81 protein-coding genes are annotated in these 86,035 nt (G+C 75.6%); 31 read left to right on the forward strand and 50 right to left on the reverse strand.

Annotated elements, in window-relative coordinates:
- Nucleotides 1-190: 190 nt before the first annotated feature.
- From E9549_RS04840 to E9549_RS04855, 4 genes are all read right to left on the reverse strand, one after another.
- Nucleotides 191-1,261 (reverse strand): SRPBCC family protein, encoded by a 1,071-nt coding sequence (locus tag E9549_RS04840; RefSeq protein WP_236825408.1) that lies wholly within the window; start codon nt 1,259-1,261, stop codon nt 191-193.
- A 126-nt stretch (nt 1,262-1,387) separates the two neighbouring features.
- Nucleotides 1,388-2,245: a xanthine dehydrogenase family protein subunit M gene (locus E9549_RS04845; protein WP_236825409.1), complete on the reverse strand. Its 858-nt coding sequence runs from the start codon at nt 2,243-2,245 to the stop codon at nt 1,388-1,390.
- Nucleotides 2,242-4,731, reverse strand: coding sequence for a xanthine dehydrogenase family protein molybdopterin-binding subunit (locus E9549_RS04850; RefSeq protein ID WP_236825410.1), 2,490 nt, complete (start codon nt 4,729-4,731; stop codon nt 2,242-2,244). Before E9549_RS04850 ends, E9549_RS04845 begins: the two co-directional genes overlap by 4 nt.
- Nucleotides 4,728-5,270, reverse strand: coding sequence for a (2Fe-2S)-binding protein (locus tag E9549_RS04855; protein ID WP_236825411.1), 543 nt, complete (start codon nt 5,268-5,270; stop codon nt 4,728-4,730). Before E9549_RS04855 ends, E9549_RS04850 begins: the two co-directional genes overlap by 4 nt.
- 240 nt (nt 5,271-5,510) lie before the next feature.
- Here E9549_RS04855 and E9549_RS04860 point away from each other — a divergent pair, with 240 nt between their 5' ends.
- Nucleotides 5,511-6,035, forward strand: a complete 525-nt coding sequence (locus E9549_RS04860) for a DinB family protein (RefSeq protein ID WP_236825412.1) — start codon at nt 5,511-5,513, stop codon at nt 6,033-6,035.
- 102 nt (nt 6,036-6,137) lie between these two features.
- Here the strand turns inward: E9549_RS04860 and E9549_RS04865 are convergent, their stop codons facing one another.
- The 5 genes from E9549_RS04865 to E9549_RS04885 form a co-directional block, all read right to left on the reverse strand.
- Nucleotides 6,138-7,394, reverse strand: a complete 1,257-nt coding sequence (locus E9549_RS04865; RefSeq protein WP_236825413.1) for an MFS transporter — start codon at nt 7,392-7,394, stop codon at nt 6,138-6,140.
- A gap of 49 nt (nt 7,395-7,443) precedes the next feature.
- Nucleotides 7,444-8,775 carry a GAF domain-containing protein gene (locus E9549_RS04870; RefSeq protein WP_236825414.1) on the reverse strand — a complete coding sequence of 444 codons (1,332 nt, stop codon included), beginning with the start codon at nt 8,773-8,775 and terminating at the stop codon, nt 7,444-7,446.
- Nucleotides 8,776-8,843: 68 nt separating this feature from the next.
- Nucleotides 8,844-10,112, reverse strand: a complete 1,269-nt coding sequence (locus E9549_RS04875) for a multidrug effflux MFS transporter (protein ID WP_236825415.1) — start codon at nt 10,110-10,112, stop codon at nt 8,844-8,846.
- A gap of 108 nt (nt 10,113-10,220) precedes the next feature.
- On the reverse strand, nt 10,221-11,630 hold the full coding sequence (gene mftF, locus E9549_RS04880) for a mycofactocin biosynthesis glycosyltransferase MftF (protein WP_236825416.1): 1,410 nt from the start codon (nt 11,628-11,630) through the stop codon (nt 10,221-10,223).
- Nucleotides 11,627-12,181 carry a cysteine hydrolase family protein gene (locus E9549_RS04885; RefSeq protein WP_236825417.1) on the reverse strand — a complete coding sequence of 185 codons (555 nt, stop codon included), beginning with the start codon at nt 12,179-12,181 and terminating at the stop codon, nt 11,627-11,629. Before E9549_RS04885 ends, mftF begins: the two co-directional genes overlap by 4 nt.
- A gap of 127 nt (nt 12,182-12,308) precedes the next feature.
- Here E9549_RS04885 and E9549_RS04890 point away from each other — a divergent pair, with 127 nt between their 5' ends.
- Complete coding sequence (locus tag E9549_RS04890) at nt 12,309-13,310, forward strand: iron-siderophore ABC transporter substrate-binding protein (RefSeq protein ID WP_236825418.1); 1,002 nt, start codon at nt 12,309-12,311, stop codon at nt 13,308-13,310.
- Here E9549_RS04890 and mftE read toward each other — a convergent pair.
- Entirely contained in the window at nt 13,307-14,020 is a 714-nt protein-coding gene (gene mftE / locus E9549_RS04895) for a mycofactocin biosynthesis peptidyl-dipeptidase MftE (RefSeq protein WP_236825419.1), read from the reverse strand. The genes E9549_RS04890 and mftE overlap by 4 nt on opposite strands.
- A gap of 145 nt (nt 14,021-14,165) precedes the next feature.
- Between mftE and E9549_RS04900 the strand changes: the two genes are divergently transcribed.
- Entirely contained in the window at nt 14,166-14,543 is a 378-nt protein-coding gene (locus E9549_RS04900; RefSeq protein WP_236825420.1) for a YchJ family metal-binding protein, read from the forward strand.
- A gap of 39 nt (nt 14,544-14,582) precedes the next feature.
- Nucleotides 14,583-15,062 carry a pyridoxamine 5'-phosphate oxidase family protein gene (locus E9549_RS04905; RefSeq protein ID WP_236825421.1) on the forward strand — a complete coding sequence of 160 codons (480 nt, stop codon included), beginning with the start codon at nt 14,583-14,585 and terminating at the stop codon, nt 15,060-15,062.
- Here E9549_RS04905 and E9549_RS04910 read toward each other — a convergent pair.
- The 4 genes from E9549_RS04910 to mftA all read right to left on the reverse strand — a co-directional run bounded on the left by E9549_RS04910 (nt 15,059) and on the right by mftA (nt 18,630).
- Nucleotides 15,059-16,882, reverse strand: coding sequence for a bifunctional diguanylate cyclase/phosphodiesterase (locus E9549_RS04910; RefSeq protein ID WP_236825422.1), 1,824 nt, complete (start codon nt 16,880-16,882; stop codon nt 15,059-15,061). The genes E9549_RS04905 and E9549_RS04910 overlap by 4 nt on opposite strands.
- A 71-nt stretch (nt 16,883-16,953) precedes the next feature.
- On the reverse strand, nt 16,954-18,186 hold the full coding sequence (mftC, locus tag E9549_RS04915) for a mycofactocin radical SAM maturase (RefSeq protein ID WP_236825423.1): 1,233 nt from the start codon (nt 18,184-18,186) through the stop codon (nt 16,954-16,956).
- A complete protein-coding gene (gene mftB / locus E9549_RS04920; protein ID WP_236825424.1) occupies nt 18,183-18,485 on the reverse strand; it encodes a mycofactocin biosynthesis chaperone MftB in 303 nt (100 codons plus the stop codon). The genes mftC and mftB overlap by 4 nt, the downstream gene beginning before the upstream one ends.
- Nucleotides 18,486-18,495: 10 nt before the next feature.
- Entirely contained in the window at nt 18,496-18,630 is a 135-nt protein-coding gene (gene mftA, locus E9549_RS04925; protein ID WP_236825425.1) for a mycofactocin precursor MftA, read from the reverse strand.
- A 107-nt stretch (nt 18,631-18,737) separates the two neighbouring features.
- Between mftA and E9549_RS04930 the strand changes: the two genes are divergently transcribed.
- From E9549_RS04930 to E9549_RS04945, 4 genes are all read left to right on the forward strand, one after another.
- The gene (locus E9549_RS04930) at nt 18,738-19,334 is read left to right on the forward strand and encodes a TetR family transcriptional regulator (protein ID WP_236825426.1); all 597 of its coding nucleotides are present in this window, start codon (nt 18,738-18,740) and stop codon (nt 19,332-19,334) included.
- A 120-nt stretch (nt 19,335-19,454) separates the two neighbouring features.
- The gene (gene mftD / locus E9549_RS04935) at nt 19,455-20,687 is read left to right on the forward strand and encodes a pre-mycofactocin synthase MftD (protein ID WP_236825427.1); all 1,233 of its coding nucleotides are present in this window, start codon (nt 19,455-19,457) and stop codon (nt 20,685-20,687) included.
- A gap of 53 nt (nt 20,688-20,740) precedes the next feature.
- Nucleotides 20,741-20,911, forward strand: coding sequence for a DUF1707 domain-containing protein (locus E9549_RS04940; RefSeq protein WP_236825428.1), 171 nt, complete (start codon nt 20,741-20,743; stop codon nt 20,909-20,911).
- Nucleotides 20,908-21,162 (forward strand): hypothetical protein, encoded by a 255-nt coding sequence (locus tag E9549_RS04945; RefSeq protein WP_236825429.1) that lies wholly within the window; start codon nt 20,908-20,910, stop codon nt 21,160-21,162. Before E9549_RS04940 ends, E9549_RS04945 begins: the two co-directional genes overlap by 4 nt.
- An 18-nt stretch (nt 21,163-21,180) precedes the next feature.
- Here E9549_RS04945 and E9549_RS04950 read toward each other — a convergent pair whose 3' ends face one another.
- Together E9549_RS04950 and E9549_RS04955 are read right to left on the reverse strand one after the other, a co-directional pair.
- Entirely contained in the window at nt 21,181-21,384 is a 204-nt protein-coding gene (locus E9549_RS04950) for a hypothetical protein (RefSeq protein WP_236825430.1), read from the reverse strand.
- A 28-nt stretch (nt 21,385-21,412) separates the two neighbouring features.
- Complete coding sequence (locus E9549_RS04955; protein WP_236825431.1) at nt 21,413-22,855, reverse strand: bifunctional 3-(3-hydroxy-phenyl)propionate/3-hydroxycinnamic acid hydroxylase; 1,443 nt, start codon at nt 22,853-22,855, stop codon at nt 21,413-21,415.
- 170 nt (nt 22,856-23,025) lie between these two features.
- On the opposite strand from E9549_RS04955, the gene E9549_RS04960 reads away from it, so the two are divergent.
- On the forward strand, nt 23,026-24,153 hold the full coding sequence (locus E9549_RS04960) for an NDMA-dependent alcohol dehydrogenase (protein WP_236825432.1): 1,128 nt from the start codon (nt 23,026-23,028) through the stop codon (nt 24,151-24,153).
- 60 nt (nt 24,154-24,213) lie between these two features.
- On the opposite strand, the gene E9549_RS04965 is transcribed toward E9549_RS04960, so the two are convergent.
- The 6 genes from E9549_RS04965 to E9549_RS04990 form a co-directional block, all read right to left on the reverse strand.
- Nucleotides 24,214-26,088, reverse strand: coding sequence for a MoxR family ATPase (locus E9549_RS04965; RefSeq protein WP_236825433.1), 1,875 nt, complete (start codon nt 26,086-26,088; stop codon nt 24,214-24,216).
- A 100-nt stretch (nt 26,089-26,188) separates the two neighbouring features.
- Complete coding sequence (locus E9549_RS04970) at nt 26,189-26,908, reverse strand: hypothetical protein (RefSeq protein ID WP_236825434.1); 720 nt, start codon at nt 26,906-26,908, stop codon at nt 26,189-26,191.
- Nucleotides 26,909-27,006: 98 nt separating this feature from the next.
- Nucleotides 27,007-27,555 carry an MOSC domain-containing protein gene (locus E9549_RS04975; RefSeq protein WP_236825435.1) on the reverse strand — a complete coding sequence of 183 codons (549 nt, stop codon included), beginning with the start codon at nt 27,553-27,555 and terminating at the stop codon, nt 27,007-27,009.
- 20 nt (nt 27,556-27,575) lie between these two features.
- Nucleotides 27,576-28,697 (reverse strand): XdhC/CoxI family protein, encoded by a 1,122-nt coding sequence (locus E9549_RS04980; protein WP_236825436.1) that lies wholly within the window; start codon nt 28,695-28,697, stop codon nt 27,576-27,578.
- A 41-nt stretch (nt 28,698-28,738) separates the two neighbouring features.
- Nucleotides 28,739-29,848 carry a VWA domain-containing protein gene (locus E9549_RS04985; protein WP_236825437.1) on the reverse strand — a complete coding sequence of 370 codons (1,110 nt, stop codon included), beginning with the start codon at nt 29,846-29,848 and terminating at the stop codon, nt 28,739-28,741.
- Entirely contained in the window at nt 29,841-30,728 is an 888-nt protein-coding gene (locus E9549_RS04990; RefSeq protein WP_236825438.1) for a MoxR family ATPase, read from the reverse strand. Before E9549_RS04990 ends, E9549_RS04985 begins: the two co-directional genes overlap by 8 nt.
- A 67-nt stretch (nt 30,729-30,795) precedes the next feature.
- Between E9549_RS04990 and E9549_RS04995 the strand changes: the two genes are divergently transcribed.
- On the forward strand, nt 30,796-32,082 hold the full coding sequence (locus E9549_RS04995; protein WP_236825439.1) for a M18 family aminopeptidase: 1,287 nt from the start codon (nt 30,796-30,798) through the stop codon (nt 32,080-32,082).
- A 91-nt stretch (nt 32,083-32,173) separates the two neighbouring features.
- Here E9549_RS04995 and E9549_RS05000 read toward each other — a convergent pair whose 3' ends face one another.
- A complete protein-coding gene (locus E9549_RS05000) occupies nt 32,174-33,028 on the reverse strand; it encodes a DUF2382 domain-containing protein (RefSeq protein WP_236825440.1) in 855 nt (284 codons plus the stop codon).
- Nucleotides 33,029-33,377: 349 nt separating this feature from the next.
- On the opposite strand from E9549_RS05000, the gene E9549_RS05005 reads away from it, so the two are divergent.
- On the forward strand, nt 33,378-34,187 hold the full coding sequence (locus E9549_RS05005; protein WP_236825441.1) for a DUF3097 domain-containing protein: 810 nt from the start codon (nt 33,378-33,380) through the stop codon (nt 34,185-34,187).
- 179 nt (nt 34,188-34,366) lie between these two features.
- Here E9549_RS05005 and E9549_RS05010 read toward each other — a convergent pair whose 3' ends face one another.
- Together E9549_RS05010 and E9549_RS05015 are read right to left on the reverse strand one after the other, a co-directional pair.
- The gene (locus E9549_RS05010) at nt 34,367-35,221 is read right to left on the reverse strand and encodes an aldo/keto reductase (protein WP_236825442.1); all 855 of its coding nucleotides are present in this window, start codon (nt 35,219-35,221) and stop codon (nt 34,367-34,369) included.
- 73 nt (nt 35,222-35,294) lie between these two features.
- The gene (locus E9549_RS05015; RefSeq protein WP_236825443.1) at nt 35,295-36,533 is read right to left on the reverse strand and encodes an MFS transporter; all 1,239 of its coding nucleotides are present in this window, start codon (nt 36,531-36,533) and stop codon (nt 35,295-35,297) included.
- A gap of 148 nt (nt 36,534-36,681) precedes the next feature.
- Here E9549_RS05015 and moaA point away from each other — a divergent pair, with 148 nt between their 5' ends.
- The 5 genes from moaA (at nt 36,682) to E9549_RS05040 (ending at nt 39,665) form a co-directional block, all read left to right on the forward strand.
- Entirely contained in the window at nt 36,682-37,737 is a 1,056-nt protein-coding gene (moaA, locus tag E9549_RS05020) for a GTP 3',8-cyclase MoaA (protein WP_236825444.1), read from the forward strand.
- A 1-nt stretch (nt 37,738) separates the two neighbouring features.
- Nucleotides 37,739-37,984: a MoaD/ThiS family protein gene (locus E9549_RS05025; RefSeq protein WP_236825445.1), complete on the forward strand. Its 246-nt coding sequence runs from the start codon at nt 37,739-37,741 to the stop codon at nt 37,982-37,984.
- 84 nt (nt 37,985-38,068) lie between these two features.
- A complete protein-coding gene (locus E9549_RS05030; RefSeq protein ID WP_236825446.1) occupies nt 38,069-38,263 on the forward strand; it encodes a hypothetical protein in 195 nt (64 codons plus the stop codon).
- 48 nt (nt 38,264-38,311) lie between these two features.
- On the forward strand, nt 38,312-38,821 hold the full coding sequence (locus tag E9549_RS05035; RefSeq protein WP_236825447.1) for a histidine kinase: 510 nt from the start codon (nt 38,312-38,314) through the stop codon (nt 38,819-38,821).
- Between the two features lie 4 nt (nt 38,822-38,825).
- A complete protein-coding gene (locus E9549_RS05040) occupies nt 38,826-39,665 on the forward strand; it encodes an SMP-30/gluconolactonase/LRE family protein (protein WP_236825448.1) in 840 nt (279 codons plus the stop codon).
- A 9-nt stretch (nt 39,666-39,674) separates the two neighbouring features.
- Here the strand turns inward: E9549_RS05040 and E9549_RS05045 are convergent, their stop codons facing one another.
- The 6 genes from E9549_RS05045 to E9549_RS05070 form a co-directional block, all read right to left on the reverse strand.
- Entirely contained in the window at nt 39,675-40,085 is a 411-nt protein-coding gene (locus tag E9549_RS05045) for a molybdenum cofactor biosynthesis protein MoaE (RefSeq protein ID WP_236825449.1), read from the reverse strand.
- Nucleotides 40,082-40,660 carry an NTP transferase domain-containing protein gene (locus E9549_RS05050; protein WP_236825450.1) on the reverse strand — a complete coding sequence of 193 codons (579 nt, stop codon included), beginning with the start codon at nt 40,658-40,660 and terminating at the stop codon, nt 40,082-40,084. The genes E9549_RS05045 and E9549_RS05050 overlap by 4 nt, the downstream gene beginning before the upstream one ends.
- A 13-nt stretch (nt 40,661-40,673) precedes the next feature.
- Nucleotides 40,674-41,720: an ABC transporter ATP-binding protein gene (locus E9549_RS05055; RefSeq protein ID WP_236825451.1), complete on the reverse strand. Its 1,047-nt coding sequence runs from the start codon at nt 41,718-41,720 to the stop codon at nt 40,674-40,676.
- Entirely contained in the window at nt 41,717-42,517 is an 801-nt protein-coding gene (locus tag E9549_RS05060; RefSeq protein ID WP_236825452.1) for an ABC transporter permease, read from the reverse strand. Before E9549_RS05060 ends, E9549_RS05055 begins: the two co-directional genes overlap by 4 nt.
- Nucleotides 42,514-43,266: a molybdate ABC transporter substrate-binding protein gene (gene modA, locus E9549_RS05065; protein ID WP_236825453.1), complete on the reverse strand. Its 753-nt coding sequence runs from the start codon at nt 43,264-43,266 to the stop codon at nt 42,514-42,516. Before modA ends, E9549_RS05060 begins: the two co-directional genes overlap by 4 nt.
- A 107-nt stretch (nt 43,267-43,373) precedes the next feature.
- Entirely contained in the window at nt 43,374-43,766 is a 393-nt protein-coding gene (locus tag E9549_RS05070; RefSeq protein WP_236825454.1) for a molybdopterin-binding protein, read from the reverse strand.
- A 90-nt stretch (nt 43,767-43,856) separates the two neighbouring features.
- Between E9549_RS05070 and E9549_RS05075 the strand changes: the two genes are divergently transcribed.
- The 6 genes from E9549_RS05075 (at nt 43,857) to E9549_RS05100 (ending at nt 52,568) form a co-directional block, all read left to right on the forward strand.
- On the forward strand, nt 43,857-45,095 hold the full coding sequence (locus E9549_RS05075) for a DUF2786 domain-containing protein (protein WP_236825455.1): 1,239 nt from the start codon (nt 43,857-43,859) through the stop codon (nt 45,093-45,095).
- A 920-nt stretch (nt 45,096-46,015) separates the two neighbouring features.
- The gene (locus tag E9549_RS05080) at nt 46,016-47,011 is read left to right on the forward strand and encodes an HNH endonuclease signature motif containing protein (RefSeq protein WP_236825456.1); all 996 of its coding nucleotides are present in this window, start codon (nt 46,016-46,018) and stop codon (nt 47,009-47,011) included.
- 126 nt (nt 47,012-47,137) lie between these two features.
- A complete protein-coding gene (locus E9549_RS05085; RefSeq protein ID WP_236825457.1) occupies nt 47,138-48,850 on the forward strand; it encodes an ATP-dependent DNA helicase RecQ in 1,713 nt (570 codons plus the stop codon).
- A 116-nt stretch (nt 48,851-48,966) separates the two neighbouring features.
- Nucleotides 48,967-50,622, forward strand: a complete 1,656-nt coding sequence (locus E9549_RS05090) for a carbamoyltransferase C-terminal domain-containing protein (protein WP_236825458.1) — start codon at nt 48,967-48,969, stop codon at nt 50,620-50,622.
- A 145-nt stretch (nt 50,623-50,767) separates the two neighbouring features.
- Complete coding sequence (locus E9549_RS05095; RefSeq protein WP_236825459.1) at nt 50,768-51,211, forward strand: DUF4383 domain-containing protein; 444 nt, start codon at nt 50,768-50,770, stop codon at nt 51,209-51,211.
- Nucleotides 51,212-51,356: 145 nt separating this feature from the next.
- Complete coding sequence (locus E9549_RS05100; RefSeq protein ID WP_236825460.1) at nt 51,357-52,568, forward strand: acyl-CoA dehydrogenase family protein; 1,212 nt, start codon at nt 51,357-51,359, stop codon at nt 52,566-52,568.
- Nucleotides 52,569-52,587: 19 nt separating this feature from the next.
- Here E9549_RS05100 and E9549_RS05105 read toward each other — a convergent pair whose 3' ends face one another.
- The gene (locus E9549_RS05105) at nt 52,588-52,788 is read right to left on the reverse strand and encodes a hypothetical protein (RefSeq protein ID WP_236825461.1); all 201 of its coding nucleotides are present in this window, start codon (nt 52,786-52,788) and stop codon (nt 52,588-52,590) included.
- A gap of 72 nt (nt 52,789-52,860) precedes the next feature.
- Nucleotides 52,861-53,076, reverse strand: a complete 216-nt coding sequence (locus tag E9549_RS05110; protein WP_236825462.1) for a hypothetical protein — start codon at nt 53,074-53,076, stop codon at nt 52,861-52,863.
- Between the two features lie 137 nt (nt 53,077-53,213).
- Here E9549_RS05110 and E9549_RS05115 point away from each other — a divergent pair, with 137 nt between their 5' ends.
- Nucleotides 53,214-54,164, forward strand: a complete 951-nt coding sequence (locus E9549_RS05115; RefSeq protein ID WP_236825463.1) for an acyl-ACP desaturase — start codon at nt 53,214-53,216, stop codon at nt 54,162-54,164.
- A gap of 10 nt (nt 54,165-54,174) precedes the next feature.
- Here the strand turns inward: E9549_RS05115 and E9549_RS05120 are convergent, their stop codons facing one another.
- Nucleotides 54,175-54,693, reverse strand: coding sequence for a GNAT family N-acetyltransferase (locus E9549_RS05120; RefSeq protein WP_236825464.1), 519 nt, complete (start codon nt 54,691-54,693; stop codon nt 54,175-54,177).
- 44 nt (nt 54,694-54,737) lie between these two features.
- On the reverse strand, nt 54,738-56,261 hold the full coding sequence (locus E9549_RS24015; RefSeq protein ID WP_236825465.1) for an LCP family protein: 1,524 nt from the start codon (nt 56,259-56,261) through the stop codon (nt 54,738-54,740).
- Between the two features lie 134 nt (nt 56,262-56,395).
- Between E9549_RS24015 and E9549_RS05130 the strand changes: the two genes are divergently transcribed.
- From E9549_RS05130 to E9549_RS05140, 3 genes are all read left to right on the forward strand, one after another.
- The gene (locus E9549_RS05130; RefSeq protein WP_236825466.1) at nt 56,396-57,199 is read left to right on the forward strand and encodes an exodeoxyribonuclease III; all 804 of its coding nucleotides are present in this window, start codon (nt 56,396-56,398) and stop codon (nt 57,197-57,199) included.
- A 30-nt stretch (nt 57,200-57,229) separates the two neighbouring features.
- The gene (yaaA, locus tag E9549_RS05135) at nt 57,230-57,976 is read left to right on the forward strand and encodes a peroxide stress protein YaaA (protein ID WP_236825467.1); all 747 of its coding nucleotides are present in this window, start codon (nt 57,230-57,232) and stop codon (nt 57,974-57,976) included.
- Nucleotides 57,977-58,116: 140 nt separating this feature from the next.
- Complete coding sequence (locus tag E9549_RS05140) at nt 58,117-60,717, forward strand: SpoIIE family protein phosphatase (RefSeq protein ID WP_236825468.1); 2,601 nt, start codon at nt 58,117-58,119, stop codon at nt 60,715-60,717.
- Nucleotides 60,718-60,729: 12 nt separating this feature from the next.
- Here E9549_RS05140 and E9549_RS05145 read toward each other — a convergent pair whose 3' ends face one another.
- Nucleotides 60,730-62,439, reverse strand: coding sequence for a DEAD/DEAH box helicase (locus E9549_RS05145; RefSeq protein ID WP_236825469.1), 1,710 nt, complete (start codon nt 62,437-62,439; stop codon nt 60,730-60,732).
- A 63-nt stretch (nt 62,440-62,502) separates the two neighbouring features.
- Here E9549_RS05145 and E9549_RS05150 point away from each other — a divergent pair, with 63 nt between their 5' ends.
- On the forward strand, nt 62,503-63,921 hold the full coding sequence (locus E9549_RS05150; RefSeq protein WP_236825470.1) for an amidase: 1,419 nt from the start codon (nt 62,503-62,505) through the stop codon (nt 63,919-63,921).
- Between the two features lie 67 nt (nt 63,922-63,988).
- On the opposite strand, the gene E9549_RS05155 is transcribed toward E9549_RS05150, so the two are convergent.
- The 4 genes from E9549_RS05155 to E9549_RS05170 form a co-directional block, all read right to left on the reverse strand.
- Entirely contained in the window at nt 63,989-65,374 is a 1,386-nt protein-coding gene (locus tag E9549_RS05155; RefSeq protein WP_236825471.1) for a glucose-6-phosphate dehydrogenase, read from the reverse strand.
- On the reverse strand, nt 65,371-67,230 hold the full coding sequence (locus E9549_RS05160) for a glycoside hydrolase family 15 protein (protein ID WP_236825472.1): 1,860 nt from the start codon (nt 67,228-67,230) through the stop codon (nt 65,371-65,373). Before E9549_RS05160 ends, E9549_RS05155 begins: the two co-directional genes overlap by 4 nt.
- Before the next feature lie 250 nt (nt 67,231-67,480).
- A complete protein-coding gene (locus E9549_RS05165) occupies nt 67,481-72,502 on the reverse strand; it encodes an NAD-glutamate dehydrogenase (protein WP_236825473.1) in 5,022 nt (1,673 codons plus the stop codon).
- 46 nt (nt 72,503-72,548) lie between these two features.
- Entirely contained in the window at nt 72,549-72,920 is a 372-nt protein-coding gene (locus E9549_RS05170; protein ID WP_236825474.1) for a phage holin family protein, read from the reverse strand.
- Between the two features lie 114 nt (nt 72,921-73,034).
- Between E9549_RS05170 and E9549_RS05175 the strand changes: the two genes are divergently transcribed.
- The gene (locus E9549_RS05175; RefSeq protein ID WP_236825475.1) at nt 73,035-73,490 is read left to right on the forward strand and encodes a hypothetical protein; all 456 of its coding nucleotides are present in this window, start codon (nt 73,035-73,037) and stop codon (nt 73,488-73,490) included.
- 124 nt (nt 73,491-73,614) lie between these two features.
- Nucleotides 73,615-74,820 carry an ATP-binding protein gene (locus tag E9549_RS05180; RefSeq protein ID WP_236825476.1) on the forward strand — a complete coding sequence of 402 codons (1,206 nt, stop codon included), beginning with the start codon at nt 73,615-73,617 and terminating at the stop codon, nt 74,818-74,820.
- 12 nt (nt 74,821-74,832) lie between these two features.
- Here E9549_RS05180 and E9549_RS05185 read toward each other — a convergent pair whose 3' ends face one another.
- Nucleotides 74,833-76,599, reverse strand: a complete 1,767-nt coding sequence (locus E9549_RS05185; RefSeq protein ID WP_236825477.1) for a PP2C family protein-serine/threonine phosphatase — start codon at nt 76,597-76,599, stop codon at nt 74,833-74,835.
- A 218-nt stretch (nt 76,600-76,817) separates the two neighbouring features.
- On the opposite strand from E9549_RS05185, the gene E9549_RS05190 reads away from it, so the two are divergent.
- Nucleotides 76,818-77,267, forward strand: coding sequence for an ATP-binding protein (locus E9549_RS05190; RefSeq protein WP_236825478.1), 450 nt, complete (start codon nt 76,818-76,820; stop codon nt 77,265-77,267).
- 181 nt (nt 77,268-77,448) lie between these two features.
- On the opposite strand, the gene E9549_RS05195 is transcribed toward E9549_RS05190, so the two are convergent.
- Genes E9549_RS05195 through E9549_RS05220 form a run of 6 tightly spaced genes read right to left on the reverse strand, consistent with a single transcriptional unit; the run spans nt 77,449 to nt 81,154 of the window.
- Complete coding sequence (locus E9549_RS05195) at nt 77,449-77,943, reverse strand: hypothetical protein (RefSeq protein WP_236825479.1); 495 nt, start codon at nt 77,941-77,943, stop codon at nt 77,449-77,451.
- Nucleotides 77,940-78,302 carry a response regulator gene (locus E9549_RS05200; RefSeq protein ID WP_236825480.1) on the reverse strand — a complete coding sequence of 121 codons (363 nt, stop codon included), beginning with the start codon at nt 78,300-78,302 and terminating at the stop codon, nt 77,940-77,942. Before E9549_RS05200 ends, E9549_RS05195 begins: the two co-directional genes overlap by 4 nt.
- Complete coding sequence (locus E9549_RS05205) at nt 78,303-78,842, reverse strand: chemotaxis protein CheX (RefSeq protein WP_236825481.1); 540 nt, start codon at nt 78,840-78,842, stop codon at nt 78,303-78,305. It lies immediately after the preceding gene.
- Nucleotides 78,839-79,222, reverse strand: a complete 384-nt coding sequence (locus E9549_RS05210) for a response regulator (RefSeq protein ID WP_236825482.1) — start codon at nt 79,220-79,222, stop codon at nt 78,839-78,841. The genes E9549_RS05205 and E9549_RS05210 overlap by 4 nt, the downstream gene beginning before the upstream one ends.
- A gap of 1 nt (nt 79,223) precedes the next feature.
- Nucleotides 79,224-80,048 carry a protein-glutamate O-methyltransferase CheR gene (locus E9549_RS05215; protein WP_236825483.1) on the reverse strand — a complete coding sequence of 275 codons (825 nt, stop codon included), beginning with the start codon at nt 80,046-80,048 and terminating at the stop codon, nt 79,224-79,226.
- Nucleotides 80,045-81,154, reverse strand: coding sequence for a chemotaxis response regulator protein-glutamate methylesterase (locus E9549_RS05220; protein WP_236825484.1), 1,110 nt, complete (start codon nt 81,152-81,154; stop codon nt 80,045-80,047). The genes E9549_RS05215 and E9549_RS05220 overlap by 4 nt, the downstream gene beginning before the upstream one ends.
- 345 nt (nt 81,155-81,499) lie before the next feature.
- Here E9549_RS05220 and E9549_RS05225 point away from each other — a divergent pair, with 345 nt between their 5' ends.
- Nucleotides 81,500-81,652: a hypothetical protein gene (locus tag E9549_RS05225; RefSeq protein ID WP_236825485.1), complete on the forward strand. Its 153-nt coding sequence runs from the start codon at nt 81,500-81,502 to the stop codon at nt 81,650-81,652.
- A gap of 47 nt (nt 81,653-81,699) precedes the next feature.
- On the opposite strand, the gene E9549_RS05230 is transcribed toward E9549_RS05225, so the two are convergent.
- The 3 genes from E9549_RS05230 to E9549_RS05240 all read right to left on the reverse strand — a co-directional run bounded on the left by E9549_RS05230 (nt 81,700) and on the right by E9549_RS05240 (nt 85,763).
- Nucleotides 81,700-82,602, reverse strand: a complete 903-nt coding sequence (locus E9549_RS05230) for a hypothetical protein (RefSeq protein WP_236825486.1) — start codon at nt 82,600-82,602, stop codon at nt 81,700-81,702.
- A gap of 256 nt (nt 82,603-82,858) precedes the next feature.
- Entirely contained in the window at nt 82,859-83,311 is a 453-nt protein-coding gene (locus E9549_RS05235; RefSeq protein WP_236825487.1) for a chemotaxis protein CheW, read from the reverse strand.
- Between the two features lies 1 nt (nt 83,312).
- Nucleotides 83,313-85,763, reverse strand: coding sequence for a chemotaxis protein CheW (locus E9549_RS05240; protein WP_236825488.1), 2,451 nt, complete (start codon nt 85,761-85,763; stop codon nt 83,313-83,315).
- Between the last annotated feature and the right edge of the window lie 272 nt (nt 85,764-86,035).

The raw sequence follows: 86,035 nt of genomic DNA on the forward strand, positions 1-86,035 counted from the left end.
CGAGATCAAACGCTGCCTCAAGCGCTACATCGCCCGCGAGCTCTACCGACGCCTCGAAACCCCACCCTCAGCCCTTGACGCGTCATAGGAGCGTCCGGCCGGGCCGGACCTGTGGCGGGGTCCCCCGCGGCGCTCCGCCGCTGAGTGCTCCTGGGAGCAGAGGCAGAGCGTCCGCGCACCCCCGACCGGCTCAGCGCCGGCGGCGGCGCCTGACCACGAGGGCGATGACCAGGACCAGCGCGGCGACCCCGGCGGCCGGGGCGGCGTAGCGGGTCAGCGCCGCCCCGCCGGCCACCTCGAGCAGGTCGATCGGCTCGGGCTCGGTCGGCGCGGGACGCGACCGCTCCGCCGGACCCGTGCCGGGGACGCTGCGCAGCGGGGCGCCGGTCGAGGGCCGTCCGGGCGGGGCGGTGTTCCCGCTGGGCGGCGCGCTGGGCGCCTTGCCGGCGGGCGCGGTGTCCGTCGGACCGGTGCCGGCGGCCTTCTCGGCGGTGACCTTGGCCGCGGTCTCCTTGGCCGGGGTCTCCGTCGTCGCCGTCTCCGTGCCGGTGGCCGCCCCGGCCTTGGCCGCGGTGGCCTTCTTCGCAGGGGCCGCCTTGGCGGGAGCGGCCTTCTTCGCCGGCGCCACCTTGTCGGTGGCGGAGGCGGCGGCCTTCTTCGTCGCCGCCGCGACCTTCTCCGCCGCCGTGCCGTCGCCGGCGGCCTGCTCGGCAGAGGCGGCGACCTCCTCGACCGCGCCGGTGGCCGTCGCCGCCGCCTTCGCCGCGGGGCCCGCGTCCGCTGCCGCGGCCGCCCGGTCGGCGTCGCCCTGCGCGTCCCCCTCGCCGAGCTGGGCGGCGAGCTTGTCGGCGAACTGCCCCAGCAGCTTGTTGCCGACGTCGGTCATCACCCCGCGCCCGAACTGCGCCGGGCGGCCGGTGATGTTCAGGTCGGTGAGGACGTCGACCCGCGTGACCGACCCCTCGGCGCGCAGGTTGGCGGTGACCGTCGCCGCCGCCGTCCCGTTGCCGCGCTGGTCCTTGCCGCGGGCGTCGATGACCGCCCGGTGCGCCGCCTCGTCCTTCTCGATGAACGACGCCTTGCCCTGGTAGGTCAGGTTGATCGGCCCGAGCTTGACCTTCACCCGGCCGGTGAAGTCGTCGCCGTCGACGGAGTCCAGGGCCGCGCCGGGCATGCAGGGGGCGATCCGCTCGATGTCGAGGAGCACCCGCCAGGCCTCGTCGACGGGCACCGGCACGGTGAACGAGTTCTCCAGCTGCACGGGATGACCTCCGTAGGGGGACGACGCGACCCGGTGGACCGCGGCCCTGGTGACGTACTGGAACGGCCCCCGCGCCCCCGGCACGAGCCTGCGAGTGCCGGGGGGCACGGGGGTCCTCTCGTCAAGCTACAGCCCGGCGGCGGCCGTCACCGCCCGGCGCGTGAGGACCGTCGCCAGGTGCTGCCGGTAGTCGGCCTGGGCGTTGAGGTCGCTGCTGGGCTCGGTGCCCTCGGCGGCGTGCGCGGCGGCCGCGGCGATCGCCTCGGGGGTCGCCTCGGCCCCGGAGAGCGCCGCCTCCACCGCACCGGCCCGCAGCGGGGTCGGCCCCATGTTGGTGAGCCCGACCCGCGCCTCGGCGATGTGCCCGTTCTCGCGGCGCACCGCGGCGGCCACCGCCACGATCGACCAGGCCTGGGCGACGCGGTTGAACTTCTCGTACCGCATGCCCCACTGCCCGTCCAGCTTCGGGACGCGCACCTCGACGAGCAGCTCGCCCTCGCCCACCGCGGTGGTGAGGTAGTCGACGAAGAAGTCCCGCGCCGGCACGGTGCGACGCCCCTCGGGGCCCGCGATGACGAACTCGGCGTCCAGCGCCAGGGCCACCGCGGGCAGGTCACCGGCGGGGTCGGCGTGCACCAGCGCGCCGCCGAACGTGCCCCGGTGGCGCACCTGCCGGTCGGCCACCGTCTCGGTGGCCTGCGCGATCAGCGGCGCGTGCTGCTGGATGAGCGGGTCGGCGAGGACGTCGGAGTGCGTGGTCATCGCGCCGATGACCAGCGCGTCGCCGTCCTCCCGCACGCCGCGCAGCTCGGCCACCCGCCCGAGGTCCACGACGGTCTCCGGCGCGGCCAGCCGCAGCCGCATCACCGGGATCAGCGACTGGCCGCCGGCGAGGACCTTCACGTCCTCACCACCGGCGGCGATCGCCTGCAGCGCCTCGTCGACCGTGGTCGGGCGGGCGTACTCGAACGGTGCGGGAATCATCGGTCCCCTCCCAGCGACGAGGCCTCGGTCGACACGCCGGCGGTGGTCTCGGTCTGCGCCCCGCCGTAGGCGTTGGAGCCGGCGGTGGCCCGGTCGCCGCCGTCCCCTCCGGAGTGGATGGCCCGCCAGACGCGCTCGGGCGTCAGCGGCATGCGGATGTCGGTGACCCCCAGGTGCCGGACGGCGTCCAGCGCCGCGTTGACGACCGCCGGCGTGCTGGCGATGCAGCCGGCCTCGCCCACGCCCTTGGCGCCGATCGGGTTGCCCGGCGCCTCGTGCACGGTGTTGCCCGTGTCGAAGTGCGGCAGGTCGGCGGCCGAGGGCACCAGGTAGTCGACGAAGGTGCCGGTGGTGAGGTTGCCGTCGGCGTCGTAGATCGCCTCCTCGTAGAGGGCCTGCGCGATGCCCTGGGCCAGCCCGCCGTGCACCTGCCCCTCGACGATCAGCGGGTTGACGATCTTCCCGACGTCGTCGACGCAGGCGTACTTGCGGATCTTGACGAAGCCGGTCTCGGTGTCGACCTCCATGGCGCAGATGTGCGTGCCGTGAGGGAAGGAGAAGTTGACCGGGTCGAACGTCGCGTCCGCGTCGATCGACGGCTCCATGCCCTCGGGGAAGTTGTGCGCCGCGAACGTGGCCAGCGCGATCTCCTGGATCGAGATGCTCGTCCCGGGCGTGCCGCGCACGGAGAACGAGCCGCTCTCGAACTGCAGGTCGTCCTCGCCGGCCTCGAGCAGGTGGGCGGCCACCTTGCGCGCCTTCGCCACGACCTTCTGCGAGGCGCTGACGACGGCGGCACCGCCGACCACCAGTGAGCGGGAACCGTAGGTGTCCAGGCCGCGGGAGGAGATCCCGGTGTCGCCGTGCAGCACCTCGACGTCCTCGAACGGCACGCCGAGCTCGTCGGCGACCAGCTGGCTCCACGCCGTCTCGTGCCCCTGCCCGTGCGGGGTCGAGCCGGTGACGACCTCGACCTTGCCGGTGGGCAGCATGCGGATCGAGGCGTGCTCCCAGCCCCCCGCGCCGTAGGAGAGCGAGCCGAGCACCCGGGAGGGCGCCAGGCCGCACATCTCGGTGAAGGTGGAGAAGCCGATGCCCAGCTGCACCGGGTCGTCCGACTCGCGACGTCGGCGCTGCTCCTCGCGCAGCTCGTCGTAGCCGAGCAGCTCGAGGGCCTGCTGGGTGGCGGCGTCGTAGTCACCGCTGTCGTACTCGAGGCCCGCCACCGTGGTGAACGGGAACTCCTCGGCCTTGATCCAGTTCTTGCGGCGCAGCTCCAGCGGGTCCATGCCCAGCTCGACGGCGAGCTCGTCCATGATCCGCTCGATCGCGAACGTCGCCTCGGGCCGGCCCGCGCCGCGGTAGGCGTCGGTGGGCGTCTTGTTGGTGAAGACGCCCTGGCAGTCGAACCGGTAGGCCGGGAACTTGTAGATGCCCGGGTACATGAAGGCGCCCAGCACCGGCACACCCGGGCTGACCAGCCGCAGGTAGGCGCCCATGTCCGACAGGATGTGGACCTTGAGGCCCTTGATGTTGCCCTCGCGGTCGGCGGCGACGTCCACGTACTGGATCTGGTCGCGGCCGTGGTGGGCGCTCATCAGCGACTCGCTGCGCGTCTCGGTCCACTTGACCGGCTTGCCCAGCCGCCTGGCCACCAGGAGGGTGATGACCTCCTCGGGCGTCACCTGCAGCTTGCCGCCGAAACCGCCGCCGACGTCGGGGGCGATGACCCGCAGCTTGTGCTCGGGCGTGCCGGTGATCATCGCCAGCATCAGCCGCAGGATGTGCGGCACCTGGGTCGACGACCACATCGTGTAGTTGTCACCCTGTGGCTGGACGACGGCGGCCCGGGGCTCCATGAACGCCGGGATCAGCCGCTGCTGGACGAACCGGCGGCTGACCACGACCTCGGCGTTCGCGAACGCCTCGTCGGTGTTCTGGCCGGTGCCGGCCTCGCCGGCGTCGAAGACGAACCGGAAGCTCTCGTTCGAGCTCAGGTGGTCGTGGCACAGGTCGGGCTGCTCGGCGACCGCCTCCTCCATGTCGAGGACGACGGGTAGCGGGTCGTAGTCGACGTCGACCAGCTCGACGGCGTCCTGCGCGGCCGCCTTGCTGCGGGCGACGATGACCGCGACCGCCTCGCCCACGTGGTTGACCTCCTCGACCGCCAGCGACGGGTGGCCGGGGTTGACCATGTCCGGGGTGACCGGCCAGGCACAGGGGATCGAGCCCTGCTCCTCGGCGAAGTCGCGGCCGGTGAACACGGCGACCACGCCGGGCGCGTCCGCGGCCGCGGAGACGTCGACGGAGGTGATCTTGGCGTGCGCGACCGGGCTGCGGACGACGGCGAGGTGCAGCATGCCCGGCAGCACCATGTTGTCGGTCCAGGTGGTGCGGCCCGTGATGAGCCGCGCGTCCTCCTTGCGCTTGCGCGCCTTCCCGACCTCCGGGGCCGGCGCCTCGGTCCGGTCCTCGAGCGCGGTCATGCCTGCCCCACCACGTGCGGAGCGGCGGCGGTGTCGACGACGGCCGGCGCGACGTGGCCGTCGCTCGCCGGAGCACCGCGCATCTCGCCGGCCGCGAGTTGCACGGCCCGGACGATGTTCTGGTATCCGGTGCAGCGGCAGAGGTTGCCCTCGATGCCCTCGCGCACCTCGTCGTCGCTCGGGTCGGGGTTGTCCTGCAGCAGGTCGATCGAGGCCATGATCATGCCCGGGGTGCAGAAACCGCACTGGAGGCCGTGCATCTCGTGGAAGGCCTTCTGCACCGGGTGCAGCTCGCCGCCGCGGGACACGCCCTCGATGGTGGTCACCTCCGCGCCGTCGGCCTGGACCGCCAGCACGGTGCAGCTCTTCACGGCCTCGCCGTCGAGGTGCACGGTGCAGGCGCCGCAGTTGCTGGTGTCGCAACCGACCACGGTCCCGACCTTGCCGAGCTGCTCGCGCAGGTAGTGGACGAGCAGGGTCCGCGGTTCGACGTCGTCCTGGTAGGACGCCCCGTCCACCCGCACGCTGATCCGGGTCATCAGTCCTCCGCCTCGTTGCAGGGGTCGCTGCGCCCGCGGTTCCCCGCGGGCCCGAGCGGAGTCTGACCTGAAAGCTGTGACTTAGGCCACGCTTACCTGCGCGCTTTCTCGTGCCGCATCCGCCGGTCGGGCGGCGAATCGGGGCCGGAGGACGTTGCACGGCCGTTGCAGGCCGGATCACCGCGGTTCCTGGCAGCCCCGCCGCTGGCGCCGTGCCCGGCGACCGACGACGGTTGCCGCGTGCCGACCACCGCCCCGCCCCGCAGCCCCGCCGAGGCCCTGGCCGTCCAGCAGCAGCGGGTGGCCGGGCTGCTCGCCGCCGCTCCCGCCGCCGCGCTGCCGACCCGGCGCCTGCCGGCCGTCGAGGTCGCGCGGCTGGTCGGGTCGGGCCACTTCCCGGCCTACGCCGCCGAGCTCGCCTGGACGCCGCACCAGGTGGCGGGCCACCTGCGGGACAGCGCCCGGGTGTTCACCGCCCGCGTCGCCCGGCTGCGCACCGAGGAGGACCCGCTGCTGCCCGACTTCGACCCCACCGCCGCCGACCGGGTGGCCGGGTACGCCGCCGTGCCCCCGACCCGTCTGCTCGACGAGCTGCAGGTGGCCCAGGCCGCGCTGCTGGAGGCGGTCCGCGGCGTGCCGGAGGCCGAGCGGTCACGCACCGGCCGGCACGCCACGGACGGGGCGCTGACGCTGGGCGACGTCCTCGACTTCCTCCCCGGCCACCAGCGCGACCACGCCGAGCAGCTGGCCGCCCTGCTCCGCTGAGCGCGATGTCCCGACGGTGAGCACTGGTGCGCAGCTCGGCGCGACGGAACTGCACACCGGCGCCCGCTGTCGCCCGGCCCGCGGGGGCCCGGCGTCTCGGGGTCAGCGCGCGACGGCCGGCTCCGCGTGCGGTGCCGGCGCCGGCCCACCCGCCGCGGCCGCGCGGAGCTCGCGACGCCGGAGCACCGCGGAGGCGGTGAGGGCCAGCAGGCCGAGCACGGCGAGCCCCGCCCCCACCCAGCCCGGCGCGGTGTAGCCCAGGCCGGCGGCGATGACCAGCCCGCCCAGCCAGGCGCCGAGCGCGTTGGCGGCGTTGAGCGCCGAGTGGTTCAGCGCCGCCCCGAGCATCTGCGCCTCCCCGGCGACCTCCATGAGCCGCAGCTGGAGGCAGACCACCAGCACCGACGCGCTGGCGGCGAACAGGAAGATCGCGAGCACGATGGTGACCGGGGTGCGGGCGGCCACCGGCACCAGCGCGAGCAGCACGCCGGTGACGACGTTGGCGCCGACCAGCGAGGGGAACAGCGCGAGGTCCGCGAGCCGGCCGCCCACCGCCGTCCCGAGCACCCCGCCGATGCCGAAGGCCAGCAGGACCAGCGGGATCGCGGCGCGGGACATGCCGGTCACCTCGGTGACCAGCGGCGCGATGTAGCTGTAGACGGCGAACATCCCGCCGAAGCCGACCACGCCGACCAGCAGCGTGAGCAGCACCTGCGGGCGGCGCAGCGCCCCGAGCTCGGTGCGCACCGCGGCCTCGCGGTTGCCCGGCGCGGAGGGCACCACCCAGGCGGTCGCGGCGATGGTGAGCAGCGCGAGCACCGCGACCGCCCAGTAGGCGGTGCGCCAGCCGAACTGCTGCCCGAGCCAGGTCGCGGAGGGCACGCCGGCGACGTTCGCCAGGGCCAGGCCCAGCATCACCGAGCTCACCGCCCGCCCGCGCAGGTGCGGCGCCACCAGCGAGGCCGCCACCAGGGAGGCGACGCCGAAGTACGCCCCGTGCGGCAGCCCGGCGAGGAACCGGGAGGCCAGCAGCGACCCGTACCCCGGCGCCACCGCGGTGAGCACGTTGCCCGCGATGAAGGCGGCCATCAGCCCGAGCAGCACCGCGCGGCGGGGCAGCGTGGTGGCCAGGGCGGCGATCACCGGCGCCCCGACGACGACGCCGAGCGCGTAGGCCGAGATGAGGTGGCCGGCGGTCGGGATGGTGATGCCCACGCCCTCGGCCAGGTCCGGCAGCAGCCCCATGGTCACGAACTCGGTGGTGCCGATGGCGAACCCGCCGAGCCCGAGGGCGACGACCGCGGCGACGAGCCGGCCGGTGCGCAGGGGTGGGCGGTCGGCGAGGGGTGCAGCGGTCACGCCAGCTGCGAAGTCGTGAGCCGCCCTCAGCATTCCCGCGCCGGGCGGGTCACCGCGCCCGGCCGGCCAGCCGCAGGCGGTGCAGGTGCGCGGTGACGGCGGCCCGGCGCGGCGATCCGGCCGGCAGGACCTCGCACAGCGCGTGCCAGACCCCGGCGTCCTCCCGCAGCTCGGGCAGCTGGGCCAGGCGCAGGAGCAGGTCCGGGCGGCGGCCGGTGAGCACCGCCCGCCGGAGCAGGCCGAGCAGCCGGTCGCGGGCCTGCCGCACCCCCGGCGCCTGCGAGCCGGGCAGCACCGGCCCCGCGTAGCGCTCGAGGGCGGCGGCGAGCTCGCCGCGGGCGACGAGCCGGCGCACCTCCTCGGCGTCGGTGCGCACCCGGCCCACCAGCCGGTAGGGGCGGGATGCCAGCAGGTCGTCCCCGACCAGCCGCCGCAGCCGGGAGAGCTCGGCCCGCACGGTGACGGTGGCCGCCGCGCCGGCGTGCACCTCGGCGGCGAGCTGGGCCGCGTCGCGCCCGTGGCCGGAGACGGCGGCCTCGGCCAGCAGGAACAGCAGCTCCGAGTGGCGGACCGACAGCTCCAGCGGCCCGCCCGGGAGCGTCAGCCGCGCCCGCTCCCGGCCCAGCACCTCGAGCCGGGCCTCCGCCGGCGCCGGCCCCGCCGCCGCCGGGCCGCCCGCGAGCCGCTCGCGGTGCAGCCAGCGGAGCTCGGACTCGACGGCGGCCACCGTCGCGCGGACCAGGGTGAGCACGTGCGGGCTGGCCACGTGGTCGCCGCCGGTGACGTCGATCGCGCCGAGCAGCGCGCCCGACACCGGGTCGTGCACCGGGGCGGCCGAGCAGCTCCACGGCTGCACCGCCCGGCGGAAGTGCTCGCTGCCGTAGATCTGCACGGCGGCGTCGACCGCCAGCGCCGTCCCGGGGGCGTTGGTGCCGGCGACCTCCTCGGACCACCGGGCGCCCTCGACGAAGTTCGTCGCCGCGGCCCGGCCGCGCAGCGCGCGGTCGCCCTCCACCCACAGCATCCGGCCGGCGGCGTCGCTGACCGCCACGATCATGCGGTCGGCCTCGGCGTCCTGCACGAGCAGCCGGCGGATCACCGGCAGCACCGGGGCCAGCGGGTGGGCGTCCCGGTACGCCCGCAGCTCGGCGTCGAGGAGCTCGACCGGGGGCGACCCGCCGTCGGGGTCCACACCGCTGCCCAGGGAGCGCCGCCAGGAGTCGCGCACGACCGGGCGGACCGCGTCGTCGTCCGCGGGCAGCACGCTGGCGGTGACGAGCCGCTCGTGCGCCGCGCGCAGCCGGCGGGCGCGGGCGGCGGAGGGCGGCCCGTCCGGCAGCGCCAGCCACGGGTTGACGGCGGTCGTCACCGGCCGGGCCACGGGGAGTCGCTCATCTCCCGGTCATCGTGGCCGCTGCCGGCGGTTTCCACCAGACCGGCGGCCGCGGGTCAGCGCCCGGCAGCCGCCGTCCCGTCCCCGGCCGGCAGCTGCCAGGGCCGCACGACGGTGCCCAGGACGACGAGGGCGAGCACCAGCGCCGCGACGACCACCAGGCCGACCGCCGTCGAGTCGTTGCCGAGCAGGCCCACCACGGGGGAGACGACCGCGCCCACGCCGAACTGGACCGCGCCGAGCAGGGCCGCCGCGCTGCCGGCGGCCTCGCCGTGCCGGGACAGCGCCAGCGCCGGGGCGTTGGGCAGCGCGAGGCCGCAGGCGAACAGCACCACCCAGAGCGCGCCGGTGACCGCGGGGAGCCCGCCGGTGCCCGTGGCGGCGACCCCGACCAGCGCGGCCCCGGCGAGCGCGCCGAGGACCGTGCCGGAGACGAGCAGCCGCTGCGGGGACCAGCGGCGCAGCAGCAGGGGGTTGAGCTGGGTGGCCGCGATGAGCCAGAACGCCCCGGCGCCGAAGAGCAGGCCGAACTGCTGCTCGTCCAGGCCGAACTCCTCCTGGTAGACGAAGGAGGAGCCCGCCACGTAGCTGAACAGCCCCGCCATGGTCAGGCCGGCGACGAGCACCAGCCCGACGTAGACCCGGTCGTGCAGCAGACCGCGGTAGATCCGCAGCGTGCCGCGCACCCCGTTGCTGCTCCGCCGCTCCGGCGGCAGCGTCTCGCGCAGGGTCAGCCACCCGACGACCACCATGACCAGCCCGTAGGCGGCGAGGGCGGCGAAGACGCCGCGCCAGCTGGTGAAGCGCAGCAGCTCCCCGCCGAGGGTGGGTGCCAGCACCGGCGCGGCGCCGAGCACGAGGAACAGCCGGGAGAGCATCGTCGCCGCGGCCCGGCCGTCGTAGAGGTCGCGCACCACGGCGAGCGCGATGACGGCACCCGCGGCGGCGCCGACGCCCTGCAGGAAGCGCAGGGCGCCGAGCACGGCGATCGTGGGGGCGACGAGCACCAGCAGCGAGGCCAGCACGTGCAGCGCCGTCCCGGCGACGAGCGGGCGGCGCCGGCCCCAGGCGTCCGACAGCGGGCCGATGACCAGCTGGCCGACGGCCAGGCCCACGAGCGTGCCGGTGAGCGTGAGCTGCACCGTGGCCGGCGTCGTCAGCAGGTCGTCGGTGATGCTCGGCAGCGCCGGCAGGTACATGTCGATGGTCAGCGGCCCGAGGGCGACGAAGGCGCCCAGGGTCAGCGCGGTGCGCGCGGCGCCCGGCCGGTCGGGCGCGGTCGCGGCGGCGGCTGCGGGCGCGGTGCGGTGCTGGGTGGTGGTCACGGGTCCCCCGTCGATCGGTGCTGAGCGGGACCCACGCTGGTCGGACCGCAGTACGACGGCCTTCAAGGCGCCCGGGCCGCCGGGCATTCCGGCACCCCGCGGATCCCGTCAGCGCGGCGGGCGCACCGGCAGGAGCGCCCGGGCATCGCGGGCACGCACCGCACCCGCCCACAGCCCGGCGCCGTAGGCGAGGTCGTCCAGCCGCCGGGCCACGCCGTGGCGGACCGGCCCGATCCGCCCCCGGTGCGGCCACCAGCCCACCAGCGCGTCGCCCACGGCGACGGCCAGCACCCCCCGCCGGGCCCGGCGCGAGGCGAGGGCCACCGCCGCGGCCAGCGGCCAGTGGTGCCGGGTCACCGACCGGGCCAGCGCCTGACCGGACGCCGCCAGGCCCCGCGCCACCAGGCCGGCGGCGAGCGCGGCCGGCACGGGTTCGCCGGGGCGGGCGAGCCGGCGCGCGAGGCGGGCGGTGGTCCAGCCGAGCAGGGCGAGGCCGGCGGGCCGGCCCCACCGGCCGCCCGCCACCAGCAGCGCCCACGTGGCGGCCGTCTCCGGCGCCATCACCAGCGGTGAGACGGCCGGGCCGTGCCGGGCGGCGAGCAGCGCGGCGCCGGTGCCGTAGAAGGCCCGGCGGCGCAGCCACGCGGTCGTGGGCGCCGGGTGCTCGTGGGCGACGGCGGCCGCGGGCTCGTACCGGACCCGCCAGCCCGCTGCGGTCAGCCGCCAGACGAGGTCGACGTCCTCGGCCACCCGCATCGCCTCGTCGAAGCCGTCCCCCAGGGCCGCCCGGCGCACCAGCAGCGCGGCGCTCGGCAGGTAGGGGACCGCGGACATCGGCTGCACCGGCGCCGGGTGCGGGCCCATGTCCAGCGCCCCGGCGACCGCCTCGTACGGGCTCGTCCAGCCGCGCGCCGCGCCGTCCAGCGGCACGATCCGCGGGCCGGCCACGGCCACCCGCGGATCGGCCAGGTGGGGGCGCAGCAGGCCGAGCCAGCCCGGCAGCGGCACGCAGTCGGAGTCCAGGAAGGCGACGAGCTCCGTCGTCGCGACCGCCAGCCCGGTGTTGCGGGCGGCGGCCGGCCCCCGGGCACCCGGATGCCGCAGCAGGCGGACGCCCGCCGGCGCGACGACCGGCACCGCCGACCCGTCGTCGACGACGACGACCGGCAGCGGAGCGGTGGCGGGTTCGGCGCGCAGCGCGGCGAGCAGCCGGGCCAGCTCCTCCGGGCGGTCCCTGACGGGGACGACGACGGTGACCCCGGCGGGCGCGGGATCCGCGGGCAGGTCGGGGTGGGCCAGGCCGGCGTCGAGCAGGCGCCCGGCGAGCGCGGCGCCGGCCGGGTCGGCGACCACCAGGCGGTCGGTGGCCAGCAGCTCCGCGGCGCGGGGGGCGAGCCGCACCAGCCGCAGCGGCGAGCCGCCGAGCAGGGTGGTGCCGCCGTCGCGGCGGCGGGTGCGCGGGTCGAGCGCGACGGCGAAGCCGTCGGGGAGCCGGCCCCCGGGCGGGGCGGGGATCACCCCTCCGCCAGCACCTCGGCGGTCGTCGCGAGGGACACCAGCGGGGCGTAGCCGGCCATCACCTGCAGCGCCCGCTCGTGCTCCTCGTCGCCGGCACCGGCGCAGGCGTCGGTGACCACGCGCACGTGCACGCCGGCGTCGGCGGCCGGCAGGACGGTGGAGACGACGCAGCAGTCGGTGGCGACGCCGGCGACCGTGATCGGCCCCTGGCCGACCAGCGCGGCCAGCTCCGGCCCCCACTTGCCGAACGTGGTGGCGTCGACCACCGGGTGCCCGCCGGGGTCCTCGACGAGCTGGTAGCAGTGCGCGTCGGGCGGCTGCAGGGCGAAGTCGTACTGCGCGTAGTACTCCTTCCACGCCCCCGCCGGCTGCGCGGGGGCCACGAAACGGGTCCACACCACCCGCTCGCCGAAGGCGGCGACCAGCCGGCGGATGCGGGGGCGGACCTCCTCGAACCGCGGGGCGGTCCAGGGCGAGTCCTCCTCGCCGAACACGTGCTGCAGGTCGACCACGACCAGCCAGCCCTCGCGGCCCGCGCTCCCGCCGTCCATGCCCCGCTCTCCTCGTGCCGTCCCGCCCGCTGCCCGCGGGCCCCGACAGTAACGATCCGGTCCCGGCCGCCGGATCGCCGGATCCCTGTGCTTAGGTCAGCCTCACCTGATCGTCGGAGGAGATCCCATGTCCGTCCGCCCCGCCCTCCGCGGCGCCGCCGCGCTCGCGGCCACCGCCCTCGTCGTCACCGGCTGCGGCGGCGGGGACGAGCCCGCCCCCGCCGGGAGCGAGGCGACCGGCGGTCCGTCGTCGTCGGCCTTCCCCGTCACGGTGGAGACCGCCTTCGGCGATGTCACGGTGGAGGAGGAGCCCACCCGCGTGGTGGCGCTGGGCTGGTCCGACGCCGAGACGGCGCTGGCCCTGGGCGTGGAGCCGGTCGGCGCCAGCGACTGGCTCGCCGTCGGCGGCGAGGACGGCCTCGGGGACTGGGTCGAGCAGGGCTACGAGGAGCCGCCGGTGCTCATCGAGACCCTCGAGCCCAGCTTCGAGGCCATCGCCGCCCTGGAGCCCGACCTGATCCTCGACACCCGCTCCTCCGGCGAGGAGAGCCGCTACGAGCTGCTGAGCCAGATCGCCCCGACCATCGGCCAGCCCGAGGGCGTGGGCCCGTACCAGACCACCTGGCAGCAGCAGCTGGAGCTGGTCGGCCAGGCGCTGGGGAGGGCCGAGGAGGCCGACGAGCTCGCCACGCAGGTCGAGGAGGCCTTCGCCGAGGCCGCCGCCGAGCACCCGGAGTTCGACGGCACCGAGGTCGCGGTCGGCGCCTACACCTCCGAGGGCTTCGGCGCCTACGTGAGCGGTGACAGCCGCGTCCGGTTCATGGAGCAGCTCGGCTTCCAGAACAAGGCCGAGATCGAGGCGCTGGCGACGGAGAACTTCTTCGTGCCGGTGAGCGAGGAGCAGCTCTCCCTGCTCGACGCCGAGCTCACCGTGGTCTTCCCGATCTTCGTGGAGGCCTCGGAGTTCACCGGCGACCCGCTGTGGCAGGCGCTGCCCGCCGTCCAGGAGGGGCGCGCCGTCGTCCTGGAGGACCTCACGGTGCTCAACGCGTTCTCCAGCGCCTCGGCCCCGGGGCTGCTCTACGCGATCGACGCGACCGTCCCGCTGTTCGCCGACGCGCTGGACTAGCCGGTCGCGTGCCCCGGTGACAGCAGCCGCCCCGCGTCGTCGACGTGCCAGGTGCCGACGGCGGCGGTGAGCCGGCCGACCAGCCCGTCGAGCAGCCGGGCCCCCTCCTCGGCGCCGGCGCCGGACGGGTCGCCCAGCACACCGGTGGGGCTCACGGCCCGCACGCCCTCGGCCCGCAGCCGCGGCAGCAGCGCGCGGATCGGCGTCGTCTCGCCGGTGACGGCGCGGTCACGCCGGACCTGCTCCGGTTCCACGTGCAACATCAGCGACGTCTCGGTGCGGCCGGCGTGCGCGTCGCCGTCCGGGAAGCCGCACGGGAACCAGGCCACGTCGCGGCCCTCGGCCCGCACCCGCGGCACCGCCGTCCGCAGCGCGTCGAGGTTGCCGCCGTGCCCGTTGACGATCAGCACGCGGCCGGCCCAGCGGCAGGCCGAGCGCCCGTACTCGACGAGCAGCCCGGTCAGCGCCTCGGTGCCCAGCGAGACCGTGCCGGGGAAGTCCTCGTGCTCGCCGCTGGCCCCGTAGGCCAGCGCGGGCGCCAGCAGTGCCCCCGGCAGCCGGTCGACGGCGCCGTCCGCGACGGCCGTGGCGACGGCGGTGTCCGTCGTGAGCGGCAGGTGCGGGCCGTGCTGCTCCACCGCGCCCAGCGGGACGACCAGCAGCGGGCGCTCGGGCAGCTCCGGCCAGGTGGCGGCGCCGAGGGAGGTCACCGCCGCACCCTAGGCGCCGGTCAGGTCGCGGGCGCCACGTGAGGCGCCGTCCCCCGCCGCTGCCCGGCAACTGTCCTCGGCAGCTCGGCGGCAGCGCGAGCGAGCCGGCCTGCGGCCCGCCCGGGACCGCGGGCAGGATCCGGGCGTGCCCCCTCGTCGCTGCCCCTGCGGGACCGGCCTGCCCTACGCGGAGTGCTGCGGCCCGCGCCACGACGGCTCGGCGCCCGCGGCGACCGCCGAGCAGCTCATGCGCTCGCGGTACAGCGCCTTCGCCGTCGGCGACGCCGGCTACCTGCTGCGCACCTGGCACCCCGCCACCCGGCCGCCGGCGCTGGACCTCGACCCCGCGGTGCGCTGGACCGGCCTCGAGGTGCTCGCCACCGGCGGTGGCGGGCTGCTCGCCGCCCAGGGCACCGTGGAGTTCGTCGCCCGCTACCGGCACGGGGGCGCGGACGGCGAGCAGCACGAGGTCAGCCGGTTCGCACGCGAGGACGGCGCCTGGCGCTACGTCGACGGCCGCTGACGCGTGTCGCGGGTCGCCCGGCGGGGAACCGGCGGAGGCATGAGCGCAGAGGACACCCGCAAGGTCGCCGAGCTGATCAAGGGGGAGCGCTTCGGCTTCCTCACCACCACCGCCCCCGGCGGCAAGCTGACCAGCCGGCCGATGACGCTGCAGGAGGTCGAGTTCGACGGCGACCTGTGGTTCTACGCCGAGCGCGGCTCCCACCCGGTCGAGCACGTGACGGCGTCCCCGCAGGTCAACGTCGGCATCGGCTCGGGCGGCACCTGGGTGTCGCTCACCGGCCACGCCCGCGTCGTCGACGACCTGGCCAAGAAGAAGGAGCTCTGGAACGGCGGCGTCGAGGCGTGGTTCCCCGGCGGCCCGGAGGACCCCGACGTCGTCCTCATCAAGGTCGAGGGGGAGTCGGCGGAGTACTGGGACAGCCCCGGCGGCCGGCTGGCCACCGCCTTCAGCTTCGTCAAGGCCAAGGCCACGGGCGAGCGGATCGACGCCGGCGAGAACCGGAAGGTCGACCTCTAGCGCACCGGCACGCCGAGCCGGGCGCCCGCGCGCTCGGCCGGTTCCGGCCGGGCGAAGAAGTAGCCCTGGGCCGAGCCGCAGTCCATCGCGCGCAGCACCAGGCGCTGCTCGTCGGTCTCCACGCCCTCGGCGACGACGTCGAGGCCCAGGCTGCGGGCCAGCTCGACGATCGAGCTGACCAGCGTGGTGGCGGCCCCACCGGCGGCCAGGTCGTTGATGAAGCTGCGGTCGATCTTGAGGGCGTCCGCGGGCAGCCGGCGCAGGTAGGAGAGCCCGGAGAAGCCGGTGCCGAAGTCGTCGATGGCGATGCGCACGCCCAGGTCCCGCAGGCTCTCCAGCTGGCCGACCGTGCGGTCGACGTCGCGCACGAGCATCCCCTCGGTGACCTCCAGCGTGAGCTGCTCCGCCGGGAACCCGCTCTCGGCCAGGACGGCCTGCACGTCGGCGCGGACGTCGGTCTCCGCGAGCTGGCGCGGGGAGAGGTTGACCGCCATCCGCAGCGGCGCGCCGTGCTCGGCCGACCACGCGGCGCCCTGCCGGACGGCCTGCCGGAGCACCCAGCGGCCGATCTCGACGACGGCGCCGGACTCCTCGGCCAGCGGGATGAACTCGGCGGGCGGGACGGTGCCGTGCTCGGGGTGGTGCCAGCGCACCAGCGCCTCGAACCCGGTGGTGCGGCCGTCGGCGAGCGAGACGGTGGGCTGGTAGTGGACCGCGAGCTGGCCGGCGGCCACCGCGCCGGCGAGGTCCTGCTGGAGGGCCGCGCGGCGGTGCGCGGCATCCCCCATGCCGGCCGAGTAGACGACCACCCGGTTCTTCCCCTGGGACTTCGCCAGGTACATCGCCAGGTCGGCCCGGTGGAGCAGCGTCGCGGCGTCGGGCCGGTCGGCACCGGAGGCGGTGGCGATGCCGATGCTCCCGTGGACCGTGGTGGTGCCGGGGTCCAGCGGGACGGGGAGGGCGAAGGAGAGCAGCACCCGCTCGCCGACGGCGCGTGCGACGTCCTCCCCGCCGTGGACGACGACGGCGAACTCGTCCCCGCCGAGCCGCGCCACGAGGTCCTCGGGCCGGACGCAGTCGCGCAGCCGCTCGGCGACGGTCTGCAGCAGGACGTCGCCGGCTGCGTGCCCGCGGCTGTCGTTGACGTCCTTGAAGTCGTCGAGGTCGATGAAGAGCACGCTCAGGGCGCCGCCGCGCTGGAGCACCCGGTGGGTGATGTCCTCGAGCAGCGTGCGGTTGGCCAGCCCGGTCAGGGGGTCGCTGAGCACCTGGTCCTCGTTGAGCCGCCAGGCGGCCAGGTGCGCAGCGCTGGCCGCCAGCACGAAGGCGGCGTGCACCGCGGCCCACAGCCACGGGTGCCCGGCGCCGTTGTGGCCGAAGACCTCGTGCGGGAACAGCGCGCCGACCAGCCCGTGGTGGGCGCCGACGACGACGAGCGCCAGGCCGTAGGGGACCCAGTCCTGGTACAGCGAGACGACGCCGACCATCACGAAGAAGGCGAAGTGCGACTCGGTGACGCCACCCCACAGGTGCACCAGCGCGACGCAGGCGGCCAGCAGGCTCCCGGTCGTGGCGGCGGTCCGCGCCCGCCGGCCGGCCGCGGGCAGGAGCTCGACGACGAGCGGCCCGGCGACGGCGAGCAGGACGGCCACCGCGGCCGGCTGACCGTGCCCCCACAGCCAGGCCAGCAGCACCAGCGCGCCCGCGACCGCCAGGCACAGCCGGACGATCGCGCGGTGCCGCCGCTGCCACACCGCCTCCGGGAGGAGCCGGCCCTGGGGCAGGACCCGGAGCAGCCGGGCGCGCAGTGCGGTGATCACCTCGCCGGCATCGGCACGGCCCGCCCGGCGCTGGAGCGGCCGGGCGGGCTTCCCCCTCCGAGGGGGTGGGCTCAGCGCAGGTCCAGCCCCGCCAGCGGTGACTCGTCGCAGGCCCGGGCGGGCGGTGCGGGGAGCGCCGGCATGCCCAGCAGGGTGGGCTGGCCGCGCACCGGGCCGGTGTGCGAGTGGTCCAGGTGGCTGCGCGGCTTCACCGTGGCGGCGTCGCGCGCGGCCAGCGCCGTCTCGCCGTACCCCTGCACGCACTCGGGGTCCGGGCCGTCCAGCGGCAGGCCGGTGAAGAACTTGGCCGCCATGCAACCGCCGCGGCAGGCGTCGAAGTGGGCGCACTTGGTGCAGGCGCCGCCGGTCTGCGGGCTGCGCAGGTCGGCGAAGAGCTCCGAGGACTGCCACACCCGCTGGAAGCCGCCCTCGTCGCGCACGTTGCCGGCGAGGAAGTTCTCGTGGATGGCGAACGGGCAGGCGTAGACGTCGCCCACCGGGTCGATCAGGCACACCACCCGGCCGGCGCCGCACAGGTTGAGCCCCGGCAGCGCCTCACCGAACGCCGAGAGGTGGAAGAAGGAGTCGCCGGTGAGCACCTGCTCCCCGTTGGCGAGCAGCCACGAGTACAGCTCGCGCTGCTGGTCCTGGGTGGGGTGCAGCTGGTCCCAGACGTCGGCCCCGCGCCCGGACGGGCGCAGCCGGGTGATCCGCAGCTGGGCGCCGTAGCGGTCGGTGAGCGCCTTGAACGCGTCGAGCTGCCCGGCGTTCTCCCGGGTGACGACGACGGAGACCTTGAAGTCCTTCATCCCGGCCTCGGCCAGGTTCTCCAGCGCCCGGACCGCCGTGGCGAAGGAGCCGGTGCCGCGGACCCGGTCGTTGACCTCGGCGGTCGCGCCGTCCAGGGAGATCTGCACGTCGACGTAGTCGGTGGCGGCGAGCTGGGCGGCACGGGCCTTGTCCAGCTTGACGCCGTTGGTGGAGAACTTGACGCCGACGTCGTGGCCGATCGCGTAGTCCAGCAGGTGCCAGAAGTCCGGCCGGACGGTCGGCTCGCCGCCGCCGACGTTGACGTAGAAGACCTGCATCCGCTGCAGCTCGTCGATGACCGCCTCGGCCTCGGCGGTGGAGAGCTCGCGCGGGTCCCGCCGTCCGGAGGATGACAGGCAGTGCACGCAGGCCAGGTTGCAGGCGTAGGTGAGCTCCCAGGTCAGGCAGATCGGCGCGTCCAGCCCGTACTCGAACTGGTCGACCAGGCGCCCGCCGGTGGGGCGATCGGGGCGGGCGGGCAGGACGGCGGTCATGCGGTACGCCTTTCGATCATCTGCGAGCGGGCGAGGTCGGCCAGCGCCTTCACGTAGGCGCCGCGCTGCGCGCCGGGCACGCCGCACGCGACGAGCGCCGCCTCGGCGCTGGGGTGGCCGGCCAGCGCCTCGACCACCGCCACCAGCTGCTTCGACTTCAGGAAGGACAGCTTGCGGTTGCCGAAGTGGTAGACCAGCGCGCCGAACGGCTCCGGCCGCAGCGCGACCGAGCGGGCCTTCTGCCAGGGCAGCGCCGGGTCGAAGTCGACCGTCACGGAGGGCCCGGCCGGAGCGGTCACCGGGGGCGGCTCAGTAGACGCCGCACATGCCGTCGATGGAGACCTCCTCGACGAGCGACTCCTCGACGAGGGCCTCCTCGGTCGCGGGGGCCTCGGGGGCCCGGAACTCGGCGGCGGGGACGTCGGTCGGGGTGGTCTCGGGCATGTCGGCCTCCGTAAACGCGGTCACATGGACGAGCCGGACGTTAGTGACACCCGGTGCCAGGGGCAACAGCGGGTCGCCCACGCCCCGTGGACGGGCACAATGCCCGCGTGGCGGGGACGAGGACGGCGGCCGAGGCCGGCCCCGACGGGCGCGCCCGGGTGGAGCGCGCCGCGCTCGACCTGTTCGCCACCCGCGGGTTCGAGCAGGTGACCAGCGACGAGGTCGCCGACTCCGCGGGCATCAGCCGCCGGACGTTCTTCCGCTACTTCCCGACCAAGGCCGACGCCGTCTGGGGCGACTTCGCCGGCCACGTCGCCCGGCTCGAGCGGCTGCTCGCCGTCGCCGACCCGGCGCAGCCGGTGCTCACCTCGGTCTGCGCCGCCTACGTCGAGGTGAACGACTACCCGGACGCCGAGCTGCCGCTGCTGCGGGAGCGCATGCGGCTGATCCTCACCGAACCGGCCCTCCTCGCGCACAGCCAGCTGCGCTTCGCCGAGGTCGACCGGGTGGTCGCCCGGCACGTCGCGACCCGGACCGGCGGCGAGCCGACCGGGCTGCTGCCCCGGCTGGTCGCGGCGAGCACCCGCGCCGCCGCCACCACGGCGTTCGAGGCGTGGCTCGCCCAGGCGGGCTCACCCCTCACCCGGCACCTGCACCTGGCGTTCGACGAGATGGCGGCGGGGTTCCCCAGCCTCCGCGGCTGACCCGGCCGGGCGACCCGGTGTGGCCGCCGTCTCATCCGCGGCGCTAGCCTGGCACTCAGTGCCACCGGCCGTCGCGCCGGCCCACCGCCCGGTCGACCGGGCCGGACGAAGGAGAGCCCCATGGCCAGCGCGTGGTTCGAGTCGGTCGCCGAGGCCCAGCGCCGCGCCAGGCGCCGGCTGCCCAAGGGCGTCTACGGCGCGCTGGTCGCCGGCTCCGAGCGCGGGCTGACCCTCGAGGACAACCTCGCCGCCTTCGCCGAGCTCGGCTTCTCCCCGCACACCGCCGGGCTGGCCAACGAGCGCAACACGGCGGTCACCGTCATGGGCCAGCCGGTGTCCATGCCGGTGCTGATCAGCCCGACCGGCGTGCAGGCCGTCCACCCGGACGGCGAGGTCGCGGTGGCCCGGGCCGCCGCCGCCCGCGGGGTGGCGATGGGGCTCTCCTCGTTCGCCAGCAAGCCGATCGAGGAGGTCACGGCGGCCAACCCGCAGACCTTCTTCCAGGTGTACTGGGTGGGCACCCGCGAGGAGATGCTCGCCCGCATGGAGCGGGCGCGGAAGGCCGGCGCGGTCGGGCTGATCGCCACGCTGGACTGGTCGTTCGCCTACGGCCGCGACTGGGGCAGCCCGTTCATCCCGGAGAAGATCGACCTGGAGGCGGTGCGCCGGTACGCGCCGCAGGTAGCCCTCAAGCCGCGCTGGCTGCTCGACTTCGCCCGCACCCGCAAGCTGCCCGACCTGACCGTGCCCAACATGGTGGCCACGCCGGGCGACCCGGCGCCGACCTTCTTCGGCGCGTACGGCATGTGGCAGCAGTCGCCGATGCCCACCTGGGAGGACGTCGCCTGGCTGCGCGAGCAGTGGGACGGCCCGTTCATGCTCAAGGGCGTCATGCGGGTCGACGACGCCAAGCGCGCCGTCGACGCCGGCGTCACCGCCATCTCGGTCTCCAACCACGGCGGCAACAACCTCGACGGGACGCCGGCCTCGGTGCGCGCCCTGCCCGCGGTGGCCGAGGCGGTGGGCGACCAGATCGAGGTGCTGCTCGACGGCGGCATCCGCCGCGGCGGCGACGTCGCCAAGGCCCTGGCGCTGGGCGCGAAGGCGGTCATGATCGGCCGCGCCTACCTGTGGGGGCTCGCGGCCAACGGCCAGGCCGGCGTGGAGAACGTGCTCGACCTGCTCCGCGACGGGCTGGGCTCGGCGATGGTCGGCCTGGGCCGGTCCGACGTCTCCGAGCTGCGCCGTGACGACCTCGTCGTCCCGCCGGGCTTCGAACGGGCCCTGGGCGACACCGCGGTGGAGAACGCGCTGCTGGCCACCTCGCCCGCCCGCCGGCGGCGCGAGGCCTGATCCCCGGGGAAGTCGGGGCCACGCCCGCCGGGCGGCCTGCCAGGATGACCGGCGTGAGCGAGCCGGTCCGGTCCCAGGACCTCCGCATCTCCGACGCCGAGCGCGCGGCCGTCGCGGCGGGGCTGCAGCGCGCCCACGACGCCGGCCAGCTCGACCTCGCGGAGTTCGACGAGCGGGTCCGGGCCGCGTGGGAGCGCGCACCCGCGGCGAGCTGGCCCGGGTGACCGCCGACCTGCCGGCGCTGCCGCCGCCGCCCGGCCCGCGCCGGGTGTTCCGCGACGACGCCGCCGGCACCGCGATGAAGGTCCTCACCACCGTCTGGCTCTGCCTGAGCCTGGTGAACCTCGCGGTCTGGGGCATCCTCGAGCTCACCGTGGGCGGGGTCCACCCGTGGTGGCTCTACGTGGCCGTGCCGCCGGGCGCCGTGCTGGGTGCGCTCCACGCGATCGGCACCGGCCGGCCGGACCGCGGCTGAGACCGGTGGCGGCCGGGCTCAGCGGCCGAGCAGGCCGCCCAGCCCTCCCCCACCGCCGAGCTTCTTGACCAGGTCCATCGGGTCGATGCCGAACTTCTGCAGCAGACCGGCGTCGCGGTCGGTGTCCACCTGGCCGGGCAGCTCCTGGTCGGCCTGCTGGGCCTTGCCGTCCTCGCCCTGGGAGCGCAGCAGCTGCAGGATCTGGTCCTTGTCGATGTTCATGACCGGCGAGGTACCCCTGGGCCGCCGCTCACACCCGCACGGAACGGACGATGCGGTCGGGGCGGACCCGCACCAGCGCGGCGTCCCCGAGCCAGCGTCGGAGCGTGCCGGTCGGGTCCTCGATCGGGACGGCGGTCCCGTCGGGGCGCCGGATGCGCAGGTCCGCGGTGATCTCGACGTAGCCGTCGCCGAGGACGTCGTCCAGCCGGCGGACGGTTCCGTCGACGACCACCTCGGGCTGCGGGAGGAGCGTCCCGGCCAGCCGACGGCCGGCCCGGCCCCGGCGCGCCACCAGCGGGCCGCGGCGCAGCGGCGGCGTGCGGCTGTCCGTGGCCAGCCGGGCGACGGCGGGGATGCGGCGGACGGCGGCCAGCACCACCCGCCGCAGCACCGCGCCGCCGCGCCCGCCGCCGGTCATCAACCGACCGAGCAGCAGCGCCACCCGGATCAGCTCCCGCGCGTGCGGCTCGCGCTCGGCGCGGTAGGTGTCCAGCAGCGCGTCCGGCGCCTCCCCGCGGAGGACGGCGGCGAGCTTCCAGGCCAGCTGGTGGACGTCGCGCAGCCCGAGCCCCAGCCCCTGGCCGACGAACGGCGGGGTCAGGTGGGCGGCGTCGCCGGCCAGCAGCACCCGCCCGTCCCGCCAGCGGTCGGCGACCTGCGCCCGGAACGTGTACTCGGCCGCCCGCAGCACCCGGACGTCGGCGGCGCCCGCGACCGGCGCCAGCAGGGCGGCCAGCCGCTCGGGGGAGGAGAGCTCCTCCGCGGTCTCCCCCGGCGCCAGCCGGAACTCCCAGCGGTAGCGGTCGCCGGTGACCGGCATGAAGGTGGCCGCCCGGCGCGGGTCGCACACCTGGTGCACCCCGGGCCAGACCGGGAGCGGCGCCCGCGCCCGCACGTCGACGACCAGCCACCGGTCGGCGGGGGCGAGGTCGACCATCCGGGCGCCGATCAGCTCCCGGACCGTGCTGTTGGCGCCGTCGCAGCCCAGCACGGCCGCGGCCCGGACGGACCGTTCCACCCCCGTCGCCCGCTCGGCCAGCCGCACGGTGACACCCCCGCGGTCCTGCGCCAGGCCGGTCACCTCGCAGCCGCGGTGCACCTCGATGCCGGGCTCCGCCGCCGCGGCCGTGGCCAGCACCTCCTCCAGGTCGGGCTGGTGGACGAAGGAGCCCTGCGGCCAGCCGTGGGCACCGGCGTCGGGGGCCCGGCGGAACTCGGCGAGCACGCGGTGCGCCCCGTCCAGGAGCCGCAGCCCGGCCATCGGCCGGCAGCGCGCGGCGACCTCGTCGGCCACGCCCGCCGCCTGCAGCGCCCGGAACACCTCGTCGTCGAGGTGGACCGCCCGCGGCAGCGGGTACGGCGCGGCGTGCCGCTCGAGGACGACCACCGCCAGGCCGCGGCGGGCCAGCAGCAGCGCCGCGGTCAGGCCCACCGGGCCGGCGCCCACCACGACCACCGGCCCGCCCGTCACGGCGCCAGTCTGGCCGACGCGGCCCCGCAGAGGTGCAGCACGTTGCACGCGGCACCGGGTGCCTTGACGCGGCGGCCTGCGGCTCAGCACCCTGTGACGCACTGCACACGCCGCTCCGACGTGTGCGCGGGCCACCCGCGACGACGCGGGTCGACGGAAGGAAATGCCGGGTGAAGACCAAGGGCGCGATCCTGTGGGGCGTGGGCGAGGAGTGGTCGATCGAGGAGATCGAGCTCGGTGATCCGCGGGAGGGCGAGGTCCAGGTCCAGCTCGCCGCCTCGGGGCTGTGCCACAGCGACGAGCACCTCGTCACCGGCGGCACCCCGGTGGCGTCCTACCCGGTCATCGGCGGCCACGAGGGCTCGGGCGTCGTCACCAAGGTCGGCCCCGGCGTCACCGGGCTGCAGGAGGGCGACCACGTCGTCACCGCCTTCATCCCCGCGTGCGGCACCTGCCCGCCCTGCTCGCGCGGGCAGCAGAACCTCTGCGACCTCGGGGCCAACCTGCTGGCCGGCACGTCGATCTCCGACGGCAGCTACCGGGTCCAGGCCCGCGGCAAGGACGTCATCCCGATGTGCCTGCTCGGCACGTTCTCCCCGTACATGACGGTGCACCAGGCCTCGGTCGTGAAGATCGAGCCGGACATCCCGCTCGAGGTCGCCGCCCTCGTCGGCTGCGGCGTCACCACCGGCTGGGGCTCGGCCACCAAGGTCGCCGACGTCCGGCCGGGCGAGAACGTCGTCGTCATGGGCGTCGGCGGCGTCGGGATGAACGCCGTCCAGGGCGCGGCCGCGGCCGGCGCGAAGCGGGTCATGGTCATCGAGCCGGTCGCGCAGAAGCGCGAGTGGGCCATGCAGATGGGCGCCACCCATGCCTTCGCGAGCATCGAGGAGGCCACCCCGGCGATCAACGAGCTGACCTGGGGCCGCATGGCGGAGAAGACGATCATCACCGTCGGCGACATCCAGGGCGAGGACATCGCCGCCGCGCTGAGCGTCACGGGCAAAGGCGGCCGCGCCGTCGTCACCGGCATGGGCAACGCCGCCAACGTCGACGTCAAGCTCAGCCTGTTCGAGCTCACGCTGCTGCAGAAGGACCTGCAGGGTGCGATCTTCGGCGGCCTCGCCCCGCGCAACGCCATCCCGGAGCTGCTCTCGCTCTACCAGGAGGGCCAGCTCAAGCTCGACGAGCTCGTGACCACGAAGTACAAGCTCGAGGACATCAACCAGGGCTACCAGGACATGCGCGACGGCAAGAACATCCGCGGGATGATCGTCTACGGCGACGCCGACCGCTGAACCCGCGGCAGTCGGTCTCCGCCCGCTCCTGGTGGGCAGGGACCGACTGCCGCAGGGCCGCTACCCCAGCAGCCGGGTCAGGGCCGGGCCCAGGTCGGCCAGCCAGCGCACGGGGGCGACCGAGCCCCCGCCGCGGGCGGCCAGCGCCCGCGACGCCGCCAGCGCCTCCTCCTCCGCCGTCCCGCCGGGCAGCGGGCACAGCACGTCGAGCCGGTCGATGCCGCCCAGCGCCGAGGCGGCGTCGCCCCCGGCTGTGGCCAGGCAGTCCGACAGCAGGACGACCAGCCGCTCGTCGGCGTGCGCCGCCGTCCGCAGCTGCCCGGCCGCCGCCCGGAGCGCCGCTGCGAGGTCGGTGGTCCCGTGCCCCCGGAGACCCACCAGCGCCAGCACCAGGTCCTCGGCCGACCGGTGCCGGCCCTGCTGCTGCAGAACCTCCACCCGGTCCGCGAACGCCAGCACGCTGGTGCCCAGCCGCTCCCCGGCGGCCAGGACGACGCCCGCGGCGGCCACCGCGGCGATCGCCACCCCCAGCCCGCTCATCGAGCCCGACCGGTCGACGACCAGGCACACCGCCCGGCGGGCGCCGGCCCACCGGCGGGTCGCGACGTCCTCCGGGGCCGGCGGCCACGGCCCGCTCCACCGCTCCAGGGTGCGGTCCAGGTCCAGCTCGCCGTCACCGCCTCGGCCGGTGACCAGCCGCCGGGTGCCCCGCGTCCGGGCGGCGCCCACCCGGCCCACCTGCACGAACACGCGGGCCGCCAGCCGGCGCGCGGCCGCCCGGAGCTCGCGGTCGGTGGCCGTCGCGAGATCGGCGAGCAGCGCCGCCGCGGCGTCGGGATCGGCGCCCATCAGGCCGGCGAACGCCTCCTCGTCGAGCTCGCCCACCTCGGGGCTGACCTCGTCGAAGGCGGCGTGCCGCAGCTGCAGCTCGCGGCGCGCGGTCTGCCGCGGGCCCCGCCGGGCCGGCCGCTCGCGCCGGGCGCCCCCGCTGTCCGGGCCTGCCGCCTCAGGCGGCAGGCCCCCCGCTTTTCCCGGGCCGTCCCCGGCGGGCGACGGCGGCGCCCCGGGCGACGGGTCCGGCGGCGCCGCCCCGACCGGCCACACCTGGTCGAGGATCTCGTCGAGCACGGCCTCCGGGGTCCGCTCCACACCCTCGGTCACCCGGATCCGGCCGGAGAGCGCCGCGTGCAGGGCGTCCCGCGCCGCCTCGCGGGCGCCGTCGTCCTCGAGACCGGCCAGGCCGCGGAGCCGCAGCAGCCCGTCGAGCAGCAGCACCAGGTCGATCGCCCCGCGCACGGACGACCCGGTGCGCAGGTCGCGGTGGCCGCGGGTGGCCCGCACCAACGCCACCGCGAGGGCGACCGGCCGGGGCCGCGCGCCGGTCACCGAGGCGACGATCTCCCGCTCGGCGGCCTCGTCCTGGTAGCCGAGCACCACCCGGCACATGCGGTCGGCGATCGCCTGGCCCACCCGCGCGGTGCCGATCGCGTCGAAGGGGTTCATCGCCGCGATCAGCCGGAAGCCCGCCGCCGCCCGCACCGTGCCCAGCCGGGGGACGGCGATCTCCCCCTCGGTCAGCACCGTGATGAGGACGTTCAGGGTCTCCTCGGGGATGCGGTTGAGCTCCTCCAGGTAGAGCAGGCCCGAGCCGCGCATCGCGGTGAGCAGCGGGCCGTCGGTGAAGCTGCCGGGCACGTAGCCCTCGGCCATCACCGCCGCCGGGTCGTAGGAGCCGACCAGCCGGGCGGGGGTCAGCTCGGCGTTGCCCTCGACGAAGACGACGTCGCGGCCCACCTCGCCGGCGACCGCCCGCAGCAGCGTCGACTTCCCGGTGCCGGGCGGCCCTTCGAGGACGACGTGCCGATGGGTCTGCAGGGCGACGGTGAGGACCTCGCGCTCGCGCTGCAACCCGATGACCGGGGGACCGTCGCTCACCGGGCTCCTCCCTGCGCCGTGGCGCACCTGCCGCAGCCGGACCGCGGTGGCGCGTCCGGCCGGGACCCGTCGGCGGGCCCCGGCCGGACGCTACGGCAGATCAGCCGCCGAGGGTGTTCAGGTCGACCGGGTTCTCCGGCGCCGTGATCTCGACCGTCTCGCCGAACTCGCTGAACCGCACCGTGGCCGGGGCGTCGCCCTTGTCCTCGATCAGCAGCGGGTAGGGGGCGTCCTCGTCGTCGGCGACGGTGAGGGTGCTGCCGTCGTCCTGGGTGACGACGACGACCGGCTCGCCGTCCAGCTCGCCGGAGGTCACCTCGCCGGTGATGTCGCTGCCACCGGAGGCGCGCAGCTCCTGCACGAGGCCGGAGAGGGTCAGCGTGCTGAACGAGCCCGCCGCCTCCTCGGGCATGAGCACCCACTGGCCCTCGAGCTGCCCGGCGAACTCGGCCGGCATGCCGAAGGAGGCCCAGAAGTCGGCCGGGGCGCGGACGTAGGCGGTGCCGGCGGTGTAGACCAGCTCGACGGTCGCGCCGTCCATCGTGATGGTGCCCTGGGCGTCCTCGCCCTGGAGCTGCAGGTCGAGCTCCTGGGTCGTGCCGCCCTCCTCCATCGACCCGACGACGTGCGCCGCGCCGGCCTCCTCGAGGGCGCCGAACGCGGTGTCGACCACCTCGGCGGCGTCCTGGTCGGCCAGCGAGCTCGCGCTCTCGGCGGCGGTGGTCGTGGCCGGCGCTGCGGTGCCGGCGTCCTCGGAGCCGCCGCAGCCAGCCAGCAGCAGGACGGCGGCGCCCGCCGTGGCGAGACGTTGGATGCGCATGGTTCCCCTCGTGTCCGGCGGGCCGGTCGGCCCCGCCGCGCGCCATGGTGCAGGGCACCGGCCCGCGCGGCGCGCACCGGGGTGGGCGTGTCCACCCCTCAGGGGGACGGGGACCGCCGGGGCAGCCGCGCCCGGGAGCGCCCGGCGGCCGCGGGGTCCAGCGGCACCGGGCTGCGCAGCACGGCCGGGCCCAGGCGCAGCACGCCGTCGGAGAGCGCCCCGCAGCGCACACCCCCGCGCCCCCGCAGACCGCGGTGCGCACCGGGCGCCAGCACCAGGTCCATCCACGCGCAGGGGTTGGCCGGCCGCCCGCCGCCCAGCAGCACCGGGCCGTCGCCGCAGTCCAGGGAGAACCGCCGGCCCCGCAGCGCCTCGACCTCCGCGCCGCGCAGCACCACGTTGCGCCGCGCGAGCAGCGGGTCGAACGGCGCCACGCCGAGCTCCGCGGCGAGCTGCTCCAGCGACTCCACCGCCAGCACGGTCACCTGCGCGTCGCGGTGGGCCGGCCTCCCGGCGTAGCGGTCCCCGACGATGCCCACGCCGGCCCGGAGCTCCAGCCGCTCCCGCCGGTCGGCCGCCTGATCCGGGACCGCCGTCCCCGGCCGGCCGTCGTAGCGGTGCACCGGCGAGGCGAGCAGCCCGACCACCTCGACGTCGTAGCGGTGCCTCAGCGCTCCGCCGTCTCGTGGATGGGCCCCTCGACCTCGGCCAGTCGCCGGCCGGTCCCGCCCCACCGGCCCTGGATGATCTCCGCGGCGATCGACACCGCCGTCTCCTCGGGGGTGCGGGCGCCGAGGTCCAGGCCGATCGGCGAGGCGAGCCGGGCCAGCTCCCCGTCGGTCAGGCCGGCCTCGCGCAGCCGGGCCAGCCGTTCGTCGTGCGTGCGCCGCGAGCCCATGGCCCCCACGTACGCGACCGGGGTCCGCAGCGCGACCTCCAGCAGCGGGACGTCGAACTTCGGGTCGTGGGTGAGCACGCAGAGCACGGTGCGCTCGTCGACCCGGCCGGCGTCCACCTCGGCCTGCAGGTAGCGGTGCGGCCACTCGACGACGACCTCGTGCGCGTCCGGGAAGCGCTTCGGCGTCGCGAACACCGGCCGGGCGTCGCAGACGGTCACCCGGTAGCCGAGGAAGGCACCGACGCGGGCGACGGCGGCGGCGAAGTCGATCGCGCCGAACACCACCATCCGGGCCGCCGGGGCGAAGGAGTTCACGAACAGGGTCAGGTCGTCGCCGCGCCGCTCGCCGTCGTGGCCCACGTGCAGCAGGGCGGTGCGGCCGGCGGCCAGCATGCCGCGGGCGTCGTCGGCGACGGCGTCGTCCAGCCGCCGCGAGCCCAGCGTGCCGGAGGCGCGGTCGGGCCAGAGCACCAGCCGGCGGCCCAGCCGGTCGTCCGGCCCGGCCACCACGGTGACGACGGCGACCGGCTCGTGGCGGCCCACCGACTCCGCGACCTCGCCCAGCTCCGGGAAGGACTCGCGGGACACCGGTTCGACGAAGACGTCGAGGATCCCGCCGCAGGTCAGCCCGACGGCGAACGCGTCGTCGTCGCTGACCCCGTAGCGTCGCAGCACCGGCTCGCCGGTCTCGACCGCGTCCTTGGCCTCCTCGTACACCGCGCCCTCGACGCAGCCGCCGGAGACGCTGCCGACCGCCGTGCCGTCGGGCCCGACCAGCATCGAGGCACCGGCCGGCCGCGGCGCCGAGCGCCAGGTGCCCACGACCGTGCCCACGCCGACGGTCTCCCCCGCCTGCCACCAGCCGACGAGATCGTCCAGGACATCACGCATGCGCTCGCCCCTCCGGACCGCGTTGTTCCACGTGCAACGTCTCACGCACGGGCTATCACTCCCGACAGCTCCTCGAACGCGGCCATGCTGTGCCCGGCCACGAAGTGGTCCACCGACGGCAGCGCCGCCTGCATCCCGCCGGTGAGCGGTTCGTACCCCATCCGGCCCTTGTGCGGGTTGACCCAGACCACGGTGTGCGCCAGCCGCTTGAGCCGCGCCATCTGCTCGGCCAGCAGCGCGGCGTCCCCGCGCTCCCACCCGTCGCTGCAGACGACGACGACCGCCCCGCGCGCGGTGCCGCGCTGGCCCCACCGGTCGAGGAACGCCTTGAGCACCTCGCCCAGCCGCGTGCCGCCCGACCAGTCGGGGATCGCCTGGCCGCCGGCGGCCAGCGCCCGGTCGGGGTCGCGCAGCCGCAGCTCGCGGGTGACGCGGGTGAGCCGGGTGCCGATCGTGAACACCTCGGTCGACGCCGGCCGCGCCCGGACCGCCGCGTGCGCGAAGCGCAGCAGGGCGTCGGCGTAGGGGGTCATCGAGCCCGAGACGTCGACCAGCAGGACGACGCGCCGCGGGCGGGGTCGCGCCCGGCGGTGCACCAGGCGGCTGACCTCGCCGCCGTCGCGCAGCGCCCGCCGCACCGTGCGGGCGGGGTGCACCGACCCGTGGACGGCCGGCCGCCGGCGCCGGGCGGGGCGCATCGGCGCGGCCGGCACCATCAGCGCGAACAGCCGCCGCAGGTGCGCCTTCTCGGCGTCGGTCAGCCCGGCGACGTCGCGGTGCCGCAGCACCTCGTCGGCGCTGGCGCGGGCCGCGAGGTCGGGGGCGTCGGGGTCCTCGTCGCCCTCACCGGTGCCGGCGTCCAGCGGGGCGCTGACGGCCAGCCGCGGCTGCACCTGCGCCGCGGCGGGGGCCGGGCGGGGGCGGCGCCCCGAGAACCAGCCGAGGAAGGCGGCGTCGTAGCGGTCCAGGTCGTCCGGCCCGGCGCAGAGGGTGAGCCGGCCGGCCCAGTAGACCGCCGAGGGGCGCAGGACGTCGAGGTGGCCGAGCGCGGCGAGCATGGCCTGGACCCGGTCCGGGGAGGCGGGCACGCCCGCGTGCCGCAGCGTCCGGGCGAAGCCCAGCACCGTGTCGACGACGTCCCGCTCAGCCACCGAGGAGCGCCTCCGGGGCCAGCGACCGCACCCGCTCGGTGTCCTCCCGGTACTTGAGCACCGCGCCGAGGGTGCGCGCCGCCAGGTCGGGGTCCAGGTCACGAGCGCCCAGGGTGTGCAGCGCCGTCGCCCAGTCCATGGCCTCGGCCACCCCGGGCGGCTTGAGCAGGTCGAGGGTGCGCAGCGTCGCCGTCGCCCGGGCCACCTGGCGGGCCAGCTGCTCGGTGACCTGCGGCAGCCGGCGGCGCAGGATCGCGACCTCGCGGTCGAAGTCGGGGTGGGCGAGCCAGTGGTAGAGGCAGCGGCGCTTGAGGGCGTCGTGCACCTCGCGGGTCCGGTTGGAGGTGAGGACGACCAGCGGCGGGACCTCCGCACGGACGGTGCCGAGCTCGGGGATGGAGATCGTGAAGTCGGAGAGGATCTCCAGCAGGAACGCCTCGAACTCGTCGTCGGCGCGGTCCACCTCGTCGACCAGCAGCACGCTCGGCGCGTCCTCCAGCGCCTGCAGCAGCGGCCGGGCCAGCAGGAACCGGCGGTCGTAGAGCGAGGCCTCCAGCCGGGCGGGGTCGTCGGCGGCGTGCGCGGCCTCGGCGGCGCGCAGGTGCAGCAGCTGGCGGCCGAAGTCCCAGTCGTAGAGCGCCTGGCTGGCCTCCAGCCCCTCGTAGCACTGCAGCCGGTAGAGCGGCCGGCCGGTGATCTGCGCCAGCGCCTGGGCCAGCGCCGTCTTGCCGACGCCGGCCTCCCCCTCGAGGAACAGCGGCCGGTGCATGGCCAGCGCCAGGTGCGCGGCGGTGGCCAGCCCCTCGTCGGCGAGGTAGCCGGTGCCCTCGAGCGCGGCGGCCAGCTCGTCGGGGGTCCCGGGGACCGTGCGCTCGCTCACAGCAGCAGCATCCCACCTGGCCGCCGGCGTCCGCGCCCGCACCTCCCCCGTCGGGCACGATGGCCGCATGCCGACCGCCGCTCCCGACCCGCTCGCCCTCGGCGACGACCTGCGCGCCTTCGTCGACGCCTCGCCCTCCCCCGCCCACGCGGTCGCCGAGCTGGTGCGCCGGCTGCGCGCGGCCGGCTTCACCGAGCTCGCGGAGGCCGACTCCTGGGCTCCGGCGCCCGGCGGGCAGCACTTCGTCGTCCGGCACGGGAGCGTGATCGCCTTCCGCCTGGGCAGCGGCCCGCTCGCCGGGGCCGGCATGCGGCTGGTCGGCGCGCACACCGACTCCCCCACGTTCAAGGTCCGGCCGCGCTGGGAGGTGCGGCAGTCCGGGTACCGCCTCGTCGGCGTCGAGCCCTACGGCGGCGGCCTCTGGCACACCTGGCTGGACCGGGAGCTCACGGTGGCCGGCCGGCTGGCGCTCCGTGGGGGGCGCACCGCCCTCGTCCGGCTGCCGGGTGCCCCCCTGCGGCTGCCGTCGCTGGCCATCCACCTGGACCGGAGCGTCCGGGAGGGGCTGACCCTCGACCCGCAGCAGCACCTGGTGCCGGTGTGGGACCGCGACCTCGGCACGGGCCCCGGCCTGGCCGAGGCGCTGGCCGACGCCGCCGGGGTCGACCGGGGCGACGTCGTCGGCACCGACCTGGTGCTGGCCGACACCCAGCCCTCGGCGCGCGCCGGCGCGGACGGCACCTGGGTGGCCGCGCCGCGGCTGGACGACCTCGCGTGCTGCCACTCCGGGCTGCTCGCACTGCTGGCCGCACCCGCCGGCGAGCGCACGCAGGTGCTGGTCTGCAACGACCACGAGGAGGTCGGCAGCGGCTCGATGTCCGGCGCCCGCGGCAGCTTCCTCGAGGACGTCGTCCGCCGGCTGGCCGCCGCCACCGACCCGGGGGACCCGCAGGCGGCGCACCGGGCGCTGGCCCGCTCGGTGCTGGTGTCGGCCGACATGGCCCACGCCGTGCACCCGACCCGCGCGGAGCGGCACGAGCCCGCGCACCGGCCCGAGCTCGGGGGCGGGCCGGTGCTCAAGGTGAACGCCAACCAGGCCTACGCCACCGACGCGGCGTCGGGCGGCTGGTTCACCGAGCGCTGCGACGAGGCGGGCGTCCCCGTGCAGACCTTCGTCACCCGGGCCGACCTGCCGTGCGGCAGCACGATCGGGCCGCTCACGGCGACCCGGCTGGGCGTCGCCACGGTCGACATCGGCGCCCCGATGCTCGCGATGCACTCCTGCCGCGAGCTGGCCTCGGCGCACGACGTCCCGCTGATGGTCCGCGCCCTGGCGGCCTGCCTGGCCGGCTGACCGCCCCCGGGCGCGACGGCGGCGGCCGACCGGAGTCTGGTCTCGGTCGGCCGCCGCGCGTCAGGTGTCCCCGGCCGGGGCCGGGGAGCGATCACATGCGCCGGTTGGCGCCGTCCGCGCCGTCGACCTCGATCTCCTCCTTGCGGAGGGTCTCGTCGACCTGCACGTCGTCGGTGACGGTCTCCTTGTCCAGGCGGACCCGCTCGACCGGCGTGGCCTCCTTGGAGACGACCGGCTTCTCGGCGCGGAGGGTGACCTCGTGCTCCTCCTCGCTGATCGCCGGCCCGTCCATGGCGTTGCCGGCGTTGGCGTCCGTGATCGGCTCGCGCTCGACCCGGACCTCCTCGTGCGACACGGGGACGGTCTCGGTGACGTTCTCGCTCACGACGTACTTGCGCAGCCGGGCCCGGCCGGTCTCCTCGGAGCGGGTCCCGACCTCCAGCCGCTCCTCGGAACGGGTCATGGCGTTGTCGGTGGTCGGGCCGGAGGTGTCGTGGCCGACCGTGCCGCGGGTGTCGGTGCGGGCGGTGTCGGTGTACCCGGTGTCGGTGCGACCGGTGCCGGCCACGCCGGCGGTCCCGGCCACGCCCGTGGTGTCGGTCGTGGTCGTGGTCTCGGTGCGACCGGTGGTCCCCGTGCCGAGGCCGTAGTACCGGTACAGCTCCTCCTCCTCCTGCGGGGAGAGGTGACCGTCGGTGTCGATCTTGGGGGCGTCCTTGACGCGGTCCTTGCTGACCGGTACGCGGAGCCCGTCGTCGGTCAGGTTGGCGTCACGGATCGGGACGAAGGACTCCTTGGTCCCGAACAGCCCGGTGCGCACGGTCACCCACTCCGGCTGGCCGGTCTCGTCGTCGAGGTAGACCTCGGAGGCCGACCCGATCTTCTGACCCTCGGTGTCGTAGACGTCCTGGCCGATCACGCGGCTGATGGTCTCGGTGCCGATCATCGTCGTTGTCGCTCCTATCTGAGCTCGGGTGACGTTCGTCCCTCGGATGGGTGACCGGCACGATCGCCGTGAAACGACCGGATCGAGATCAACAGCCGCGTGCGCCCCCTCCGTCCCCGCATCCGCGCCCACCGGCGGGCGCCCGAGGCAGGTCGGACCGACCATCGCCGCAGGTCACGCCCCGGGTCGCCGCCGCGGGGGGTGGTCAGCGGAGCGGCCGGCGACCGCCCGAGCACCCGTGACGCAGCGTGATCCGTGGCCGCCCGGGCGTGTCGGGCCGGATCGGTCCGGCACACCCCGCCCGGCGCGTCGTCCACGACCCGGGGCGGGGCCTGCCTAGCGTCGTCGCGTGCCTCCCCGTTCGCCGTACGACGACCTGGTCCACCCCCGCACCGTGAAGAAGCCGGTGCCGCAGGTCGAGGCCGAGCGCGACCTCGTGGTCGAGGACCCGAGCTCCGGCTTCGTCGGGGCCGTGGTGCGCTGCGAGAAGGACGTCGTCCACCTGGAGGACCGCAACGGCCGCGTCCGGGCCTATCCGCTCGGCCCGGGTTTCTGGGTCGACGGTCGGCCGGTCGTGCTCGTGCACCCGAAGCCGGTGGCGCCGGCCGGGCCGGCCCGCAGCGCCTCGGGGTCCACCTACGTCGCCGGCGCCCGGGCCCGGGTCGCCCGCGAGGGGCGCATCTACGTGGAGGGCAAGCACGACGCCGAGCTGGTCGAGAAGGTCTGGGGCCACGACCTGCGCATCGAGGGCGTCGTCGTCGAGCCGCTGCACGGCGTGGACGACCTGCCCGGCATCGTGCGCGAGTTCCGCCCGGCGTCCGGACGGCGGCTCGGTGTGCTGGTCGACCACCTGGTGCGCGGGTCCAAGGAGTCGCGCATCGCCGAGCAGGTCACCGGGGAGCACGCCCTCGTCGTCGGCCACCCGTTCATCGACATCTGGCAGGCGGTCAAGCCCTCGGTCGTCGGGATCAGGGCGTGGCCGACCGTCCCGAAGGGCGAGGACTGGAAGACGGGGGTCTGCCGCCGGCTGGGCTGGGAGGACGACACCGGCTACGTGTGGGCGCAGCGCATCCTCGCCCGCGTGCGCACCTGGACCGACCTCGAGCCCGCCCTCATCGGCCGCGTCGAGGAGCTCATCGACTTCGTCACCACCGACTGACCCCGGCCACGATCGGGGAACCTGGTCATGGCGCTTCCTCCCTCACGGTGCGCGGTGAGGGAGGACGCCGTGCGGTGCGGGAGGACCGGTCCGGGGCGCCCCCGCCGCACGTCGAGCGGGGCGCGGGACGACGACGGGCCCGCCCGCGGGGATCGCGGACGGGCCCGTCGGACCGGGCGTCAGCCCGGGATGTAGTTGAAGGTGTCCGGGTCGGGCCCGGTGCGCTCGCCGCGGTCCAGGCCGGTCAGCGTGGCCATGTCCTCACGACCCAGCTCGAAGTCGAACAGCGCGAAGTTCTCCTCCATGCGCTCGCGGGAGGAGGACTTCGGGAAGACGACGTCGCCGCGTTGCACGTGCCAGCGGAGCACCACCTGGGCCGGGGTCCGGCCGAGGCGCTGGGCGATCTCGGTGATCGCCGGGTCGCCCAGCACCTTGCCCTGGGCGATCGGCGACCAGGCCTCGGTCACGATCTGGTGCTCGGCGTCGAACGCGCGGACGTCGTCCTGCGCCAGGTAGGGGTGGACCTCGATCTGGTTGACGGCCGGGACGACCTCGGTCTCGTCGAAGAGCCGCCGCAGGTGGTGCGGCTTGAAGTTCGAGACGCCGATCGCGCGGCAGCGGCCGTCGCGGTAGATCTCCTCCATGGCCTTCCAGGTCTCGACGTAGTCGACGTCGATGCCCGGCAGCGGCCAGTGGATGAGGAACAGGTCGAGCTGGTCGAAGCCGAGGTCGGCCAGCGTCCGGTCGAAGGCGCGCAGCGCGTCGTCGCGGCGGTGGAAGCCGTTGTTCAGCTTGCTGGTCACGAAGATCTCGCCGCGGTCGATGCCGGAGCGGGCGACGGCCTCGCCGACACCCTTCTCGTTGCCGTACATCTCGGCGGTGTCGATGTGCCGGTAGCCGACCTCGAGCGCCGTCGCGACGGTGTCGGCGGTCTCCTCGGGCGGGACCTGGTAGACGCCGAACCCCAGCTGCGGGATCTCGACGCCGTTGTTCAGTGCGAGGGAGGGCACTCCGTGGGTGGGTGGCTGGGCCACAGGCTGATCCTTCCGGTTCGGGGGAGGGCCGCGAGCCGCACGGTCGGTCGTGCGCGATCGGCCCGTCCCCCGCCTACCCGGTGGTGCCCTCCTCAACCAGCTCCGCGCGCGCCGCCCGGTCGCCCACCAGCGCGGCCCCGGCCAACCCGAGCAGCGCCACGAAGGCGGCGGCGACCGCGGGCACGGCGAACGCCGTCTCGGCACCCCAGGCGTCCACCGCGGCCCCCGCCGCCGCCGAGCCGACCGTGACGCCCAGCGTGAGCCCGGAGATGGTCCAGGAGAGCGACTCGGTGAGCAGGCCCGGCGCCGTCCGCGACTCCACCAGCGAGGTGCCCGAGACCAGCACCGGCGCGATGGTCAGCCCCGCGAGGAAGCCCACGCCGACGAGCACGGCCAGCGACCCGACGCCCCACAGCAGCTGCGCGGCCAGCCCGAACGCGACCGCCGTCGCCACGAACCGCGTGGCCAGCGTGCCGGGCAGCCGCGCGAGGCCGTAGACCAGGCCGGCCACCAGGCTCCCCGCGGCGAAGACGGCGAGCGCGACCCCGGAGAGCGCCGGCGCCCCCTCGGCCTCGGCGAAACCGACCACCACGACGTCGATGGCGCCGAACACGGTGCCCACGGCCAGGTACGTGACGGTGACGACCAGCAGCGTCGGCGTCAGCACCGCCCACCAGCGCGCGGTGGCCGACCCGGCGACGGGGTGCGGCGGCGGGTCGGTGTCACGCAGCCCGGCCAGCCAGAGCCCGCCGACCGCCCCCAGGACGACGCCGGTCAGGAACCCGACGGGCGGGGCGACCAGCGTGGCCAGCAAGGTCACCAGCGGCGGGCCGACGACGAAGACCACCTCGTCGACGACGGCCTCGAAGGCGAACGCCGTCTGCCGGCCGGCGGGGTCGAGCGCCGCGGCCCACCGCGCGCGCACCAGCGACCCGATGTTCGGGCTGCTGCCACCGACCGCCGCGGCGAGCAGGAACCAGCTCCACCGGGGCGCGCCGCCCACCACGGCGGCGACGAAGGCGACACCCGAGAGGGCGAAGAGGGTCATCGCCAGGCGGAGCACCGGCCCCTGCCCGCGGCGGTCCATGGCGCGCGCCCACTGGGGTCCGGCGATGCCGTAGCTGAGCGCGAGGGCGCCGGAGACGGCGCCGGCGAGGCCGTAGCTGCCGGTCTCCCGGGAGACCAGCAGGACCGCGCCCAGGCCGAGCATGGGCGCGGGGAGCCGCCCCACCCAGCCGGCCAGGGAGAAGGCCACGGACCCGGGGACGGCGAACAGGCGGCTGTAGGGGCTGAAGACGGTGCGGGCCGACACGGTTCTCTCGCGCTTCCTGGCCACAGGCGAGTGCGGGACGTCCTCCGCCGGTCTCTCGGGTGGCGAGGGCACGGTAGCAACGGCTCCGCGGCGGCGCCCGCGCATTTCCACCCAGCCACGGATCGCCCGGCGCGGCTACATTCGGGCCATGACCGGCGCCGACCTCCCCGATCCCGTGGTCCGCCGGGGCGTGGGCGCGGTGGCCGCCGGGTCCGGCGGCCTGGTCGACCGGTACGGCCGCACCGCCACCGACCTGCGCGTGTCGCTGACCGACCGGTGCAACCTGCGCTGTACCTACTGCATGCCGCCGGAGGGCCTGCAGTGGCTGCCCAAGGTCGAGCAGCTCACCGACGACGAGGTCACCCGCCTGGTGCGCATCGGGGTGGAGCACCTCGGCATCCGGGAGGTGCGCTTCACCGGCGGCGAGCCGCTGCTGCGCCCGGGTCTGGTGGGCATCGTCGCCGCCGCGACGGCGCTGCGCCCGCGGCCCGAGGTCAGCCTGACCACCAACGCCATCGGGCTGTCCCGGATGGCGCCCGCGCTGGCCGGGGCCGGGCTGGACCGCATCAACGTCAGCCTCGACACGCTGGACCGCGAGCGGTTCAAGCAGCTGACCCACCGCGACCGGCTGGACGACGTCCTCGCCGGGCTCGCCGCCGCGCGCGACGCCGGGCTCACCCCGGTGAAGGTCAACGCCGTCCTGCTGCACGGGATCAACGACGTCGACGCCGTCCCGCTGCTCGACTTCTGCCTGGAGCAGGGGTACGAGCTGCGTTTCATCGAGCAGATGCCGCTGGACGCCCACCACGCCTGGACGCGCGGGCGGATGGTCACCGCCGAGGACATCCTGGAGCGGCTGACGGCGGCCCACGAGCTCGTGCCCGACAGCGAGGAGCGGGGCTCCGCGCCGGCCGAGCGCTGGCTGGTCGACGGCGGTCCGGCGACCGTGGGCGTCATCGCCTCGGTCACCCGGTCCTTCTGCGGCGCCTGCGACCGCACCCGGCTCACCGCCGACGGGCAGGTCCGCAACTGCCTGTTCGCCCGCGAGGAGTCCGACCTGCGCACGGCGCTGCGCGAGGGCGCCACCGACGCCGAGCTGGCCGACCGCTGGCGGATCGCCACGCTGGGCAAGCTGCCCGGCCACGGCATCGACGACCCGTCCTTCCTGCAGCCGAGCCGCCCCATGTCGGCGATCGGGGGCTGAGGTGCCCGCCGTCACCGTCCGCTACTTCGCCGGCGCCCGCGCGGCTGCCGGCGTCGACACCGAGCCCTGCGAGGCCGACACGCTGGACGAGCTCGTCGTGCGGGTCTCCGGCGCGCACGGTGCGCGGCTGGAGCGGGTGCTCGCCGCCTGCTCGTTCCTCGTCGACGGCGCCCAGCCCCGCGACCGGGCGGCCCCGCTGCCCGCCGGTGCGGTCGTCGACGTCCTCCCGCCCTTCGCCGGGGGCTGAGCCGCCTCCACCGGGGTCCAACGCCCTCCCCCGGGAGCCGGACGGCCTTTGCCCCGAGCCGACCGCACCGGGAGGATGGGCGCCATGAGCATCTTCGACAAGGCGAAGGCGAAGGCCGAGGAGCTGTTCGGCCGCGCCGAGGAGCTGTACGGGGAGTCCCACGGCGACGCCGCGGCGAAGGTCGACGGGGAGGCCCACCGGCTGGAGGCCGAGGCCGAGGAAGCCGAGCTGGAGCGCGACGAGCGGACCGACGACGACGGGCTCGCCGGGGCCCGCTGATCCTGCTGCGGGCGGTTGGCGCCGCCCGCCCGGGGTAATACGGTCGCCATGGTTCCGCTAGGGATCGCAGACGTCGCACCGTGGCCGGACTGGCGAGCGGCCGCGGAGGGCGCGCTCGCGTTCCTGGCCGAGCACGTCGGCTGGGATCTCTGGATGGTCACCCAGGTCGTGGAGGACCGGCAGGTCGTCCTCCTGGCCCATCCCGACCGGGCCGTGCGCCCCGGCCTGGTGCTGCCCTGGGAGCGCAGCTTCTGCCGGCAGATGGTGGAGGGCAGCGCCCCCCGGCTGGCCACGGTGACGGCCGCGGTCCCCGAGTACGCCTCGCGGACGACCGGCCCGCTGCGCGACATCGCCGCCTACGTCGGCATCCCGCTGCTCACCCGGGACCTGCAGCTGTTCGGCACGCTGTGCGGGGTCGCCTACCGGGCCAAGCCACGCAGCGCCGCCCGGGAGCTCTCCGTCGTGGAGGCCGCCGCCCGCATGCTGAGCACCCTGATGGCCGCGGGGTGGGACCCACCGCCGCTGCCGGGCGAGCCCGACCGGGAGGTGGTGTGCTGAGCCGGTGCGCGCCGAACAGCTGACCGGTCCCGTCTGCCACCACGGCGAGGGGCCCGTGTGGTCACCGGCCTGGGGCGGGCTGCGCTGCGTCGACATGCTCGCCGGCGACGTCCTCGCGGTGGGTGATGACGGCGTGGTCACCCGCCGGCACGTCGGCGCGGTCGCGGCGGCGCTCCGCCCGCGCCGCGGGGGTGGCGCGGTCATCGCCGTCGAGCGCGGCTTCGCGCTGGAGGCCCCCGACGGGGCGGTCACCCCGCTGCCCCCGGTGTGGAGCGATCCCGGCGTCCGCATGAACGACGGCGGCTGCGACCCCGACGGCCGGTTCTGGTGCGGCTCGATGGCCTACGACCAGACGCCGGGCGCCGCCGCGCTGTACCGGCTGGACCCCGACGGCAGCGTGCACGAGGCGTTCGGCGGCGTCACCGTGTCCAACGGGCTGGCGTGGAGCCCCGACGGGTCGCTGGCCTACTACGCCGACACAGCCACCCACCGCATCGACGTCCTCGACTACGACCGGGACGCCGGGCTGACCGGCCGCCGCCCGTTCGTGACCTTCGCCGGCGACGGCAATCCCGACGGGCTCACCGTCGACGCGGAGGGCGGCGTCTGGGTGGCGCTCTACGGCAGCGGCGAGGTGCACCGCTACGACACCGGCGGCCGGCGGGACGCCGTGGTGGAGCTGCCCACCCCCCAGGTGACCGCCTGCACCCTGGGCGGCCCCGGCCTGGACCGGCTCTTCGTCACCACGTCGGCCGAGGGTGGCCTGGACGACGGCATCGCGGGGTCGCTGTTCACCGTGGACGCCGGCGTGCGCGGGTTGCCGGTGCGGGAGTTCGCCGGCTGAGGGGGCCGCCTACGGGCAGGCGACCCACTCCTCCTCGCCGTCGCCGAAGACCTGCCGCTTCCAGATCGGCAGCCGCCTCTTCACCTCGTCGACGAGCTCGGCGCAGGCGGTGAAGGCCTGGCCGCGGTGGGAGGCGCTGACCGCGCAGGCGAGCGCGACGTCCCCGATGCCCAGCAGGCCGACGCGGTGGCTGACGGCGACGGCGTGCACCTCGGGGCGGGCGGCGAACTCCTCGGCCAGCTCGACGAGGACCTCGGCCGCGCTCGGGTGGCCGACGTACTCGAGCTCGGTCACCGTGCGGCCGCCGTCGTGGTCGCGGACGACGCCGGCGAAGGAGACCACCGCCCCCGCCGCGGCGACGGAGACGGCCTCCTCGTGCTCGGCGACGGACAGCGGCGCGTCGAGGACCCTGGCGATCACGGCGCCGACGCTACCCCCGGCGGCGGCACGTCGAGGTCGACCGGATCGGCCAGGCCGGTGCAGTCCACCTCGACGACGTCGTGCGCGGCCAGGTACCGGCGGGCGCCCTCGTCGCCGGTCGCGGTCTCCGCGACGCCGGCCCAGTGGTCGCGCCCGATCAGCACCGGGTGGCCGCGGACGCCGTCGTAGGTGGCGGTCGCGAGCGCGTCCGGGGCGGCGTGGGCGGCGACGGCCCGCAGCGCCTCGGGCGTCATGCCGGGCATGTCGACCAGGGTGACCAGCGCGGCGTCCACCCTCCCCGGGAAACCGCGCAGCCCGTCCAGGCCGGTGCGCAGCGAGGAGGCCATGCCCGACTCCCAGTCCTTGTTCGCCAGCACCACGGCGTTCGCGAGGCGGGCGCTGCGCCAGACGTCGACCGCCCGCGCGCCGAGCACGACGAGCACCGGGTCGCAGACAGCGCCCGCCGTCGCCACGGCGCGCTCGACCAGCAGGCTGCCCTCGTACTCGACCAGCGCCTTGGGCATCCCGTAGCGGCGGCCGCCCCCGGCGGCCAGGACGACGGCTGCGGTCCTCATGCGCCCCACTCTCTCAGCGCGCGTAGACGGCGACCTCGGAGGCCTTGACACCGGCCCACACCTCGGCGCCCGGGACGAGTCCCATCTCGGCGAACGAGGTGGCGGTGACGTCGGCGACCAGCGGCACCTCGCCGTCGAGCTCGCAGCGCACCGTGGCCCCGTGCGGGGTGGCACCCACCACCCGCTCCCGCCAGAGGTTGCGCGTGCTGCCGTCGGGCCGGGTGGTGTAGAGGGCCACCGACTCGGGGCGGATCGCGGCGAACACCGGCCCGGCGGCCTCCTCGGCGATGGCCACCGCCGCCCCGCAGTCGAGCCGCACCGACCGGCCCGCGCCGGTGCCCGGCAGCAGCGACAGCCCCACGAGCCGGGCCACGTAGTCGGTGCGCGGCCGGCGGGCCACCTCGGCCGGGGTGCCCGTCTGCACGACCCGCCCCTCCTCGAGGACGACGACGCGGTCGGCGAGCGCCATCGCGTCCACCGGGTCGTGGGTGACCAGCACGGTGCTGCCGCGGAAGGCGGCCAGGTGGCGGCGCAGCTCGGCGCGGACGGTCAGCCGGGTGCGCGCGTCCAGGGCCGACAGCGGCTCGTCGAGCAGCAGCAGGGCCGGGTCGCCGACCAGCGCGCGGGCCAGCGCCGCCCGTTGCGCCTGCCCCCCGGAGAGCTCGGCCGGCCGCCGGGCGCCCAGCCCGTCGAGCCCCACCCGGGTGAGCCAGGCCGCCGCGGCCGCCCGCGCCTCCCCGCGGCGGGCGCCCCGCGTGCGGAGGCCGAAGGCGACGTTGTCGGCCACGCTCAGGTGCGGGAAGAGCAGGGCGTCCTGGAAGACCATGCCCAGCGCCCGCCGGTGCGCCGGGCGGGAGGTGACCCCGTCGTCCCAGACCTCGCCGCCGACGACGACCCGCCCGCGGTCGGGGGGCAGCAGGCCGGCCAGCACCCGGACGAACGTGGACTTGCCCGCGCCGTTCGGGCCGAGGAGGGCCAGCACCTCGCCGTCGGCCACCTCGACGTCGACGCGGAGGTCGAGGTCGCCCCGGCGGGTGCCGACGGACGCCTCCAGGCTCATGCGGCCCCCGCCCGGCCGAGCCAGCGGTCGCGGAGCAGCAGCAGGGTGGCCAGCGAGACCGCGAGCAGCACCACCGAGAGGACGATCGCCGCGTCCGGGTCCCGCTGCAGCGCCAGGTAGACCGCCAGCGGCATCGTCTGCGTGGTGCCGGGGAAGTTGCCGGCGAAGGTGATCGTGGCGCCGAACTCCCCGAGCGCCCGGGCCCAGCAGAGCACCGCGCCGGCCGCGATCCCCGGCGCGACGAGGGGGAGCGTGACCCGGCGGAACGTCGTCCAGCGGCCGGCGCCGAGCGTGGCGGCGACGTCCTCGAAGCGGCTGTCCGCGGCGCGCAGCGCACCCTCGACGCTGATGACCAGGAACGGCATCGCGACGAAGGTCTCGGCGATGACGACGGCGGCGGTGGTGAACGGGATCGTGATGCCGAAGGCGTCGTCCAGCCAGGAGCCGACGATGCCCTGCCGCCCCAGCACGAGGAACAGCGCGACGCCGCCCACGACCGGCGGCAGCACCAGCGGCACGGTGACCAGCGCCCGGAGCACCGAGCGGCCGCGGGCCCGCGAGCGGGCCAGCACCCACGCCAGCGGGACGCCGAGCACCAGCGAGAGCGCGGTGGCGAGCGTGGCCGACACCAGGGAGAGCCGCAGCGCCTGCCCGACCGCCGGTTCCGCCAGCTGGCCGGCCAGCTGCGACCACGGGGTGCGGACCAGCAGGCCGAGCAGCGGGAGCACGAGGAAGGCGACGCCGAGCGCGGCGGGGACGAGCAGCGGGCCCGGGACGCGGGTGGCGGGGCGGGTCACGGCGTCCGGAACCCGGCGTCCCGCAGCAGCTCGCGGCCCTCGGCGGAGAGCACCAGGTCGACGAACGCCTGCGCCGCGGCGGGGTCCCGGGCACCCGCCAGCACGCTGATCGGGTACCGGTTGGCGGCCGCCGCGGCCTCCGGCACCTCGATCGCGTCGACGGTCTGCTGCCGGGCGGCTGCGTCGGTGACGTACACGAGCGCCGCGTCCACCTCCCCGAGCTCCACCTTCTGCAGGGTGGCGCGGGCGTCCTCCTCGTAGGTGTCCGGCCGAGCGGTCACGCCGGCGGCGGCGAGGAGCCGCTCCGCCGCCGCACCGCAGGGCGCGTCCGGCGCGCAGAGGGCGACGGCCAGGTCCTCCCGGGCCAGGTCGGCGAGCCCGGTGACGCCGGCCGGGTTCCCCTCGGGCACGGCGAGGGTCAGCACGTTCTCGGCGAAGACCTGCGGGTCCTCGGCCAGGCCCGCGTCGGCGACCACCTGCATCTGCCGCTCGTCGGCGGAGGCGAAGACGTCGATCGGGGCGCCCTGGCTGATCGCCGTCGCCGCACCGGCGCTGCTGAGGTAGCCGATGTCCACGTCGACGTCCGGGTGGCGCTCGCGGTACGCCGCCTCCACCCGCTCGAAGACGTCGATGAGCGAGGCCGCCGCGTACACCGTGAGCGTGCCGCCGGGCCGGTCGGCGTCCGGGTCGTCGGCGCCGCACCCGGCGAGGAGCGCGGCTGCCGCGAGCAGCACGAGCAGCGGACGCATGCCCTCCCCTCCCGGACGCCGGCTCCGGTGGCCGCGTCTGCGGAGCATCAGAGCAGCCTTCTCCGCGGCTGCGCAAGAGGCGCGAGGGGAGCCGCCCGCAGCTGCGGCTAGGGCACGTCGACGCTGACCTGGGTGGCCTTGACGGTGGCGACCGCCCGGACGCCGACAACCAGCCCGAGCTCGTCGGCCGCCTCCCGGGACATGAGGGAGACGACGCGGAAGGGCCCGGCCTGGATCTCCACCTGCGCCATGACGCCGTCGCGGACCACGTTGGTGACGATGCCGGCCAGCCGGTTGCGGGCCGACGACGGCGTCGTCCCGGGCTCGGGGGCGTCCCGGAGCTGGGTGGCGAGGCGGGCGAGGTCGGCGCCCTCGATGACCGCCGGGCCTCCGCCGTCCCGGTGCGCCGGCAGCCGTCCGCCGTCCACCCAGCGGCGGACCGTGTCGTCGCTGACGCCGAGCAGCGCGGCCGCCTCGGCGATGCGGTAGGTGGCGCCCACGGCAAGACCCTAGCCGCGGCCTGTGGACGACGGGCGCAGTCCACGGGCCGCTCCTCCCGGGCGTCGGCCCGGGCGGGCACCATGCCCCGCGTGATCGACGACGCCTGGCTCGCAGACCTGCTCCGGCACCGGGCCCCGAGGCTCACCGACGCCGGGGCGGCCGCCGAGCTGGCGGGGGTGCTGAGCGCGCGCGGGGTCCCGCTCGACGAGGACGGGGTGCTCACACGCACGCTGCTCGCCGCGCTGGACGAGACGTGGGAGCGGGGCTGGCAGCCGGCCGACGTCGCGCACGCCGCCCGGCGGCAGGCCGGTGCCGGGTCGGTGCCGCTGCTCGTGGCGCTGGTCGCCGAGCACGCGCGCCGGTCCGACGCCGTGTCCCGGGCGCCGGAGGGCTGGGTGGGGCAGCTGCGCGAGCTCGGGGCGCTGGACGCCGACCCTCCCGCCGGCGCTCTCGCCTGCACGGTCGTCGCCGCGTGGCACCGGGCGGAGCAACGGGCCCCGGCCGAGGCGTGGCGCATCGTGCTGCAGCTCACCGGCGTGCTGCGCACCGCCGCGCGGCTCGAGCTGCTGGTGCCGCCGCCCTCGCGGTGGGGCGCTCCGCGGGCGCGCGCGGACCGACCGGCTGCGGACGACGACCGGGCGCTCCGCCGGATCCGCGGGCTGCTGGCCAAGGCGGAGTCGACCGCGTTCCCCGAGGAGGCGGAGGCGCTGACCGCCAAGGCGCAGGAGCTCATGACCCGGCACGCCGTGGACGCGGCCCTGCTCGGCGACGGCACACCGTCCGGCATCGACGTCGACACCCGCCGGGTGCACCTCGCCGACCCGTACGCGCGGGCCAAGACGCAGCTGCTGGGCGCCGTCGCGGAAGCGAACGGGGTGCGGCTGGTCTGGTACCAGGGCCTGGGCATCGCCACCCTGGTCGGCGTGCGGGCCGATCTGGACGCGGTGGAGCTGCTGTTCACCTCGCTGCTGCTCCAGGTCGCCCACGCGCTCGCCGCCGCGGAGCGGCAGGACGGGCGGCGCTCGGGTTCGCGCACGTTCCGCCGCGCGTTCCTGCTGGGTTACGCCCACCGCATCGGGGAGCGGCTGGCCGCGGCGCGCCGGAGGGCGACCGAGGAGGCCGCTGCGGAGGCGGCGGCGGAACGCGGCGCGGACCTGCTGCCGGTGCTGCGGTCGCGGCAGGCGGCGGTCGAGGCGCGCACGGCGGAGCTCTTCCCGAAGGTGCGAGCCGGCCGCAGCCGGTCCTCGGTGGACGCGGGCGGCTGGTACGCGGGCAGGGCCGCCGCGGAACGCGCCGACGTCGCCCCTCGGCGGGCACCCCTCCGCTGACGCCCCGGAGCCGCCTGGGCCCGCCGCCCGGCTCCACGTCGTATCCCCGGCTGCCAGTCCCTCCCGCTCCCGCGCAGGCCCGCCGGCTCCGAACGCCAGCGGCGACCCTGCGACCGGAAGCGCCCCGCGGCTGACGTTCCCGCGGGAACGTCCCCGCCCCTGCCCGGGCGGTCGGGCGCCCCACGACCGAGTCACCGGTCCGGCGTTCCCCACGCGGGCCGGCCCGCCACCGCGCGAGCGCCACCGCGATCACGTTTCCGCGGGAACGCCTTCAGCCCTCCCAGTGCGGGCCGGCCCACCACCCCTCGACCGTGTCGAGCGGTCCCCGCGGGAACGCTCGCCCCCCTCCCCCCTCGGGCCGGCGGTGCCACGGCAGGCGGGCGCCGACCTGTCACCGCTCCCCGTGAGATCGCCTCGGGCATCCCACGCTGGCCGGTCGGGCCACGCGTCGTGGCGTCACCGCGCCAAGGCGTTCCTGCGGGAACGCCGCACCCTCGTGGGCAGCGGTTGTGTCACACCTCGCCGCCAGCTTTCGTACATGCGTTCGACATTCGTGGATGACGGCCCGGTCGAAGAGACACCACTGGAGCAGCTCGCCCTGGCCATCACGAGCGGGGCGGTGCGGTTGGCGGCGGCGACGGCCACCCGGCTCCGGCTGGTCGCCGAGTTCGACCAGCGGGGCGGCTGGCACGGGGTCGGCATCCTCTCCTGCGCCCACTGGCTCGCCTGGCAGTGCGGCATGGGTTCCGGCGCCGCCCGGGAGCACGTCCGCGTCGCCCGGGCCCTGCGCGGCCTGCCGCGGATCGAGGCGGCGTTCGCCGCAGGCCGGCTGTCCTACTCGAAGGTGCGCGCCCTGACCCGGGTCGCCGAGCCGGACTCCGAGGCGGCGCTGCTCGAGTTCGCCTTCGCCGCCACCGGCGGTGACCGCCCTCGCCGAGGCGCGCGCCGCGCTGGACCGCCGCCCCGGCGACCCGCCGCGGCGAGAGGTCGTCGTCCACGTCGACACCGCCGTCCTGGCAGACGACACCGCTGCCGGCCGCGCCAACGTCCAGGGCGGTCCCGCGCTCACCGGCGCCCAGGCCCGCCGGCTGCTCTGCGGGGCGACCGTCGTGGCGATGATCGAGCGCGGGCGGGAGCCGCTGGCCGTGGGACGCCGGAAGCGGCGGGCCACCGGGGCGCAGCGCCGGGCCCTGCTGCGGCGGGAGGGTGGCTGCGCCCGCCCGGGCTGCCCCGAGTCCCGGCCCGAGCGCCTGCACGTGCACCACATGCACCACTGGATCTTCGGCGGCCGGACCGACGTGGCCGACATGGTGCTCCTGTGCGACGTCGACCACGGCCTCGTCCACGAGCGCGGCCTGGTGATGAGCCGCCAGGAGGGCCGGCTGGTGGTGACCACCCCCGAGGGGCAGCGCGTCTGGGGCACCGCCGACGCCGCCTTCACCGGCGGCCTGCACGGGGCGCCCCCGGACCCCGCACGCGGGGACGACCCCTACGCCGGTGTCGCGCCGATCGACACCACGGTCGGACGCCGCCCCGCCGACGCGCCCGCTCCCGAACGCAAGACCCGCCGCAGCCCCGGGGCGCCGGGCCACCGCAGGCGGTCACCGGCCCGGCCGGACCGTGGGGCCGGGCCCACCTCGAGCCGCAGCGACCGAGGACGTCGCCGCCCGGGTCGATCCCCCGGGCACGGCCGCGTCGGCGCATCACCGGCGACCACGAGATCCCGGCTGCCCCTCTCGACCGCGACGGCCCGGCTCGACCGGGTCCTGTTCCCCGAGGGCCCGCCGGACCTGCCCGCTGCGGGACCCGCACCCTACGAGCGGCTGGACATGCACTGGGCGATCGGCGTCCTCATGGGCAACCGCGACCTCCTCCGGCGGCTGGACGCGGAGGGGAGGTCCCCCCTCGGCGGCTGAGCCGGCGTTCCCGCGGGAACGTCGTGAGCACCGCAGGGACGCCGGAGCACCTCGGGAGCACCGCGGGGGATGCGGCGTGGGCCAGCGCACCGTTTGCCGCGCACCCCCGCCGGGGAGAGGCAGCCGGTGCCTCCCTCCTCCGAGCGGGACAACCCCGCCGGCGCCAGCGCCTCCGTCCGCACCCGCCGCATCCGCGAGTTCGCCCGCGAGGTCCTCGGCTACGAGGAGTTCCGCCCCGGCCAGGAGCGGGCCATGCAGTCCGTGGTCAGCGGCCGCGACACCCTCGCCGTGCTGCCGTCGGGCGCCGGCAAGACGGCGATCTACCAGGTCGCCGGCCAGCTGCTGGACGGGCCGGTGCTGGTCGTCTCCCCGCTCATCGCCCTGCAGCGCGACCAGGTCGAGCGGCTCACCGAGCTGGCCGACGACGCCGGTGGCGCGGCGCAGCTGAACTCCGCCCTCTCGGCCGGGGACCAGCAGGAGGCCCTCGACGGGCTGCGGGACGGAACGGTCCGCTTCCTCTTCCTCGCCCCGGAGCAGCTGGCCAAGCCCGAGGTCGTCGACGTGATCGCAGCCGCCGAGCCCGCCCTGTTCGTCGTCGACGAGGCCCACTGCGTCTCCGCCTGGGGCCACGACTTCCGCCCCGACTACCTGCGCCTGGGCACCGTGATCGAGCAGCTGGGCCACCCGACGGTGCTGGCGCTCACCGCCACGGCCGCCCCGCCCGTGCGCGCCGAGATCGTCGAGCAGCTCGGCATGCGCGAGCCCGAGGTCGTCGTCGCCGGGTTCGACCGGCCGGAGATCCGGCTGGAGGTGGACCAGCACGCCGACGCGCGGAGCAAGCAGGACGCCGTCCTGGAGCGGGTGCTCACCGAGGTCGGCGAGGGGCGCGGCCCCGGCATCGTCTACAGCGCCACCCGCAAGGGCACCGAGGAGATCGCCGCCGCCCTCGCCGACCGCGGGCTGCGCACGCACCCCTACCACGCGGGGCTCAAGAAGTCCGACCGCGAGGAGACCCAGCGCGCCTGGATGGACGACGAGCTGGACGTCGTCGTCGCCACCACCGCGTTCGGCATGGGCATCGACAAGCCCGGCACCCGGTTCGTCGTCCACGCCGAGCCGGCCGACTCCGTGGACAGCTACTACCAGGAGATCGGCCGGGCCGGTCGCGACGGCGACCCGGCCCTCGCCCTCCTGGTCTACCGGCAGGAGGACCTCGGGCTGCGCCGGTTCTTCGCCGCCGGCGCCCCCGCCGAGGAGGAGCTGCAGCAGGTCGCGGGCCTCGTGCAGGCCGCCGCCGCGGCGGGCATCGACGACGGCGTCGACGTCAAGGCCCTCCGGGAGGAGACCGGTCGCGCCGCCACCCCGCTGGTGCGCGACCTCAACCTGCTCGAGCAGGTCTCGGCCGTCGTGCTGGACGAGGACGGCGCGGCCCACCCCGCCGACGGCGCCCCGCCGCCCGGGGAGGCGGCCGCGCAGGCCCGCGAGCTCGCCGAGCACCACGAGAAGGTCGACCAGTCCCGCGTGGAGATGATGCGCGGCTACGCCGAGACCACCGAGTGCCGCCGCCAGTTCCTCCTCGGCTACTTCGGCGAGCAGCTCGACGAGCCGTGCGGCAACTGCGACAACTGCTCGGCCGGCACCGCCCGCGAGCACGTCGCCACCGAGCCCGACGACACGCCCTTCCCCGTGGAGACACCGGTCCAGCACACCGAGTGGGGCCCCGGCGTCGTCATGCGGGTCGAGGACGACCGGCTCACCGTGCTGTTCGACGAGGTCGGCTACAAGACCCTCGGCCTGGCCGCGGTCGTCGAGCACGACCTGCTCCGCCCGCGGAGCTGACCGGCCACCCGCCTCGACCTGCGGGACCGGCCGAACCCACCCATGATCACCAGCAGGAGAGCGGGTCGAGGCGCCTGGAGCAGACAGGGCACGGACCCGGGAGAAGGAGTGCACGCGTGAAGGTCCTCGGCATCAACGCGATCTACCACGACCCCGCGGCGGCGCTGGTCGTCGACGGCCGGGTCGTGGCCGCCGCGGAGGAGGAGCGGTTCAGCCGCCGCAAGCACGGCAAGCGCCCGCTGCCGTGGAGCGCGTGGGAGCTGCCCGAGCTCTCGGCCGCGTGGTGCCTCGAGCACGCCGGCGTCCGCCCCGAGGAGCTCGACGCCGTCGCCTACTCCTTCGACCCCGCGCTGATGGGCACGCCCGAGGACTCCGGCCTGTTCGACGACGGCGACACCATGCGCAAGAAGTACGCCGAGATGGCGCCGGACTTCCTCGCCCACGCCCTCCCCGGCCTGGACCCGGCGAAGGTGCGCTTCGTGAAGCACCACGTCGCGCACGCCGCCTCCGCCGGGAAGGCCGCTCCCCAGCGCGACAACGCGGTGCTCGTCCTCGACGGCCGCGGCGAGGCGCACAGCCACCTCGCCGGCCGCTACGTCGACGGGCAGCTGGAGGTGCTCGCCGGCCAGGCGCTCCCCCACTCCCTCGGCCTCATGTACGAGGAGCTCACCGACCACCTGGGCTTCCTGCGCAGCTCCGACGAGTTCAAGGTCATGGCGATGGCCTCCTACGGCAAGCCGCGCTTCCTCGGCGAGCTGTCCGAGCTCATCCGCGCCACCGACGACGGCGGCTTCCGCACCGAGCGGATCGACTTCGCCGAGTTCGCACCCCGCCTGCGCAAGGGGGACGACTGGACCGAGGCGCATGCCGACCTCGCCGCCAGCGTGCAGACCCGCCTGGAGGAGGTGCTGGTCGACCTCGCCCGCTGGGTGCACGAGCAGACCGGCGAGAAGACGCTCACCATGGCCGGCGGCACCGCGCTGAACTGCGTGGCCAACACCCGCATCCTGGCCGAGAGCCCGTTCGAGCAGGTGTGGGTGCAGCCGGCCGCCGGCGACGCGGGCACGGCGCTGGGCGCGGCCCTGCACGTCGCCGCCGAACTGGGCGAGCGCACCGAGCCGATGGCCGGCGCAGACCTCGGCCGCGGCTGGAGCGACGCCGAGATCGAGCGGGTCCTGCAGACGGCCGCGATCACCTACGAGCGCCCCGACGACGTCGCCGAGGCCGTCGCCGAGGTGCTCGCCGACAACGGCATCGTCGCCTGGTTCCAGGGCCGCAGCGAGTACGGCCCCCGCGCGCTGGGCCACCGCTCGCTGCTCGCCCACCCCGGCTTCGAGGCCAACCTCGAGCGGATGAACGACGTCAAGGGCCGCGAGCAGTTCCGCCCCGTCGCCCCGATGGTGCTGCTGGAGCGCGCGCCGGAAATCTTCAGCCGCGGGCCGATCCCCTCGCCGTACATGCTCTTCGTCCACGACGTCGCCGAGGAGTGGCGCGACCGCATCCCCACGGTCACCCACGTCGACGGCACGGCGCGGATCCAGACCATCGACCCGGCGGACGAGCCGCTCGTGCACCGGATGATCTCCGCCTTCGAGCGGCGGACCGGGCTGCCGGTGGTGGTGAACACCAGCCTGAACACCGCCGGCCGCCCGATGGTCGACGACCCGCGGGACGCCCTGGAGTGCTTCGGCTCCGCCCCGGTCGACCTGCTGGCGATCGGCCCGTTCGTCGTCCGCCGGTCGCAGGCCACCCCCCGCCCCGGCCAGGGCTGAGCCGGGCGGGCGGGCCGCGTATCGGTTCGGCAACGCCGGTCGCCCGCACGGGTGGCGGCCGTTACCCGGGCCCTGCCACGGGTAACGGCTCCCTGGCAGTGACCTGTCAAGCACCTGGCAGGCCGGACGACTATGGGAGGACATCATGTCTGCAACCCGCGGTAACACCGGCGCGGACCGGGGCCTGACCTGGCCGCAGATGCTCGCGGCGGTCATCGGGGCCGTCTATCTGCTCGTCGGGATCGTCGGATTCTTCGTCACCGGGTTCGACGACTTCTTCGCGCACGACACCGGGGAGACCATCCTCGGGTTCGAGGTCAACCCGTTCCACAACATCGTGCACATCCTGATCGGTGCGGCGGGCCTGGCGCTGTTCCGGACGCTGAGCGGCGCCCGGACCTACGGCTGGCTGCTGGCCATCGGGTACGGCGCGGCCTTCGTCTACGGCCTCTTCGCCGTCGACCAGGACTGGGACTTCCTGAGCCTGAACTGGGCCGACAACTGGCTGCACCTGGTCAGCGCCCTGGCCGGCCTGGTCATCGCGCTGGGCCCGGTGAAGCGCGCCGTCGAGGGCCGCACCCGCGTCTGAGCAGCTCGGGCGGGCCCCGGACGGGGCCGCACCGCGGAGCCGGGTCCCGTCGTCCCCGAGGACGGCGGGGCCCGGCTCCGCGCTTCTCCGGGCACCCGGCACCCCCGATGCGACGGCCGTCACGTCCGGCGCTACGTTGCCGGGCATGGACTTCGCTCTCTCCGCCAAGGCCGAGGACGTCTGCGCACGCGCGTGGGACTTCATGCGGGAGCACGTGTTCCCCGCCGAGCCGGTGTACGACGCCTGGCGCGCGGAGCGCGGTCACGACGACCACGAGCACCCGCCGATCCTCGAGGAGCTCAAGGCGGAGGCGCGCAAGCGCGGCCTGTGGAACCTCTTCCACCACGAGGTGGGCGGGCTCACCAACCTCGAGTACGCCTCCGTCGCCGAGATCACCGGCTGGTCCCCCGTCATCGCCCCCGAGTCGATGAACGTGGGCGCGCCGGACACCGGCAACATGGAGACGCTCATGCTGTTCGGCACCCCCGAGCACAAGGAGCGCTGGCTGAACCCGCTGCTGGAGGGCGAGATCCGCTCCGGGTTCGCGATGACCGAGCCCGACGTCGCCAGCTCCGACGCCCGCAACATCCAGACCTCGATCGTCCGCGACGGCGACGAGTACGTGATCAACGGCCGCAAGTGGTGGACCTCCGGCGCCGCCGACCCGCGCTGCCAGATCTTCATCGTCATGGGCAAGACCGACCCCGACGGCCCGCCGCACCGCCAGCAGTCGATGGTGCTCGTCCCCCGCGACACCCCGGGCCTGGAGATCATCCGGCACCTGCCGGTCTTCGGGTACCAGGACCAGCACGGCCACTCGGAGCTGCGGTTCACCGACGTCCGCGTGCCGGTCAGCAACATCCTCTCCGGCGAGGGCGACGGCTTCATGATCGCCCAGGCCCGGCTGGGCCCCGGTCGCATCCACCACTGCATGCGCGCCATCGGCATGGCCGAGCGGGCGCTGGCGCTGATGGTGGAGCGGAGCAAGAACCGGGTCGCGTTCGGGCGCCCGCTGGCCGACCAGGGCACCGTCCGCGAGGCGATCGCCCTGTCCCGCATCGAGATCGACCAGGCGCGCCTCTACGTGCTGAAGACGGCGGACCTGATCGACAAGTACGGGGCCAAGGGCGCCCGCACGGAGATCTCCGCGATCAAGGTCGCCGCACCCAGGGTCGCCCTCGACGTCATCGACCGCGCGATCCAGGTGCACGGCGGCGCCGGCGTCAGCAACGACACCGTGCTGGCCCGCTTCTACGCCAGCGCCCGCACGCTGCGCATCGTCGACGGCCCGGACGCGGTGCACATCCGCGGCGTCGCCAAGGAGGAGCTCGCGCGCGAGCGTCCCTTCACCGGCTGAGCCGGCGCCGAGGGGCGGCTCAGGGCGTCAGCGTCGTCCCGAAGCCGCCCCCGGCGAGCTTGGCCATCAGCTGGGTCCGGTCCAGCCCCACCTCGGCGAGCGCGTCGCCGTCGCGGTCGGTGTCGATGCGGTCGGAGAACCGCTGCTCGACCTTCTCCGCCGTGTCGTTGTCCCCCTCGGTGCGCAGCACGCGCACCAGCTCCTGCTTGTCCAGCTCCACCGGTTCCTCCCTCGCCGCTCCTGGGCAGGGAGTGTGCTGCGGGTCACCGGTCCCCGCAACGGCGGGCGCAGCTCACCCCCGGCCGGCGCGCCGCACCAGCCAGGCGCCCGCGGCCGCGAGCACCACGGCCACGGCCAGCTGCGCGATCGCGACGCCGCTCTGGTCGCTGGCGAACCAGGTGGGGGTGGAGACCAGCAGCACCAGCGCGACACCGAGCACGAACAGCCCGACGAGCCGCTCCCGGCGGGCGTTGCGCGGGGCGGGGGTGCCGGGAGCCGGGTCGGTCATGCCCCCAGCCTGCCAAACCGGGCGCCGCGGCCCGCGTGCGGTGAGGCGGCGCACCAGGATGCCGCGTCGGGCCGCCGGCCGGGTCCAGGCGGCGTACGGTGCGACGCAGGCAGGCCGAGCCGACCCCGGAGGTCCCCGTGTCGCAGACGTCCCCGCAGGCAGCCGTGCTCATCGAGCTCGAGCCCGTCGTCGCCGAGAACCTCGACCGGCACATCCGGATGGCGAAGGAGTGGCACCCGCACGACTACGTCCCCTGGGACGAGGGGCGGAACTTCGCCTTCCTCGGCGGGGAGGACTGGTCCCCGGAGCAGTCCCGGCTGGACGCGACGGCCAAGGCGGCCATGTTCGTCAACCTGCTGACCGAGGACAACCTGCCCAGCTACCACCGCGAGATCGCCACCCGGTTCGGCCGGGACGGCGCCTGGGGCCAGTGGGTGGGCCGCTGGACGGCGGAGGAGGGCCGGCACGGGGTCGCGCTGCGCGACTACCTCGTGGTGACCCGCGGCGTCGACCCGGTCGAGCTCGAGCGGGCCCGGATGGACTACATGACCACCGGCTACGACTCCGGGGACAAGACCCCGCTGGAGGCCGTCGCCTACGTCTCGTTCCAGGAGCTGGCCACGCGCGTCTCCCACCGCAACACCGGCCGCGCCACCGGCGACCCGGTCGCCGACAAGCTGCTGGCCCGCATCGCCACCGACGAGAACCTCCACATGATCTTCTACCGGAACCTGGTGACGGCGGCGTTCGACATCGACCCGGACGAGATGATGAAGGCCGTCGCCAAGGAGGTCATGACCTTCGAGATGCCGGGCGCGAACATGGCGAACTTCCGGAAGAACTCGACGATCATCGCGAAGGCCGGCATCTACGACCTGCGCCTGCACCACGACGAGGTGGTCAGCCCGATCCTGCGCACCTGGAAGGTCTTCGAGCGCACCGACCTCGGGCCCGAGGGCGAGCAGGCCCGCGAGCAGCTGGCCGCGTTCCTGGCCGGGCTGGACGCCGAGGCCACCCGCTTCGTGGAGAGCCGGGAGCGGCTGCGCGCCCGCATGGCGGCCCGGGGGGAGACCCCGGTCCAGGTGTGACCGCAGGCCGTCAGAGCGGGCAGGCCATCACGATCTCGTCGCGGTCGTCGCCCGGCGCCACGCGGATCGCGCCGGGCAGCCGGCCCACCTCGACGTAGCCCAGCCCCTTGTAGAACTCGTCCACCCCGGTGCCGCCGCGGGCGGTCAGGTGCAGGAACTCCCAGCCCCGGTCGCGGGCGATCCGGTGCACGCCGTCCATGAGCACGCGGCCCAGGCCCTGCCCCTGGCGCGAGGGGTGCACCTGCACCCGGAGCACGGTCCCCCAGTGCCGGCGCAGCGGGCTCAGCGAGCCGACGACGCTGGCGAACCCGGCGGTCTCCCCGTCCACCTCCAGCAGGGCGAGCACGTCCCGGCCCGAGTGGACGCCCTCCAGCAGCTTGTCCAGCAGCGGGACGACGTCGTCCCCGGTGACCGGCGGCACGAAGCCGACCGCGCCGCCGGCGTTGGTCACGTCGATCCAGCAGCGCAGCAGCTCGGCGCGCAGCGCGTCGTCGACGGTGGAGACGGGGCGGACGACGGCGGCGGGCACACGGGCATTCTCCGCCCCGCCCCGGACCGGGCTCGACGCGGGCCTCAGCCCTGCTTGGTCGGCGGCTCCCCGGCGGCGCGGGCCTCCGCCGCCCGCTCCGGGTCGTAGGCGCAGGCGTCGGCGACATCGGTGGCCGGCCCCGCCGCCGGCTCCGGGGCCTCCGGGGCGTCGGCCACGTCCGCCGGCGGCTGGGTCGCCGCCGCGGGCACGGGCACGGGCGGGTCGATGGCGTCCTGGACGAGCTGCCGGATGGCGTCGTAGTCGGGGTAGGCGGGGTCGATCACCGGGGGGTCGAGGACGACGCTGCGGATCTCGGCGTCCTTCACGCGGAACGCCAGGTCCACGAAGTCGTCCAGCCGCGTCCGCGGGATGTCGGTGCTGACGATGTCCTCGGTGGTCGCGGCGAGCTGCTGGTAGCGCTGCAGCAGGGTGACCGGGTCGGCGGCGTCGACGATCGCGGAGATCGTGCAGCGCTGCCGCTCCATCCGGTTGTAGTCGCTGAGCCCGAACCGGCCCCGGGCGAAGTCCAGCGCGGTGGTGCCGTCCATCCGGACGTCCCGGCCGGGCGCGATGTAGTCGTCGGGCAGCTCCCCGGTGCTCGGGTTGCCGTTGACCGGGACGTAGTAGTTCACGTTCACCGTGACGCCGCCGAGCGCGTCGACCAGCCGGCTGAAGCCCTCGAGGTTGACCAGCACGAAGTAGTCGATCCGCAGCCCGAGGGCCTCCCCGACCCCCAGCTTCAGGAAGTCGGCGCCCGGGTCGTCGGTGGGGCCCAGGGCGTCGGGGTACCAGGCGGGGCCGTTGCGGTAGACGGCGTTGAGCAGGCTCTCGCTCTCGCTGCCGGCGTCGAAGCCGTCGGGGTAGAGCTCGCCGAGCGGGCTGTCCTCGGGGAAGGGCAGGTCCTGCAGGTTGCGGGGGAGGCTGACCAGGACGGTCTCGCCGGTCTCGACGTCGGTGCTGGCCACGATGACGGTGTCGGTGCGCACGCCCTCGCGGCCCTCCCCGCCGTCGCCCCCGAGCAGCAGGACGTTCACCCGGTCCCGGCCGCCGAAGAGCTCGGCGGTGTCCTCCTCGTCCGCGTCCACGGTGGCCGACTCGCGCTCGTCGTCGAAGACCCCGGCGATGAGGTCGCGCGACGTCGTGGCCAGGTGCCCGGCGAAGACCGCCGGGGCGGCGATCGCGGCGGCCAGCAGCGCCACGACGGCACCGCCCACGACGTGCCGCCCGCGTGAGGTGCCCCGGGGCACCAGCACCCGGTAACCGGCGACGACGACGGCGATCCACAGGGCGGCCAGCAGGCCGACGCCCACCGTCGCCCACAGCAGCACGTCGGTGTCGACGAGGGTGCGCGCGGCGACCTGCTGCCCGGCGGTGGCCAGCCACAGCCCGCCCGCGACGAGCAGGAGGAAGACGGCGAGCACCGCCGCGCCGAGCCGCCGCCGGCCGGCCGCCAGGAACGCGGTCCCGGGCACGAGCGCCCCCAGGGCCGTCCAGCCCAGGGCGGCGCCGAAGCCGCGCCGCTGCCCCTGCGCCGGTGGGCGTGCGCCCGCGTCCCCGTACCCGCTCACCGGGCCATGCTCCCACTGTTCGGCCAGGTGGGGGCGCCGACGGCGGACCACCCGGTCGGGACCGCCCGATCCGGCGACCCGGGGGGCCGGCGCCGGGCCGCTCGCCGTCGGGGCTGCTCCGTAAGCTCCGCGGCGTGCGACTGGCCACCTGGAACGTCAACTCGATCCGCACCCGCGCCGACCGCGTCGCCGCCTTCCTGCAGCGGCACGACGTCGACGTCCTGGCGCTCCAGGAGACCAAGTGCCGGGACGACCAGTTCCCCGAGATGGTGTTCGGCGCGCTGGGCTACGAGGTCGCGCACGTCGGCCACTCGCAGTGGAACGGCGTCGCGATCCTGTCCCGGGTCGGCCTCGACGACGTGACCACCGGCTTCGCCGGGATGCCGTCGTGGTCGGCGAAGGAGGGGGTGGCGCCCAGCGCGGAGGCCCGCGCCCTGGGCGCCACCTGCGGCGGGGTGCGCGTGTGGAGCCTGTACGTGCCCAACGGCCGGACGCTGGAAGATCCGCACTACGCCTACAAGCTGGAGTGGCTGGCCGCGCTGCGGGGCACCGCCGCGGGCTGGCTCGCCGAGGACCCGGCCGCGCAGGTGGCCCTCGTCGGCGACTGGAACATCGCCCCGCAGGACGACGACGTCTGGGACATGTCGGTGTTCAGCCGGTCCACGCACGTCTCCGCGCCGGAACGGGCGGCGTTCCAGGCGGTGGTCGACGCCGGGTACGCCGACGTGGTGCGCCCGCACGCGCCGGGCCCGGGCGTCTACACCTACTGGGACTACACCCAGCTGCGCTTCCCCCGGCGTGAGGGCATGCGGATCGACTTCGTGCTGGGCTCCCCGGCCCTGGCCGCCCGGGTCGACCGCGCGTTCATCGACCGCGAGGAGCGCAAGGGCAAGGGCGCCAGCGACCACGCCCCGGTGGTGGTCGACCTCGCGGAGTGACGCGGCGCCGGCTGCCTAAGCTGGCTCCCCGTGCTCGTGCTGCTGCCCCCGTCGGAGACCAAGGCACCCGGGGGCGAGGGCCCGCCGCTCGACCTCGACGAGCTCACCGCGCCCGAGCTGACGCCGGTCCGCGCGCGCCTCGCCGGAGCGCTGGTGGACCTCTCCGGCGACGTCCCGGCCTCCCGCGCCGCCCTGGGCCTGTCGCCGAAGCAGGACGACGAGATCACCCGCAACGCCGCGCTGTTCACCGCGGCCACCCTCCCGGCCCTCGAGCGGTACACCGGCGTCCTCTACGACGCGCTGGACGTGCGGTCGCTCACCCGCGCCCAGCGGGCCCGGGCCGACCGGCGGCTCGCCGTCGGGTCGGCGCTCTTCGGCCTGGTGGCGGGCGGCGACGGCATCCCGGCGTACCGCCTGTCGGCCGGCTCCGCCCTGCCCGGGCTGCCCACCCTCCGCGCCCTGTGGAGGCCCGCGCTCGGGCCGGTGCTGGCCGACGTCGAGGGGCTCGTCGTCGACCTGCGCAGCGGCTCCTACGCGGCGCTCGCCCCGGCCCCCGGCGCGGTCACCGTGACCGTGCTGAGCGAGCGGCCCGACGGCACGCGAGCCGTCGTCAGCCACTTCAACAAGGCGCACAAGGGGAGGCTCGCCCGCGTGCTCGCCACCACCACGGCCGAGCCGGGCGACGTGGTGCGACTGAGGGGTCTGCTGAGGCGGGCGGGGTTCCACGTGGAACACGACGGCGGGACGGCGTTGACCCTGGTCGTGCCCGCCCACTGAGGCCCATCTCTCCCGGCTCGGCCCGGCGGTTGGTTGCACGCAACCTGCCCGCCGTGACATAACTGCTGGGACCCGGCGCACCCGAACCACGCGGCGCCCGGGCATCTCGCATCCGGCGACCGCCGGGCAGGAAGGCTTCGGTGGACGGAACGGACCGCACGGTCGACGCGGGACCGAGCCTCGGCGAGCGGTCCGCAGCCGAGCTCAGGCTGGACCCCACCCGGGTCGAGGCCGCCCGCCGCATCCTGCCGACCGCGGAGCGCCCCGGGCTGGACCGGCTCGCCGAGCTCGCCGCCCGCCTGCTCGGTACCAGCGGCAGCCAGGTCTCGCTCCTCCTCGACGTCCAGCTCGTCGCCGCGGGGACCGGCGCGGCGGCCGTCGGCACCACCGGGCCGCTCGAGGAGTCCCTCTGCACCGTCACCGCGGCCCTGCCCGCCGGTGAGGCCCTCGTGGTCCCCGATGCCCGGGCCGACGAGCGCGTGCGCGACCTCCCGCCGGTGCGGGCCGGCGTCGTGGGCTCCTACCTCGGCACCGTGCTCTCCGACTCCGCGGGCACACCCGTCGGCGCGCTCTGCGTCTTCGACCCGGAACCGCGCCCCTGGGCGAGCTCGGAGATCGCGACGCTGCGCCAGCTCGCCGCCTCGGTGATGACCGAGCTGCAGCTCGCGGCGCTGCTGCGCCGGTCCGAGGACGACCGCATCCGGTGGGAGCTGGCCACCGGGGCCGGCGGCGTCGGCACCTGGGACTGGGACCAGTCGACCGGTGAGCTGGCCTGGGACGAACAGCTCATCGCGATGTTCGGCTACGGCAGCGACGACTTCGGGCGCACCATCGACGCCTTCAACGCGCGCCTGCACCCCGAGGACGCCGAGTGGGTCGGCGAGGCGCTGCAGCAGGCCGTCGACACCGGCGGCGAGTACGACGCCACCTACCGCATCGTGCGCCCGGACGACGAGACCCGCTGGATCCACGCCCGCGGCCGCGCGCTGGTCGACGGGGAGGGGCGCACCACCCGCATCCTCGGCACCGCCTACGACGTGACGGGCGAGCGGGAGGAGGCCAGCCTGGTCACCCGGGTGCTCGAGGCCATGCCCGCCGGCTTCTACAGCCTCGACCGCGACTGGCGGTTCACCTACGTCAACGCGGTGGCCGAGAAGCTGCTGCAGACCACCCGGGACGAGCTGCTGGGACGGGAGCTCTGGGAAGCCTTCCCGGACGCGGTGAACAGCGTCTTCGAGGACCGCTACCGCGAGGCGGTCCGCACCGGCGAGCCGGTCGCGTTCGACGCCTACTACCCCGCACCGCTGGACGGCTGGTACGAGCTCCGGGCCTGGCCCAGCCCCGACGGCCTCTCGGTGTACTTCCTCGAGGTGACCGAGCGGCGGCGGGTGCAGGAGGAGGCCGAGCGGGTGGCGCAACGGCTCGCCCTGCTGGCCAGCGTCAGCGCCGGCCTCGCCGGCCCGCTGGACCAGCACGGCGCGATGCAGCACCTGCCCCAGCTCGTCGTCCCGGCGCTCGCCGACTTCTGCATCGTCACGATCGTGGACGGCGACGGGCGCGCCCGCGACGTCGGCTCGTGGCACGCCGACCCGGAGCTGCGCCCGGTCCTGGAGCGCTACACGGAGGTCCGGCTGGACACCATGCCGCCGGACTCCCCCGCCGCCGTCTCGCTGCGCACCGGGGAGCAGCGGCGCAGCCTGGGCTCCGCGGTGCTGGACATGCTGCCCCCGGGCGAGTCCCGCGACCTGCTGACCCGCCTCGATCCGCGCGAGGCCGTCGTCCTGCCCATGCGGGGGCGCAACCGCACGCTCGGCCTGCTCACCGTCTACTACTCCCGGGCCACCCCGACCCGTGCCGAGGACCTCGTCACCGCGCAGGAGGTGGCCGACCGCGCCGGGCTGGCGCTGGACAACGGCCGCCTCTACAACGCCCAGCAGCAGCTCGCCGAGGGCCTGCAGCGCAGCCTGCTCACCGAGCCGCCCGAGCCCGACCACGCCGAGATCGCGGTGCGCTACCTCCCCGCCGCGGAGGCCGCCCGGGTCGGCGGTGACTGGTACGACGCCTTCCTGCAGCCCGGGGGCGCGACGATGCTGGTGATCGGCGACGTCGTCGGGCACGACACCGAGGCCGCGGCGGCCATGGGGCAGCTCCGCGGGCTGCTGCGCGGGGTCGCCACCTACAGCGACGCGGGCCCGGGCGAGGTGCTGCGCGGGCTGGACGCCTCGATGACGACGCTGCAGATCACCACCATGGCCACCGCCGCGGTGGCCCGGCTGGAGCAGACGCCCGACGAGGTGCAGCAGGGCGTCACGCGCCTGCGCTGGGCCAACGCCGGGCACCTGCCGCCGCTGATCCTCACCCCGGCGGGCCAGGTGGCCGAGCTCGGCGAGTGGACCGGTGACCTGCTGCTGGGCGTCGACCCCGGCACGCAGCGGCGCGAGTCGGTCGCCACGCTGGAGCGCGGCTCGACGGTCATCCTCTACACCGACGGCCTCGTCGAGCGCCGCGACTCCGACCTCGACGAGGGCATCCAGCGGCTGCGCTCGGCGGTGGTCGAGCTCGCCGACCTGCCGCTGGAGGACCTGCTCGACGAGCTGCTCGACCGGCTGGTGCACGGCCACCCCGAGGACGACGTCGCCCTGGTCGCCGTCCGGCTGCACCGGCAGGACCGGCCCCGGCCGCCCGAGGCCGGACCGGCCCGCGTGCCCCCCACCGTGCCGCGGGACCCGGCCCAGGGCTGAGCCGCGCGCCGGTCAGCGGCCGCGGTCGCGCCGCACCTGGGCCTTGCGCCCCTTGATCATCGTGGCCCGCAGCGCCTGCACGACCTCGTCGGCGGCCGCCTCGGGCACCTCGACCAGGGCGAACCGCTGGTGGATCTCGATCGACCCGACGTCGCGCCCGGTGAGCCCGGTCTCCCCCGTGATGGCGCCGACCAGGTCGCCCGGGCGGATGCCGGCGTCCCGGCCCACTCCCACGAAGAGCCGGGCGGCCGGGCCGCCGGGCCGTCCCGCGGGCCGGCCGGGCCGTTCGTCGCGCCGGCCGCCGTCGCGTCCGCCACCGGCCCGCCCGCCGTCCCGCTCGGGGCGGAAGGAGACCTGCGGGATCTCCTCGTCGTCGTCCACCGGGCCGGTCGCCTCGTGGGCGAGCTTCACCGCTGCGAGCGCGACCTCGACGAGGTCGAACTCGTCGGTGAGGGTCTCGACGACGACGCGGAAGCGGTCCAGGTCGTCGGTGAGCAGGCTCTCCCGCAGCGCGGCCCGCGTGAGGTCGAGCCGGCGGGCCCGGAGGTCGGCGACCGTGGGCACCTTCTCCACGGGGATCGGCGCGCCGGCGACCCGCTCGATGGTCTTGAGCATCCGGTGCTCGCGGGGCTCGGCGAGGGTGATCGCCACGCCCTCGCGGCCGGCCCGGCCCACCCGGCCGATGCGGTGGACGTAGGACTCCGGTGCCGAGGGGACGTCGTAGTTGACGACGTGGGTGAGCGTCTCGACGTCCAGCCCGCGCGCCGCGACGTCGGTGGCCACCAGCAGCTCCGCCGTCCCCCCGCGCAGCCGCCCCATGACCCGGTCGCGCTGCTCCTGGCTCATGCCGCCGTGCAGCGCCTCGGCCCGGTAGCCGCGGCCGTTGAGCGTCTCGGTGAGCGAGTCCACCTCCTCGCGGGTGCGGCAGAACACGATCGCCGCCGTCGGCGCCTCGACGTCGAGGATCCGGCCCAGCGCGGCCGGCTTGGCGCCGCGGGGCACCACGTAGGCGGTCTGCCGGATGCGGGGCGCGGTCCCCGGCGCCGCCCGCTCCCGGGCGATGGTGATCCGCACCGGGTCGGAGAGGTGGCGGCGCGCCAGCGCGTCCAGCCGGCGCGGCATGGTCGCCGAGAAGAGCACCGTCTGCCGCTGCTCCGGCGTCGCGTCGAGGATCGCCTCCAGGTCCTCGGCGAAGCCCATGTCGAGCATCTCGTCGGCCTCGTCGAGCACGACGGTGGCGATCCCGTCGAGGCGCAGCGCGCCCCGGTTGAGCAGGTCGAGGGCCCGGCCGGGGGTGGCGACGACGACGTCGACACCCGACTCCAGCGAGCGCAGCTGCCGCACGATCGGGGCGCCGCCGTAGACCGGCAGCACGCGGGCGCCGAGGTCGCGGCCGTAGCGGTGCAGCGCCTCCGACACCTGCACGGCGAGCTCCCGGGTGGGCACCAGCACCAGCGCCACCGGCGGGCGCTCGGTGCGGTGGGCGGGCATCCGCTGCAGCACGGGCAGCGAGAAGGCGGCGGTCTTGCCGGTGCCGGTGGCGGCCTGGCCCAGGAGGTCTCGCCCCTCGGCCAGCGGCGGGATCGCCTGCTGCTGGATGGGCGTGGGCTCCTCGTAGCCGAGGGCGGAGAGCGCCCGCAGCAGCTCCGGGCGCAGGCCGAGCTCGTCGAAGGTGGCGCCCTCGAGGGTGGGGTCGCCGGCGGGGGCGTGGTCCTCGGTCATCGCGGTCCATCGTTCCCCCCGGCCGGCGACGACGCGCGCCCGGGCTTCTGGCAGGCTGCCGGGGTGACCGCCGACGACGACCTCTGCACCCGTCCCGCGACCGAGCTCGCCGCGCTGGTCCGCGACCGCGAGGTGTCGGCGCGCGAGCTGCTGGAGGCGCACCTGCGCCGCATCGAGCGGCTGGACCCGCAGGTGAACGCCGTCGTCACCCTGGACGCCGAAGGGGCCAGGGCGGCCGCGGACGCCGCCGACGCCGCCCAGGCCGCCGGCCGGCCGCTCGGCCCCCTGCACGGGCTGCCGGTCGCCCACAAGGACACCCACGCCACCGGCGGCATGCGCACCACCTGGGGGTCACCGCTGCACGCGGAGACCGTGCCGGACGCCGACGAGCTGGTGGTGGCCCGCCTGGTCGGGGCCGGGGCGGTCCGGGTGGGCAAGACCAACGTGCCCGAGTTCGCGGCCGGCTCGCACACCTTCAACCCCGTCTTCGGCGTGACGCACAACCCCTACCGGCACGGGCTCTCCGCGGGCGGCTCCAGCGGTGGGGCGGCGGCGGCCCTGGCGGCCGGGTTCGTGCCGGTCGCCGAGGGCAGCGACATGGGCGGGTCGCTGCGCAACCCGGCCGCGTTCTGCAACGTCGTCGGGCTGCGGCCCACCCCGGGCCGGGTGCCCACGTGGCCCGCCCCGATGGCGTGGTCGCAGCTGTCGGTGCAGGGCCCGATGGGCCGCACGGTCGCCGACGTCGCGCTGCAGCTCTCGGTGATCGCCGGCCCCGACCCGCGGGTGCCGATCGCGCTCTCCGACGACCCGTCCGGCTTCGCCGCGCCGCTGCCCGAGCGCCTCGACGGCCTCCGCGTCGCGTGGGCGCCGGACCTGGGTGGGCAGGTGACCGTGGACCCGGCCGTCACCGCCGTCCTCGCGCCGTCGGTCGCCGTCTTCGAGTCGCTGGGCGCCACGGTGGAGGAGGCCTGCCCCGACCTCTCCGGCGCGGACGAGGTCTTCGGCACCCTGCGGGCGTGGCTGTTCGACGCCGCGTTCAGCGAGCTCGCGGCCCGCCACCCCGACCAGGTGAAGGCGTCGATCCGCTGGAACGCCGAGCTCGGTGCCGAGCTCACCGGGGCGGACCTGGCCCGCGCCGAGCAGCTGCACACGAAGCTCTACGAGCGCATGGTCGCCTTCTTCGAGCGGTACGACGTGCTGCTCGCGCCCACCACGCAGGTGCTCCCCTTCCCGGTGGAGGTCGAGTACCCGACCGAGATCGCCGGCGTCCACCAGGAGAACTACCTGGAGTGGATGCGCTCGTGCACGGTCGTCTCGGCGACCGGCTGCCCTGCGCTGTCGGTGCCGGGCGGCTTCACCGCCGACGGGCTGCCGGTCGGGCTGCAGGTGATCGGCCCCCCGCGGGCCGACCGCCGGGTGCTGGAAGTGGGCCACGCCTTCGAGCAGGCGACCCGCTTCGGTGAGCGCCGCCCGCCCCTCTGACCCGTTCTACGGCTCTCTAGCGTCGGAGCTAGAGAGCCGTACACGGCCCTCGACGGCGTCCTCCCTCTCAGGTGCCCTGATCGTGGCCAGGGGTGGGGCCGTCGGAGCCGGCTCGGTACTCCAGCAGCGGCACGTCGCCCGCGGCCCACGCCGCGAGGATCGGTTCCACGATCCGCCAGGACTCCTCGGCCTCGACGTCGCTGATGCCCAGCGCCGCCTCGCCGGCGAGCAGGCCCTTCAGCAGCAGCCCGTAGGCCGAGAGCGCCTGCGGTGGGAGCTGCGCGGCCAGCGTCCGCCGCTCCAGGTCGAACGGGTCACCGGCGCCGTTGAGGTTGACCTCCAGGCTGATCGCGTCGGGGTCCAGCCGCAGCCGCAGCACGTCCGGTTCGGGGTGCGCCTCCCCCTCCTGCCGCCCGAACGCCAGGTGCGGCACCGGGCGGAAGCGCAGCACGATCTCGTGCCGGTCGGCACCCAGCGCCTTGCCCGACCGCAGCCGGAAGGGCACGCCGGCCCACCGCCAGTTGTCGACCTGCACCGTGTACTCGGCGTAGGTCTCGGTGCCGCGGTCGGGGTGGACGCCGGGTTCGGCGGTGTAGTCGGGCAGGTCCCGCGCCCCCACCCGGCCCGCGGTGTAGCGGGCGCGCACGGTGTCCCGGCGCGGGTCGTCCGGCGAGCGGACGGCGCGCAGCACGTCGGCCTTGCGGGCGGCGAGGCCGCGGGCGTCCAGGGCGGCCGGCGGCTCCATCGCCACCACGGCCAGCACCTGCAGCAGGTGGTTCTGGAGCATGTCGCGCAGCGCGCCCGCGGTGTCGTAGTAGCCGGCCCGCCCCTCCAGGCCGAGGGTCTCGTCGAAGACGATCTCCACCTGCTCGACGTGCTGGGCGTTCCACACCGGCTCGAAGACCCGGTTCGCGAACCGCAGCCCGAGGATGTTGAGCACCGTCTGCATCGCCAGGAAGTGGTCGGTGCGGAAGACCTGCTCCTCCGGCACCAGCCGGTGCAGCACCTCGTTGAGCGCCTGCGCGTCGGCCAGGTTGCGGCCGAAGGGCTTCTCGACGGCGACGACCGCACCCTCGGGCAGCCCGACCTCGGCCAGCGCCTCGAGCGTGGGCAGGAAGACGGTGTTGGGCAGCGCCAGGTAGACCACCGGCACGCCCCCGGCGCGGGCCAGGCCCGCCCGGAGGTCGGCGGGGACGGTCACGTCCCCCTGCCGGTACCCCAGCCGGCCGACCAGCCGCTCGCGGGCCGGCTCGGGCACGTGCGCCGCGTGCTCGGCCAGCCGGTCCCGCGCCCAGCCGCGGTACTCCTCGTCGGTCCAGTCCTCCCGGCTGACCGCCACCACCGCGGCCGGCTCGGCGGGGCCACCCGCGGCGGCGAGCTCGGCGAGCCCGGGCAGGAGCAGCCGGCCGGTCAGGTCCCCGGTCCCGCCGAGGACGACGAACGAGCGGGTCACCGTGCCGCACCTCCCCCCGCCGCGGCCGTGGCCCGGGCGAGGTTCCAGCCGCTGGCGATCACCCCCACGTGGCTGAACGCCTGCGGGAAGTTGCCCAGGAAGGCGCCGGTCGACGGGTCGACCTCCTCGGCGAGCAGGCCCAGCTCGGTGGCCCGGCCGCAGAGCGAGTCGTACAGGGCGTGCGCCTCGTCGAGCCGCCCCTGCCCCGCCAGGTTGTCGACCAGCCAGAAGCTGCACAGCAGGAAGGCCCCCTCGGTGCCCTTCAGGCCGTCGGGCGACTCCTCGTGCAGGTAGCGGTAGAGCAGCCCGTCCCCGGCGTCGAGGTGCCGCCGGACGGCCTCGGTGGTCGCGACCATGCGGGGGTCGTCCGCCGCGACGACCCGGCGCAGCGGCAGGCTGAGCAGCGAGCCGTCCAGCCCGCCGCGGTCACCCCCGCCGGGCGGGGCGAGGTGCTCGGTGAAGGTGCCGCGGTCGGAATCCCACGACTGCTCCAGCAGGGTGCGGTGGATCCGGTCGGCCTCGGCCCGCCACCGCTCCCGGGGGTGCGGGAGCCCCAGCAGGTCGGCGATCCGCAGCGCCCGGTCGACGGCGACGTGGCACATCGCGACCGAGTAGGTGAACGGCCGCCCGGCGTCGCGGATCTCCCAGATGCCGTGGTCGGGTGTCCCCCACCGGGAGATGGCCTGCTCGGCCAGGGCCTGCAGCGAGATCCACAAGGGCTCGCTCACCTCGCCGCCGCCGCGCACCCACTGGTAGGCGACGTCGAGCAGCTCCCCGTAGACGTCGTTCTGCACCTGCCGGGCCGCGCCGTTGCCCCAGCGGACCGGGGAGGAGCCGCGGTAGCCCGACAGCGTGGCGTCCAGCCACTCGGTCGCCGGCGGCTCCCCGTCGAGGGAGTACATGATGTCGACCCGGCCGCGCCGCTCGACGTTGCGCAGCGTCCAGGCCAGGAAGGCGTAGGACTCCTCGCCCATGCCGATGCGGTTGAGCGCGTAACCGGTGAAGGCGGCGTCGCGCACCCAGGTGTAGCGGTAGTCCCAGTTGCGCTCCCCGCCGATGCCCTCGGGCAGCGAGGAGGTGGCGGCGGCCATCACCGCCCCGGTGGGCACGTGGTCGAGGAGCTTCAGCGTCAGCGCGGAGCGCCGCACCAGGTCGCGCTGCGGGCCCTCGTAGGCCAGGCAGCCGGCCCAGTCACGCCATGCCGCCGCGGTCTGGTCGACCAGCCGCTGGGGGTCGTGGCGGGCGCGGGTGTGGGTCTGCCCCGACCACTGGAGGGTGACGGTCAGCCGCTCCCCGGCCGCCAGCCGCGCCCGGCCGGTGATCGCGCCGTCGCCGCTGAGCGTCAGCGGGTGCGAGCACCACAGCAGCAGGTCCAGGTCCGGGCGGGCCGGCCAGCGGATCCGCCAGGCCTCGAGCTCCGAGCGCACCTGGACGCCGTCCTTCGGGGCCAGCCGGACCTCGACGTCGACGGACCCGGAGAGCACCCGGGCGGTGCGCAGGACCTCACCTCGCCCGGCCGGCACCGGCTCGGCGAGGTCGGCGCCCGACCGCAGCGGCAGGCAGTCGGTGAGCTCCAGGACGCCGCCGTCGCAGTGCAGCTCGGTGACCAGCACGCCGGTGTCGGGCAGGTAGCGCTGCGCCGCCTCCCGCAGCCCGGCCGGGGTCACGGCGAACGTCCCGCCGCGCCGGGCGTCGAGCAGCCCCGCCACGAACGGCTCGCCGTCGAACGTCGGCAGGCAGAGCCACGGGATCGAGCCGTCCCGGGCGACCAGCGCGCAGGTGACGCCGTCCCCGATGAGCCCGTGGTCCTCGATGGGCAGGTAGCCGTCGGTGCGGTGGAGGGGGCGGAGCGGCACGGGCGGTCCTCGCGTCGGGGGCAGCGGTCCCCAGCACCCTGCCCGCGCACGGGCCCGCCAATCCCGGCCGCACGTGACGGTCCTGCGACTGGCCTGTTCTACGGCTCTCTACGGTCGGGGCTAGACGGCCGTATGGCCACCCGGATGCGCACTGCTTGCGGTAGCCGCCCGCCACACCCGATCGAGATCCGCGAAGCCGGGTCATCAACCCCTCGATGGGCACGACGTCGCCGATCTCGCGGGGAAGGGCTCACGTCCCCTCCGGGCGCGGGAGCCGCCGGGCCCGGCGGCGCTTGCGCAGCCCGCGGAGGGTCCGGACGGCGACCAGCAGCTCGGCGAGCTCGTGGCGCTCCCCCGCGGTGATGTCGGCCAGCTGGGCGGCCGCGCGGCGCTGCGCGGGGTCCCAGCCCTCGGCCCACCGGCCCACCAGGCCACCGGGCTCCTCGTCGTCGCCGGTGCGCAGGCTGAGCACGTCCTCGGTGAGGGAGGACTGCTCCATCGCCAGGTCGTCGCGCAGCGACGCCCGCGCCATGGAGGGCCAGCGCCGGTCCCGGGGCAGGGCGAGGACCTGCTCGCGCAGCGTCACCAGCCCCAGCCGCTCGGCCAGCCCCTGCATCACCTGGCCGGCCAGGGTGACCGGCGCCCCGGTCCGCTCGGCGACCACCGCGAGGTCCAGCGCGGCCGGCAGCAGCGGCGCCGAGGCCACCCGTGCGGCGAGCTCCGCGGGCAGGCCGGCCTCCTGCAGCCGGGCGGCACGCGAGGCGTAGGCCTCCGCCTCGCCGCCGAGCAGCCAGCCGGGGAGCCCGGCCTCCACCGCGGTGACCGCCGGGGCGAATCGGTCGACCACCTCCGCCAGCGGCGGCGGGTGCTCGGCGGTGAGTTCCGGCTGGCGCAGCAGCCAGCGCGCCGCCCGCTCGGCCAGCCGGGTGGCCTCCGTGCGCGCCTCCACCTGCGCGGCGGCCGAGACCTGGTTGTCCAGCGGGCGGACGGCGTCCCACATCCCGTCGACGCCGAACACCGCGCGGGCCACCGCGTGCGCGCGGACCACCGCCGGCAGCGGCACCCCGGTCTCCTCCGCGAGCCGGAACAGGCCGGTGACCCCGGCGATGTCGACCGCGCGGTTGGTCAGCACCGTCGCGATGATCTCGCGGCGCAGCGGGTGGCTGGTGACCGCGGCGGGGAACCGGCCGCGCAGCGGGCCGGGGAAGTAGTCGACCAGCAGCGCCTCCAGCGCCGGGTCGTCCGGCAGCGGCGAGGCCAGCACGGCGTCGCCGGTCTCCAGCTTGGCGTAGGCCAGCAGCACCGACAGCTCCGGGCTGGTCAGCGCGTGCCCGTCGCGGCGGCGCTCGGTGAGCGCGCGGTCGTCGGGCAGCGCCTCCACCGCCCGGTTGAGCCGGCCGGTGCGCTCCAGCGAGCGGATGAACCGCTCGTGGGAGTCCATCAGGCTGCGCGCGGCCGCGGCCTCGCCGGCGAGGGTCGCGTTCTGCGCGTGGTTGTGCGTGAGGACGGCGGCGGCGACGTCGTCGGCCATCTCGCCGAGCAGCGCCGCGCGCCCCTCGGCGTCGATCCGCCCCTCGTCGACCACCCGGTTCAGCGCGATCTTGATGTTGACCTCGTGGTCGGAGGTGTCCACGCCGGCCGAGTTGTCGATGGCGTCGGTGTTCACCCGGCCGCCGGCGAGCGCGTACTCCACCCGGCCGCGCTGGGTCAGGCCGAGGTTGCCGCCCTCGCCCACGACCCGCGCCCGCAACTGCCGGCCGTCGACCCGCACGGCGTCGTTGGCCTTGTCGCCGACCTCCAGGTGGCTCTCCCCGGCGGCCTTGACGTAGGTGCCGATGCCGCCGTTGAACAGCAGGTCCACCGGGGCGAGCAGCACCGCGCGGATCAGCTCCACCGGGCTCAGCGAGGTCACCCCGCCGGGCAGCCCGAGAGCGGCCCGCACCTGCTCCGACACCGGCACGGTCTTGGCCGTCCGCGGCCACACCCCGCCGCCCTCGCTGATCAGGGAGGTGTCGTAGTCGGCCCACGAGGAGCGGGGCAGCTCGAACAGGCGCCGGCGCTCGGCGAACGACGTCGCCGCGTCGGGGGTGGGGTCGACGAAGACGTGCCGGTGGTCGAAGGCGGCGACCAGGCGGATGTGCTCGCTGAGCAGCATCCCGTTGCCGAACACGTCGCCGGACATGTCGCCGATGCCGGCGACGGTGAAGTCCTCCTGCTGCACGTCGACGTCGAGCTCGCGGAAGTAGCGGGTCACCGACTCCCAGGCGCCGCGGGCGGTGATGCCCATCGCCTTGTGGTCGTAGCCGACCGAGCCGCCCGAGGCGAAGGCGTCGCCCAGCCAGTAGCCGCGCTCCAGCGCCACCTCGTTGGCCAGGTCGGAGAAGGTCGCCGTCCCCTTGTCGGCGGCGACGACGAGGTAGCTGTCGTCGCCGTCGTGCCGGACCACCTTCTCCGGCGGGACGACCGCGCCGTCGACCAGGTTGTCGGTGAGCGACAGCAGCGCGCCGACGAACGACCGGTAGCAGGCCTGCCCCTCGGCGAGCACCTCCTCGCGGGAGGCGGGGTGGGTCGGGGAGTCCGCGGGCGGCCGCTTGACGACGAAGCCGCCCTTGGCGCCGGTGGGCACGATGACCGTGTTCTTGACCATCTGCGCCTTCACCAGGCCCAGCACCTCGGTGCGCAGGTCCTCCCGCCGGTCGGACCAGCGCAGCCCGCCGCGGGCCACCTTGCCGAACCGCAGGTGCACGCCCATGACGCGGGGCGAGCTGACCCACACCTCGTGCGCCGGGCGCGGCTCGGGCAGGTCGGGCACCTCGGCCGGGGCGAGCTTGAGCGCCAACGGGGTCGGCCGCTCCGGGGTGGAGGCGTAGTACGTGGTCCGCTGGGTGGCGGTGACCGCGGCCAGCAGCGAGCTGAGGACGCGGTCGGCGTCGAGGGAGGCGACCTCGCCGATCGAGCGCTGCAGCGCCGCGACCAGGTCCGCCTGCCGGGCGTCCCGGCCGGTCACCCGCCCCGGCGAGAAGCGCGTCTCGAACAGCGCCACCAGCCGCGCGACGACGCCGGGGTGCGCGGCCAGGGTCTGCTCGACGTAGGCCTGGCTGAAGGGCAGCCCGGCCTGGCGCAGCCACTGCACGTAGGCCCGCACGACCGTCACCTGCCGCCAGTTCAGCCCGGCGAGCACGACCAGCGCGCCCAGCCCGTCGTCCTCGGCCTCCCCGCGCCAGACCGCGCCCACGGCCTCGGTGAACCGCTCGGGCAGCGAGCGCAGCAGCGGTAGCTCGACCGGCGGGACGGCGACGCCGAAGTCGTAGATCCAGGTGGGCGGCGCCCCGATGCGGTCGATCTCGTAGGGGCGCTCGTCGACGACGTCGACGCCCATGTTCTGCAGCATCGGCAGGATCTGGGAGAGCAGCAGCCGCTCGCCGACCCGGTAGACGGTGAGCCGGCGCTCCCCCGCCGACCCGGCGGCGGGTGTGGACAGCCGCAGCGCCAGGTCACCGGGGGCCAGCCCGTCCAGGCGCACCAGGTCCTCGACGGCGCGCTGGGCGCTGAAGTCCTCCTGGTAGGCGGCGGGGAAGGCGTCGGCGATCCGCGCGAACACCTTCTCGGCGTCGGCGCCGAACCGGGCGGCCAGCGCGTCGGAGAGCTCGTCGGTCCAGCTCCGGGCGGCGGCGGCGAGCTCGGCCTGCAGCGCCTCGACGTCGACGTCGACCTGCTGCTTCGCCCCCTGGCGCCCCACCGGGGGCCGCACGACGAAGTGCAGCCGGGCCAGCACCGACTCGGTGGACCGGGCCGTGAACTCGATGCTGGTGCCGCCCAGCCGCTCGAGCAGCAGCTGCTGCATCGCCACCCGGACCTCGGTGGTGTAGCGGTCCCGCGGCAGGTAGACCAGCGCCGACCAGAACCGGCCGGTGGGGTCCCGGCGCAGGAACAGCCGGGTCTGCCGCCGCTCCTGCAGGTGCAGCACCGACATCGCGACCGGCAGCAGCTGGTCGGCGCCGACCTGCATCAGCTCGTCGCGGGGGTAGGTCTCCAGGACGTCGAGCAGCTCCTTGCCGGTGTGGCTGTCGGCCGGCACGCCGGAGCGTGCGATGACCTCGCCGACCCGGCGCCGCACCAGCGGGACGTCGAGCACGCTGGTCGTGTACGCCGACGTCGGGAACAGGCCCACGAACCGGCACTGCCGCCGCGTCCCGTCCCGCCCGTCGGGCAGGGTGACGCTCACCAGGTCCAGCCAGGCCCGCCGGTGCACCGTCGAGCGGCTGTCGGCCTTGGTGACGGTGAGCAGGTGGTCGACCGGGGCGCTCGCGGTCTCCGGCGTGCTGCCGGACGTGCCGCCCATGCCGGTGTCGCTGCGGAGCACCCCGAGCCCGGTGCCCGCCACCGGCTGGACCGCCGGGCGGTCCGGGTCCTCGGAGAGGGTCACCTCGCGGGCCCCGAGGAGCACGAAGTTCTCGTCGGCCAGCCAGCGGAGCAGCGCCGCGGCCTCGGCCGGGTCGTCGGCGGCGTCCCCGACGTCCGCCGGGGCGCCGGGGCGCTCCTCCACCCGGGCGGCGAGCGCCCGCAGGCGGTCCCGCATCCGGCCGGCGTCCTCGTGCACCGCCCGGACGTCGTCCAGGACGGTGCGCAGCCCGGCCACCAGGTCGTCGGCGGCCTCCGCGTCCAGGGGGCCGTCGAGCACGATCGCCATCCAGGACTCGGCGAGCGCGTCGGCGCCGCAGGAGGCGGCGTCCCCGCTGTCGCAGAAGGTGAGCACCCGCCCGCGGACGTCCCGGCGCAGGACCAGCACCGGGTGGACGACGTGCTCGAGCGCGAACCCCTGCCGCGTGACCTCCGCGGTGACCGAGTCGACGAGGTAGGGCATGTCGTCGGTGACCAGCCGGATCACGGTGCGGCCGGCCCCGCGGCCGCCCGGGACGCCCCGCACGTCGACGGTCGCGGCGCCGGGCGGGCGGACCTCGGCCAGCGCCAGGTGCCCCAGGGCGAGCGCGGCGAGGTCCGCGGGGTCGGTGCCGAGGACCTCCTCGGCGGGCTCGCTCCAGTAGTAGCGCCGGAAGAACGCCGGGACGTCGCCGGCGGTGCACCCCTGGGGGAGCGCCGCCGCGCCGCGCTCGGCCTCGGTGACGGCCAGCTCGGCCGCCTTCCGCAGCAGCTGCTTCTTCTCGTCGCGGCCGGCCTCGAGGGCGGCGAGCTCGGTGAGAGAGCCGCTCGAGGGGCCGCCGTCCCGGTCGCGCACCGGGGTCCCCGGGGCGACGCCGGTGTCACTGGCCATGTCGGGCCACGCTACTGCCCGCTGAGACCAGCGTCACGGTGACGCCTCAGCGGTCGAGGAGCTGGTCGGCGATCCAGCCGACGACGGCGAGGATGAGCCCGCCGATCACCGCGGTGCCGAAACCGTCGATGGTGAGCCGGTCGGTGATCGCCGCGGTCAGGCCGAGCAGCGCCGCGTTGACCACGAGCAGGAACAGGCCGAGCGTGAGCAGCACGAACGGCAGGGAGAGCAGCCGCAGGACCGGCCCGACCAGGGCGTTGACCACACCGAAGATCAGCCCGATCCACAGGTAGCTGCCGTACTCCCCCAGCGGCCCGTCGGGGTTGGGCAGCACCTCCAGCCCGGGGAGCACGTCGAAGTAGGTCAGCCCGTAGAAGGCCGCCGCGAAGATCACGACCTTGAGCAGGAACTTGATCACGTGCCGACGCTAGCCCCGCTGCGCGCCCCATCGTGGGATCTGACGCCGTCTGCCGCCGTCTAGACCCTGGGCTAGACAGTGGCAGATCACCGTCGACGCACGCAGAATGCCGTCGTGACGAGCGCGGAGGAGCCGCTCGCGATCCGGCTGCCGCCCTGGGTGCGGACGCTGGGTCCGGTGCTCCTCGCCCTGTGGCTGGCGGAGGTCGTCCTGCGCCACCAGGCGTGGGGGCGGTCCCTGGTGCCCGTCGTGGTCCTCACGGGCCTCGTGGCGGTCGTCGTCGGCCGGATGCTGTCCTGGAGCGTCGTCGGGAGCGCGGACGGACGGCTCACGGTCCGCAACACCTGGTCCACCCGGACCTTCCTGCGGGGGGAGATCACGGCCGTCGGGATCGACCGGGCCGGTCGCCCGGCGCGCGGCTGGGCGGTGTTCCTGCTCCTGGACGACGGCACCCGCCACCGGCTGGACGTCACCGAGGCACCCTTCTTCGGCCCCTCCCACGACACGCTGGAGCGGCAGGCCGCCGCGGTGCGGGCCTGGCTGGACGGGCGGGCGCACGCGCACCTCTGACGCCCGCGGGCCCGCTCGCCGCCTCGTGCGGACCGGGCGGGCGGCGACCGCCGCGGCCGACACGCCATCGGCACTTCTACGGATCTCTACGACGGGCGCTAGAGATGCCCATACGGTGCGATGCATGGATCCCGTCCGGAACCCCTACGCCCCGGGTGCCGGCCAGCGCCCGCCCGAGCTGGCCGGCCGCGACGACGAGCTGCAGGCCTTCGACGTCGTCCTCGAGCGCATCGCGCGCGGCCGCCCGGAGCGGTCCCTGGTGCTCACCGGCCTGCGCGGCGTCGGCAAGACGGTGCTGCTCAACCAGCTGCGCTCGGCCGCCATCACGCGGGGTTGGGGCACCGGCAAGATCGAGGCGCGGCCCGAGCAGTCGCTGCGCCGGCCGATCTCCTCCGCGCTGCACATGGCGCTGCGCGAGCTGGGCCCGCGGCACGGCGACCAGGAGTCGGTGGCCGAGGTGCTGGGGGTGGTGAAGGCGTTCGCCCAGCGGGGGTGGGTGGGTTCCGACGGCACGGTGGCCAAGGTGCGCGACCGCTGGCAGCCGGGCATCGACGTCCCCGCCGCCACCGGGCGGGCCGACTCCGGCGACATGGAGATCGATCTGGTCGAGCTGCTGAGCGACGCCGCCGGGGTGGCCGCCGACATCGGCAGCGGGATCGCCCTGTTCATCGACGAGATGCAGGACATCCAGCCCGACGACGTCTCGGCGATCTGCGCCGCCTGCCACGAGCTCTCGCAGCAGGGTGCGCCGCTCATCGTCGTGGGCGCCGGGCTCCCCCACCTCCCGGCCGTCCTCTCGGCGTCCAAGAGCTACTCGGAGCGGTTGTTCCGCTACCTGCGCATCGACCGGCTCGAGCGCGCCGCCGCCGACCGGGCGCTGCTCGCCCCTGCCGAGCGGGAGGACGTCACCTTCGAGCCGGCCGCCCTCGACGCCCTCTACGAGGCGGCCGACGGCTACCCCTACTTCGTGCAGGCCTACGGCAAGGTCACCTGGGACGTCGCGGCCTCCTCCCCCATCACCGCCGCGGACGTCGCCATGGCGGCACCGGTCGCGGAGGCCGAGCTCGCCGTGGGGTTCTTCGGCTCGCGCTACGACCGGGCCACCCCCGCCGAGCGGGAGTACATGCACGCGATGGCGGAGCTGGGCGGGCCGGGCGGCGCGGCGGTCGCGACCTCCGAGGTCGCGGTCTCGCTGGGGCGCAAGCCCGCGTCGCTGTCCCCCGCCCGTGACTCGCTGATCAAGAAGGGGCTGGTCTACTCCGCCGAGCGCGGCCAGATCGCGTTCACGGTGCCGCACTTCGGCCGGTACCTGCTGCGCCACCCCGACTGAGGGAGGACCGGCTCACGCCGGGTGGGGGACCGCCGGCGGGAGCACCTCGGGCCCGGCCTCGACGGGCCGGGGGCGGTCGACCGCGTGCGCCCGCACCGCCAGGACGGCGACGTCGTCCTCGACGCCCTCGCCGAGCATCTCCTCGAGCAGCCGGTCGCAGAGCTCGTCCAGGGAGAGATCGGCCGACCCGGTCAGCACGGCCCGCAGCCGCTCCCGGCCGTCGTCCAGGAGCTCACCGCGCCGCTCGAAGAGGCCGTCGGTGAACAGGACGAGCGTGCTGCCGTCGGGCAGGAGCGCGACGCCGTCGGAGAGCTGCCCGACCCAGCCCGAGCCCAGCGGCGGCCCGACCGGGACGGCCAGGTCGCGCACCGTGCCGTCGGCCAGCAGGAGCAGCGGGTCGGGGTGGCCGGCCGCGGCCCAGTGCAGGCGGCGCACCCCCGCGGCCCGCTCGGCCTCGCCCTGCTCGATGCGGCAGACCAGCGCGGTGGCCATCGCCGGCACCGCCAGCCCCACCAGGGCGTTGTCCACCCGGTGCAGCAGCCCGGCCGGCTCCTCCAGCCGGTCGAAGGCGATCGCCCGCACCAGCGTCTTGATCTGGCCCATCGCCGCGGCCGCCGCGATGTCGTGGCCCATCACGTCGCCGATGACCAGCACCGTGTCACCGTCGGGCTGCAGGAAGGCGTCGTACCAGTCGCCGCCGATGGAGATGCCGTGCGTCGCCGGTCGGTAGCGGACCGCGAGCTCGAGGTGGTCCGGCTGCACCGGCGGGGAGAGCAGGCTCAGCTGCAGCCGTTCGGCCACCTGGTGGTTGAGGGTGGCCAGGCGCGCGTTGTCCAGTGCCAGGGCCGCCCGCCGGGAGGCGATCTCGGCCGTCCGCAGCTCCGCCGGCGTGTGCGGCCCCCGGTCGGCGCCGTTGACGAGGGTGAAGGCGCCGAACACCTCACCCCGGGCGACCAGCGGGAAGGTGGCCACCGCGGAGGGGGCCAGCGGTGCGAGCGCCGCGCGGCTCGCGTCGTCCCGGATCATCGTCTCGAAGTCGTGCTCGGTGAGCCGCTCGATGACGACCGGCTGGGCCCGGCGCAGGGCCACCGGCACCGGGGCGCTCGTGTCGTTGGAGGCCACCCGCGCGTCGGCGTAGCGGTGCATCGCCTCCGCCATCGCAGGGTCGCGGTGGGCCCGGCCGACGTCCCGCCGGGTGCCGTCGGGGTCGACGACGCTGACCAGGCACCAGTCGGCCAGCTCCGGCACGACCCGTGCGGCGAACCGGCCGACCGCCTCGTCCGCGTCGAGCGTGGAGGTCATCTCCTGGCTGATCTCGCCGAGGAGCATGAGGAACCGGCCGGACTCCTCCGCCACCCGAGCGGCCCGCGCCGCTTCCGCGGCGGCCACCTCGCGGGCGCGGACGGCGGCGGCGCGCTCCTCCTCGGCGCGGCGTGCCAGGGTGATGTCGTCGTAGGTGACGACCAGGCCGGCGTCGGTCAGGAAGGCGTCGGCCCGGAACCAGGTGCCCAGCGGCTCGTACCAGGCCTCGACGCTGCCGGACCGGCCCGAGTCGCGGACCGAGCGGTAGAGGCGATCGAACGGACCGCCGACGGCCTCGGGGAACTCCACCCAGATGTCCCGCCCGAGGAGCTCGGGGACGGTGCGGGCCAGCACCCGCGCCCCCGCCGGGTTGATGTACCGGAAGCGCCAGTCCCCGGACAGGACGAACATCGGGCGCTCCATGCCCTCGACCGCCTGCAGCAGCAACCCGCTCAGCTCCGGGGCGGTGCCGTCCACCCTCATCCGTGCCGTGCCCCGTCCCGCCGCGCGGTCGGCAGCCTGACTGGAGAGCCTGACCGTTCCGCGGGCGGATGGCAATGCCGCAACCCCGCTTCCCTCCTCCCGAGGGGCGAGTGATGCCGCGCACACTCCGGGATCAGCGCGGCGCAGGGGGTTGACACCGACGGGGTCTGGGAACCCACGGAACGGTCGACGACCCGAGACGAGGGGGGAGCATGGGGCGACTCGCGTGGCCGGTCCGACCGCTGCCGGACGGGCGCGGCGAGGTGTGGCGCTGGCGGCTCGGGTCCCTCGCGGAGCTCCCGCGGGCCCGGGCGGCGCTGCGGTCGCTGATGCACGACGTCGAGGAGGCGCCCGCCGACGAGGTCTCCGGCGAGCAGCTGGTGCTGGCGTTCGACGAGCTCGCCTCCAACGCCCTGCGGCACGGGGAGCAGCCCGTGGTCGCCACCGTCATCGCCGGCAGCGGCGGCTGGCTGCTGGACGTGAGCGACCAGGCCCCGCAGGCCATGCCGGCCCCCACGGTCGACCGCGATCCGGCGAAGGGTGGCATGGGGTTGCAGCTGGTGGCCCGGCTGTCGGTGGCCCACGGCTGGTACGTCGACGACGACCGCAAGCACGTCTGGGCCTGCCTGCCCACCGCCTGCGAGGAGCGCGCGTCCGCCTAGCCGCGGTTCCACGTGCAACACGAGACCCCCGCCGCCCCGAGGAGCGACGGGGGTCTCGTGGTCCGCGGTGGGCACGGTCGTCCCGAGTGGGCCCCGGAGGGGTCCGCGCAGGGACGACGCAGCAGCTCAGCGAGCGCCGGGGACGGCACCTGGCCGCGGTGCGGTCCGGAGGACCGCGATGTCATGGCACGACGAAGCTGAGCGCTCCCTTGCCGTAGGTGGGCACCTCGATGGCGAGGTCCACCCGGTTGAACGCCGCCAGCATCCCGGCGAGGTCGCCGGGGAGCTCCTCCCCCGGGGCGTAGAGCCTGTGCAGCTTGGAGTGCGGGGCGCCCGGGGTGTTGAACAGCGCGGAGAGCACGTTCACCACCTCGTGCAGCGCCTCGAGCTGCATGGCGGTCAGCTCGCCGTCCTCCTCGACGGCGTCCTGGCACCCGCCCGGGGGCAGGAGGGCCAGCGCGCCGCCGGTGTAGGCCGCCGCGCCGAGGTCCAGCAGGCACAGGGCGTTGACGGCCATCTGCGGGTCGACGTAGACGGCGACCGCCACCGGCTTCTCCGGCGTGGGGGTGACCGGCGCGCCGGGCGAGACGTTGACCGCCTTGCCGACCAGACCGGTCAGCATGTCCCGGACGTCCTTGGCGGCGGGCAGCTGCACACCCGTGGTGGGGGCGGTCACGCGATCACCCCGTCCAGGTGCTCCTTGAAGGTGTCCTCGGTGAAGGGCTTGGCGATGAGGAAGAGGGCGCCGGCGTTCGCCGCCCTCTCCCGCATCTCCGCGGAGCCCTCGGAGGTGACGAAGCCGAACGGGACGGCCGAGCCGGAGGCGCGCAGCGCCTGCAGGCACTCGATGCCGGTCATGTTCGGCATGTTCCAGTCCGACAGCACCAGGTCGGGCTGCTCGGAGGAGACCTTGGCCAGCGCGTCGGCGCCGTCCTCGGCCTCCACGATGTCGTGGTCGTCGTAGCCGGCCTGGCGCAGCGTGCGGATGACGATCTGCCGCATGACGCGGCTGTCGTCGGCGATCAGGATCTTCACTCAGGACACCTCGTTCTCGCGGGTAGGGGTGGAGCCGGGCAGGGGCGGGAGGGCCCCCTGCACCGAGATGGCGACGGGCTCGCCGCGCCAGAGCAGGTCCAGCCGGCACACGTCGGCCGGGTTGCGGACCAGCGGTGCGTTGCCCACCTGGGGCAGGCTGAGCGCCGAGGGGCCCGGCAGCGCGGCCTTCACGTTGCCGCCGACGACGTTGGCGATCTCGCCGAAGGCGTCGGCGACGTCCTCGTCGTCCAGCACCGCCGGGGCGGTGTCCCGCAGCAGGGCGCGGGAGAGCTCCTCGGCCGTGCTGCGGGCGGTGGTCAGGACGACGCTGCCGGTCCAGGGGCCGACGACGTCGACCCAGCTGGACACGATGTCGACCGGCAGCTCGCCCGGCAGCGGGACCAGGACCTCGTCCTCGCCGATGAGGGCGACCCACGCCTCGGCGGCGATCGCCTCGACGGTCGCCGGGTCGATCAGGTCGGTGATGACCGGGCGCACGTCACTGGCGCGACGCCGCGCGCCGGTGTCCGTCGTCGTCACAGGGAGACCTCCTGCGGGAGCAGGCCGAGGAGCGCGAGCTTGTCGCGGATCGCGTCGGCGGTGAACGGCTTGATCACGTACTCGTGCGCGCCGGCGGCCAGCGCCCGGACGATCTGGGTGTGCTCGCTCTCCGAGGTGACCATCATCATGGTCATCGAGCGCCACGCCGGGTTCGCGCGGACGGCCGAGACGAACTGCAGCCCGTCCATCACCGGCATGTTCCAGTCGATGGTGGCCAGGTCGGGGAGCCAGCCCTCGCCCAGCACGTCGAGCGCGGCCCGGCCGTGCTCGGCGTCCCGCACCTCGTAGCCGAAGCCGGCGAGGATGCCGGTGACGATCCGGCGCATGGCGCGGGAGTCGTCGATCACCAGTGCACGCATGTCATGCCCCCTTCAGCGGGCGGTAGGCGGAGCTGCGGCCGACGACGACCCGCTCCCAGGAGTCGTCGACGCCGAGGGTGGTCTCGGCGGCGCCGAGGAACAGCCACCCGTCGGGCCGCATCAGGTCCCGCACACGGCGGAGGATCGACTGCTTGGTCGGCAGGTCGAAGTAGATGAGCACGTTGCGCAGGTAGACGACGTCGAACGGGCCCATCCGCGGCAGCGGCGCCGCGAGGTTGCACTCGCTGGCGTTCACCATGCGGCGCAGGTCGGGCGACACCTCCCACTCGTTGCCCGCGCGGGTGAAGTGCCGGACCAGCATCGGCGCCGGCAGGCCCCGGTTGACCTCGAGCTGGCTGAACCGGCCGGCGCGGGTGCGCTGCACCATCTCGCGGGAGAGGTCGGTCGCGGTGATGGACACCCGGGAGGTGGCGTTGGGCAGGGCGTCGTCCAGGAGCATCGCGATCGTGTACGGCTCCTGCCCGCTGGAGCAGGCCGCCGACCAGATCTGCAGCCGCTCGCTGGGCCCGCGGGCGGCGAGCAGCGACGGCAGCACCGTCGAGGTCAGCGCGGTGAACGGGTCGCCGTCGCGGAACCACGATGTCTCGTTGGTGGTGAGCGCCTCGACGATCCGCCGCGTGCTGTCGGCGTCCGGGCGGACGCGCACGTTCTCGACGAGCTTGGTGACGTCGGTCAGCCCCATCTGCCGGGCGATCGGCAGGAGGCGGGCCTCCACCAGGTACTCCTTGCCCGGCTGGAGCACGATGGCGCTCTCCTTGCGGACGAGGTCACGGACCCAGTCGAAACTGGTCGCGGTCAGACTCATCGACGACCTCCCACGGCCATGGCTGGTGCGGTGTTCAAGGGTGCGGCGCGCGTGAGGTGGCGCTGGATCGCCTCGGCGATCCGGTCGAGCGGCAGCACCTCGTCGGCGTAGCCGGCCTGGGCGACGGCCCCGGGCATGCCCCAGACGACGGAGGTCGCCTGGTCCTGCACGACGACGGTGCCGCCGGCGTTGCGGATCTCCCCGCAGCCGTTCCGCCCGTCGGCGCCCATGCCGGTCAGCACGACCCCGAGGACGGCGCCGTCGTACGCGGCGACCGCGGAGCGGAAGAGCGGATCGACGGCGGGGCGGCAGAAGTTCTCGGGCGGGTTCTGGTTCAGCGCCGTGGTGAACCCGGCGCGGCCGTCGGCGCGGACGACCAGGTGGTGGTCACCGGGGGCCAGGTGCACGGTGCCGGGTGCCAGCGGGGTGCCGTCGACCGCCTCGACGACGCGCAGCGGCGAGAGCCGGTCGAGCCGCTGGGCGAACTGGCGGGTGAAGACGGGGGGCATGTGCTGGGCCAGCAGCACCGGGACCGGGAGGGTCGCCGGCAGGGCGGGCAGCACCCGCGCGAGCGCCTCCGGCCCCCCGGTGGAGGAGCCGATGACGAGCACGGCCGGCTTCTTCCCCGGGCCGGTGCGGGGCGCCGCCGGCCGCGGCGGCGGGGCCACCGGGGCGGCCGGGCGCACGGGGGTGACCGGGCGCCCGGTGAGCGCCTTGATCTTCGGGATCAGCTGCTCGCGCACGCTCTCCATGGACTGCGCCACGCTGCCGACGTTGGCCGGCTTGGTCACGTAGTCGTTCGCCCCCGCCGACAGCGCGTCGAGGGTCGCGGTGGCGCCGCGCTCGGTGAGCGTGCTGAACATGATGATCGGCACCCGGTCGCGCGTCCTGCGGATCGCCCGGACCGCCTCGATGCCGTTCATCTCCGGCATCTCGATGTCCATCGTGACCAGGTCGGGCCGCAGCTGGGGCAGCTTGCCGAGGGCCACCTTGCCGTTGACGGCCGTGCCGACGACGTCGATCCCCGGGTCCGCGGAGAGCACGTCGGTGACGATCTTGCGGACGACGACCGAGTCGTCGACCACCATCACCCGGATCGGGTTCACACGTCCTCCTGGCCCCTGCCCGCGCCGATCGGCGGGCATGTTGTCTGTATCGGCATCTCCGCGTCCGGCTTGAGCCCTTCCGCGGTGCGGACCCCGCGTTCCCGGAATGTTCGGGAGATCGGCGACGGAATTCCGCGGCGCGGCGCCGGAAAAGCCACACCGACGCCGCCCCGAGAACCTCGACACGCATTCCTGGGGAATGGTCGGAGCGGGTCCCGGGTGCGGCTCGCCGCGTGCCCTGGGCGCCCCAGCGGCGCCGCGGGGTCGTGGCCGAGGCGTGCTGGTGCTGCTCGGCATCTTCGGCGGCGGACCGGCCGTCTGAAGCCGACACGCACCATGCGTGGCGTGATCTTCTCGCCACCGGTGCAGATCGACGGTGGCCGGAGCGACGACCACCCGGACCATTGTCGACAAAGCGCCGACAATGGATCACCGGCCGTCGCGGAAAATGATCACCGGCCGTCGCCGGAAATGATCACCGGCCGGGTCGGGCGATGATCAGACGCCGAACCGGGAAGGCGTGGCGCGGAGGGGCCGCGGGCCGGTCAGGAGAGGGCGGCGACGCGCCGACCCGGCGCACGGAGCACCGCGGCGTTCTCGCCGCCGAGCAGGTCGTCGAGCACGATCGCCTGGACGCAGCCGGCCACGGCGTTCCACACGCCGGCGGCGCCGTCGTGCAGGTCGAAGCCGCCGTCGAGGAAGGCCTGGACGGCCAGCAGCTGCGCCGCGGCCAGCGCCCGGGTGCGCCCGGAGACGTGCGCACCCCAGGAGGCCTCGTGCATGGCGGTGGCCCAGGGACGGTGCGCGGCGCGGCCCTCGTCGACGGCCAGGCGCCAGCGCGACCGGCCGGCGTCGTCCAGGTCGCGGACGGCGGCGAGGAAACCGGTCAGCTCCTCGGCGTCCGCCAGCCCCCAGCCGGTGGGTCCGGCCAGCGGGCCGGCGTCCAGGGCGCGGTCGAAGGCCGCGGTCAGCTCACGGCGCACCAGCGGCGGCAGCACGCCGGCGGCCCAGAAGCCGACGGCGGCGTCGGCCAGCACGTCGGCGGCCTGCTCCCACGTGCCGGGGTCGACCCGGTCGGCCAGCGGGTGCTCGTGGCCCAGGACGTCCTCGCGCAGCAACCGCTCCAGCGTCGGGGCGTCGCCGATGGTGCCGAGCTCCAGCTGGCGCACCAGGAGGGCGGTGCGGTCACCGGCGCCCTCGGCGGCGTCGGCCGCGGTGCGCACGTGGGGTACGGCGGCGGCCATCTCCCGCGCCCGTCGGTTCCGGACGGCCCGCACCCCGCGCTGCTCGCGGTCCAGCCCGCGGGCGGGGTGGGCACCGGCGAGGCGGGCGAGCGCCGGCTCGTCGGCCCCCAGGCCGGCGAGCAGCACCTCGGCGACCTGCCGGCCGGCGGGCAGGCGGACCAGGTCGAAGCCGAGGGTGGCGGCACTCACCAGCGAGTAGGGCACGGTGCGCCTCCAGGGCTCCGGGGAACGGGACGGACCCATGCTGGCTGCCCGGACGGGGCGGCACCATGCACCCGTCACCCCATCGCAGGAGCGCAGGCACCCCTACAGCGCGTGTCACCCCGTGTGCGGTCAGCAATCGCTCACATTGAGTCACCATCCGCTACCCGGCGGTGGGACCCCGGCCGTTCCGGTTGCCCGGAACGCACGAGCGGCGGGGAGGTGGTCCTCCCCGCCGCTCGCCGTCACGACCCGATCGCTACGCGCTGACGGCCTTCTGGACGTCCAGGGCCAGCAGCAGCTTCCCGTCGAGCTTGTAGGCGCCGCGGATGAGATCGCGGGCCTGACCCTCCAGGGTGTCCGGCGGCGCCTCGAAGTCGCTCGCGTCGACGTCGACCACGTCGGCGATGGAGTCGACCAGCATGCTCACGGCCTCACCGTGCAGCCGGACGACGATGACGACCGGGTCGGTGCCCTCGGGGCGGGCCGGCCGGCCGAGCCGCTCGCGGAGCTCGATGGCGGTGACCACCTGCCCGCGGAGGTTGATCAGGCCGGCGACGGCGGTCGGGGCGAGCGGCACGCGGGTGAGCTGCTGGCTGCGCAGCACCTCCTGCACGTGCTCGACCTCGATGCCGTACAGGTCGCCGTCCAGCCGGAAGGTGGCCAGCTGGCCGCTGGTCGCGGGGGCGAGCATGCGGGTCGGAGCGGTCACGTCAGACCTCCAGCAGGGAGTCGGGGACGCCGGCCGGCGTCGAGGAGGAAGGGGCCGAGTAGAAGGCCGGGTCGGCGGCGAGGATCGCGGCCCGGACGTCGAGCAGCTCGGTCACCTTGTCGCCGAGGACGGCGGAGCCGAGCAGGCCCATGTCGTCGATGTCGCTGCGCACCGCGGCCTCGCCGTCGACGATGTCGAGGATCTCCTCGACGACGATCGCGACGCTGCGGCCGTGGTCGGAGTAGACGATGACCTCCAGCACCTCGCGGTCGGTCTCGCCGTAGGCGCCCAGGTGCCGGTCGAGGCGCACCATCGGCAGGATCGCGCCGCGGTACTGCACGACCTCCCGGTTGCCGACCTTCTCGACCGCCTCGCTGCGCACCTGCTCCAGGCGGGTGACGGTGTCCAGCGGGATGGCGACCCGGCGACCACCGCCGATGGCGGCCAGGAGCATGCGCTGCCGGTCGGTCTCGGCCGACACGGTCTGCAGCGAGCCGGCGCGCGCCTCCTGGCGGTCGGTCGTCTCGGTCCGCAGCGCGCGGCGGGCGAGCGCCTGCACGTCGAGGATCAGCGCGACGGTGCCGTCACCGAGGACGGTGGCCCCCGAGTAGAGGCCGATCGCCTTGAGCTGTCCGCCGACCGCCTTGACGACGATCTCCTCGGTGTTGATGACCCGGTCGACCACGAGGCCGAAGCGCCGGCCCTCCGAGCGCAGGACGGCGATGACGACGTGGCCGTCGTGGCGCTCGGAGGTGAGGCCGAGGACGTCGGTGAGCCGGACCAGCGGGAGCAGCTCGCCGCGGAGGCGGTAGACCTGCGCGCCGCCGACCTCCTCGACGGCGTTCGCCGCCTTCTCGGCGTCGAGGCTGACCAGCTCCTGCAGGCTGATCTGCGGGATCGCGTACCGGTCGGAGGCGCACTCGACGGTCAGCGCGGGGACGATCGCCAGGGTCAGCGGGATGCGCAGGCGGCAGACGGTGCCCACGCCCGGGTCGGACTCGACCTCGATGGTGCCGCCGATCGACTCGATGTTGGTCTTGACGACGTCCATCCCGACGCCCCGGCCGGAGACGTTGGTGACCGCCGCGGCGGTGGAGAAGCCGGGCAGGAAGATCAGCTGCAGGACGTCCGCCGGGCTCATCCGGTTCAGCGCCTCCTGCGTGAGCAGGCCGCGCTGCACGGCCTTGGCGCCGAGCTTCGCCGGGTCGATGCCGGCGCCGTCGTCGGCGACCTCGACCACCACCTGCCCGCTCTCGTGGCGGGCGCGCAGGGTCAGGACGCCCTCGGCGGGCTTGCCGGCCTTCTTCCGCGCCTCGGGGGCCTCGATGCCGTGGTCGACGGAGTTGCGGACCAGGTGGGTCAGCGGGTCCTTGACCGCCTCGAGCAGCGTCTTGTCGAGCTCGGTGTCGCGCCCCTCCATCTCCAGCCGGATCGACTTCTTGAGCTGGAGGCCGAGGTCGCGGACGACGCGGGGCAGCTTGGACCAGATGTGGTCGATCGGCTGCATGCGCGTCTTCATGACGCCCTCCTGCAGCTCGCTGGCGATGAGGTTCAGCCGCTGGGAGGCGCGGATCAGGTCGGTGTCGGTCTGGCGGGCGACGTTCTGCACGATCTGGTTGCGGGTGAGCACCAGCTCACCGACCAGGAGCATCAGCTCGTCGAGCAGGTCGACGTCGACGCGGATCGTGCTGTCGGCGACGGCGCGGCGGGCCTGGCCGCCGGCGGCATCGGCGGCGGGGGCGCCCTCCCCCTCGGGGTGGTCGGCGACGGCGGGCTCGGGCACCGGGTGCTCCTCGGCGACGGGGGCCGGCGCGACCGGCTCCTCGGGCAGGTCGGCCCGCAGGTCCTCCTGCGGGGTCTCGGGCAGTTCCTCGACGGCGGGAGCGGGGACGGCCGCGGCGCGCGGGGCACGCTTGGCGGGGGCCCGCTTCGCCGGGGCCTTCTTGGCCGGGGCCTTCTTCGCCGCGGCCTTCTTCGCCGCGGCCTCCTGGGCCGCGGGTGCCTCGGCCGCGGGGGGCTCGACCACGGGGGGCTCGGCCACGGTCGCCTCGGTGGCGGAAGCCGGTCCGTCCTCCATCGCGGCGCTGATCCCGGCGACGACGGCCGAGACGTCGACCGAGCCCTCACCCCCGGAGGCCTCGATCGAGGCGAGCAGCGAGCGGACCGTGTCGACCATCTGCAGCAGCACGCTGGTGCGCTGAGGGGTCAGGGCGAGCTCGCCGTCCCGCAGGCGGGACAGCATGTTCTCGCCGACGTGGGTGACCTCCTCCAGGCGGTTGAACGCCAGGAAGCCGCTCGTGCCCTTGATCGTGTGGATGGTCCGGAAGATGCTGGACAACCGCTCCCGGGAGTCCGGCTCCTGCTCGAGCGCGACCAGGTCGGTGTCGAGCTGGTCGAGGTTCTCGTGGCTCTCCACGAGGAACTCCTCGACGATGTCGTCCAGACCGTCCACTGCTGCCTTCTCTCTTGTCGCGACGGGGCACGGGTGGCCCCGCTGGGGTGTTCGGCGGTGGTCGCCGGGGGTCAAGGTGAATCCGCGCGGACGCCCGCCGGCCGTGTTATCGGCAGTGCGGCGCCCGCAACCGACCCCCGTCGGGGTGGCGCCGGGCCGGCGCGGTGGCCGGCCCGGCGGTCCGCTCAGTAGGTGAACTGCCCGACGGTGGTGCGCAGGTCGGCGGCCATCCGGGACAGCTCGTCGACCGCCGTGCGGGTCTGGGTCAGCGC

The sequence above is a fragment of the Blastococcus sp. MG754426 genome (genome assembly GCF_021699055.1).
In the GTDB taxonomy this organism is placed as follows: Bacteria; Actinomycetota; Actinomycetes; order Mycobacteriales; family Geodermatophilaceae; genus Blastococcus.

Bases quoted from the DNA above. Each gene is read 5' to 3' on its own strand.
- E9549_RS05180 (WP_236825476.1), top strand. From the start codon at position 73,615: ATGGATCCCGTCCGGAACCCCTACGCCCCGGGTGCCGGCCAGCGCCCG.
- E9549_RS05050 (WP_236825450.1), bottom strand. From the start codon at position 40,660: ATGAGGACCGCAGCCGTCGTCCTGGCCGCCGGGGGCGGCCGCCGCTAC.
- E9549_RS05055 (WP_236825451.1), bottom strand. From the start codon at position 41,720: ATGAGCCTGGAGGCGTCCGTCGGCACCCGCCGGGGCGACCTCGACCTC.
- E9549_RS05145 (WP_236825469.1), bottom strand. From the start codon at position 62,439: ATGACCGAGGACCACGCCCCCGCCGGCGACCCCACCCTCGAGGGCGCC.
- E9549_RS05215 (WP_236825483.1), bottom strand. From the start codon at position 80,048: ATGAGTCTGACCGCGACCAGTTTCGACTGGGTCCGTGACCTCGTCCGC.
- E9549_RS05095 (WP_236825459.1), top strand. From the start codon at position 50,768: ATGTCTGCAACCCGCGGTAACACCGGCGCGGACCGGGGCCTGACCTGG.
- E9549_RS05100 (WP_236825460.1), top strand. From the start codon at position 51,357: ATGGACTTCGCTCTCTCCGCCAAGGCCGAGGACGTCTGCGCACGCGCG.
- E9549_RS05165 (WP_236825473.1), bottom strand. From the start codon at position 72,502: ATGGCCAGTGACACCGGCGTCGCCCCGGGGACCCCGGTGCGCGACCGG.
- modA (WP_236825453.1), bottom strand. From the start codon at position 43,266: ATGCGTCCGCTGCTCGTGCTGCTCGCGGCAGCCGCGCTCCTCGCCGGG.
- E9549_RS04845 (WP_236825409.1), bottom strand. From the start codon at position 2,245: ATGATTCCCGCACCGTTCGAGTACGCCCGCCCGACCACGGTCGACGAG.
- E9549_RS04995 (WP_236825439.1), top strand. From the start codon at position 30,796: ATGCCGACCGCCGCTCCCGACCCGCTCGCCCTCGGCGACGACCTGCGC.
- E9549_RS04970 (WP_236825434.1), bottom strand. From the start codon at position 26,908: ATGCGCATCCAACGTCTCGCCACGGCGGGCGCCGCCGTCCTGCTGCTG.
- moaA (WP_236825444.1), top strand. From the start codon at position 36,682: ATGACCGGCGCCGACCTCCCCGATCCCGTGGTCCGCCGGGGCGTGGGC.
- E9549_RS04885 (WP_236825417.1), bottom strand. From the start codon at position 12,181: ATGGACGGCGGGAGCGCGGGCCGCGAGGGCTGGCTGGTCGTGGTCGAC.
- E9549_RS04855 (WP_236825411.1), bottom strand. From the start codon at position 5,270: ATGACCCGGATCAGCGTGCGGGTGGACGGGGCGTCCTACCAGGACGAC.
- E9549_RS04905 (WP_236825421.1), top strand. From the start codon at position 14,583: ATGAGCGCAGAGGACACCCGCAAGGTCGCCGAGCTGATCAAGGGGGAG.
- E9549_RS05030 (WP_236825446.1), top strand. From the start codon at position 38,069: ATGAGCATCTTCGACAAGGCGAAGGCGAAGGCCGAGGAGCTGTTCGGC.
- mftC (WP_236825423.1), bottom strand. From the start codon at position 18,186: ATGACCGCCGTCCTGCCCGCCCGCCCCGATCGCCCCACCGGCGGGCGC.
- E9549_RS05000 (WP_236825440.1), bottom strand. From the start codon at position 33,028: ATGATCGGCACCGAGACCATCAGCCGCGTGATCGGCCAGGACGTCTAC.
- mftA (WP_236825425.1), bottom strand. From the start codon at position 18,630: ATGCCCGAGACCACCCCGACCGACGTCCCCGCCGCCGAGTTCCGGGCC.
- E9549_RS04980 (WP_236825436.1), bottom strand. From the start codon at position 28,697: ATGCGTGATGTCCTGGACGATCTCGTCGGCTGGTGGCAGGCGGGGGAG.
- E9549_RS05035 (WP_236825447.1), top strand. From the start codon at position 38,312: ATGGTTCCGCTAGGGATCGCAGACGTCGCACCGTGGCCGGACTGGCGA.
- E9549_RS05190 (WP_236825478.1), top strand. From the start codon at position 76,818: ATGGGGCGACTCGCGTGGCCGGTCCGACCGCTGCCGGACGGGCGCGGC.
- mftD (WP_236825427.1), top strand. From the start codon at position 19,455: ATGGCCAGCGCGTGGTTCGAGTCGGTCGCCGAGGCCCAGCGCCGCGCC.
- E9549_RS04890 (WP_236825418.1), top strand. From the start codon at position 12,309: ATGTCCGTCCGCCCCGCCCTCCGCGGCGCCGCCGCGCTCGCGGCCACC.
- E9549_RS04950 (WP_236825430.1), bottom strand. From the start codon at position 21,384: ATGAACATCGACAAGGACCAGATCCTGCAGCTGCTGCGCTCCCAGGGC.
- E9549_RS05110 (WP_236825462.1), bottom strand. From the start codon at position 53,076: ATGACCGACCCGGCTCCCGGCACCCCCGCCCCGCGCAACGCCCGCCGG.
- E9549_RS05210 (WP_236825482.1), bottom strand. From the start codon at position 79,222: ATGCGTGCACTGGTGATCGACGACTCCCGCGCCATGCGCCGGATCGTC.
- E9549_RS04850 (WP_236825410.1), bottom strand. From the start codon at position 4,731: ATGACCGCGCTCGAGGACCGGACCGAGGCGCCGGCCCCGGAGGTCGGG.